The sequence below is a fragment of the Erwinia sp. 2186 genome (assembly GCF_057812255.1).
In genome coordinates this window covers 1,723,053-1,836,765 of record NZ_CM173824.1, presented here as the reverse complement: position 1 = coordinate 1,836,765, position 113,713 = coordinate 1,723,053, and the positions used below count along the sequence as shown (strand labels likewise).

Sequence of the window (113,713 nt, the reverse complement as noted above, 5' to 3'; positions counted from 1 at the left end):
TTCTGCTGCACAAACTCAATCATTCGTTCCCGCACGTAGCAGCGTAGATCGAAGGCCGTGGGGGAATTCTGTGCGGTCATCAACATTCTGATGGTCATGGTTTTGTCGGTGGTATCGGTCACCTGCAGCACCTTGGTTTCCTGATCCCAGAGCTTTGTTTCGCCGAGGATTTTTTCAAAATGCTGGCGCAGCGGCTCTAAGGGCATGGAATAGTCGAGATACAGGAACACCGAGCCTAATATCTGCGCGTTATTACGCGTCCAGTTCTGGAAAGGATTTTCGGTAAAGTAGGTAATCGGCAGCACCAGCCGGCGCAAATCCCAGATGCGCACCACCACATAGGTCAGGTTTATCTCCTCAATCCAGCCCCATTCATTTTCCACCACCACCGCATCATCAATTTTAATCGGTTGGGTAAAGGCGATCTGAATGCCGGCAAACAAATTGATCAGCGACTTCTGCAGGGCAAAACCAATGATGATACCCGCGACTCCGGCACCGGCCAGGATGGTGGTGCCGAATTTTCGCACGGCAGGGAAACTGAGCAAAATCAGGGTCAGACAGAATGACACCAGCAGGACCATCGCGACTTTTTTGACATACATAATCTGCGTGCGAATTTTACGGGCACGAAGATTATTCGAGAGATTAATGTCGTAGCGGATAAATAGCATGTCCTGCGCCACGTTGGTCAGTCGAATTAAAATGGAGCAAAAAGACAAGATAATAAAGACGTTAAGGGTGGAGGTGATAAAGCCCAGTGATTCCGGCTGGATGGTAATGTAGTTCACCCCGACATTGATCATCAGCAGGGGAATAAACAGAAACATCGATCCCCGAAGATGCTTTTCCAGTGATTTGAACAGTTTCCGGTCGCGGCTTTGCCAGTAGCGGATGAACCGGAGAAGGATAAAGCGGGCCAGAAATCCCAGCGCGAGTGAAAGAATGACGAGCAATACCGCAGGCACCCATACTGGCGCACCAGATAACTCACCGAAAATCGTTAGCATTCAGTTCCCTTACCCTGTGAAATAATGTCGTTAACGGGCTTTTCAAAAAAAGCCAAAAGTAACCGATAATTTAAGGTTAGCATAAATGCAAATCACTGAAATTTAAGATGACGTTTAATCGGATTAGTCCACCAGCGGGTTGAAGATGCTGAAATCACGTTTCATTCAAACTGCCAGTAAAGCGGCGTGCCGACCTCAACATAGTAATCAATCACCGCCCGCACATTTAACGGTGGATGCCGCACGTCAGGATAGATGGCGGCGACATGCTGCGGCCTCCGCGCGCAGCTGAATGCGGGCCCGTGCGCCAGCCTCAATCAAGTACCAGCCTACGCCATAAAATAAGGCTCCCTCAGGAGCCTTAGTCATACACGCGTGAAGCCTACTTAATCTCGGTAATAAAGTTCTCGCGAGCACGGCGGACTTTCTTCAGGTTAACCAGCCAGTCACCTTCGTCGGAACGGTAGCCCAGCGGTAAAATGATCACGCTGCGCAGATTTTTGGCGCTCAGGCCCAGAATCTCATCCACTGCCGCCGGATCAAATCCTTCCATCGGGGTGGCATCAACCTGCTGTTCAGCGGCGGCAATCAGCGCGGAACCCAGACCAATATAGGCCTGGCGGGCCGCGGCCTGATAGTTGGCTTGCTGACCGCGTTCCGCCACAATGCCCAGCAGCATCTGACGATAGTTTTCCCAGCCTTCGTTGGTCGAGTTGCGCACGTCATTGGTGAGATCGAACATCATATTGACGCGATCGGCGGTGATGTCGTCCCAGGCAGCGAAGACCAGCAGATGAGAGCAGTCGGTGACCTGCGCCTGATTCCAGCTGACCGCTTTGATTTTTTCGCGAATTTCCGCGTTGGTCACCACCAGCAATTCAAAAGGTTGCAGGCCGCTGGAGGTCGCGGTTAAGCGCACGGCTTCGAGGATATGTTCCAGCTTGTCGGCCGGGATTTTCTTCGCCGGATCGTATTTTTTGGTTGCGTAACGCCAGTTAAGAAACTCGGTAATCTTAGTCATTAATCTTATCCATCGCGATAGAGTTGAGGGTGGTGTGCAGCTTATAAGCCTTTGTATCGCCCCCAGTCTAACGACAATTCAGGCGGAAGGCGTAGAGCAAATTGAGGCATATTAAGACTATGCGGTAATGTCCATCGGGAAATTCATCACACTCCGGAATAACGTAATTACATTCTCTCCTATCAGCCCCGCCGTGTGTTGTCCAGGAATCTGACGTTCCAGTACTAAACCTGTGCGTATCAGATCCGCTCAGAAGGGCTGGGTTACCGACTCAGGCATGCGCTAGTCACGGTTTGTGAGAATTTTCAGGGAGAGATTACGGTGTTGCACGACAGCCGGGAACCTGGCTGTGAGAAATATGTCGATGGGCCTGAGCCCTTACCTCTTGATGACGAGAAGAGTGTTCATGGGCGGGTTGAGAATGCGCTTTTCTGGCGGGTTTTTGGGTGGTTAGTTACCCTGTTTACCGGTTAATCGTCAGAAACGCCGCCAGCTTGTTTTAGCGGTGCCTACAATTAGAACGTTATGGAAAATCTCATTTGTAATGGCCAATGGCTGCTAAGAGCGAGGAGCGGACTTACCGCTCTTTTAAAACTTAGATTGACATACGTATAGTCAATTTTGGATACATAATTCCTGGGCCAACTTACCAACGTTTGAGTTTTTGAAAATTTTACTGGCACTATTAGCTTCTGGGCTAGCATGCATAGAACCCACATTTGTGAGTATGGCAACGGCACAGTTTATATTTTCGTACCACCATACACATGCGCTGTAACCAAGGACGTTGCCACCATGGCCTATTGTTACACCGTAGTTAGTGTTCGTTCTAAACAGGCTTAACCCCATTTGCATATCATCGGCCGGAGCCCAACGTTGCATTTCTTGCATGCTTTTACGATTGATTAGCTTACCGTTTTTTAATGCCAGAATAAATTTAAGGATATCTTCTGACGTAGAGACTATCCCACCCGCTGCCCACTCCACTGACAAATTAGTTTCTGAAACGTTAAGGATATTATTATTTTCAAGTTTAAAATGAGACGAAATACCCGCATTGTTTATAAATCCGCATCAAATCTATGGAACCTGTCAGAAATTTTTTTGTTAGTTAATATGAATTTTGTTTCGAGAGAGGTGTTTTTTAACAGGAGAGGATGAAAAATTCTTCTTTGCAATTCATCTTCTAGTCTGCACGAGGTAACTTTTTCGATTAGTAAACCCAGTAATGTAAAATTGCTATTGGAATAATGGAAATCATCTCCAGGGAGACAGATTGCGTTTTTTCCTCTTATATACTTAAGGTTTTCATAGGGCATCCATATCTTTTCTGGCTTAACTGACTTACCGCGAGCCTCAAAAATCCATGAGGGCTGATCTTCCCAGCTAGATATACCTGAGTAGTGTGAAAGTAAGTGCCTGACAGTCACACTTTCAGCATTTGCAATTCCAGCAAGAGTGCTTTTCTTAAGAAAATTTGAGATGGGAAGGTCGAGAGTTAAGAAACCTTCCTCAGTTAGCTGAAGTATTATCACCGCAACAAAAACCTTCGTTATACTGCCAATCCCAAAGACTGTTTCTTCATCAGTTTTGATATGGTTTTTGGCGTCAGCATAACCCGCAGCACCCTGCCATAATATTTTATCGTCTTTTCCTATAGCTATCGTTAGGCCGGGAAACATTTGCGGTGTCATGTTATCAATTAGAACTTTTAGCTTATGTTCAGTGAAATTCATTTTTTGTCTCTCTATATAAACGGCTTCACTTTCAAAATAACCTCTAGGAATAGGTACGCGCTAATTTTATTACTCTAATTAAAATTGGCATTTAAAATAAAACAAGTTGGCGTTAAGCTATTTTTAACCATGCTATCTCCTGTAGAAAACTAATCCAAATAAAAAATCGTGTGAAAGTCCGCTCCTGACACAGAGCGTACCTTCATCATCTGGCGTTCTGTCCGCGGTCAGCGAACCCAGTCTTTCTGCAACAGACCCGGCATTCGCGCAAACTCTCTCACATTATTAATCACAAGAATGGCTACAGCCGCTATGGCTTGATCCCCATTGATTAACACAACATATTGTTAAAAATATCCGCTTCTGGCTGTGAGTTGCCCCCAGAAAAATTAGGGCTGACGTGCGGTTAAATGGCAGTAGGTAACCGGAGAAAAAGTGTTTTTTCCTGTGTCATTGAGGGCTGGAATCCATGATGCAGGTAAAACTGTTTTGCCGCATCAGATAAGGCATGCACCATAATGGCCCGGACGCCAATATTCTCCGCAACCCGGCAAATACGGAGTACCGCATCGTGCAGTAAATCCGCACCAAGACCCTGGCCCTGGCAACTCGAATCAACTGCCAGCCGGGCCAAAATTATGATGGGAAGGGGGTCAGGCATGTTTCGTCTGAGCCCACCGGGTGCAATGGCATGAGTGACACTGCCGGTGGCCAGAGAGTAAAAACCAACCACTTGTGAAGAATCTTCCCGGCACACCACAAACGTTCTGGCGGCGCCGGTCGACTGGTTTTTTAACCCCCTGAGCCTGATCCATTCATCCAGTGCAACTTCCCCGGAGTGAAACTCTGAAAGAATATGAGTCGTATTTAGCGGTGCTGGAGCGGTTACTTTTCCCACTGAGGTTTTCTCGCCAGGAGCGTATCCAGTGCCGGATTCGCTGTAACGGGTGCATCCAGCATATTGATAAACTCGGCGTACTGTTGATCATCAAGATTAAACATCCGGCGATCAAGGATAACGTTTTCAGCAGCCTGGCAAGCGATGTCTAGTATAAAGTCGGTGCGTGATTTATGAAGAATAGCGGCAGCGGTATCGATCAACACGCGCTGGGCTTCTTTAGCCCGAATGTTAAGCTGAACATCAGATTTCATGATGCGCTCCTGTATAGCAAATGATATACATAGCTTACAGCTGCCGTATAGAGAATGCTATACACATTGACAGCGAATTTTTTGTGACGGGATAGCGTTGAAACAATCACCCTCTACCTTAGCCTGAAGAAAGGACACTTATGTCTTGCAACAAAAAGGCCTTTTCTGCTTTGCGTTGACAAGCGCACATCGAGGCATATTTCCTTAATCAGCCAGGGTACTCAACAACGCCTGCTCCAGCTTATCGGCGGTAATCGTAAACGGCAGATGCTGCAGGCTGTCCGCCGGAAAGCGGATGGATTCAGCCAGCGCTCTGACCCGCGCTTTGCGGTCATCACCGACAAACGGCAGGGTCAGCGGCGTATTGAAGCGTTGCAACAGCCCCATCAACCGGCTGTCCGCCCGATCGCTGTTCTGCTCGATAATCGATTGCACCCGCAGGCTGAAGCCGACCTTCTCGCCGTGCAGCCAGTGATGTAATTCGGGCTGATGGGTGAGGCGATCGTGGATCACGTGGGCGAATCCCGGCGTGGCCAGCCGATCCTGAATGCTGTTTGCCAGCCCGGCCAGCACGATATTGGCCTCAATCACCTTTTCCAGCGCGGGCGTCACCTGCTGTTGCGCATTGTCGGCAACGGCCTGATCGCCCCACTTCTCAAACGCGGCCACCGCCTGCCAGGCCGCAGAGACTTTCAGATCCAGCGCCAGGCGGTCGGGGTTCTGCCGCTGATAGGGCTCAAACTCGTACCATTTTGCCAGTGCATCAACGATGCCGGACTTCAGATAACGCACGTCGCTGCGGGCAATAACCTCGCTGTCCACCAGCACCAGCGCCGGCATTTTATTGAGCGGATCGCTGCGCAGATGCCCACCCTGCTGATTATAAACAATCGCCAGCGGGGACCAGGCGGCACAGGTGGCGGCCAGCGTGGAGAAATTGATCAGCACCCGATCCGGCAGCGCGTCGTTGACTGCCTTGGCGGTGTCCAGCACCCTTCCGCCGCCAATCGCCAGCACCACTTTGATGTCCTGCTCCTGCACGCTGCTTTGCAGCGTTTCTATCGCCGCATCGGTGCACTCGCCGTGCAGAAAATTGAGCTGCCAGCGGATGCCCGCGCGTTCCAGGCTTTCGCTCAGCTGCGGGTTAACCGCTTCCCAGGCCTGCGGCGAGGTGAGGATATGAATACGCAGGCCAAACGGCGCAACAATCTCGCCCACTTCGGCCCGCAGTCCCGCCTTTTGCAGGTAGGCTTTCGGCGATTTAATGGCAAACATGGGAAGTCCTCTTTTCGGTTAGCGACGGTAGGCCAGCGATCGGACGATGCGGTCGCCGATTTTTTGAATGAGCTGCACCATCACCAGCAGCACCACAATCGTTGCCGCCATAATCTGATTATCAAAACGTTGATAGCCGTAGCGGATCGCCAGATCCCCTAACCCACCGCCGCCGACCACACCGGCCATGGCGGAAAAGCCAATCAGCATCACGATGGTCAGGGTAATGCCGGCGATCAGCGCGGGCAGCGCCTCGGGCAGTAACACCCGGCTGACGATGTGCCACAGATTGCCGCCCATCGACACCACCGCTTCAATGCGGCCGCGATCGACCTCATCCAGCGCGTTCTCGACAATACGGGCAAAAAACGGAAAGGCGCCCAGCGTGATCGGCACGATGGCCGCCGTACTGCCCAGCGTGGTGCCAACCAGCAAACGGGTGAACGGGATCAGCGCAATCAGCAGCACCACAAAAGGTAAGGCGCGGCCGACGTTGACGACGGTATTCAGCACGGTGGCAAGCGTCCGGTTGGGTAAAATCCCGTCCTTGCGGGTTAAAAACAGCAACACGCCCACCGGCAGGCCGAGCGCCACGGTAAACACCGCCGCCAGCAGCACCATATAGGCGGTTTCACAGGTGGCATTCAGCAGCAGATCCTGAAAACGCTCCCAGTTTACGCTACGCATCTGGCCTGCTCCTCACGCTGGTAGCGGGCAATAAAGGCCCGATCGGCTTCGCCATCTTTCAGCAGCATCTGGCGCAGGCGGCCGTCGGCGCGCGCCATAATTTCCGTCACGCTGCCGCTCTCCACCAGTCGGCCATTTTCCAGCAGCGCCGCGCCGTCACAGATGCGCTTCACTACGCCCATTTCATGGGTGATCAGCACGATGGTAATGTTGAGCTGCTGCTGAATATCGGCCAGCAGATCGAGGATCGAGGCGGTGGTTTCGGGGTCCAGCGCGCTGGTCGCTTCATCGCACAGCAGGTAACGCGGTTTGGCGGCCAGCGCCCGGGCGATACCGACCCGCTGTTTTTGCCCACCGGAAAGTTGTGATGGCCAGGCGTTGGCAAAGTTTTCCAGACCGACCAGCTGTAGCAAGGCGTTGACGCGCTCGCGCCGCTGTTTCGCGGGAACACCGGCAATTTCCAGCGGCAAATCGATGTTGTCGTGAACGGTGCGGGAATGCAGGAGATTGAAGTGCTGGAATATCATGCCCATCTGCTGCCGCTGACGGCGCAGCTGCGGCAGGCTAAGCTTGCCAATGTCTTCGCCATCAATCTCAATCTGCCCGGTGCTGGGCTGTTCAAGCAGGTTCAGGCAGCGTAACAGGGTGCTTTTTCCCGCGCCGCTGCGCCCGAGAATGCCGAAGATCGAACCGTCCTCGATGGTCAGCGAGACCTGATCTAACGCCGGCACCTCCGTGCCGGCATAGTGTTTACTGATATTGCTGAGTTTAATCATGCTTCTCGTCCGCAACCGGGATCACCGAACCGTTGTAGTTCTTGCGGATAAATTCGGCAACCTGCGGTGAAGTCAGGTCTTTTGCCAGTTGCAATACGCGCGGATCTTTCGCCAGCTCAGGCGTGGTCACCAGCAGGTTGGCATACGGATTATGCTCGGCGGATTCCAGCCCCAACGCATCCTTCGCCGGGGTTAAGCCCGCTTCCAGCGCGTAGTTACCGTTGATAATCGCGGCATCGACGTCATCCAGCGAGCGCGGCAGCTGCGGCGATTCAATTTCGATAATTTTGATTTTTTTCGGGTTGTCGCTGATGTCTTTCGGCGTCACCAGCGTCGATCCGGCCTCACCTTGCGCATTCAGCTTGATCACCCCTTTCTGCTGCAGTAACCACAGCGCGCGGCTCAGGTTGGTGGTGTTATTTGGCACCGCGATGGTCGCCCCCTGCGGCAGCGCCTGCAGGCTTTTCACCTTGCGGGAATAAATCCCCAGCGGCTCAATATGGACGCTGGCCACCACGCTGAAGGTTTTCCCCAGCGCTTTTTCCTGATCCTTCAGATACGGCAGATGCTGGAAGTAGTTGGCATCCACATCTCCCGCCGACAGCAGTTCGTTCGCATTCACCCCACCGTTCAGTTCGACAATATTCAGATCCAGCTTCGGATCGATTTTCTTCACATACTCCAGGATCTCGGCATGTGGCACCGGATCCGCTGCCACGCGTAACGGCGCCGCATATAAGCTCTGTGCAACCAGTAATGACAGCCCTGCCAGGGTAAATACGGTCTTTTTAATCATCATCATTCTCTTGTTGTTATTGACTGTTGGTATGTTCGGGATAGAAGCGTCGGGCCACTTCGGGATGTGAGCGCAGCCGGCCTTTCAGGTAATTCCAGCCCACTTCGCGTAATAAGGGATTGAGCGGATCGCTGGCCGGACCCAGCGCCAGACGGGCAAGCGAGTCCGGCAGCTGATAGACCGGCACCACCGCATCGAGCTGGGCACCGAGGAAAAACGCCACCGACAGACGTTCCTTTTCGGCCTTCGGTGACACCACGCGATGGATGGTGGCGCGCAGGTAGCCGTTGCTGGCGAGTTCCAGCAGTTCACCAATATTGACCACAAACGAGCCAGGCAGTGGCGAGGCGGCAATCCAGTTATCGGGCGTAACCTCAACCTGCAAACCCGGCTGGTCGTCCTGCAACAGCAGCGTCAGGAAACCGGAATCTTTATGCGCGCCGACGCCCTGCGAAGACTCGGACTCACTGCGGCCAGGATAGCGGATCAGCTTGATATGTTCGTTCGGATACTTGCCATACAGGTTATCGAAGGCGTTGCGCGGCAGTTGCAGCGCTTCGGCAAAGCCGCGCAGCAGCTCAAGCGCCACCTGGGTCATATCCTGCTGCCAGCCGGTCAGCACGGTTTTTAATTCCGGCAACGCCTCGGGCCACTGATTCGGTCCCTGCATCCGCTGCCAGGTGGGTACTTCCGGGGTGTTTACTACCGCGTCACGATCGGCACCAATATCGAATTGTTCGCGGTAATCCGGCTGGCTGCGGGTTATTTCCACGCCGGCCAGGTTATATCCACGAAAATGCGGCGAGTTCTCCATTTTAACTTTCAGCTTTTCTTCTTGTGAAAGCGAAAAAAAAGAACGGGCCACGTTCTGCACGTTATCTAATACGGTTTTTTCAACGCCGTGATTAATCAGATAAAAGAAGCCGACATCGCGCGCGGCCTGGCCGAGTTTCTCAATGGTGTGTTTTCTTTGCTGCTCATCGCCGGTTAACTGGGCGAAATCAATTACCGGCAGCGCGAGCGTTTCTGTCTGGCTCATAAGTCTTATCCCGTTGGCATGTCATAGAACAACAATGCCATTTCCGCCGGGGCTTAACTACGAAGTAATCCTGCAATCAATATGCAATCGGCAGCATTTAATGACTAACAGTGAAACGGCAGAAATAACAGCGGATTACTCGCCGGGATATTGCACAAATTGCGGTGGGTTATAGGCGGTAATTTCCGGAAGCGGCTGGTCAAATAGCTGAATATCGACAAAGCAGGTTTGCGCACTGCAGCCCTGGCCCAACCGTGAACTGCCGCGATCCTCGGTCAGCACGTTGGGATTGCCATGCTTGTCCATGGGCGCGGCCTGATGCGTATTCAGCGGATCGTACCAGGCGCCCGTCGACATCTGCACCACACCCGGCAGAATATCCCGCGTCAGATGGACGCCCGCCAGCAGGGCTCCGCGTGAATTGAACACTTTGACGATGCTGTTTTCGCCGATGCCGCGCGGCTGCGCATCGTCCGGATGCATCCAGAGCGGTTCGCGCCCGGCGATTTTGGTCTGCTGGCTGACTTTGCCGTGATCGTACTGGCTGTGCAGACGCGTGCGCGGCTGGCTGGAGAGCAAATGCAGCGGCCAGTGCTGCTTCACCGCCTGCTGAGCCTCGTACTCCGGCTGATGCCAGTAAGCATGGCCCGGCGCTTCCTGATAATCGAAGCCGGCGACCGTGGCGGAAAACAGTTCAATCTTGCCCGACGGCGTCGAAAGCGATGCCGCGTCGGGATCGTCCCGAAAATCCTGCAACATGATCTGCGGCTGCGCCGGTCGGGCGTATTCCAGCTTGCCGGTTTCCCAGAACGCGCTGAATGAAGGCAGCGTGATCCCCTGCTCTTCCGCACGCGGCCGCGATCCCTCGTAAATGGCCTGCAGCCATTCGCGCTCGTTGCGACCTTCGGTGAACGCGGCGGCAAAACCGAGCCGTTGCGCAAGCGCGGCGAAAATCGCGTAGTCAGACTTCGCTTCGGCAAACGGCGCAATATGCTGCTGCATAGCGATCATAAAGCCGTCATTGCTGGCGCTGCCGATATCTTCCCGCTCCAGCGAGGTGCTGGCGGGTAACACGATATCGGCGAATTTCGCCTGCGCGGTCCAGAACTGCTCATGCACGATAATGGTGTCCGGGCGCTGCCAGGCGCTGACCAGCTTGTTGAGGTCCTGATGATGGTGGAAGGTGTTGCCGCCGGCCCAGTAGATCAGCCGAATGTCGGGATAGGTCAGCGACTGGCCGTCAAACTCGAAGGGTTCACCCGGCTGCAACAGCATGTCGGCAATGCGCGCCACCGGGATGCGGCTGCTGACCGGGTTCTTCCCGACCGGCAAGCGCGGCCCGGAGAACATCCGCCGATCGGCCCCGGCCAGATTGGTCGAGGCATAGCCAAAGCCCAGACCGCCGCCGGCGGTGCCGATCTGCCCCAGCAAGGCGGTGGTGGCGACCATTGCCCAGAACGCCTGTTCGCCCTGCCGCGCGCGCTGCACGGACCAGGCAATATTGATCATCGTTTTACGACTGGCCATCCGCCGCGCCAGCTGACGAATATCGTCGGCCGCCAGCCCGGTAATCTCAGCCGCCCATTCCGGGCTTTTCACCACGCCGTCGCTTTCACCCAGCAGATAGGCTGAATACGGGGCAAAGCCAGTGGTGTAGCGTGCCACGAACGCGCGATCGACCAACTGTTCAGCAATCAGTACCTGACACACCGCCAGCAGCAAGGCGGTATCCGTGCCGGGCTGGATCGCCAGCCACTGAGCATCGGGCACCGCAGAGAGATCGTTTTTTACCGGGCTGACGTTGATAAATTCGGTGCCGTTGTCGCGCATTTTATCCAGCCAGAACGCCAGCGCATGGTCGTTGGCTCCGCCGCCGTTCACCTGGGCGTTACGCAGCGGCAGGCCGCCAATCGCCACAAACAGCTCGCAGTGTTCCGCCAGGACCGGCCAGTGGGTGTGGCGGCGTTGCAGCTCATCCAGATCGCCGAGAATATGCGGCAGCGTGCGCTCACCGGCGGCGATGCTGTAGGTGTTGCTGCTGGCGGTATAGCCGCCAAACTGGTTCAGAAAACGGTGCAGCTGGCTTTGCGCATGGTGAAAGCGCCCGGCACTGGACCAGCCATAGGAGCCGCCGTAAATCGCCTGATTGCCGTGCTGCTGCTTCACCCGCGCCAGTTCATCCGCCACCAGCGTTAACGCCACGTCCCAGCTGACTTCGACAAACGGCTCTTTGCCGCGTGCGCTGCGAGATGCCGCCTTGCCCTGAAGATAGCCCAGCCGCACCGCCGGGCGCTGAACGCGGGTATTTCCCTGCACCGCGCCGGGCAGCGATTCGCCTATCTTTGACGGCTGACGATCCCAGGCCACCGGCTCAACCTTGGTAAGCACGCCCTGCTGCGTGGTCACCCGATAGGTGCCCCAGTGCATCACGGCCAAATCTTTATTGTTCATCAGGCGGTTACTCGCGGCGAAGTCGGCGCGCCAGACGCGTGCCAAAGGTCTGTAATAACTGGACGATAACAATCAGCACCAGCGCGGTAGACAGGGTGGCAAAGACGTCAAAGCGTTGATAGCCGTAGGTAATGGCTAAATCGCCGATGCCGCCGCCGCCCACCGTACCCGCCATTGCGGTTGCCCCCAGCAGGCCGATGGTGGCGGTGGTCAGCGCTAGCACCAGTGAGGACGCGACTTCCGGCAGCATAAAGTACCAGATGGTCTGGAAGGTGGTGGCCCCCATCGCGTTGGCGGATTCGAGGATGCCTTCATCCACTTCCAGCAGCGCGCTCTCGACCAGTCGGGAAATGTACGGCGCGATAAAGATCACCAGCGGCACAATCGCGCCCGGCGTGCCGATGGTGGTATGCACCAGCAGGCGGGTAAACGGCAGGATGGTGATCAGCAAAATGATAAAGGGCAGCGAGCGAATGACGTTAACAATCGGGTTCAGCACCTGATGCACAAAGCGGTTGGGCAGAATGCCGCCCGGACGGCAGATCACCAGCACGATCCCCAACGGGATGCCGAGCAGCGAGCCAAACCCCAGCGAAACGGCAATCATCACCGCCGTATCATGCAGCGCCAGCAGAAACTGATCGCCGGTAATGGCGGTATCAAAGAGATCAAACATCGGTGATTTTCACTCCTGACTGGCGAAGAAAATGAATAGCCGCCTCGGTGTGCGCCGCGTCGCCTTTGAGCTGCACGATCATAAAACCGAGAATGGTGCTCTGCACTTCCGACATATTGGCAAACAGAATATTGACCTCCACCGGGAAGTCGCGGATTAAGCGGTTAATGATCGGCTGCTGCGCGGTGATGCCGATAAATTCCAGCCGCAACGAGCGCGCGGTTTCCTGTTCCGCCAGCAACGCCAGCGTTTGTTCCGGCAGGCGATCGTGGATCACCGATTGCACAAAGCTGGCGCTGACCGCGTGCTGCGGATTACCGAACAGGCTCAGCACATCGCCCTGCTCGACAATACGCCCCTGGGCCATCACCGCCACCCGGTTGCAAATCTTCTGCACCACCGACATTTCGTGGGTTATCAGCACGATGGTGATGCCATAACGCTGATTAATCTCTTTTAACAGCAGCAGGATTTGCACCGTGGTTTGCGGATCCAGCGCGGAGGTCGCCTCGTCACACAGCAACACCGAGGGATTGGTTGCCAGCGCGCGGGCAATGCCGACCCGCTGCTTCTGGCCGCCGGAGAGTTCGTTGGGAAAGCTGTTGGCCTTGTCGCTCAGACTGACAAAAGCCAGCAGTTCTTCCACTCGCGTGCGGATAAACGCCTTATCCCGCCCCTGCAAAATCAGCGGGATCGCCACGTTATGAAACACGGTTTTGGCATTCAGCAGGTTGAAGTGCTGAAAGATCATGCCGATGTCTTTCTTCACCTCATTGAGTCGTGGCTTGCTGACTCCCTGCAGGGATTCGCCATTGACCCGCACCTCGCCCTGGCTTGGCGTTTCCAGATGATTGATCAGCCGCAGCAGCGTGCTTTTACCCGCGCCGCTGGTGCCAATCACGCCAAAGATATCGCCCTTTTCGATGGTGAGATCGATACGGTCGAGGGCCAGAAACGCCACGTTGTTACGTGAAAACGTTTTGCTAACGTTGCGAAACGCGATGGTAGGCTGACTCATTTGAAATAGTCTGGCAGCAGGTAGCCCTGATACTCAGCGTGGCTCTGGATATACTGTTTGAATTCGGCAGAGTGATAGCCGGCAATAATATCTTTGGCGAACGGCGCGTCTTTGTTTTTGCCCGCCACGGTGACGATGTTGATAAAGTTGCTGGTGGGATCTTCCAGCTTCAGCGCCGAGCTGAGCTTCATGCCGCTGGATACCGCAAAGTTGCCCTGGATCACGCCGTAATCGACATCAGGCAGTGCCCGGACCTGCTGGGCGTTATCCATCTCTTTCAGCACGATTTTGTACGGATTTTCGGTGACGTTTTTCTGCGAGAAGGTAGCGGGATCGCTTTTCGGGCTGATTTTCAGCCAGCCGATGCTTTGCAGTAACAGCGCCGCGCGATATTCATTGGACGCCTGATTCGGCACCGACACCGTTGCGCCTTCAGCCGGCTTAGTCAGCGAGGTGATTTTGCCGGAGTACAGTCCCATTGGCGGGGTTGGCACCTGCACAATGCCGACGTTATCAATGCCTAAGCGATCGTTGACCGACTTCAGATAGACCGGGTGCTGCATAATATTGGCTTCGATATTGCCACGGCTGACCGCATCGTTAACCTGAATGCCGTCACTGAAATCTTTATATTCGACCTTATAGCCCTTTTTAATTAACAAGGGCGCGACGCCTTTCTCAAACTGCTCTTTATACGGGCCCGGATTAAAGCCCACCCGGATCAGTTTATTGTCGTCAGCATGGGCGGTGGCCAGAACGGCGGCGGAAGATAACAGGCTAAAGACGATCCCTTGCAATACAAACTTGCTCATCAGTAAATCCTTAATGCGGATAATGAAAGAAAGTAATTAAATCACAGCTAAAGTTTGATCCTGAAGGTAAAAAGCCGTTGCCGTTGGGCTTAATTCTGCTAAAGATAGTCATCATTTGAATTAACGCTTTCCGGCAATGGATAGCGTTATTTCTGCTAACGTCCGCGTGGGTTTTCCGTATTCACTGTTCAGGCGATATGCCATTATTTCCCGCTTAACCGTTTTATTTCCGGGGGGAATATGCCTGACTTTGCCGCATCGCAATTAGTGGAAGACTTAGAAGAAAATTTATTTGGCGTGCTGGAAAAGCTGGCGGCAAACGTCGACGGCACGCAGCTGCCGCTGATCGACCTGTCATCCGGCAGCCCGCGTCAGCCGACGCCGCCGGAAATCATCGCCAGCCTGCAGAGCGCGGCGGAAAACCCCGGCAATCACGAATATTCCTCATTCTGGGGAAAACCGCAGATCCGCACGGCCATCGCCGCATTTTATCTGCGCGAATACAGCGTGGAACTCGATCCTGACCGCGAGATCGCCGTTTTTCAGGGATCGCATATTGCGGTCAGCGGCATACCGCGCGCGTTGCTTAATCCCGGCCAGGTGCTGATTTCCACCGATCCCTGCTATCCCCTTTACCGCTCTGCGGCCAGGCAATCGCAGGCCGATTTTTACGGCATTCCACTCGATGAAAGTAGCGGTTTCCTGCCGGACTTCAGCCGGGTTCCCGAGGATATCGCCCGTCGCGGCGGCCTGCTGGTGCTTAACTATCCGCACAATCCTACCGGCGCGATGGCGACGCCGGCCCTGTTCCAGGCCGCGCTGGAATTTGCCGAAAACTATCACCTGCCGCTACTGCATGACTTTGCCTACGCCTCGATTGGCAGCCACCGCCAGGATCGGCCGATCAGCCTGCTGTCGCAGCCCGGCGCTAAACAGTGGGGCGTCGAGGTGTATACCATGTCGAAAAGCTTCCTGATGGCCGGCTGGCGCTTTGGCTTTGCGGTGGGCAATGCCTCGATTATCAGCGCCTTTAAGAAGCTGCACACCCACAGTTACAGTACCGTGTATGGCGCCGTTCAGGATGCCGCGGTCACCGCGCTGGAACTGCCGAGCGAACGCATTGACGCGCTGGCCGATATCTATCACCAGCGACGTGAGCAGGTTTTTACCAGGCTGGCGGAGATGAACTGGCCGGCGAGGAAACAGCAAGGCACCTTCTTCCTGTGGCTGCGGGTGCCGGACGGCTTTAGCGGCGAGGATTTTGTCGGCAAGCTGCTGCACGAGGCCCATGTGCTGGTTGCACCGGGTGATGGATTTGGTGAGCACGCCGGTCAGTATATTCGCATCAGCCTGACGGTGCAGACTGAGCTGCTGATGGCCGCGCTGGATCGCATTGCGGCGTTGGAACTGTTTGCGGCTTAGCGAATCCGTGATCCGATCCAGGCCGACAGTCGTCGGCCTGGTATTCTTAGCTACAACGCCTGCCCAACCCCGTTTTGTGCACCGGCCTCGTTCAGTGACGTTTCCCAGCCGTTTTGCTGCTCAAGAAGCTGTGCCCGCTGGATCAGCTGGTTGCGATCGACCTTATTGGTGCCGGCCCACGGCAGCTCGTTGAGGAAAGCAATCCGGCGCGGGTGTTGATAGGCGGGTGCCTGGGACAGCGTCCAGGCTTTCAAATCCTCTGCGCTCAGTAAACGCCCCGGCTGCAGGACCACAAATGCCACCGGCACCTGGCTGCGCTCCTCATCGGGCAACGGCACCACACAGGCTTGTCGAACCAGCGGATGGGCCTCCAGTGTCTTTTCCACCTCCACCGGGTAAATGTTTTCACCGGAGGTCACAAACATATCGTCGGCCCGCCCGACAAAGTAGTAAAAGCCCTGTTCATCACGACGCATCACATCGCCACTGTCATACCAGCCTTGCGACAGCACCTGCGCGCTTTTTTCCGGCAGGCGATGGTAGCCCGGCGTCACCGCCGGATTACGCATGCGTAATATCCCTTTCGACGGTGACTCCGGCCCGACCAACTCCACCGCATCCTGTGACAGCGGATACCCCAGCGACAGCGATGGCGTTTTGATGCCGTCAGGATGCGGGCCAAAAATCGCCGGTCCCGCTTCGGTGGTGCCGTATCCGTGCGAAAGGATCGCGCCAGGAAACGCGGTTTTGATGCGGTCGAGTAGGCCCAGCGTCATCGGTGCCGATCCCAGCATCACTTTGTTAAGCGCGCTGAAGTCGTACTGCTTCAGACGGTCGCTGTCGCGCAGCAGTCGCGCAAACATGGTGGGCACGGCGGTGACAATGTTGATGCGGTAATCGGACAGTGCCTGCAGATAGCTGTCGATAGTAAACGACGGCAGGATCACCAGCAGACCGTTAGCAGAAAACACCCGCTTGCTGAGGAATAATCCATTCATATGGAACAGCGGCTGTGCGACCAGATAACGGTCCTGCGGGCCGTCGGGCTCCACGCCGCCAAATCGGGTGATGGCTAACGCCCAGCGGTGCCCGGTATGGGTTAGCGGCACGCCCTTCGGCCGACCGGTCGAGCCGGAGGTGTAGAGGATCATCGCCACTTCATCCTCGGCGGCATCCACCGATGTAAAGGTTTGCGGCACGATCTTCGAAGCGTAACCTTCATCGCTCGCGTCATCAAAGTCCAGCAGCGGGACCTGACCTGCCAGCTGTCCGGCGCGTGCCCCATCGACAAACGCCAGCTGGATATCGGCATCTTTCAGCAGATAAAGCAGCGTGTCGGTCGGCAGTTTGATATTTAAAGGTACCGCCACCAGCCCGGCGCGCATTATGCCGAAATAGGCAATCAGGTACTCCGCGCGATTCAGCGAGGCAATGGCGATACTGCTGCCGCGTGGATAGCGCTGTTGCAGATAGTGCGCCACCCCACCGGCCAGCAAATCGACTTGCTGGTGGCTGTAATGCCTTGGCTGCGCCGCATCCAGCAGGTCGATGAGCGCCGGGCGCTGCTGGTCCAGCTGGCGGTCGGTCAGATCGCCGAGATTATTAATCTGTACTGTCATGTTGGTGCTCCGAATTCAGCTCAGGGGATAATGACAGGCCACCTGACGCTCAGATAAATGAGGGTTCAGCGCCGGGCGCTGTTGTTGGCACAAAGGCTGTGCGTGAGGACAACGGGTATGAAAAGCGCAGCCAGTCGGAGGAGAAAGCGGGCTGGGTAGTTCTCCCTGTAACAGCGCTTCCGCCCGCGGATGACGGGGATCGGCGACCGGGGCAGCCGCCAGCAGCGCCTGGGTATAGGGATGAGCCGGCCGTCGCCAGAGTTCGGCCGTCGGCCCGCTCTCCACGATGCGCCCGAGATACATCACCATCACCCGATGGGCGATATACTCAACCACGCTGAGATCGTGCGAAATAAACAGGTAGGCCACCTGGGTACGTTGCTGGATATCCTTCATCAGGTTAATCACCTGCGCGCGCACCGAGACGTCGAGAGCGGACACTGGTTCATCACAAATCACCACCTGCGGCTCGGTTGCCAGCGCACGGGCAATGCCAATACGCTGGCGCTGTCCGCCGGAAAACTCGTGCGGATAGCGCTGGGCCGAATCGGGCGAGAGGCCAACCTGCTCCAGCAGCTCGGCCACCCGGTGCTGAATGGCTTTTTTGCGCCAGCCCGCCACCTGTAACGGCCGTGAAATGCTGGTTCCCACCGACTGGCGAGGGTTCAGCGAGCCTTGCGGATCCTGAAACACCATTTGCACCTGCCGTCTGAACGGCAACAGCGACTTACCGTGCAACCGACTGACGTCTTGGCCCGCCACGTTAAGCACCCCTTCCGCCGGGATCAGGCGCATCAGTGCCTTGCCCAGCGTCGATTTACCACAGCCGGACTCCCCCACTAGCCCCAGCGTTTCGCCGGCTTTCAACTGCAGATCGACCCCGGTAAGGGCAAAAACGTCGCCCTCCGGAGTGTGGTAACGCGCGCTAATCGCCTGCGCTTCAAGGACGTTGCTCATGTTCTTCCTCCGGCACGCTTCAACGTCACCGTTTCAGCCCGGTGTGCGGCGACAAAGCAGGCGGCAAAGTGCTGCTCGCCAAAGAGGTTCAGCTCAGGCGGGCGCAGCTGACAGACTGGCTGGGCTTCGGCACAGCGATCGTAAAAGGCACAGCCTGCTGGCAATTCGCTCAGCGCAGGTACCCGTCCTGGAATCGACAGCAGTTTTTGATCGGCCGCACCTGAAATCGGGGTGGCGCGCATCAACCCTCGCGTATAGGGATGCATCGGATGATCAAATAGGCTCAGCACCGGGGCTTCCTCCACCTTGCGTCCGGCATACATCACCGCCACCCGATCGGCCATCGCCGCTACTACGCCGAGATCGTGGGTGATCAGCAGCAGCGCCATCCCGGTCTCCTGTTGCAACTCGCGCAGCAAGGCAAGGATTTGTGCCTGAATGGTCACATCCAGCGCGGTGGTCGGCTCATCGGCAATTAACAGCGTCGGTTGGCAGGCAATGGCCATCGCAATCATTACCCGCTGCGACATGCCGCCGGACAGCCGGTGCGGATATTCCTGCATGCGCCGACGAGGATCCGGGATATGTACCTTTTCCAGCAGCGCCACCGCACGCTCACAGGCCTCAACCCGGCTCAGCCCCAGATGCACCCGCAGCACCTCCATCAGCTGGTTACCGACGGTTTTCACCGGATTCAGCGCGCTCATCGGATCCTGAAAAATCATCGCAATTTTTCGTCCTCTTAGGCGCTGCATCTGGCGGTCGCTAAGCCGGGTGAGATCCTCGCCAGCAAAGCCGATGTTCCCTTCGCTGACCCGCGCCGTCGGTTGCGGCAGTAGCCCCATCAGCGCCAGTGCGGTCAGGGACTTGCCGCAGCCCGATTCCCCCACCAGCGCCAGCGTTTCACCGGCATTGATCGAAAAGGAGAGATCGCTCAGCGCCCGGACCCGCTCGCGCCCAATCCGCAACTCAATGCTCAGCCGGTTGACGGTCAGTACGCTGCTCATGATCGCGCTCGCAATTTTGGGTTGAACGCATCATTCAGACCATCACCGATCAGGTTGAGCGCCAGCACCGTCAACATGATTGCCACGCCCGGCACTGCGCAGATGTACCATGACGAGCGGATCAGCGTTCGACCCTCGCCTACCAGCCGTCCCCAGCTGGCAAGGTTAGGATCGCCCAGGCCTAAAAAGGCAATCACCGATTCGTACAGAATCGCCCCCGCCACCACCAGCGAGGCCAGTACAATCACCGGCGGCATCACGTTGGGAAGGATCTCTTTGGTAACGATATTGAAAGCGCTCATGCCGCTGGCCCGGCAGGCCAGCACAAACTCACGCTCTTTATACGAGAGAAACTCCGCCCGGGTGAGTCGCGCAATCGGCTGCCAGGAAACCAGACCAACGGCAATAATGATGTTGATCATCTGCGCCCCCAGCACAGAGACCACCGTCAGCACGAACACCACGTTAGGAATGATCTGGAACAGCTCCGCCACGCGCATCAGCCCTTCATCCACCCAGCCACCGAACCAGGCAGCGCTGGCCCCGACGCTAACGCCAATCAGCGTTGCCGCCAGGCTGGCGCTGAGGCCAATCAGCAACGTGGCGCGGGCGCCGTGAAACAACAGCGCGGTCATATCGCGGCCCATCGAATCCGTGCCCAGCGGAAAGTGGCCGTCGGTAAACGGCCATATCTCCGGCACCGCTACGATACGCAGCGGATCGGTGGGGTAAATCCACGGGGCGCCGATCGCCGCCAGCAGGATCAGCAGCACGATAACGGCACCAAAAACCGCCCCGCCATGCCGGCAAAACTGCCTGACCCAGCCTGCCCGAGCCGGCACCGGTTTACCTGTCAAAGAGATGACGGACATCGTTAGCTCCTTATACGTGGGTCGAGGCGGGAATAGACCACGTCGACCACAATATTGATGGCAATCACCAGCAGCGAACTCAGCACCAATACCCCCAGCACCACCGGATAGTTGCGGCTCATCACGCTGTCAAAAAGCACCTGCCCGATGCCCGGCCAGCTGAACACGGCTTCAATCACGATGCTCCCGCCCAAAACCGTGCCGAGCTGTAAGCCCAGCAGCGTTACCACCGGCAACAGCGCATTACGCAGGGTGTGGCTGATAATCACTCTGGCGCGACTTAACCCCTTCGCCCGCGCGGTGCGGACAAAATCCATCTGCCAGACTTCCAGCATCGAGGCGCGCATCACGCGGGTATAGGTGGCGGCGTAGAATAGCCCCAGCGCCACCGCCGGCAGCGTCAGGTGATAGAGAATGTCCACCGCGTGCCCCCAGAGCGACAGGTTGGCACCGATGGTTTCCATGCCGCCCACCGGGAACCAGCCCAACTTGACGGAAAACAGGATGATCATCATGATGCCGAGCCAGAAACTCGGGGCGGCAAAACAGAGCACCGCCAGCGCGGAAATCAACGTATCCCAGACGCTGTTGACCCGAATAGCCGACAGCACGCCCGCACTGCACCCCACCAGTACCGCCAGTGAAATACTCGCCAGCATTAAAATCAGCGTGGCCGGAAGATGCGTCAGGATCACGTCCAGCACCGGCATGTTTTGCCGGTATGAATAGCCCAAATCGAACTGCAGCACCGAGACGATATATTTCACCAGCTGCATAAAGGCAGACTGATCCATGCCGTACAGGTGACGCAGCCGGGCAATCATTGCCGGATCGGTCACCTGCTGCTCCGCGGTCATCACATCCAGCAGACTGCCGGGCACCAGTTTGATCAGCAGGAAGTTGATGATGATCACCCCCAGCAACAGCGGGATCCCTTGCAGGATCCGTCGAACAATCAGTCTCAGCACAGGCTACCCCGCCAGCCAGATATCGTTAAGCGACGTCCCCTGCACGTTGGCATCGGTGGTCAGCTGACGGACGTTTTTACGCGCCAGGGTGAACGACTGCATCTCCACCAGCGGAACAATCGGCACGTCGGTACTGGCAAGCTGCGCGAACTGGTGCACCAGCGCCTTGCGCTTCGCCTCATCGGTTTCCACAGTAATGCTGGCGACCAGCCGATCCATTTCCGGGGTGCTGTATCCCGTGGCGTTACGGAAGGCCGCGCCTTTTACGATGCCGTCGGTAGTAAAAAATTGCGTTACCGTCGGCACCGGTTCGATTGGCGAGGTGTAATTTGACACGGCAATATCGTAGTCATAATCACTGTAAATACGCTTCAGGGCAGTGGCGCGATCGACCGAATCCAGCCGCACCTCGATGCCGATATCATTCAGCGCCTGCTTAAGGTATTGCCCGAGCTTGGCGTTTTCTTCAAACCAGGCCGCCGCCAGCAGGTTGACGCTAAAGCGCTTGCCGTCTTTCAGCGGCAAACCAGCCTGATCCAGCAGTTGCTTCGCCTTCTCCGGATTGAAGTCATAGGTCGGCACGTCGGCGGTGAAGAACAGCGAATTGCTGCTGAAAATTGGCGAGATCGCCGCTTTGCCGCGGCCAAAGTAGATGGTGTTGATAATGAACTGGCGATCGATGGCATGCAGCAGCGCCTGACGCACTTCCCGGCGTTTGACGTGCTCGCGGCGCTGGTTGAACTCGACGCTGACCGTCCAGGCCGAGTTTTCATAGCCTCCGGTATCCAACACCACCTCGCCGGTTTTCACCAGCCGGTCAATTTCTCTGGCCGGGACCGGATTGGAATAACCGATGGTCAACTCGCCAGTTTCTAGCGCAGCAGTGCGTGAGGCGGCATCGGCCCACCAGCGGACAATCAGTTTATCCAGCCACGGCTGACCCTGGCCCCAGTAGGTTTCATTGCGGGCATATTCGACGTAGCTGCCGCGTACCCAGTTGCTGTACTTCCACGGACCGGTGCCCACCGGGCGATTATTCAGCGGATTGGTCAGCAGATCCTGACCGGCATACAGGTGCTTTGGTAACACCAGCTGATACTGACCTGCCAGGGTGGATTTCAGGAAAAATTCGGGGACCGGCACATCGAAATCGAGCTGCACGGTATAGGGATCGAGCGCTGCTGCGCGGGTAAGGGATTTCAATGCAATCCCTGCCGACAGCGCTTTCCAGTGCGCCAGCGCGTTGAACACCACGTCATCCGCCGTAAAGTCCTGCCCGTCGTGCCACTTCACGCCCTGTCGGAGCGTTAAGGTGTAGGTTTTGAAGTCCGCTGACGGCGTGACGCTTTCGGCCAGCACCGGCTGGAACACCAGATGGTTATCAAGCTTCAGCAGGCGTTCGAGAATTTTTGTTGAGGTCTGAAAAGGTGCCGAACCGCCGCCGCCGGGCACATACAGCGCCTGTGGCTCCAGTCCACCCCAAGATATCACCGCGGTGCCGCCGCGCTTCGGGACTTCGGCGCTAACGGTGGCCGCAACGGCCTGCGACAGCAGTGAAAAGCCGCTGAGTTTAGCGGTCGCCATCAGCGCGGTGCCACCCGCCGTTAATGCCAGAAAACGGCGGCGTTGAAGATTCATGGTCATGCTTTTTCTCCCTGGATCTGCGTGGCGTAGCTGGCGCGACCCAAGGCCACCACTTGGCCCTGCCGATTCAGAACATCAATGTCAGCCACACCAACGGTACGGCCCAGACGTCGCACGCGGGCAACCACGGTCAAATCGGTGGCAATCGCCGGGCGCAAATAATCCACGCGGAAGTTGATGGTCGGTAAGCCCTGTCCCAGCAGCATGCCCAGCGCGAAATCGCCGACCGTATCAATGACCGAGGCCAGCGGGCCGCCGTGCCATTGGCCCGAGCCGGCTTTACGCTCGAAATCAGGGCGCATTGGCACGCTGACCGTCAGGGTTTGCGCCTCATAGTCCACGTCTTCAACCGTCAGATTGAGCCAGTGAATAAAGGGAGAGTCGCGAAAGATTTCGCTAAGTCGATTAGCATCCAGCCGCTGAGTCATGCCACCACCACCTTGCCAAAGACCTGACGCTGTTCCAGTGAGGCCAGCGCCTCCGCACCTTGTGCTAGCGGCCACTGGCGATCGATTACCGCCTTGAGTTTGCCTGCGGCCACCTGGTCCAGCAGCGCGTGCAGATCCTCACGCTCCCAGCCGTTTGAGCCCCGGATTTGCAGTTCATAGGTCCAGATGTAGCGCAGGTCTTCCGGCGGGGCATAGCCCGCGGTTGCGCCACAGGTCAGCAAACGGCCTCCAATACGCAGGGTTCGCAGGGAGTTAACCCAGCTGTCGCCGCCGGTAAAGTTCACCACCACGTCGACGCCTCCTGGCACCTCAGCACCGCGTCGGCGCGCCGGTTTACCGTGGCGGGCAAAGATCGTCTTCATAAAGTCTTGTTCGCGGTAGAGGATGACCTCATCGGCACCCAGCTCGCTCAAGCGTGCGGCTTTTTCGGCCGATCCGGCACAGGCAATAACCCAAGCCCCGGCCAGTTTGGCCAGTTGCACCGCGCATACGCCTACGCCGCCGCTGGCGCCGAGGATCAGCACTTTCTCACCCGGCTGGATCTGGCCGATAGTCTGCATCATGCGCCACGCCGTGCCGTAAGCCACTGGCAACGCCGCCGCTTCGGCAAATGACACGCCGTCAGGAAGTTTGATCAACTGATGTGCCGGCACGCGGCATCGCTCGGCAAGCCCACCGTGGCTGGTTTCGCCAATCAGCCCACCGTCCACGCGATTAAGCGGATCCACCAGCACCCGATCCCCCACCTGCCAGCCAGTGACGTTGTCGCCCAGAGAAATAATTTCGCCGGCAACATCAAGGCCAATAATAATAGGGAATTCAAGCTGGATGCCGGGCATTCCGCGACGAGTAAATACGTCATGGTAATTAAGTGAAGAGGCTTTAACGTCAATGATGACGTCGTTAATACCGGGAGTCGGATTGGGGAAGTCATTTTCAAGGCGCAGTGATTCATTACCACCGTGCTCACGCAATACGATAGCTTTCATTATTTTCCCATTCGTAAATAAGATAATTTAATTAATTCAGTCGTGTGACTATATAACTATTTTAAGTGCATCTTAACCGCAATCCACATTGGATAAATAAATCCATGTTTGCATAATAAGTTTTTAACTAATGTGGAGTGACGGTGAATAATTCAACGGGGAAAGGTTTATCATTTTTAGCGGGAAAAAGAGAAATACAAATAAAGGGTAACTTATGCCGGAAAATAGCTATCCCTGATTTTTGTGCTGATAACCAGATATTGCTCTTTATATGCACAAAATAGAGAACGCCTGACGGCGTTCTCGGGAAAAAATCATTTCGGAAAATCAGTGCCGACCGAGGTATCTTTCCAGGCTTCAACCTGGGAAAGACGCGCTTTGAGTTTCGCCGTTACCGCATCGTGACCCCAGGCGCCCATCACCAGATGCCGCGGCGCATCGTCGGTGTGGGTGATGGCAATCATTGCCTGCGCGGCGCGCACCGGATCGCCCGCCTGCTTGCCGCTGTTTTCGGCGGTGCCTTTCATCCTGGCGGCGGCGGTTTCCTCGTAATCATTAATTTTGCTTGGCGTCTGATGCAATGAACGTCCGGCCCAGTCGGTGCGGAACGGTCCCGGCTCGACACAGGTGACGTGAATGCCTAACGGACCCACTTCCGCCAGCAGGGAATCTGACCAGCCTTCTACCGCATGTTTGCTGGCAGAGTAATAGCCCGAGCCTGGGAAGCCAATAATGCCCGCCACCGAGGTGATATTGATAATGTGTCCGCTGCCCGATTTACGCATGGTCGGCAGCACTTCGCGGGTCATGGCAAACAGGCCAAAGACGTTGGCATCAAACTGGGCGCGGATTTCCTGCTCTTCACCCTCTTCCACCGAGGTCTGATAGCCATAGCCGGCGTTATTGACCAGCACATCGATGGTGCCGAATTTCGCCAGCGCCGCCTCAACCCCTTTTTTAATGGTGCTGCTGTCGGTCACGTCCAGCGCCAGTGCCAGCGCGCGATCTTCCACGCCGGTCACCAAATCCTCAATTTTTGATTTATCCCGCGCGGTGACCACTACGCGGTAATTCTGTTTCAACAGCTCTTTTACCAGTTCGCGCCCAAAACCTGTTGAGCAGCCGGTAATAAACCAGACGGGATTCTTGTCAGTAGCCATGTTGTTATCCTCAGTTCTGCAGTGTTGAAAATGAGAACCCCACCACGAACGCAGTGGGGAAAAGCATGACCCAAAGCGTAGTTGCTGAAACGCCTCGCTGCCTGGTTGCTTTGTGCGAAAGTATGTCCCGACCGACGCGGAGCCGCGGCAGTCGGGCCGATGAAGGCATTAGCGAAGATTCCGTGGCGGCCTTTGTTGTGCTTAATAACCCCGCGACCGGTCAACCAGGCCGATCATCGTTTCGCCCCGTTCAAAGCGGCGAATATTCTCCAGCAGCGCACGCACCGCACTTTCGGGCTGGGTCTGGCTGGCGATATGCGGCGTCAGCCAGATGGCCGGATGGGTCCAGAACGGATGATCTTGCGGCAGCGGTTCTGGCGAAGTGACGTCAATCACCGCCGCCTGCAGCTGACCACTTTCCAGCGCGTCCAGCAGGTGTTGATGATGAAGATGCTTGCCGCGCCCCACCTGCACCAGCGACGCGCCCGGCGGCAGCTGGCTGAACAGCGAAGCATTCAGGATGCCTTCGGTGGCGGGCGTCAGCGGCAGCAGGCAAATCAGGATATCGCTGCGGGCCAGAAACGCGCCAAGCTGGGCGTCACCGACAAAGCTGCTGACGCCGGGGATGGCTTTCGCCGAGCGGCTCCAGCCGGCGCAGTCGAAGCCCAGTTGCACCAGCGGCGCTAAGGCCGCCTCGCCCAGTTCGCCAACACCCATCACCCCCACCCGACAGTCTGCCGCGGGTTTGCTGCCATGGCCGAGCCACAGCTGCTGACGCTGCTGATGCAGATAGCGCGGCATATTGCGGTGCAAACCGAGCACGGTGAAGGTGACGTATTCCACCATGCCCTGGGTTAGGCCCGGTTCGATCATCCGCACCACCGGCAGTTCTGGCGGCAGGTGGGAATAATCAAACTGGTCGGCCCCGGCACCCACCGAGAACAGCACCTTCAGATTCGGGAACTGCTGCAAGATCTCCTCCGGCGGCTGCCAGGCCACCAGATAGTCGATGCTTGCAGGATCGCCGATGTCTGGCCACTGGCGGAAGCTGGCGTCCGGGGCCAGTTTCGCCAGCAAATCCGCCCACAGTTCGCCGCGTTCAGAGGCGGATTTATAGAGGATATTCATCAGGCCATCGCCTGCGACATTAAGCCAAACGCCAGCATTCCTTGCGGCTGCCAGGGTTTGCCGTGGATCATCGCCACCGGACGGTCAACTTCCAGCAAACCCAGCGTATTCAGCCAGTCGCCGAGGCCGTTTTCGCTGCTGGTATCGAGGCGAACGAACTGCCCCTGCAATCCCGCCAGCAGCGCGCTAATCAGCACCTTCGCGCGCGGGAGATCGCGGCAGATCACCGGCCCAACGCTATAGCCGTAACCAAAACGCCGCAGGCAGGCAAAACCTTGCACCGTGCCCTGCTCTTCCAGCAGTAAAATTCGCTCTGCGCTGTCGAACAGGGTGTCGATAAGCTGCAGCCGGTATTGGCCGTGCGCCTGACGATCCAACGTGGTCATCAGCGCCAAATCGTCACGGCAGGCAGGCCGCAGCAGCTGCCCCTGTTCAGGTAACAGCGGGATCACTTCGGCCAGTTCACGGCACTGATGCTGTTCAATGTGCCCACAGGCGACAAATCCCAGCTTCTCGTACAGCGGTTGCCCCATTTCCGTGGCGTGCAGGCGCGCATTGCGCCCTTCCAGCTTGTGCAGCGCGGTTTGCATCAGCTGCTTGCCAATTCCTATGCCCTGCGCCTGGTCGGCGACAATCACCAGTCCAATCGACGCGTAATCCTCACCCCAGCGCCAGAAAATTGTCGTGCCCAGCAGTTCACCGTCCTGTTCCACGGCGATCCCCTCGCCCAGCTGTAGCGCCTGTTGCCAGTCGGCCAGCCGGTGCGGCCACTTAAGGTGTTGGGTCAGAGCAAAGGCCTGTTGAAGATGCCGGTCCTGCAGTGCGCAAATCGGGTAACTCATGCTTTTTCCTCTACGGCTGAAGGCAAAAAAAACGCCCATCTCGGGTGATGAGAATGGGCGTATTTGCGCTTCTTTTTCAACTGTTTTTGCTTCAGGCGAGCCTGAACGGTCAGATCTGGAAGTCGAGAACCGGCTCCTCGGTGGTGACTGCCAGCGCCTGACGCTTGATCTCTTCCAGCGACAGATTGGCGTTGCACAACTCAAGGAATTGCCAGACAAAGTTACGCTGCAGCTGGCCGCGCTTCAACCCCAGCCAGACGGTGTTGGACTCGAACAGATGCTTGGCTTCCAGTCGGGTCAGCGACGAATGCTCGTCCAGCTGGCAGGCCTGATCGGCCAGCACGCCGACACCTAAGCCTAATTCGACATAGGTTTTCACCACGTCGGAATCCTGCGCGCTTAACACGATGTCCGGCTTCAGGCTGGCAGAATGGAAGGCGCGGTCAACGCGCGAACGTCCGGTGATGCCCTGGCGGTAGGTGATTAACGGATAGCGGCTCAGCGCTTCCAGCGAGACCGGCTGCTGCTGCTCCAGCTCATGCCCTTTCGGCACCAGCAGCGCATGATGCCAGTTAAACCACGGGAAAGCGGCCAGCGCCGGGTTATTCACTACCTGCTCGCTGGCGATCCCGACATCGGCTTCGCCCGCGGCCAGCATGGTAACGATCTCCTGCGGAGATCCCTGATTCAGTTCAACGCGGACATTGGGATAGAGCGCGCGGAAGGCTTTGATCACCTTCGGCAAAGAATAGCGTGCCTGGGTGTGGGTGGTGGCGATGGTCAGCACCCCACTGGATTCATTGGTGAAGACGTCCGCCAGGCGGCGCACCTTGCCCGCTTCATCGAGGATGCGTTCAGCAATGGTCAACAGCGCTTTACCGGGTTCGGTCATGCCGAGCAGGCGTTTGCCACGACGGATAAACAACTCCACGCCCAGTTCATCTTCCAGATCCCGGATATGGCGACTGACGCCGGATTGCGAAGTGAATAACGTATTGGCAACTTCGGTAAGATTAAAGTCGCAGCGTGCGGCTTCCCTGATGATTTTAAGCTGTTGAAAATTCACGCGCGCGCCCCTTTCTGTTTTCTGTTGGATAACGACATGTTAAGGAGGCTAATCGATATCAACAAATAATAAAAAAAGGTTTTATATGCTTTTTAGTGCTAAGAAGTGAGGCGCGCAACCGCGCGCCCGACAGAGGGGATTAGCTCACTAACATCAGTTCGCGGTCTTCGACCACCGGCTTGTTCAGCAGCGATAACAGAATATTTTTCACCGCCTGCGCCGATGGCGACAGCGGCACGCGGGCAGAGACGTTCAGCGACAGCGGCAGATTCAGCGTTGGGCTGTTAATTCGCGCCATCCACGCATTGGTCGAACTGACCAGCGCACGGGCAGCAGATTCTGGCAGCACGGTGACACCCATTCCGCTGGAAACGGCGGCGGTCAGCGTGGCGATAGATTCGATTTCACCGATAATGCGGGCGCTGAGGCGACGCAGTGAGAAGGCTTCATCAACGCGTTTACGCACGGCGCTGTAATCACGCGGCAGGAACAGGTTCATCAGCGCCACGTCGGCCAGGTCAATGGTCTGTCCTGGACAGTCCGTTGCGCCAACCAGATACAATTCTTCTTTCATCAGCGGCATGCTGGTGATGCCAGCCGTAGGCGCACGATCGTAGAGCACCGCCATGTCAAGCTGCCCATTCATCACTTTTTCGTTTAATGACGAGCCGCTGTTCTCATGCAGATAGACCAGCACATCCGGGAATTGCTCACGCACGGTTTGCAGTAACGGCATGGTCAGCGATGACGCTGCGGTGCCCGGTGCAAGTCCAATAGAGACCTGACCATTCAGTGACTGACCGGCATTGATTACCGCGGTCTGCGCCTGCTCACACTGGCGCAAAATGGTACGGGCATGTGAATAGAGGATCTTGCCCGCTTCGGTTGGCGTCACGCCACGCTTGGTGCGGATCAACAATTGCTGGTCCAGTTCATTCTCAAGCGTCGCGACCTGCTGGCTTAGGGCAGGCTGTGCAATATGCAGGACTTCTGCGGCCTGAGTCAGGCTGCCGATGTCGACGATTTTTACGAAATATTTGAGTCGTCGTAAGTTCATGTTGCCTCCGTCACGGATCCCCGAATGCCATTTTCACTGGCGTAAGAAATAAGTTTTCACTCTGGTGCACTGAGATAATTGCAATCACCGTGCCAGAATTTTCTTAAGGGGAGTTATCAGGGTCAGCTTATGGCTAACAGGCGGTAAAATAAGAGAATCTGATTACCCCTTTAGGGTTAATCATAATTATTTATACCTTGGTGGGGGAGAAAGACAGGATTGGCGCACTGCATTGGTGCAAAAATTGCTGTCCAGGCGTGCATGTAACCGTTACCACGTCGTCGAAAGGGCCAGAACAGTGATGTTCTGGCCCTGAGCGCGTGTTGCAGAATGACTTAGCGTTTCTTGCGGTTGCGGTACATATCGATGGAAACTGCGGCCACAATGATGATGCCTTTAATGATGTCCTGAACGTAAGCATCGACGCCGACGAAGGTGAAGCCGCTCTTGATCAGCCCGAGAATCACCGCACCAATCAGCGTACCGGTGATGCGACCGACGCCGCCCATCAGGCTGCTGCCGCCAATAACCGCTGCGGCAATCGCATCCAGTTCGTACGACATCCCCATGCTTGACTGACCGCTACTGACGCGCGCCGCCAGCACCACACCGGCCAGACCGGACAGGCCACCGGCGATGGTATAAACGATGATCAGGTATTTGTTAACGTTAATCCCGGACACCTTCGCCGAGGTCATGTTGCCGCCAATGGCGTAAACATATTTACCGTAACGCGTATGCTTGAGGGCAATGTGGAAGATCACCGCCACCACCAGGAAGATGATCACCGGCATCGCGCCCTGACCAATCGAGGTGAAGCCATCAGACAGGAAGCTGATAGGGTTACCCTGGGTGTAATACTGCGCCAGACCGCGCGCCGATACCATCATCCCCAGTGTGGCAATAAAAGGAGGGATGCCGGTGCGGGTGATCAGCACGCCGTTGATCACCCCAGCGAGGAACCCGACCCCCACCCCCGCGACAATCGGTACCACCGCAGGCAGGTTCACCAGCGACGGATACATTGGCGTCAGGCTGTCGGAGGTTTGTGCCAGACTGGCCGCCACCACCGCGGTTAACGCAATCACCGACCCGGACGACAGGTCGATCCCCGTGGTAATAATGACCTGCGTCACCCCCACGGCAATGATCCCGATAATCGCCACCTGCAGCACGATCAGCACCAGGCGATTTGGGTTCATCAGAAACGACTGGTCACGCACATACCAACCGAAGGCTTCAAAGATCAGCGCAATGCCGACCATCACGATAAAGATACCGGTGTCTTTCGGCAATTTGCCTTTCAGACTGGAGAATACAGAAGCCGAGGGGGCCGGCTGTTGAGTTGTCATTTTTACATCACTCATAGGGTTACCTTACGTCCTTACTCGGACGCCAACGACAAAATGGTTTCCTGGTCAGCCTCTTCTTTATCGAGGATGCCGGTAATACGACCGCCGTGCATCACCATCACCCGGTCACTCATGCCCAGAATCTCAGGCAGTTCAGAAGAGACCATAATGATGGCGACGCCACGGTTCGCCAGTTCGCTTATCAGGCGGTAAATTTCCGCCTTGGCGCCCACATCGATGCCGCGTGTTGGCTCATCGAGGATCAGGACTTTTGGCTGCGCCAGCAGCCAGCGCGCAATCAGCACCTTCTGCTGGTTACCGCCACTCAGGTTGTTGATGATTTGGTCCATGGTCGGCGTTTTGATGTTCAGTCGCCGGATTTGCTCCATGCAGTCTTTCGCCATCTGCACATGACTGACGAAACCGCCCTTACTGCTGTACTCCGGCATGTTGACGATGCTCATGTTCTCCATCACCGACAGCACCAGAAACAGCCCGGACTTTTTGCGATCCTCGGTCAGGAACGCCAGCCCTTTTTCAATCGCCGTGGAAGGCGAATCGATTTTGGTTGGCACGCCGTCAATCAGGATTTCGCCGCCGTCGATGCTGGTCATGCCAAACAGGCTTTCCATCACCTCACTGCGGCCGGCACCCACCAGCCCGGCCACGCCGAGGATTTCACCGCGACGCACGCTGAAGCTGATGTCATGGAACACGTCCTTGCGATACAGATTGCGTACCGTCAGCACGTCCTGGCCAATATCATTGTTGAATTTCGGGAACAGCTGGGTCAGTTCGCGCCCGACCATCTGGGTAATCAGTGACTGGCGGGAATAGCTGGCGGTACTGTCGCTGCCCACCCACGCGCCATCACGGAACACGCTGACTTCATCGGTAATGGCAAAGATCTCATCCATTTTGTGGCTGATATAGATGATGGCTTTGCCTTGCTCACGCAGGTCACGAATGATGGCAAACAGGTGCGAGACTTCCGTTTCGGTCAGCGCCGAGGTCGGTTCGTCCATGATCACCACGTCGGCATTCCACGACACCGCTTTGGCAATCTCCACCATTTGCTGGGAAGCGATGCTTAACTCCCCGACCATCCGCTCCGGCGTCAGGCGAATATTCAGTTTCGCCAGCAGCTCTTTGGTCATCTTGTTGAGTTTGCCGTGGTCGACAAAGCCATACTTCATCGGCTCACGACCCAGCCAGATATTTTCGGCAACGGTCATATGAGGGACTAAATTGAGTTCCTGATGGATCATCGAGATACCTGAACGCAGCGCGTCCATGGTGTCGACAAACTGCACCGGCTCCCCTTTAACTTTTATTTGTCCCTCATCGGGACGGTAAATCCCGATGAGGCACTTCATTAAAGTGGATTTGCCCGCGCCATTTTCGCCCATCAGCGCATGGACAGTTCCTGCCTTCACGCGTAAAGAGACATTACTTAATGCTTTTACGCCCGGAAAAAACTTGCTGATGCCTTCGGCTTCAAGCGCATATGCGGCCATTCTTCACCTCCGTACGGCGGGGTTATTTTTGGTTCATGCTGGTGAATTTTTCGTAGTTGTCTTTGGTGATCAGCTGGAATGGGATATCCACGATCTTCTGCACTTTTTCACCATTGGCCAACTTCACCGCAGTTTTCACTGCACCCTCGCCTTGACCCTTGGCATCCTGGAACACGGTCGCGACCATCTTGCCGTTTTTAATCATCTGCAATGCATCTGGCGTACCATCGACGCCGGCAACCAGGATGTGACCCTCGTTTTTACCCAGCGCCTGCAGGGCACCGATCGCCATTTCATCGTTGTTAGCGGCAATCGCGTTAATGTCATCACCGGCAGTTAACCAGTTGCTGACCACATCGACGGCATCGTTACGGGTGAATTTAGCGGTTTGTTCTTTGGTGACTTTCATACCTGGGTATTTGGCGATGATCGCTTTCACGCCGGCGGTACGTTTACGGGTGGATTCGTTGGCAAGGTCACCGAGGAGGATGGCGACGTTGCCTTTATAGTTCATGTTTTTTGCCAGCGCTTCCATCTGCAGACGACCGGCCAGCTCAGAATCCGAGCCAACATAGGCCATTTTGTCCACCAGCGGCTGAGCCGGTTCGCGGTTCACGAAGATCAGCGGGATGCTGGCTTTCGCCGCCAGGTCCATAATCGGCTTCACGGCGTTGGTATCCACCGGGTTGACGATGATGGCGTCAACGCCCTGGCCGATAAAGTTCTGCACCTGGGAAAGCTGCTGTGCGACATCACCCTTAGCGTCTTCAACCTGCCCTTTCACGCCCTCTTTCTGCATCTCTTTCTGCATGGAGGTACGCAGAATGGTCAGAAAGTTGTCATCAAACAGCGCCATAGAAACACCGACCTGCAAATCTTTTGCGAAGACGGAAACGGGTAACATACACACTAACAGCGACGCTAAAATCGTTTTTTTCACGTTCATGGCTAAGCCCTTTTTATCGTTAGTATGCGCAGGCTGGTTGTTACATCGAATGAAAATTTCTTTTACATTCACTCAACTTCACCGACGGCTTCAGTAAAATGTAGGGTAAATCATGCTTAAGGTAAGACCCGACTGCTGGAAACGCTCCTTTCAATTACTCGTAGTAAATCATCATGTTAAACCTGCTATTTCGATCTTAATCTGGCCGCCCGTTACCATCAGCCTGCGAACCAGTTCATTTGTTTCATAATAACGTCATATGAAATTTTCAATATGAAACCACCGAAACGCCTGTTTTAAAATCGACAAATAACAAAAATTTGACACACCTCTAACATCGGCAAAGGATTCCGATCAAAGTGAGATCTGGCGCATGAGATTGCATTTTGAGCAGGCGGGTGGGAAAAACGGCGATTCGCTGGTTTTGCCAGCAAACGCACGCGATTTTTGCATTCGCCCTTTGACAAGCGACGGTGCTGCCGATAACATGCGCCCCGTTGAAACAATTCCTCTGTAGTTCAGTCGGTAGAACGGCGGACTGTTAATCCGTATGTCACTGGTTCGAGTCCAGTCAGAGGAGCCATACATTGAAAAGCCCGCTCAGGGAAACCTGAGCGGGCTTTTTGCTTTTCAAGTTCTGCGCTGCCGGTACGGGGAAAGGCAGCGTTTGGGTCACTCAGTCCTTCACGGGTGATTTCGCTCGATTAAGCGAGTCCGAACGTAAAGCAGTACGGCTGTTAATGTCAGTAATGGGATGCCATGAAAAATGACAATGACCACTGCGGGGGTAAACCAGATATAAAATGGCGCGACAATTAACATCCCAACGCCAAATCCTGTCATTTGCAGGAGAGTCATCAGGCTAAAAACAGGCAACCGCAATGATTCAGGCTCACTTTGGATACGCGAAATCAGACTTACGTCCGCCAGTCCATCCCCCACACCTGCCAGTGCGATAAAAATCAGTGCCGGTGGGATGCCAGTTTGTTGAAAGGTAAAGATAAAACCCAGTGACATAGATGCCACGCCACAGAAAAAAAGCCTGTCCGTACGCATCCCGCTACGCACTAACAGAGAGTTTGCCAGACGCGCCCCGGCGAATTTCCCAGCGGCCCAAACGGCCAGCAAAAGACCCATGGTTTTCCCGGCTGATTCGGGTGTCAAAAGCTCGGAGATAATGGGAAAGCCTACGTTGTGGGCAGCACTGCCTAAAGTATCGGCCATCGTTACCAGCAACATGCCGGCCAACAGCGGAGTCGTTCGCAGCCCGGTGACCAGATTACGCCATTCTTTACGATGCGGATTTGTTGCACTCGCAACAGGATGTACCAAAAAGCGTAAAGGCAGTATGCATAACCCGGCCACCAGGTAAGTCACAATATTCGCGGCAAACACAATTTGATAACCACTTGTCGCCAGGAGGATCCCCGACACCAGGCTTCCCGCAACAGCCCCCATAGCGGATGCAGAAGTTAACCCAGCGTTTGTTGATACACGCCGGGATTCGTTGACCCACCAGGGAAGTTGACTGTTAAGACCGATTGCGAACATCGAATTTCCCAGTCCAATACCCAGCGCAATGAAAGGCAATATATAAAGCTGGGTTGACGCAGGCAAAATTAACAGCAAGGCTAATAGCGCAGCGCGCGCAAGGTCAAAAACCACTAAAGATAAGCGCCCGTAAAAACGGCGAAAAAAAGGAATCCCCACTGCACTGGCGACGATCCCACCAGTCACCCTACAGGCCAGGAATATGCTCACATGCATTACACTCTGACTCAGCAAGTACACATAGGTGGATAGCACCACCATATTCAGAAAAGCGCCAAAATCAGAGATAAATCTGGCAATAATTATTAAATAGCTATTCCTGGCGGCACGAATATGAATATTATCGTCCTGCATTTCAGTAGTCATTTGAAATTCCTTTTTGGAAAACAGCCACAAGTTACCAGCAATAAATCACGCCATCCAGCGCATTGAGTCGAAGGTGTGAGCGGAGTTAGTTATTCAAAAAACACTACAACCTGCTATGTTGCACATAGTTAGTGGCAGCGGAGTTTCAAGGATTTTAAATGAGTAAATCGCCTGACATCACCGTTTTGTTCCGCCGCGCGGAAGAAAACGATGCGGAATTGGTTCGTGAAATAGTCCTTGCGGCCTATTCCAAGTGGATTTCGGTCATTGGTCGTGAACCGACTCCGATGACGGCCGATTTTAATAAAGCCGTACGTGAGCATGACATTTACCTGGCCATTATCGCAGGGGATGCCGTTGGCCTCATCGAAATACAGCTGCATGCCGATCATCTTTGGATAGAAAATGTTGCGGTACATCCTCTCTGGCAAGGAATTGGGATCGGCCGGAGATTGCTTTCGCATGTTGAAGGTAAAGCAGCTCAGGCGGAGATCGGGGAAATTCGCCTGCAGACGAACGAAGCATTCGAGGCGAACATTACGTTATATGCGGCGCTAGGATATGAGATCGATAGACGAGAACCATTCATGGGTGGAAAGACGGTGTTTATGAGCAAAAAATTGTGGCGGCACAAAGCTGACCCCGAAATAAAGATTTCTTGAATCTTTAAGGTACGTTGCTAATCAGACCTATCCGTTAAAGGATCAAGAGCAACTATGAGCGAGGAGCTGAAATTACGCATCCATACTCACATTAGTTCTAAGTAGTCGGAATTGAACTTAACGATTCATTGTGATCTTGTTCTCCACACAATAATTATATGAGGTCTTTATGCTGATAGCACAGGTTTCAGACATTCACGCCTCACCTGAAAATGATCACCTGTTTCGGTTTGACCAGGTACTAAATTGGCTTACGCATCTGAAACCAGATGTACTGGTACTTACCGGTGATCTAACGGATGGGCATTGGCTGGAAGGTTTTAAACAGATAGCCGACCGCCTGAATCAGCAAAATTATCCTTCGTTGATACTGGCAGGTAACTCTGACGACCGCAGTATGATGCGTTCTGTTTGGGATGAGAACAGATGGGCGCACGATGCCCAAGGAGAGGCTCTGCACTTTGTCCATGACATAGGAGGCATTCGCCTGATTGGTCTGGATTCGACGATTGATTATAAGGATTACGGCAGTGTGACTGACCATCTGGAATGGTTGGATAATCAACTTAGCGACGCAGACAGCCCTCCTTCATTGCTGTTTTTGCACCATCATGTATTTGCATCCGGCATACCAACGCTAGACGAAACGATGTGCAGAGGTCTACCTGAGATGGAAGATTTGATAAGACGCGCCCCGGGCAGACTACTCGCCATTTCTACAGGCCATGTCCACAGACCCATAGCGGGTACGTTTGCGGACATACCTGCCTACATTTGTGGCTCCGTCTGCCCGGCTAATCCTGTCTGGTTTGGAACAGTAAACGCTCCTCCTGCGAATGACCCACCAGCATTGGTGATTCACCGCTACGTCAGTAATTCTCTTACCAGTCACCACGTTGGCGTTTAACTGGCATTCGGAAAACGTATCGGTTTCATAGAGAACGACCTGATCCCCAGTGATTAACGCATAATATTGCGAGGGAACAATATCCGCTGTTGGCACAGAGCGGAATGACTTGGGCGCAAGGTCCGCTCTGAGCGAAGGGTAGACAGTGTGCATCTATTGATGAACTAATCATCATAAGTTGAGCATACCATCCAAGTTGCACAATTCTTAAAAGGGGTACCAGGGTGTTAATATACAACGTTTTTGGACGACATATTGGGGTCAAGCGTGAAGGTGGTCGCTGGCTGGTATTCCGCGCAGACCTGACGGAACGAAAATTCTCCCGGCTTTACGACATTGCTATTCCGGACGATATGACAGAAACCGAAATACCGGGCTGGCTGGGCGATATTTTTCATGAGTCAGCAACAGAGCGTCATCCTGATGTGAAACGTATCGAATAGGAATCTGTCAGATACACGCTCCTCATTAAAATGGGGTTTTCACTAGTCCATCATCGCTCTTGGCACGGAACGGACATTTTGGCCGGCTAAAAGTCCGCTGTGAGCGAGAAGCGGACGTTACCTGAGTTCTTTGATGGGCATAAATTACGGTAGCCAGCTTAAAAGATGGCTGCCGATGCCGTGGAGATTCAAGCGCAATCGAGCTTAAACTAATTTATTATTTGCGCAAATTTAAGGCCATCACGGTAACAGTCTCTCCGGCTACAATCCGAATCTCTTTGTCCTCCCATCCCAGCTTGCGGTACAAAGACTGCATGTCCGGCGTGTAAAGCCACAGTTCAGCAATATTTTGCTCAGATGCATGTTTAATCAATTCTTTAACCAGCGCGGATCCTAATCCCTGACCGCGATGTGAAGGCGTGGTGATGACTTCTCCCAGCCAGTGCATACGCTGGGGGTTATCACTAAGCTCAAAGTGAATGAGACTACCTGCTGCGATAACATTGTTTTCTGCATCAATCACGATCAGGGTAACCTGGCGGTCATCACAAGAATTCCGCTCAATGAGCCGTGCTCGAATTTGTTCTTCGTCTGCCCATAAAGGCAGGCAAGACCACTCCCTAAAAAGTAAGCCTGAAGTTTGAGCAAGATAAACAGGGTGATCCATAAGCTTTTTAATTTGCATTTTTCGCTCTTCTGTTTTGACGTTTAGGGAATTTACAAAGTTTATAAACTTAAATTTTTAGCACACTTTTCAAATTGCAAAGCCCGTTCCTGGCTCACAGCGGAAGCGGACCTCTGGTTAGTAAAGGTTCGCAATGAGCGAGGAGCGGACGTCTAACCCTGTTCCCAGGCGATTCGGGGACACAAGGCACTTGATTCATAATAAGCACACTCAGGCTAAGTGATATTAACTTAGCGTAGCGGTGCAGGACGTCTTTATCTTGACCTCAGGTTAACTTGAGCTTTTATGATGACCTTCCTGAATTTACGCCGGAGTGTGCTGAATATGAACGATATTGATACGGGTTTTACGCATGTTGCGTTTGTGGTCAGAGATTTGGACAAGAGCATTAATTTCTACCGTCGCTATGCCGAAATGGAGGTTATACATGCCCGTCAACCTGACGTCCCGGATGCCCGTAAAGTGGCTTGGTTAAGCGATCGGACTCGCCCCTTTGTACTGGTTCTGGTACAGGCAGATAATGTCACTGACACTCCACTGGGTAATTTTGGCCATCTTGGCGTAGCCTGTGCTACCCGGGCGGAGGTCGATCGTAAAACAGCGATGGCCGTTGCTGACGGCTTCCTGAGGAAAGCGCCAGAGGAGTTTGGCCAGCCGGTGGGCTATTTTGTTTTCCTGGCTGACCCTGATGGCAATACATTAGAACTCTCTTACGGACAACGTGTTGGCCTTGAAGCCATGCGCGCTTCCCGAGAGAAAGCCGTTTCGTAATATGGCCTCTTCCCTGAAAAATTAACCTGCGCGATAGGTGTGACGTCCGCTGTTGGCACAGAGCAGACAAGCGAGTGCATGACGTCCGCGAGGAACGGACGTTCAAATCTTATGGGTACGCCTGTTCTGACGCACCCAGTCGAATTCAGGGCTTCCAGCGGCGCAAAGACGTGTGATCTTCATAAGGCATTCTTGAGGGTAGAGAGATCAGCTCTATGACGCTGCCCCACGGCGTGCGGCCATAACAGAAGAAGTTATTATCTCCGACCTCAGTTGGAAACATCAGCGGTTGAGGAGAGGTAAACATTTTCCCCCCGGCACGTTCAAACAGGCTGATGGCCTCATTAATATCATCAACGTATACGGCGAAATGCTGTAACCCGTAGTCGCTTGGCCGCACAGGTTGATTCTGCTCTGGCCCCTTCATCTCAAAAAGCTCAAGCCCCGGCCCGTGCTTCAGCGTCATCATCCTGACCGTGGTGATACGTGTTCCCGGAAACAGATTGAGGATGTTTTCCGTCTCTTCCCCTTTCACATCGTCATCCGATCGTGAAACGGAGTCATAGATAACTTCTGCACCAAAGGCTTCTTCAAAGAAGCGCGTCGCCTCATCAATATCAGAAACGGTGATGCCAACGTGGTCCATACCGCGAATAGTTTCAGTAGACATAATTTTCTCCCAGTGGGTTTACGGATAAGAGTGATGGGATGTTCAGCCCAGGCTGACCGTCATTTTTGCCAGTGCAGCGAGCTGAGCTGATATCAGACTGCGGGTGCCCGCATCCGTGATGCTGCCATTTTCCGGATCCAGTCTTGAAGTGGCCTGACCGATCATGACTTCAGGCTTGTTAAGAACCCGCCCGTCCAGAAAGACCAGAATCTGACGCAGGTGATACTGGGCACGTGCACCGCCGATCGCCCCGGGTGACGCCGTCAGTATGGCAACAGGCTTGCCGGCAACTGGCGTGTCCGGCAGGCGGGAAAGCCAGTCCAGCGCATTTTTCAGGGCACCCGGGACGGAATAGTTATATTCAGGCGTGACGATAATCAGCGCATCCGCTGCCGATATTGCTTTCCCCATTGCCACCACTGCCTCGGGGAAGCCCTGCGCCTGAAGGTCTGCATCATAGTGCGGTAACTCTCCTACAGAGCCCAGTGCACTAATCTCCACATGCTCGGGTGCCAGTGAGGCAAGATTGCGCGACACAATGGCGTTTAAAGAGCCTTCGCGAAGGCTTCCCAGAAGAGTCACAAATTTGAGTGGTTTTTCATATGACATGGCTGTCCCCTGTAATTAAAAAAATGGATTATCCGGCGGTTGCCGGTGCTTTGTTTACTGATAGCGATAAGCCTGGTATAGAATTACACATCGATAAACGCACTATGAGTCGTCACAGAGTCAACTTTATGTCTACCGGACTGTCAGCAGAATCCCTGCGGGGGATTACTAACTTTGTCATTACCGCGAAATCGAGCAGCTTCACTGAGGCCGCGGAGCAATTGGGCATTACCAAATCGGCCGTAGGTAAAAGTGTGGCACGGCTTGAGGAGAGACTGGGAACGCGTCTTTTTCACCGATCAACGCGTAAACTGAGCCTGACGAGTGATGGTCAGGCTTACCTGACCAGCTGCCTCTCAGCGCTTGAAATTCTCGACTCTGCCGAGAATACGCTCAGCAGACGCCAGGAAAATCCCGCCGGGACGGTCCGTATTGATATGCCTGCGTCTTTCGGAAGGAATCTGATGATGCCGGTATTAATCGAGATGATGACCCGCTACCCGGCCCTGCGTCTGGCGCTCACGTTCAATGACCGTCTTATTGACCCGGTGGAGGAAGGCGTTGACCTGGTTCTGCGCCTGGGAGAGCTACAGAGCACCGATGAGCTGATCGCCCGTCGGTTGAGCCGACAGCGGCTTATCCTGTGCGCCTCTCCGGCCTATCTTGAACAGAACGGATTGCCTGCCGATATGGAGGATTTGAAAAGCCACTACTGCATTATGGGCTACCGTCGGGGCGCCCCCCTTGCCTGGCGGCTGCGAAAGGTCGGGGAGCGTGAAGTGAAATTTATATCCCCCACAGCACATCAGATAAGCGACGGAGATGCCATGATTCAGGCCTGTCTGGCTGGCGTGGGGATAGCGCAGTTTCCTGAGTCTATGGTTAACAGCCATATCGCCGCAGGCAACCTGATCTCCGTGATGGCAGACCATGCCCCCATCCCGGTTGAGTTGAACGTCATCTGGCCCCGAACAAGGCACCTCATACCGAGAGTTCGCCTCATCGTTGACGAACTGCTGAAAAAGGCCGGAGAAGGCTATTTCGGCACTCTGAGGTAGAATTTTTGTCGTCACTGAGGCGATATCAGGGCTGTTTATCGCCTTTTAGCAAACTTATATCCTTATCGTCCCGCTGCTTTTGTTGCCTTACGGGCTGAAACCTTTCCCGTATGCCGGAGCAGTTCAAACGTAAAACATAATGTTACTTACAGGATATTTGTTATGCCATTAGCTCTCTGGGCGCTGGCGATAGGTGCATTCGGTATCGGAACCACTGAATTCATCATTGCCGGCCTGCTCCCCGTCATTGCCATTGATTTTAACGTCACCATTCCCGTTGCCGGCTATCTGGCAACCTCTTATGCGCTGGGCGTCTTCGTCGGCGCACCGGCCCTGATTATTCTGGGTTCAAAAGTCCCGCGAAAAGCCATGCTGGTTTTCCTGATGCTGCTCTTCGTGGCCGGGAACCTGGTGACGGCGTTTGCCCCAACACTTGGCATAGCCATACTGGGCAGAATTATTACCTCGATGACGCACGGTGCTTTCTTTGGCCTTGGTTCGATTATTGCAGCAGATATGGTTGCACCGTCTAAGCGCGTGAGGGCCATTGCGTTCATGTTTATGGGGCTGACCGTCGCAAACCTTATAGGCGTACCCGCAGGTACCTGGATTGGTCAACACCTCTCCTGGCGTGATGCCTTTATGGCCATAGCGGTGATTGGGGTCATTACGGTTATCAGCATCGGTATGCTCATCCCTCACCAGCCAAAGCCCCGGAACCAGAGATTTGCGCATGAGTTTAACGCCTTCAAAAACGTCAACGTGCTGCTGGCAATGGGCATTACTGTTTTCGGGCCGGGGGCATTCTTTACGTCAATTACTTACATCGCGCCAATGATGACGGAGCTGGCTGGATACAGTGAAAGCAGCCTCGCGTGGCTGATGCTGCTGTTCGGACTGGGATTGTTTACGGGAAACCAGCTTGGTGGCCGGTATGCCGATCGCGCTCTTATGCCGATGCTCTACATCACGCTGGCTGCTCAGGCCGTCGTGTTACTGGTATTCAACTTTACGGCGCACAGCCAGATTATGTCAGCTCTCTGCATTTTCCTGATGGCTGCGTTTGGATTTGCGACCGTTTCCCCTATTCAGAAACTGGTGATGGATAAAGCACGGGCAGCAGGTGCCCCCACGCTGGCTGCTGCGGTTAATATCGGTCTTTTCAACCTCGGTAATGCCGTGGGAGCCTGGCTGGGTGGCGCGGTGATTGCTGCGGGATTCGGTCTGCAAGCCCCCAATTGGGCAGGCGCTATATTGTCTGTCATTGCACTAATACTAGCGGTGTTGTCCGGTCTTACGGATAAAACCGGGCATGCTGCAGAGTTGAATTAGAAGGTATCACCACTGGCCAGTGAGAACGTCATCCGAATCATTCACTGGCCATAACAGATATCGCAAAATTTATTCGCATTTCACTTAACTGATTAACTCACGTCCGCTTCTGCCACACAGCGGACCTGTGGTTAGGAAAGGTGCGAACCGACATTCACCCCTGCTCCCAGGGGACTCCCGGCTCCCAGCGTTCAACCAGCAGGTCAATAAAGGCGCGGATCCGCGGAGATAAGTGTCGTTTACTGGGATAGATGATCCGCACAGGTTCCGGCGGGAAAGGATATTCCTCCAGCACAGGCACCAGCTTGCCGCTACGGACATCATCCGCCAGCAAATAGGTCGGCAGGTGAACGATACCAAACCCGGAAATTGCTGATGCCCGCATCGCTTCCGAACTGTCGAGGTTAAGCCGGCCGGGTCCTTCATAGACAAAAGTGCCTTCGGGAGTGGCAAAATGCCAGCTTCGCCTCTTCTCTGCACTCAGAAGAAAAATAGTGTCATGTCCGGTTAATTCCGCAGGGGTCTTTGGAGCACCCCGTAAGGACAGGTATTCGGGCGATGCACAGGTGACAATACGTTGAGAAGCAATTGTGCGGGTAAGAATACGTGAGTCATCGCGGGGTTCACCGATGCGAATGGCAATATCAAACCCTTCTTCAATCAGATCGACAAACCTGTCCGTAAAGGAAACCTCCGCACGAAGTTCCGGCCACTTTTTCAGATAAGCATCGAGAATGGGAAGAATGTGTCGCTGACCAAAAGAAAGCGGCGCGCTCAGCCGGAGCGTCCCCGATGGCTTCCCCCTGCGCATGGCCATGGCGGCATCGACCTCTTCCAGGTCATCCAGTATCTGTCGGCAACGATCGTACATGACCCTCCCCTCATCGGTAAGACTCAGACTCCGGGTGGTGCGGTTAAGAAGGCGAACCCCCATGCGCGTTTCCAGCCTGACAATACTTTTGCCAATGGCGGATCGCGTTAGACCAAGGGAACCCGCTGCATGGGTGTAACTCCCGGCTTTTACGGCTGCCACGAACGCCGCGATATCACCAATGCTGTTGATTTCCATGCTTAATTTATCTCATTCAATACGGGCGTGACTGTACCCTGATATGGGAAACACATTCCCCAAATGTTTATCTATCATAGGCTCCTGTTCTCTTTCAATGCAAATACAAACAGGAATGACAATGCTGAATAAACACACCAGGCAAGCCGTAAAAGAATGGTCAGAAAGTCTGGTCGATCTGGGTCCAATTCTTACCGGTGAAGACACCGTCACGCCTATGCGCGAAGTGCGTGACGCGTATACACGTATGCTGGCTAAAAACCCTGCGCCTGCGGGCGTCAGCTTTACGGATGTCGACATGGGTGGCGTACCGGGCACGCTGGTGACGCCTGATAACCTTGAAACTGACGCCATCGTGATGTACATCCACGGTGGGGCTTATATTGTCGGCGAACCGGCGGGCTATCACGGTATTGGTGGCAACTACGCCAGCATGCTGGGCGCACGGGTGTACATGCCGGATTACCGTCTGGCGCCGGAGTATCCTTTCCCCACGCCGGTTACCGATACCGTTCGTGCCTATGAGTGGTTGATTGAGCAGGGTTTTGACGGCAGCAAAATTGTGCTGGCCGGCGAGTCCGCGGGCGGAGCGATGGTGGTTACCGTGATGGTGGCGGCGCGCAACAAGGGCCTGCCGCTTCCGGCCGGCGGAGTTTCGATTTCCCCCTGGGCCAACCTTGAACACACCGGCGTCTCCATGACCAACAGAGAAGGCCTGGATCCCCTGAACACCAAAGCCGGTCTGGATTTCCTGGCCCGTACCTTCCTTGGCGATGCCCTGCCTAATCATCCCATGGCCTCGCCGGTGTTTGCCGATGTGACAGGCCTGCCGCCGGTGCTGGTTCAGATTGGCGAAAATGAACTGATGCTGAGCGACGCGATGCGGCTGGCAACTCATCTGGGTGATCACCGGGTTCGCGTAAATCTGGAAGTCTGGCCTGGTATGTTCCACGCCTGGCATTTCTTCTCCGCGCTGCAGCCCGAAGCGGTGCAGGCTCTGGAGAGCTCGGTCGCCTTTATCAGGCAGGCTCTGCGGGATGCCGCGAACTAATCATTACAGATGAGCTAACTCACGGGCGCGACTGACTGCGCCCGTCAGCTGAGAAAATGCCTCATTTACACACCCCGCTGACGTCAAATGACCGACAACTCAACGAGAGGCCGGGAAAAACGCTAGACTAGGTTTCACACCCTGAACGGGTTAAACCCTGTGTTCCGTCGATCGGTTGCACTCACAGCTGTGTATTCACATCAGATTCGTCAAAAGTATTGCGAGGAGAACGTTTATGACAGCGATTGATTCACTCGGCGCCGAGGGCGGAGTCTGGATAAATCCACCTCAAGTCTGGACGGTTGAGGAAGGAAAGTTGCGGTTTAACACGGATCTCAACACTGACTTTTGGCAACAGACGTATTACGGATTCCAGCGTCATACCGGCCATGCATTTGGATTTTACCTGGAGGGTGATTTCACCGTGCAGGTAAAGGTGACGGCGGGTTTTTCTCATCTCTACGATCAGGCCGGACTATTTCTGCTTGATGATGACCTGCATTGGGTCAAGGCTGGCATTGAATTTAATGACGGTCAGTCTTCCATTGGCAGCGTGGTGACACGCAAAATGTCTGACTGGGCCACCGGGATTTTCCCCGGCGATCCGGGGACATTCTGGATGCGTGCCACGTTGGAAAATGAGGCTCTGCGAATACAGTACTCGACGGATGGCAAAACCTGGCCGTTACTGAGATTGTGCCATTGGCCGGAAACGCGAAAGCGTTTTGTAGGCGTAATGAGTTGTACACCCGAAAGGCAGGGGCTCGACGTCATCTTCGACGAATTCACCCTCGGCCCACCTTCAAATAAGCCTCTACATGATCTGACCTGATCAAGCATGACGACAGATTAAAAGTGTCTTCGTGTGTTTTTGCTGTATTGATTACCTTTCAGGCTTCATCAGAGCCTGAAATTAAACTCAACCTCATCACAGGTATCCCCGCCAGTACGCGCCTTCGTTCTTCCTACCTCAAATAGGGGCAAGCGCTTTTACATTCACTTTAAAATTTCCCGCCACTCCGCCGCTTATCTCTTGAAGGTTCATCTGATATGAACCCTGTCACAAAATACGCATAACGTTTTTAGACTTAAATGAAGAAAGTAACGCTGTTAATAGCCCGTTACAGCTTGCGGATGAAATTGTTAGCGATAATTAATGCACTAAACGCATCGGTTCATGAGTTTATTGCGCTTATTTAGTTGGTTTTCCTCCTCCAGTCTGAAGTCACAAGGCGCTGTAAAAGTGTCACTTATAAACTGGAGATAAACATGCATACCTCTAACGCCCCCATGACGACCCGAACAAGATGCGGCGCGATACTGCGCGTGACTTCTGGCAACTTTCTGGAGCAATTTGATTTTTTTCTGTTCGGTTTTTATGCCACTTACATCGCCCATACATTTTTTCCGGCCAGCAGTGAATTTGCCTCGCTGATGATGACCTTCGCCGTTTTTGGCGCGGGCTTTTTAATGCGTCCTGTCGGCGCAGTCGTGCTGGGCGCGTACATTGATAAGGTCGGCAGACGCAAAGGGCTGATTGTGACCTTGTCGATTATGGCCGCAGGGACATTCCTGATTGTCCTGATTCCGTCCTATCAAATGATTGGCCTCTGGGCGCCGTTGTTGGTGCTGTGTGGTCGCTTGTTACAAGGGTTCTCAGCGGGAGCAGAGTTGGGCGGCGTATCCGTTTACCTGGCAGAAATTGCCACGCCCGGTCGTAAAGGCTTTTACACCAGCTGGCAATCTGGCAGCCAGCAAGTGGCCATAATGGTCGCCGCGGCCATGGGCTTCGCACTGAATGCTGTCATGGAAGAAAGCACCCTTCGCGAGTGGGGATGGCGCCTGCCCTTCCTGTTCGGCTGCCTGATCGTACCTTTTATCTTTTTCCTGCGCCGTAAACTGGAAGAGACCGAAGAGTTCACCGCCCGCCGTAACCACCTGGCAATGCGTGACGTGTTTAAAACGCTTTTAGCAAACTGGCAGGTCGTGATTGCTGGCATGTTGATGGTCGCCATGACCACCACCGCGTTTTATCTGATCACGGTTTATGCCCCCACTTTCGGTAAGAAAGTACTGATGCTCAGCACCTCTGACAGCCTGCTGGTGACGTTGCTGGTGGCGATATCTAACTTCATCTGGCTACCGGTAGGCGGTGCCCTGTCAGACCGCTATGGACGTAAGCCGGTGCTGGTGACCATGGCGCTGCTGGCCCTGGTGACGGCCTATCCGGCTCTTCACCTGCTGGCTGAAGCGCCCAGCTTTTCCATGATGCTCACGGTGCTGTTGTGGCTGTCCTTCCTGTACGGTCTCTACAACGGTGCCATGATACCGGCATTGACAGAAATCATGCCAACGGAGGTGCGGGTTGCCGGATTTTCTCTGGCCTACAGTCTGGCAACCGCGGTGTTTGGCGGATTCACGCCGGTTATTTCAACCGCACTGATTGAGTACACCGGTGATAAGGCTTCACCAGGCTACTGGATGAGCTTTGCTGCCGTATGCGCATTACTGGCGACCTTATATTTATACCGTCGCAGCGCGTTATCACTTCAAACTGCAGGTTAAATCAGGGATCACGTCATGCACAAAATTCATCTTTCACTCCTCGCCTCGCTGCTGCTTTCTTCTGTCAGCACGGGGGTGGCTGCCAGGGACGTCACCGTCATGATTTCAGGCGGGTTTAAAGCCGCACTGGAAAAACTGGCCCCGCAATTTAAAGCGGAAACCGGTGACAATATTATTTTGATATCCGGCCCCTCTATGGGTAAGACGCCTCAGGCGATCCCAGCGCGTCTGGCCCGTGGAGAAAATGCTGATGTGGTGATTATGGTGGGTGATGCGCTGAGCAATCTGGAAAAGGATAACTGGCTTCTGCCGGGCTCGCGCGTGGAATTAGCCGACTCATCAATCGGTATGGTCGTCAAACAAGGTGACCCTGAACCGAATATTAAAACGGATGCCGATCTGCGCAATACCCTCTTGCAGGCCAAATCTATTGCATATTCTGACAGTGCCAGCGGCCGCTATATCAGCAGCCATCTGTTCAAAAAATTGGATATCGAAGACAAGGTGAAAACAAAAGCGCATATGGTACAGCGCATTCCGGTGGCATCTGAGGTCGCTAAAGGGAACTATGCGGTCGGTTTCCAGCAAGTCAGTGAACTGCTTCCTGTGCCGGGAGTGACCTTTATTGGTGAACTCCCTGAAGATGTGCAGTACGTTACCCGTTTTGCCGGTGCGGTGATCGCCAAATCTCATCACGGACAGGAAGGCAAAGCGTTACTGAAGTTCCTGTCTTCGACTGAGGCGCAAAATACCATTCGCGCTACCGGAATGAGATCCGTGACGGCTGAACTGCCGGTTAAACAGCATGATACTGTTCAGTGATGAGCTTCTCCAACTCTGCTGCAACGTAGGACTGCATACGTCCACTGCGTCTGATGAGGCCAACCGTGCGTTTCACCACCGGCTCTGTGAGGGGAAGGTGAGTCAGCATATGATGCTCTGAGGTCGGCATCGACATAGCGGGTACGGCAGCAATACCGACACCCGCTTCAACCATACCCAGCATGGTGGTCACATGTCGGGTTTCGCAGATACTGGGGCGCTCAGGAACGATGTGCCCCAGCATCTTATCGAGCAGGTTGCGGTTACCGGACGTCTTATCAAGCTCAATGTAATCCTGTTGATAAAACTCTCGCCAGGTCAGGTTTTTTTTACTGGCTATCGGATGATCACGCCTGCAGGCAGCGACGTAGACATCGCCTGTTAGCGGTATAAATTCGATATCAGGTTGCAGATCTTTTGCAAAACAGATGCCGAAATCGGCCTGACCACTGGCAACCGCTTCAATAACATTACCTGCACTGCTATCGATAATCTTAACGCGTACCCGTGGATAGCGAGCCTGGAAACGGCGGATAACATCTGGCATAAAATAGTAGGCTGCCGATGGCACCGTGGCGATAGTGACCAGCCCTACCCGATCCTGACTCACCTTATTGATGTCGGCTAATACTCCCTCAACATTCGCCAGTAGCTGATCTGAACGTTCCGCAAAGGTCTGTCCATAAAGTGTCAACGTCACACGCCGGGTGGTTCTGTTGAACAACTTGATTCCCAGCGCGGTTTCCAGCTTTTCTATCCTTCGGCTCAATGCTGACTGTGAAAGACAGATGGACTCTGCGGCAAGCCGAAAATTACTGTATTCAACCAGCGCTCGGAAGGCATAAAGATCGTTGAGATCAAAATTTACGGGCATAGCAGCAAACAATCCTTTTTAATTTCCCCGATGGCTGCATTTCCGCCCGCATCGCGAGGGTGTTCTCATTTGCAGCACGATTCAGGTTCTGCGGACTAATCGAATTCGTTGGGCATTGGCATAAATACAGGCTAACGGGGAAAAGTCACCGTCGAACATTAACCGACAAACTATAAACCCAGTTCCGACAGCCCCGGATGGTCATCCGGGCGACGGCCCAGAGGCCAGTGAAACTTGCGCTCACTTTCCTTGATAGGCATGTCATTGATACAGGCAAAACGACGCTGCATCAGGCCATCTGCTTCAAATTCCCAGTTTTCATTCCCGTAAGAGCGGAACCAGTTACCTGAATCATCACGCCATTCATAAGCGTAGCGGACAGCGATTCTGTTGCTGTCAAACGCCCACAACTCTTTTATGAGACGGTACTCAAGTTCTTTATTCCACTTACGGGTGAGGAAGGCTTTGGCTTCTTCACGATTATTTGCAAACTCGGTTCGGTTGCGCCATTGGGTATCCAGTGAGTACGCCAGCGAGACTTTTTCGGCATCGCGGCTGTTCCAGCCGTCCTCAGCAAGCCGAACTTTCTCAGTCGCCGATTCGCGAGTGAACGGCGGAAGTGGCGGACGAGTGTGTGTATCAGACATGGTATAGCCTCCCGTAAATTAGGATATCTCAGTAGAAACAGTTTTATGTCTTTCAGGTATTAAGATGAGACAGACTCCAGCAAGTGTTTCGCAACGTCCCCTGCACTGTCGGCCGCGCTGCTATCGCCCATTACATAAGACATGGTGATCGCGCCCTCAATCAGAATAAATATCTGCCTGGCCAGAACTTCAGGGCGCTCAATGTTTAATTGCCCGGTGAGTTCACGCGTGTAATCCAGTAATTTTTGTTTATGCAGCTTCGCTATCTGACGAACCGGATCGGTATGATCACCCACTTCTCCCGCGGTATTGATAAATGCACAGCCTCGAAAGCCTTCTGACTCAAACCAGCTTCTGAGCACGGTGAACATATTCAAAATGCGCGCTTGAGGGGTATCAGCTTTATCAGATTCCGTTCTGAACCAGCACATCCAGCGCTCATCACGTTCTTTCAACGCGGCGGCGGCCACATCATCCTTGGTCGCGAAATAGCGATAAATACTTTTCCTGGCTACGCCCGAGGTCTTCACCAGAAGGTCCATGCCCGTTGCATGAATACCGTTCCGATAAATCAATTGCTCGGCGGTGGTGAGGATTTTTTCTCGGGTATCTGTTGGCTTTCTGTTCATGAATTGAATGGTAGAACGATCGTTCTCCATGATCAACAGTTTTCTCAAAAAAGAAGGTTAAAGTAAGATGCGTTATGTTGGTCACATTCATCCTGCAGGGTATAACCATGATAACAGTAGAGAAATCAGATCCATTTTCTTCAGAATCCCTTCGCTTGATCGAATTGCTATCTGCAGAACTTGCCGCGATTACTGGTGATAACGGTAAAAGTAATTTCACCGCTGAAGCAATGAGTGATGACAAAGCGTTATGGGCATTAGCAAAGAATTCTCAAGGCAAAGCTATAGGATGCGGTGCGATACGGCCACTAACGCAAAAGATAGCCGAGCTTAAAAGAATGTTTTCAGACCGAAGTGTGTCAGGGGTTGGCGGTGCTTTACTCATCTTTCTGGAAAAATCTGCAAAAGAGATGGGATATATCGAGCTCAGGCTGGAAACCCGACGCATTAACTATCGGGCCGTCAATTTCTACGAGAAAAATGGTTATACCCGTATTGAGAATTACGGCCCATATATCGGTAGGACAGACGCTGTCTGTTTCTCAAAGGCATTGCGATGATTGAATCACTGGATCTGAGGTCTGCTTCTGGCACTAAATAGCGAATGCAGTAACGGAAAAGTGATCATCAAAAGTTAGTGAGCACGATCTTGCCCTGAATGCTCCCCAGTGCAGCACGCTGATGAGCAGCGGACGCCATGGCTAATGGGTAAGTGCTGTCAATAACAACCCGGATCGTTCCGTCGTCCAGAAGGCTGCCGGCAGTAGCTAATTGCGCACCATTTGAGCGTACCTGCGTGATTGAAACCGTAATGTTCTTTCTGAGCGCCTCCTCCTGTCCGGCAAACCCCAGAGGGTTGACGAGAAACAACGCGCCTCCCGGTTTGATACACGTCAGGAAGCGCTCCATATTTGTACCGCCAACGGCATCAATCACAAGATCGACATTTTTCACCGCGGTTTCGGCGGCAACTTTGGTGTAGTCAATAAACTCATCTGCCCCCAGCTCACGCATAAGCTCCTCATTTCGGGATGAAGCCACGGCGATTACTCGCGCACCTTTCCACCTGCTATCTGTACCGCAAAATGCCCAACGCCTCCACCGGCACCGTTTACCAGCACCGTCCGGCCTTCTAATGGGACAGGTGTATGCCTGAAGGACTGAAAAGGATTGGGGGCATCGTGACCCAGTTCGACAAGGAACTGCCAGGCAGTAAGTAACGACATCGGCGCACCCGCAGCCTGAACATGTCCGATACGTTGGGGTTTCATTGCCAGCTCTGAGGAAGGTACGCTCACGTAATCAGCATAGGCGCCGCTGCCCTGCATTACCCCCTGAGGAAAACGCACCATTGAGTAAACCTCGTTGCCGATGGTGAATTCCGAAACATCCTCACCGACGGCTGCAACTACGCCCGATATGTCTGTTCCCAGAATGAGCGGAAATGTCGGGTCAGGCCACCATTCAGGCGGGAGCGCCCGGTAACCGTCGCGCAAATACCAGTCCGGTGGATTAAGGCCGGCCGCATGTACTTTAACGAGTACTTCATTGCTTCCCACCACTGGACGGGTTGTCTCGCCATACTGCAGCTTCTCAGGCCCACCAAATGCATAAAGCTGTACTGCTTTCATCATGTCAGTCATCACAATCTCACTTAAAGGTAATCAGATGACCGATGATAAGCCTGAAATGTGACATTGATAATCAGGCTGAATTTCGCTTTAATTGTGCCATGAAGGAACAAATAGGTTTTGAAAGACTCACAGGTTTAATTGCATTCGCTCGTGCTGGCGCTCTCGGCAGCTACACTGCTGCTGCCCGTTCCCTGTCAGTCTCACCTTCAGCAATCAGTAAGAGCATCCAGCGGCTGGAGACGCAACTTGGCATTACCCTGTTTACCCGAACGACACGTTCGCTGGTTTTAACCGCAGAAGGCCGTGAGCTTCACGAGCGGGCTTTACGATTGCTTCAGGATGCAGACGAGATTGAGCAGATAGCGAAACGCTCGCGCGCGGAGCCCGCAGGGACACTGCGTATTGCGGCATCGTACCCGATCGGTCTGCATGTGATTGCTCCTGCACTTCCGCAATTCTGCGCGCTGTATCCAAAAGTGAAAATTGACTTGCGGTTGAGCGATCGCGTTATCAGTATCGTGGATGAGAGCATTGATATTGCCGTCCGGCTTGGCGATCTTGACGATTCAAATCTTCTGTCGCGCCGTCTCTCGCCGTACCGGCTGGGGTGTTACGCCTCGCCTGAATATCTTGCCAGTTGCTCTGCCCCTGAAAATCCTAATGACCTCATGAGCCATAAAACGGTAAACCTGCGTTATCAACAAACAGGGCAGCTTTTTCGCTGGCCTTTTCAGGTTGGGGAACGGGAGACAGAGATTTTGCCATCGTCAGATGTTGTTGTTGATGCCAGCGAAGCCGTACTGGCCTTAGTTGCTGCAGGAGGCGGAATAGGAATGGCGACGAGTTTTATGGCTGATTCATGGGTAAAGAATAAAAGACTGGTTCCGATCCTGACCGCTTTCGCTGTTGAGCGGCATAATATTACAGCACTCTGGCATGAAAGCCGACGGTCTAACCCGGCCGTTCGTGCATTACTGGATCATCTTATTGATCGCTGTTAGGCGGCCTTAGAGTATGGAATTTAGGTCCGCGCGATTAATACATTGCTTCAGTAAATTATTGGCTATCAGCAGCCTCCCCTGCCAATGATGAAGACACTGTACCAATGAAGCCAAAGACAACCTACTCTTCGGGTAAATCGATAATCACCAGTGTGCCAGAACTGCCCGTTTCCACCGTATGAGGAACGCCAGCTTTGGCTATATAAAGCTGACCTGACGTAACGGTGATTTTTTCACCCTTCACGCTCAGTTCCAGACGACCATCGATGACGAGTAATCCCTCGTCATACTCATGTACCTCCTCTGTTACTGAACGCTCATCCATACGGAGCACTTTGAGATTCGCTTCCCCGATACGGCCTAAGATTTGAGAATGCCAGGCTTTCGGTAATGCATCTGCTTGGGTTTTAAGATCATAAAGCGGCATAAGCTCATTCCTGTTGATGTTCGCTTAACGCTTTTATGCCATATAAGTTATATGTCGACATATAACAAATAGGAAAAATTACGTTGAAAAAAGGATATGTCGATTGCCGAATGCAGATACCTAGCCGACCACTTCGCATTGCTACTTCAGAAACTAGCACAATCATCACTACAGTCACCGCATATCTAACTATCAGCCAGCGTATTCTTATCCTATTACCCAATAAATCAGACTTTCCAAAACATCCACTATACCAATTGTCTTCATAGCTCTTTTAGGCATCCCAAAAGGTTTTTTTGATATGCCTGAATGCCTTCTGAAGGTGGGTTTTTAACGATGAGTTCTAAGAGAACCCTTAACGCATAATCTTTTTTACCTGCTGATGTCAGGCTGAGCGCAAAGTAAGGAATGACCTCTGTACGCTCAGGATAATCACGGATTAGCGATTCGAATAATGGTTCAGCCTCTTCAAAATATCTTAGGCATCTGTAAGTACAAGCGAGTCCAAATTTTGCTTCAAAGTAGTCTTCTTTGGATAAGTTCTCATTGAGGGATTTAATGTAGTAACCCAAGGCATCGCTTTCAAGACCTTGATTATCGTAAGACCATGCGATGTTAAGGTAAATAACTCCGTTACCCACTTCAGACCCGATAATGGACAAAAGATGCTGTCTACTCTCATCAAAGCGACTTTGCTTTCTAAGCTTTATGGCATGATTCAGTAATTGAAAACTTGTCATAAAAACATCCATTTAAGTGAAATTAATAATCAACATAAGACGCGTAGGTGCCCTTCAGAAACTATCTCAACGCCGCTTTACACCAAAGAAGATGTAAATCTACGTATAACCACTTCAAAATGCCCAGAATCGTGCTGATGAACTCTACATTGTTTTCATAATTATATAAGTAATATATCAAAGTAAATTTGGGTAATCATTATGAGATGAAACCGGCAAAAAGAAATGAAACAGGTATCATTCGAAGTTCTCCGACGTCCGCTCCAGCCACTTACCACTATTAAGACACAACCTCGCTCCGAGCCGACTTTTTCAGACTGATTCTGGCTACCCTTACCTTGCATAGAAAATTTTCGGACGCTCAAAACATGAAGCGAAGCGTAAAAACCGCCTTAATATTTCCGAGAAATATCGCTGTTTATAACCCTGGCATCGGTTTGGCAATGCTTCAAAAGCGCATCCCAGTCATCAGGGGGTTCGCCAGACTTCAGCATCCGTTCAAATACCGTATAGGCATCTGTTTTCGAACCATAAGCGCGAAGCGTGCCGAAATCATTTACCCAACCAATAATGATGGTTCTGTGGGGCACGCTGAAGCGGAAGAATAACCGAAATTGCTGCAGGAATTTGACGCGGTACCAGTGCCGGTAATCCTGGCCTAAGGTATTGCCCTGCCGAAAGTGGCTGTCCAGTGGATTGGCCGGGATCACCCGAGTAATGATTTGCTCAATCGCCGCCAGCAGCTTGGTTTCTTTCTTTTTGTGATAGCCCTGAGGATCCTTTTTTTTCAGCGCCAGGACCTTATTTTGAAGTTCAGCCAGCTGCGTCAGAAAACAGGAATGAAAATAGAATTTCCATCCATTAATCTCCAAATACTCCATGTCGCCTCCTGCTCCATGTTGCCTGCTACTCATCGTCAGTCAGCGGCCCGTCTAAATCGACCTCAACGCCAGCAGTCAGTTGCTGGATCCCTGCCCAAAATTCTGCTGGCACTGCATGGATATGATGCGGGTTGGTCATCATGTCGTTTTCGAGGAAAGCCAGAAACTGCGGGACCACCGGATCTTCCGCTTCTTCTTCTCGTCGGGACATAACGACTTTACCGCCGGGCAGCAGAGCGTATTCAATGAATTCTCCCGGCTTCAGTTGCAGCGCATCGCGAATCGCTGCGGGAATGGTGGTCTGGCTACGCTCAGTGAGTCGGGACTCCGCGCGCAAAGACACGTCTGCCATGTTTACATTCATTATTTTCTCCTCGACGCCTACCCACTATCGGGACGCGGATTATCAAACCGCCTGGCGTCTTCAAGCCTGTAGCGAGCGTAATGCATCTGCATTGTGCAATGCAAGTGCATTACTGGCTATTTTTTCAGGCCCTGGTTGTGCACGCGTTGATTACGGCTGGCCCTTGGGCAGCGCGGCAAAGAAGTCGGCATGGCTGGGTTGGCGGGTTTGCTGCAGGATTTCTTTCAGTGCCACCAGCGGATCGTCGTTCCAGTCGGCACGAATATCGGTGCTGGCGTATTCACGGTCATGCCAGACCTGGAGCGCAGCCGATTTCAGTCCACGGCGATCGCCACCCGCCGCGGCTCCGGCGCACATCGCCGCCAGCAACCGGTCGGCAAAGGGCAACGCTGACTGCTGCTGATAAACGCCTATCATCTCCTGCAGCGTGTCGGGCCCGGTCAGTAAATTTCCTCCGACCGCGCAGGCCGTCGATTCAAGGCTGTCGGCAAATTCGCCGCACTCGCCGCCCGTCCAGTGCGCGATGCCGCCAAGACAATCGACGATCATCAGCTGCCTGCGCGCGGCCTCGGGATCGTCATCCAGCAAGGTACGCATCACCTGCACAGCACCCTCGCCTGCTTTAAGCAGTGCCAAACCGCGCACGCCATACAGCGGATTGGTCATCGCCTGGGTGGCGATGGCGCCGGTTTGCGCGCGGCCATGGATCACCAACGCCCCGACGGCGGGCCCGGCGGTCGCGGTTGCCACGCCCAGCGCGCCGGTCTGTGGATCGCGTGCGACGATTGAAAAAGTCATCCCGATTCCTCGCGGTCAGATCTAATTTATATGTATAAATTATTGCAATATTGTTTATTTATACGCATAAATAAAAAACACAACAACGCTTATTCTTTCACCTGTTGCTGAAGAGGCCGTGATGCTGAGTGCGATAACCGGAAATTTGTTAAGCAGAAAATGGCTGCCCGCTTCAGCGCTTCTGGCTCTGCTGTGGCTGCCCGCGTTGCAGGCGAAAACCCCTGCCGATGCGCTGTTAATCGGCCAGGTAGCGGAACCGCAGTCGCTGGACCCGCAGGTGGCGACGGCGGCGAATGACTCCCGCATTCTGGTCAATATTTATGACGGGCTGGTGCGCAATGGCGAAGGCAAGCTGGATATCGAACCGGCGCTGGCCACCAGCTGGGAGATCGCCCCGGACGGCCTGACCTATCGCTTCCATTTACGTCAAAACGTCCGTTTTCAGGACGGCACGCCGTTCAACGCCGAAGCCGCCAAATTCACCTTCCAGCGCATGCTCGATGATAAAAATCCGTGGCACAACACCGGCCCCTTCCCGCTGTCGTTCTTTTTCTCCTCGATAAAATCGATAGAAACGCCCGATCAGCAGACGCTGGTATTTCACCTCAGCGAGCCTTTCGCGCCACTGCTGTCGAATCTGGCGACGCCGACCGGGTTGATCGTCTCGCCCACGGCGGTAAAAAAGTACGGCAAAGAGTTTGGACGCCATCCGGTCGGCACCGGCGCGTTCACCTTCAGCGAATGGCAGCCAAACCAGCGCGTGGTGATCAAAGCAAATGCCGGTTACTGGGATGGCAAACCGGCGGTAAACAACGTGGTGTTCCGCCCGATCACCGACGGCAATACGCGGGTGGCGGAAATGCTCTCCGGCGGCATCGATGCGATGGTCGAAGTGCCGCCCGACACGGTGAAATTGTTTAAGGAGAAAAGCAATCGCTTCCGTCTGTATGAAACCACCGGCCCGCACGTCTGGTACGTGATGCTCAACACCCAGGTTCCGCCGTTTAACGATCGCCGCGTGCGTCAGGCGGTTAACTACGCCATCAATAAACAGTCGCTGGTCGATAACATCCTGCAAGGCTCTGCCAGCGTGGCGGATGGCCCGATACCTTCCGCATTCGGTTGGGCAGCCAACAAGGCGGTACAGCCCTGGCCGTACGATCCGCAGAAAGCACGTCAGCTGCTGAAGGACGCCGGAGCCGAAGGCGCCACCCTGACCTTTTATGTCACCGAAGGCGGTTCGGGCATGCTGGATCCGCTGCCGATGGCCACCGCCATTCAGGCCGATCTAAAAGCCGTCGGGCTGAAGGTCAATATTCAGAGCTATGAGTGGAACACCTATCTGGCCAAGGTCAATGCCGGGCTGGATAACCACACCCATATGGCCGAAATGGCGTGGATGACCAACGATCCCGACACCCTGCCGTTCCTGACTTTGCGCACCGATGCCTGGCCGAAGAAAGGCGGATTTAACTCCGGCTATTACAGCAACCCTCAGGTCGATCGGCTGCTGCAAAAGGCGCGACTGACCACCGACACGGCGACCAGGGCCACCCTCTACCGGCAGGTTCAGCAAATTGTGCATGACGATGCGCCGTGGATTTTCGTCGCCAACTGGAAGCAGAACGCCGTGACCTCCACGCGCATCGCGCACTTTGCCCTGCAACCCAACTTTAACCTGTTACTCAACCGGGTGACCAAACACTGATTTCAGAGCGGAGCGTGGTTATGTGGAGCTACCTGTTAAAAAGGCTGTTATCAACCGTGCCGGTGTTTATCGGCCTGTCGCTGATTGTGTTTGTGATTATGGCGATGATCCCCGGCAACCCGGCGCAGGCGTTACTGGGCGCCTGGGCTACCCCGGAAAACGTCGCGCGCATCAATCAGGAGCTGGGGCTGAACAAGCCGCTGTGGCAGCAGTATCTGATTTGGGTCGGCAATATGCTGCACGGTGACTTCGGCCGATCCTATGTGCTGAACCGCCCGGTGATTGATGAAGTGATGCAGCGCCTCGGCAACACGCTGATCCTCGGCGGAAGCGCGCTGTTAATCAGCACGGTGTTGGGCTTGCTGGCGGGGATTGTCTCAGCGGTAAGGCAGTTTGGCTGGGGTGACCGGCTGATTACCCTGCTGGTGCTGATTGGCATTTCGCTGCCGTCATTCTGGATTGGCCTGGTGATGATTATGCTGTTTGCGGTCCAGCTGCAATGGTTCCCGGCCTCGGGTATGTATGCCATTTGGGGCGGTGGCGGCTGGCTGGATCTGTTGCAGCACCTGGCGATGCCCGCCGTGACGCTGGCGATTGTCGCCACCGGCGTGATTGCCCGCCTGACCCGCACCGCGATGCTGGAAGTGCTGCGTCAGGACTTTATCCGTACCGCACGCGCCAAAGGATTGTCCGAGCGCAAGGTGATCTATGGCCACGCTTTCCGTATGGCGCTGGTGTCGGTGATCCCGGTGATCGGCATTCAGGCCGGTTTTGTGCTGGGCGGCGCGGTGTATATCGAAACCGTCTTCCAGTGGCCGGGCCTCGGCGCCATGCTGGTCAATGCCGTTTCCACCCGCGATCTGCTGCTGGTTCAGGGCGGCGTGCTGGTCGCGGCCTGCGCCTATGTGTTGATCAACCTGTGTGCCGATATCCTGCAGGCGCTTCTCGACCCGAGGTTAAAATCATGAGCGAGACACTCTCACCGACGCGTCAGCGCCGTTCAGCCTGGTCGCTGCTGCTGGCTAACCGGCTGGCAACTCTCGGGCTGATTATTCTGACCCTTTCCGCGCTGGCCGCACTCTGTGCCCCGCTGCTGCCGCTGGCCGATCCCGATGCCACCGATTTACTGAAGCGCCTGCTGCCGCCGTTGTCACCCGGCCACCTGTTAGGCACCGATCCGCTGGGCCGGGATGTGCTGTCCAGGCTGGTGTGGGGCACCCGGGTTTCGCTGGCGGTCGGCATCAGCGCCACCCTGCTGGCGGCCTTTTTCGGCACGCTGATTGGGCTGATTGCCGGCTACGCTGGCGGCAAGGCCGACAGCCTGCTGATGCGCTTTATCGATATGCTGATGGCGTTTCCCTACATCCTGTTAGCGCTGGTGATTGTGGCGGTGCTCGGCCCGGGTCTGCTTAACGCGCTGTACGCTATCGCCGTGGTCAACATTCCGTTCTTTGCCCGTAATATCCGTGGCCTGACCGTCGGCCTGCGCCAGCGTGATTTTGTGCAGGCGGCGCGGCTGTCCGGCAAAAACCATACGCAGATCCTGTTCACCGAGGTGCTGCCCAACGTGTTGCCGGTGATTGTCATCACCCTGTCCACCACCGTCGGCTGGATGATCCTTGAAACCGCCGGCCTGTCGTTCCTCGGGCTGGGCACGCAACCGCCGGCGGCGGATTTAGGCTCGATGCTCGGCCAGGGCCGCGCGCAGATGTTTAGCGCGCCGCACGTTTCGGTGGTGCCAGGGGTGATGATTTTTCTGCTGGTGATGAGCTTTAACCTGCTGGGCGATGGCATCCGCGATGTTCTGGATCCGCGTCTGAAGTCCGGCGTCTTGCTCAGAGCCAGAGCGGTGACCCGCGTTACCCGACCGGCCATCCCGGCCGCCACCCAGGGCGAGGCGGCGTTACTGGAAGTGGTCGACCTGGCGGTGAGCTTCCGTTCCGGCAGCCAGTTCCAGCCCGCCGTTCGCGGCATCAGCTTTCACGTTAAGCGCGGCGAATGCCTTGGCCTGATTGGCGAAAGTGGCTCCGGCAAAAGCGTGACCGCGCTGTCGGTGATGGGCCTGGTGGCTTCCCCGCCGGGCGAAATTACCGGCGGCGCGATTTATGTCGCGGGTGAAGAGATGCTGTCACTGCCGCAAAAAACGTTGCAGCAGCGTCGTGGCGCGCGGGTGGCCTATATCTTCCAGGATCCGCTGACCACGCTGCATCCGCAGATGAGCATTGGCAGCCAGCTGATTGAAGCGATTCAGGCCCACCAGCCGTTAACCTCCGCCGCTGCGAAGGCCAAAGCGCTGGAGTTGCTGACCAGCGTCGGCATCCAGGACGCGGCTCCGCGTTTTCATGCCTATCCGCATCAGCTTTCCGGCGGACAGCGTCAGCGGGTGGGGATTGCGATGGCGCTGGCTAACGATCCGGACATTATTATCGCCGATGAGCCCACCACCGCGCTGGACGTCACCGTACAGGCCCGCATTCTGGAGCTGCTGCAACGTTTACGCCGTGAACGGGGCCTGACGCTGCTGTTTATCACCCACGACTTTGGCGTTATTGCGCAGATTTGCGATCGGGTCGCGGTGATGCGTTTTGGTGAAATCGTCGAAACCGGCGATACGCAGCAGGTGCTGGATCATCCGCAGCACGACTACACCCGCCGGCTGATTGCCAGCGTGCCGAAACTGGGCCAGGGACGTCAATTTTTGCAGCAGGTCGCCGGGTTATATCCCGCCACCGTGAAGGAGGGATGATGAGCAACGTGATAGAAGTGAAAAATCTGGTGAAAACCTTTGGCCGTAAAGGCCGTTGGTTCGCGGCCGGTGACCACCAGGTGCACGCTGTTAAAGGGGTGTCGCTGCACCTTGCCGCCGGGGAGACGCTGGCGGTGGTGGGTGAAAGCGGCTCGGGCAAAAGTACCCTGGCCAGAATGCTGGTCGGCCTGGAAACCCCGACCTCCGGCAGCATCGAATTGATGGGCCAGCCGCGCCCGCAGCAGGCGAAAGCGTCGGGCCGCACCATTCAGTATGTGTTTCAGGATCCGGTGGCGTCGCTAAACCCGCGCAAAACCATTGCCGATATCCTGGCGATCCCGCTCAGCCATCTCTGCGGATATTCTGCCGCACCGCGCAAAACCCGCATGCTGGAACTGATGGAAGCGGTACAGATGCCCGCCGATGCCCTGCTCGGCTATCCGCATGAATTTTCGGGCGGCCAGGCACAGCGTCTGGCCATCGCCCGCGCGCTGGCGGCGGAAGCACGGATTCTGGTGCTCGACGAACCGGTCAGCGCGCTGGACGTCTCGGTGCAGGCGCAGGTGTTGCTGCTGCTGGACCAGTTAAAAACGCAGTTTGGCCTCTCCTACCTGTTTATCAGCCACGACCTGGCGGTGGTGGAATCCATCGCCGATCGGGTGGCGGTGATGTATCGCGGAGATTTGGTAGAATGCGCACCGAACGAGGTGCTGTTTGCCTCTCCTCAGCACAGTTATACCCAGACGCTGCTGGCCAGCGCGCCCCGGCTATAAAGGACAGAATGCGATGAATGCCGAAAAAATCCCGCAGGCGGACCCCGTCCGTCGCAAGCGGACCGATGAAATCGTCGACGCGATCAAAGAGAGCATCGTGCGCGATAACCTGCTGCCCGGCGATCGCCTGCCGCAGGAAAAGGATCTCGCCAGCCGTTTTGCTGCCGGGAAAAGTACCGTGCGCGAAGCGTTAAAATCGCTGGAAGTTCAGGGGCTGATCCGCACCAAAACCGGCCCAGGCGGCGGTGCGTTTATTGAATCCATGAGCGACAACCGCGCGATGAGCCTGCTGTCGAACTACCTGTTCACCCGCGAGCTTTCCATCGCCAATATCTATGCCCTGCGCAAAGCCCTTGAGCCACTGGTGGCGGTCAGCGCCATCGACAATATTGATGCCGCCGGATTTGAGCAGCTGCATACGCTGATAAAAATCTACGATCATGAACCCGCTGACGAGCAGGAGCGCTGGAACCAGCGCATGGCCGAGCTGGATTTTCATGGCGTGGTGGCCAGTTATTCCGACAACGTGCTGCTGGCGTTTCTCTGTCACTTTTTGCAGCGGTTGCTGAAAGATCTGGCGGTGTGCAAAGACATTTATCAGCGCCCTGAGCCGGTCAACCGGCACGCGGGCATTGAGTATCAGTATCGCCTGATTGAGGCCTTGCGCCGCAAGGATGCCGGTGAAGTCGACCGGATCATGACCGAGCATATGCAGCATGCGGAGAACGCCATGCTGACGCTGGAAGCGACGCTGGAAGAGCGGTTTTTGAGTGAAAAGCCTGCTGCCGATCGCGAATAATCTTAAGTTGCTCAGCAGATTAGCTTCTCCCGAGGCGGCCTGCGCTAATTTCAGCTACCATGCTGTGAAGTTAACGTGAAACACCGACCAGGGAGATACCATGACTCAGCCTTCTGCCCCCAAGGGGTTGTCCGTCGCCGAGGCGCTGGACAAACTTGATGCCCTGTATGAAGAGGCCGTAACCGCCCTGCGTACCGCCATCAACACCTATATCAGCAGCGGAAAATTGCCGGAAGAGTCGGCTCGCGCGAATGGACTGTTTGTCTATCCTGAACTGCGCGTCAGCTGGGCCGGCGATGAATCCGGTCACCGGCTGACCCGTGCCTTTGGCCGCTTCACCCGTCCGGGAAGCTATGCCACCACCGTGACCCGCCCGGCGCTGGCCCGTCACTACCTTTCGGAACAGCTGGAAATGCTTACCGGGGAATATCCGGTCACGCTGGAAGTGAAACCGTCAAAGCAAGAAATCCCCTTCCCGTACGTGATTGACGGTTCGAACCTCGGCCTCGATCGCACCATGAGCGCCGGGCTGGCCAAGCATTTCCCGACGACCGAGCTGGCGCAGATTGGCGATGAAAATGCCGATGGCCTGTATCAGCCGGGTGAAGAGTTCCCGCTGTCGCATTTCGATGCGCTGCGCACCGACTTCTCACTGGCCAGGCTGCGTCACTATACCGGCACGCCGGTTGAGCATTTCCAGTCCTACGTGCTGTTCACCAACTACACCCGCTATGTCGACGAGTTTGTGCGTTGGGGCTGTGAGCAGATCGCCGATCCGGCGTCGCCATATGAAGCCCTGTCCTGCGCCGGCAGCATTTTCGTCACCGCCGAGACGCCAAACCCGCAGGAAGCGATTTCCGGCCTGGCCTGGAAAAACCACCAGATGCCTGCCTGGCATCTGATTGCTAAAAATGGTCAGGGCATTACGCTGATCAATATCGGCGTGGGCCCGTCGAATGCCAAAACCATTTGCGATCATCTGGCGGTGCTGCGTCCGCACACCTGGCTGATGATTGGTCACTGTGGCGGCCTGCGCGAAAGCCAGAGCATCGGCGATTACGTGCTGGCGCATGCTTACCTGCGTGATGACCATGTGCTGGACGCGGTGCTGCCGCCGGATATCCCGGTGCCGAGCATTGCCGAAGTGCAGCGCGCGCTGTATGACGCCACCAAGCATGTCAGCGGCATGCCGGGCGACCTGGTGAAACAGCGTCTGCGTACCGGCACCGTGGTCACTACCGACGACCGTAACTGGGAGCTGCGCTATTCCGCCTCGGCACTGCGCTTTAACCTCAGCCGCGCGGTTGCGGTGGATATGGAAAGCGCCACCATCGCCGCGCAGGGTTATCGCTTCCGCGTCCCTTACGGCACGCTGCTTTGCGTTTCCGATAAGCCGTTGCACGGCGAAATCAAGCTGCCGGGCCAGGCCAACCGCTTCTATGAAGGGGCGATTTCCGAGCACCTGCAAATTGGTATCTGTGCCATTGATTTACTGCGGGCGGAAGGCGACAAGCTGCACTCGCGTAAGTTACGCACCTTCAACGAGCCGCCGTTCCGCTAGGTTATACCAGGCGGAAAGAAAATAGCCGCGGCAGACATGCCGCGGCGAAAAGATGACTTCCTGCTAAAGCGCCGCGAATGCAGGGCCGCCAAACCGGCCCCCTCTCCCGTAATCGCTCCGCGATCTCTCCGTTATGTCCCGCCCAGATAGGCACTTCTGACCTCTGGATTGACCAACAGCTCCTGCCCGCTGCCGCTCAGGCGAATCTGCCCGTTGACCATCACATACGCCCGATCCGACAGCTTAAGCGCATGGTTGGCGTTCTGCTCCACCAGAAACAGCGTCATGCCGCCTTGCGTCAGCTCGCGCAGGATCTGGAAAATCTGCTTCACCACAATCGGTGCCAGTCCCAGGCTGGGTTCATCCAGCAGCAGTAATTTTGGCCGGCTCATCAGCGCCCGGGCGATGGCCAGCATCTGCTGTTCGCCGCCCGACAGCGTCATCGCGCGCTGGCTGCGGCGTTCCTCCAGCCGGGGAAACAGATCATACATCCGCGCTTTATCTTCATGTTGGTAACGGCTGCCGATCGGGATGGTGCCCATCAGCAGGTTTTCTTCCACCGTCATATCGGGGAAGATGCGTCGTCCCTCAGGCGCCTGCGCAATGCCGTTGCTGGCGATAAAGTGGGTGGATTTGTGGCTGATATCCTCGCCGCGATAGAGGATCTGTCCGGCGGCAATCTGCGGCTGGCCAAATATCGACATCAGCAGCGTTGACTTGCCCGCGCCGTTGGCGCCGATCAGCGAGGCGGTTTCGCCTTCATTGACCGTCAGCGAAATCTCCTTCAGCGCCTGAATCGGGCCGTAAAACACGTTCACCTTGCGGAACTCCAACATCGGCTGGCTCATCCGGCGATCTCCTCTTCGTCTGCACCCAGATACGCCGCGATGACGCTGACGTTGGTCTGAATCTCGCTGGGTGTGCCGCGCGCAATCACATCGCCGTGGTCCAGCACGATCACATGGTCGGATATCTCCATCACCATGCCCATATCATGCTCAATAAGTAGCACCGTCACGCCATGTTGCTGACGCAGGAAACGCACGATTTTGCTCAGCGCCTGCGTTTCCACCGGATTGAGCCCGGCAGCGGGTTCGTCCAGACAGATCATCTCCGGCCCGGTACACATCGCGCGGGCAATCTCCAGCCGCCGCTGCTGGCCATAGGACAGCGTGCCCGCCAGCCGGTTGGCACAATCCACCAGGTTCACCACCTCCAGCCAGTAAAAGGCGCGGTCCAGCGCCTGATTTTCCGCCCGACGGTAGCCGGGCGTATTCAGGATCCCGGCCAGCAGATTGCGGTTGGCCTGCATGTGTTGCGCCACCAGCAGGTTCTCGACCACCGACATTTCGCGGAACAGGCGGATATTCTGGAAGGTACGCGCCAGTCCGGCCCGGTTGACCAGGTGCGTGCCGCCAAACATTTTGTAGTAGATACGGGAACCGAGGCGCGCAGGATTGATGAAATCCGCCGGGCGGATCTTCTGCCCCAGCACCTGGATCACATCGGTCATCCGCGACTGCGCGTTCAGCACAATCGAGCCGCCGGTGGCCTGATAAAAGCCGGTCAGGCAGTTAAACACCGTGGTTTTTCCCGCGCCGTTCGGCCCGATTAAGGCGGTTATTGAGCCGCGCCCGACGTCCAGATTGACATCATTCAGCGCCTTGATGCCGCCAAAGTGCATCATCAGATGTTCAACACGCAGGATGCTGTCGCTCATGGCGCCACTCCTTTTCGTGTGGGTACGCCGACGCGGCTGGTGCGGACCAGGCCTCGCGGCCGCCAGATCATCATTAGCACCATCAGCACGCCAAACAGCAGCACCCGGTATTCGGCAAAGCTGCGTAAGAGCTCAGGGGCCACGGTCAGCACGAAGGCAGCCAGCACCACGCCAAGGGTGGAACCCATGCCGCCCAGCACCACGATGGCGAGGATCAGCGCGGACTCAAAGAAGGTAAACGAGGTCGGGTTAACAAAGCCCTGATAGGTGGCGAAGAACACCCCGGCAATCCCGGCGGTGGATGCGCCCATCATAAACGCCGAGAGCTTGACCAAAACATGGTTCAGCCCCATCGCGCGGCAGGCAATCTCATCTTCACGCAGCGCTTCCCACGCCCGGCCAATCGGCATGCGGGTCAGGCGATGCTTGATAAACAGCACCAGCAGCACCACCAAAATCAGCACCGTGTAGATAAAAATAAACTTCAGGTTGGGGTTATAGGTGATATTCAGAAACTCGTGGATCGGTACGCCGCCGTCCTTCGCCCGGCGGCCAAACTCCAGGCCGAAGAAGGTCGGTGAAGGCACCGAGACGCCGTTTGGCCCACCGGTGAAGCTCACCCAGTTGGTGAGTACCAGCCGGATAATCTCGCCAAAGCCCAGCGTTACAATCGCCAGATAATCGCCGTGCATACGCAGCACCGGAAAACCCAGTAATGCCCCGGCCAGCGCCGCCATCACCGCACCCAGCGGCAGCATCGCCCAGAAGCCAAGCCCAAGGTACTGATAGCCCAACGCCAGGCCATAGGCACCGATGGCGTAGAACGCCACATATCCCAGGTCCAGCAGGCCCGCCAGCCCCACCACAATATTCAGCCCGAGGCCGAGCAGCACGTAGATCAGGCCCAGAATCGCCACGGTTAGCAGATACTTTGTGGCAATAAACGGGAACAGTATGCCCAGCACCAGCAGCAGCGGAATGATCCAGCGCATCCGGCTGCGGTAATCCGCTGGCCGCACGTAGACGCCATCGTCTGCCCCTTCAAAACGGGCGACGAATTTACGGCCGGTGGCGCTTTGCAGCGTCAGGCTCAGCAGCAGCTTCCCCGCCATCACCACGCCCACCAGCACCGCCACCCGCTGCGGCGACAAATCGTAGCTGTAGCCCTTCAGCACAATGCCAACTATCGGACCAAACACCACCAGCGCACAGAGCCCGGCCAGGACCGTATCAATCAGGCTTTGTTTTATATTCAGGCCCGGCTTAAGAGAAGCATCCGTCATCATTAACTCCCTAAACCTTGGTCACCAGCGGACGACCCAGTAAACCCTGCGGGCGGAAAATCAAAATCACCACCAGCAGCCCAAAAGAGAACACGTCTTTGTAATCGGAGTTCACCATGCCGGCGAACTGCGCTTCCGCGATGCCCAACAGCAGGCCACCCAGCATCGCGCCAGGCAGAGAACCGATCCCGCCCAGCACCGCTGCGGTAAAGGCCTTGATGCCGATAATAAATCCGGCGTAGAAATCGAAGGTGCCGTAGTTCATGGTCACCAGCACGCCCGCCAGTCCGGCCATCGCCGCGCCAATCACAAACACCAGCGAGATCACCCGATCGGTGTTGATGCCCAGAATGGAGGCCATACGTCGATCCTGCTGCGTGGCGCGGCAGATGCGTCCCAGCCGCGTGTACTGGATGATCCAGGTGAGGATGGCCATGCCCAGGAACGCGGCGATCAGGATAAAGACTTTGGTCCAGGTGATTTGCACGATGCCGTCGCCGACGTCAAAACGCAGCACCCCGGTGAGCATGGTCGGAATGCCCTGCTGGTTTGGTCCCTGGCTGAGTTGCACGTAGTTTTGTAAAATCAGCGACATGCCGATGGCTGAGATTAACGGTGCCAGACGGGTTGAGTTGCGCAGTGGCCGGTAAGCCACCCGTTCAATCGCCCAGCCGTAAACGCCGGTGACCACGATGGTGAACACCAGCGTGCCGAAGATCAGCAGCGGGAAGGAGTGAATGCCGAAAGAGGCGAGCAGCGCCAGACCGATGGCGCAGAGGTAAGCGGAGATCATATACACTTCGCCGTGGGCAAAGTTAATCATACCGATAATGCCGTAAACCATGGTGTAGCCGATGGCGATCAGGCCGTACACGGCCCCCAGCGTCAGCCCATTAATCAGCTGTTGCAGAAAGAATGCTTCCATTGTGTCCCGTCTCGCCTGGGGTAAGCCGCCGCGGATCGCATCCGCGCCGGCTTAGCTGTTGCGACGTCCTGCCGGTCAGGCAGGCTGGAGGTAGTGCAGCGAATCAGAGCTGGTGATATTTGCCTTTGTCATCCCACTTGTAGACCACGTAATCCGAGACTTTCAGGTCGCCTTTGCCATCCCAGGATTTCGGGCCCATGACCGTATCGACGGTATGCGACTTCAGCCATTCGCTGGCTTTGGCATTGTCTTTACCCGCACCGTTATAGGCGGCGGCAATGGCCTGGATGGAGGCATAGGCATACAGGGTGTAACCTTCCGGCTCGAAGCCGCCGGCGCGGAATTTATCAATCACCGGCTTGCCAGCCGGGATGGTGCGCGGATCGTTACCGAAGGTCATCAGCACGCCGTCGGTAAACTGCGGTCCACCGGCGGCAGTCACCAACTCTTCCGTCACGATGCAGTCGCCGGAGAAGAATTTGGCCTGCACGCCCTGCTCACGCATCTGACGAACCAGCGGACCCGCTTCCGGGTGACAGCCGCCGAAGTACACCACGTCGGGTTTCAGCGCGCCGATTTTGGTCACCAGCGCATTAAAGTCTTTCTCGCCACGGGTCAGACCTTCGTACAGCACCTCTTTAGTACCGCGTTTTTCCAGCGCGGCTTTGGTGGCATCCGCCAGGCCCTGGCCGTAGGTATCTTTATCGTGGATCACCGCGATTTTCTTCGCTTTCAGCACGTCCAGCATATAGTTGGCGGCGACGGCACCTTGCTGATCGTCACGTCCGCACATGCGGAACATGTCTTTCTGACCGCGTTCGGTGATTTGTGGGTTGGTGGAGCCTGGGGTGATGGTGAGCACGCCCGCATCGTCATACACCACCGAGGCTGGCATGGTGGAGGACGAGCAGAAGTGGCCAACCACCGCCGAGACTTTCGATTCGTCCACCAGACGGTTGGCGACCGCGACGGCCTGCTTCGGTTCGCAGGCGTCATCGCCCTGCACCAGTACGATTTTTTCACCCTTGATCCCGCCCGCCGCATTAATGTCGGCTGCGGCCTGCGAGGCCCCTTTCCAGTATTGCGCACCGTAAGTGGCGTTCGGGCCGGTGAACGGACCTGCCACCCCAATCATCACATCCGCATGCGCATACAGCGCGGTACTTAAACAAGCAGCAATCACAACCTGAAGCGATAACTTATTTAATTTCAAAGACATTCGGTATTCCTCAGCACGGTTCAGATCCATACGCCGTCGGGCGGCGTGGGAAACAGCAATGATGGGTCGATATCCTGATAAGCGAGTGGGCCGCGAGCGGCTAAGGTTGATTAAGCAATATTCCCGCCATTTCGCCATGAAACCGCTGATTTCTTTCAGATATGAGAGGTAACACGGTGCAATCCGATGTTACAGCCCGTTCATCAGCGGCGTTTAGGGGTTATCGGGAAAACTGTTTGCCATGACCAGGCAGACTGGGACGCGCGGTTTCCGGACCGGCCAGAAACGTAAACATAGCTGCACTGTTGGCACGCTGCGCACTGCGCTGGTGCAAAATTGCGGGGCCGATCAACTCGTGGCGGGAATTTTTGCTGTGAATGTGAGGAAGCTGGCAGAGTGAAGAAAAACGGGAGCTTACGCTCCCGTTCTCTGGTTAAGCCTTACCGCCGCGTGCGGCGATAATGCCATCCGCCACATTGCGTGGCGCTTCTGCATAATGGTGGAACTCCATGCTGTAGGTGGCACGACCTTGCGACATCGATCGCAACGTAGTCGAGTAGCCAAACATCTCCGACAGCGGCACTTCGGCGTGGATCACCCGGCTGCCCAGCAGTTCATCCATGCCCTGCACCAGCCCGCGACGGGACGACAGATCGCCCATCACGTTACCGGCGTAATCCTCCGGCGTTTCCACTTCCACTTTCATCACCGGCTCAAGGATCACCGGTTTGGCCTGACGGGCCGCCGCTTTGAAGGCAAATATCGCCGCCATGCGGAACGCCATCTCTGACGAATCCACCTCGTGATAAGAACCAAAGGTCAGCGTGGCCTTAATATCCACCAGCGGATAACCCGCCAGGATACCGTTATTCATCGCCTCACGAACGCCCTTCTCGACGGAAGGAATATATTCGCGCGGCACCACGCCACCCTTGGTCGCATCCTCAAAGGCAAAGCCTTTACCGGCTTCCTGCGGTTCCAGCGTCAGCACCACATGACCGTACTGGCCTTTACCGCCCGACTGGCGCACAAACTTGCCTTCCACCTCTTTCGCCGTGGCGCGGAGAGTTTCACGGTAGGTCACCTGCGGCCGGCCGATATTGGCGTCGACGCCGAACTCACGCTTCATGCGGTCAACGATGATTTCCAGATGTAGCTCACCCATCCCGGAGATAATGGTCTGGCTTGACTCTTCATCGGTATGCAGACGGAACGAGGGATCTTCCGACGCCAGTCGCTGCAATGCCAGGCCCATTTTTTCCTGATCGCTTTTGGTTTTCGGTTCAATCGCCAGCGAAATAACCGGTTCAGGAAACTCCATTCGTTCAAGCGTAATCACCGCATCCGGATCGCTTAACGTTTCTCCGGTTGTCACCTCTTTCAGCCCGACGCAGGCGGCAATATCACCGGCGCGGATCTCGTCGACTTCATGCCGCGCGTTGGCGTGCATCTGCACGATTCGGCCAATGCGCTCCTTTTTGCCCTTAATCGGGTTGTAGACGCTGTCGCCTTTCCGCAGCACGCCGGAATAGACGCGGACAAAGGTCAGCTGACCGACAAAGGGATCGGTCATCAGTTTGAACGCCAGCGCCGAGAATTTTTCCTCGTCATCAGCACGGCGTTCAACTTCGTTGCCCTTCTCGTCCAGCCCTTTCACCGGCGGAATATCCAGCGGCGAAGGCATCAGTTCAACCACCGCATCCAGCATGCGCTGCACGCCTTTGTTCTTGAACGCGCTGCCGCACAGCATCGGCTGGATTTCGCCGTTAATGGTGCGCTGGCGCAGACCGGCTATCACCTCTTCTTCACTGAGGTCGCCGTCCTGCAGATACTTTTCCATCAGCGTATCGCTGGCTTCAGCGGCGGCGGCGACCATTTTTTCACGCCATAACTGCGCTGTGCTCAGAAGCTCTTCCGGTATCGGCTGATAGCTAAAGGTCATGCCCTGGCTTTCGTCATCCCAGAAGATGGCGCGCATTTTGTTCAGGTCGATCACCCCATGGAAGTTCTCTTCGCTGCCAATCGGAATGACGATCGGCACCGGATTGGCTTTCAGCCGGTCGATCATCATCTGCACCACGCGGAAGTAGTCCGCACCCTGGCGATCCATTTTATTGACGAACGCCAGCCGGGGAACGCGATACTTGTTCGCCTGCCGCCAGACCGTTTCCGACTGCGGCTGCACGCCACCCACCGAGTCATACACCATCACCGCGCCATCCAGCACGCGCATTGATCGCTCCACTTCAATGGTGAAATCGACGTGGCCGGGCGTATCAATAATGTTGATGCGGTGCGGTTCAAAGGTGCGATCCATGCCGGGCCAGAAACAGCTTACCGCAGCTGAAGTAATGGTAATTCCGCGTTCCTGCTCCTGTGCCATCCAGTCCGTCGTCGCAGCGCCATCATGCACTTCACCCAGCCGATGACTCATGCCGGTATAAAAGAGGATGCGCTCGGTGGTGGTGGTTTTACCGGCATCAATATGGGCTGAAATACCGATGTTACGGTAGCGAGCGAGAGGGATTGTTCGGGGCATAAGAGTTCCTTAGTCACAGGGACAGACTTCAGGCTGGCAGCACCCGGCCAGCACTAAAGCGGGTTTATAGTGCGATAATAATAGTACAACTGTACGAGTATATTCGAACTATTAAAGCCATCGACTAAACTGATGATCGGCAGGTCGCGCAGGTTTGGGCCTTCAGGTATAGTAGCCGCCGCGTTATCTGCGCGCCTTTCTCCCCGAACAAAAGGACAGTTATGATTGCCAACCACCCTGAACCTCAACAGATTCGCCTGGAAAACGTGCTTTTTGCGTTGGGCAATCCGCTCCGAATGGAAGTGGTGAGGATCCTGGCTAATCAGGGTGAACAGGCCTGCGGCACCCTTCTGCAGGGGCTGGCGAAATCCACCATGACCCACCACTGGCGCGTGTTGCGGGAAAGTGGCGTGATTTGGCAACGGCCAAACGGGCGGGAGAACTTACTGTCGCTGCGAAGGGAAGATTTAGAAGCCCGTTTCCCTGGGCTGCTGGAGTCCTTGCTGGCCGCTATGGAGAGCCAGCGTTAGCAAAGCGTTGAGCCAGCGTCAGTGACGCGGTGATTCAGCTGTAGCTGAGCATTGCGTTAGCGTCGGTGAAGCGTGAAACCAACGTTAAGTCAGCGCATCCCTGCGCGGCAACTGCGGGCCTGGTTCAGCCCGCAGATTGATTGCTCAGACCGTCATCCAGCGGCGTTCCAGTGCGGAACTTGCCAGTCAGATTCAGACCGTCATCCAACGGCGTTCCAGCGCGGACACGGCGATCGCTTCCAGTACTTTCGACACCTGTAATCCCTCAGCAAAATCCGGCCACATGCGGTCGTTGGCGGCAATGCCGTTAATCAGGTCGCGGATCTCCACCGTTTTCTGATCGTTAAAGCCAATGCCATGCCCGGCCGAGATACAGAAGTTGGCATAATCCGGGTGTGCAGGACCGGTCAGAATGGTTTTGAAACCCTGACGGCCAGCCGGATCGTCATGGATATACAGCTCCAGTTCGGCCATGCGCTCCTGGGTATAGCGGATGGTTCCTTTGGTGCCGGTCACCACGTAGGTCAGCCCCATTTTGCTGCCGCAGGCAATGCGCGAGGTTTCAATCACTCCGTGCGCGCCATTGGCAAAACGCAACAGCGCGCTGGCCTGGTCTTCGTTCTCCACATCGCGCAACTGCGACGGATCTTTCGGGTCCGGGCGCTGCTTGATCACCGTCAGCATGTCGCCGGACACCTCGCTGATGTTGCCCACCAGGAAATGCGCCATGTTGACGATATGCGCGGCAAGGTCGCCCAGTGCGCCCAGCCCGGCCAGCGCTTTCTGGCAGTGCCAGTCCAGCGGCGTATCAGGGTTAGCCAGGTAGTCTTCGTTATGGGTGCCATAAAAATGGATGACGTCACCAATTTCGCCACGGGCAATGATTTCCTGCGCCAGCTGGCTGGTCGGGTTTTTCATATAGTTGAAGCCAACCAGCGTTTTCACGCCCGCCGCTTCGGCTGCCCGCACCATCTCTTCGGCGTCGGCCACATCCAGCGCCAACGGTTTTTCGGAATAAACATGCTTGCCGTGACGGATGGCTTCCAGCGCCATCTCTTTATGCAGGAAATTCGGCGCGCAGATGTCCACCACATCGATATTGGGATCGGCCACCAGCTCGCGCCAGTCACCCGTTGAACGCGTAAAGCCCAGTAACGCAGCCTGCTTCTTCGCCACCTCCGGATTCACCTCCGCCACCATCTCCCGCACTATCTCACCTTTCAATGCGAAGACGGTTGATGCCTGTGCGTAGGCAATTGCGTGACAACGTCCGATATAACCGGTACCAATCAGTCCAATTCTGACCTTTTCCATACATGTTCCTTGCAGGTTAGCGATGCGAATGCATGGAATGTATATTTCATAATTACGCATCACAACGTGAAAATGAAATAAACGTGATCATTCTGACGAAACTAACTGCAACGGGTGCTGCAACAAAGAAAAGCCTTGCGGGGGGTTACGCAACCTTTGCGCCGCGTTGATAACCGCCAACCTGCGGAAATTTCTATAAAATGCTGCTTTATTCAGCAGTCAGAACAAAATCGCAAATCAGGCTTTGACATACCCCTCCCCGCTAGATATTATGCGCCCCGTTCCAACAATTCCTCTGTAGTTCAGTCGGTAGAACGGCGGACTGTTAATCCGTATGTCACTGGTTCGAGTCCAGTCAGAGGAGCCAAATTCGAGAAGCCCGCTCAGGGAAACCTGAGCGGGCTTTTTCATGCTTAAAAGCTTAAATAAGAATAGCTTCCAGTCTGGCCAGCACTTCATTAACAACATCATCGGGCAGACGTTCCAGTCTCTCACCGTGCCGGGCACTCATATCAATGGTTCTCGGCTGATCGCAGCGAATCACACCCGTTGTTGTAGTTCCTGCTCCATCCAGTGATACGGTAAACCCCGCTGTGCGGGCGAAGTTTCCATTTCGGGTAATGGGAACGACGACAGGTAACTGAGTGACCCGGTTAAATGCGGCGGGAGATACAATGAGTACCGGACGAGTCCCACGTTGTTCATGTCCCGCTGTCGGATCCAGTGAAACGAGCCAGATTTCCCCTCTCTCCATTTACAGGACCTCCTTGCCTGCCACAGGCGTATCCATCCATTCCCGATCTTCTTCGCTCATTTCAGCCTGCGGATCGCACTGTGCCAGCAGTTCCTCAAGCGAATAACGGGGCCGTTTCTGCGGTTCAATGATCAGGCAGCCATTTTTAATGGTCATGCCCACTTCGCTTTCTGTCGACAACGCCAACGTTTTTAACACGGCGGGAGGAACCGCCAGCATGACGGATCCGCCGACCTTTTTCAGACGAGTGATATACATAGAGCGCCTCCTGATATTATATTTTAATATAACATTAATGGCAGGCGGTGCACAGTTTTCAGCCAGAATCATTGTGGTTTCCTTAGTTTGGCTCAGCGTGAAGGTTGTCGTGCAGGCAGGTACGGACTTCACGTCAGACAGGCTGATTAAAGAAGACTATTCAGGCAGCTCAAAGAATTATCTCGAATGAGATAAACAAAATGCGGCGCAGGTTCGGGATCTGGCCTGCGCCGGAGAGAGATCACCGCGCGGTTAAGTGCTTATCCCTCACCTCGCACGCCCCAGCTTTTCACCAGTAACATCACGCCGGTAAAAATCTGCCAGAAAGTAATGGGATACACAGAGGCCCTTTCGATAATGCCGGTTGGCAGCACGTTGAGGGGGATCAGAAACATGCTGAGCAGGCCGATACAGCCGAGCACCAGACTCAATACGCTGTAATCGCGCAGGTCCTTTTGCTGTCGCAGCAACCCGCCGACGGTGATCAAACAGAGATTTCCTCCGCCGATCGCCATGATCGCGCCAGCCTGATGTACGGTAAATCCACTGGCTTCTGAGCCGCTGTGAAAGAGCGCAATCACTACCCCGCCGATGCCATGCAACAAGCCGGTCAGCAAAAAGCCTTTTTGGCCCGCGCCAGTGAAGTTTGATCGGAGTAACAGACAGGCGAGAAAGAAAAGCAGGCCTTCCGCCGCGAAGCCACTGTTCATCACCGCGTGGAGCGGCGAGCAGACATCACGGCCATCAGGCAATACGCCGCACTGCGCAATGCCCAAATCGCTGATGTAGTTTTGACTGAAGAAGTACGGTGGCGTGGTCCAGGCGCGAGAGGCGACTTTTTCGGCCAACAGATATAACAGGCCACCCAGTGCAAAACTGAGTGCGCCCAATTTGGTTGCAAGCTGTCGTGAATTCATCTGCTTCCGGTGATTAGCGGCCCCGACCCAGCGTCCAGTATGCCATAAAGTTCACCACTTCACGGTCCAGCTGGAACTCATCAATCAGGCAGTGGCGCAGTTTTTTGACCACGCCCGATTCGGCGGCCACCCAGGCGTTAAATCCGTGCTTGCCTTCCGCACGCTCCCAGATGCCATCTTCAATCAGGCTTTTGTTTTCCAGCGACTGCTCCGCGACGCGCGCGCCGTCTGGAAGGGTCAGATGATCGCGGATCGCCTTCATCAGCAAGGTGCCCTGTGGGTGATCCTCGCGCCCCAGCCAGTGAACTTCAGCAAAAGGAAAATCTTGCTGCTGAGCATCGGTGATATGCGGAACCTCAAAGAATGCCTGCACCTTTGGCGGCTCAGCCAGCGTTGCCAGCTGTTCCAGAATGCCCACCGCCGCAGGCACCGCGGTTTCATCGGCAATCAGCAACGCCTGTTGGATACCCTCATGCCAAATCCATTCATAGCCGCCGCTGTCATCCGCAGAGGCCGCATTCGGTGCAACAATCTGCATCTTAGCGCCGGTGCCCGCATGCATCGCCCAGCGCGAGGCAGGACCGGTTTCGCCGTGCAGCACGAACTCCACGTCCATCTCTTTCTGCTCGCGGCGCAGTTCCCGCAGCGTATAGGTGCGCATGACCGGGCGCTGCGGCTTTGGCAATGCCAGATAATCCTGATACCAGCCTTCGCTGACCGGCATCGCCGGACAGGTGCCATCCTCGCCCGCGAACAGCAGCTTGATGCGCTGATCGGGGGATTCATGCTTCATCTCCAGCACATCGTCGCCGGTGAACACGCAACGCAGTAAGGAAGGCGTAACCTGAATGCGTTGTTTGAGCGTAACGTTGAAAATCCGGTAACCCGCGGCCATTGTGCTGCTCCTTCAGGGAAGTTATTACGATGTTTCAGCCGTCTGGCGGCGTTCAGCATCGCAATATAACGATAATCATTATCATTTAAAAGATGAAAATGATTTCAACCCTTAACATCCCTTTACCTCCCGTGCAGCACATTGCTAACAATTCAGTCGTTGTGCAGGCGCTGACGGCGACGCAGGCCTGGGAACCACACCATCCACAGCCCCACCACGATCAGCGTACCAATCCCGCCGACCGCCGCCGCTGGCGCCGCACCAAGCCAGGCCGCTAGCATGCCGGACTCAAACTCGCCAAGCTGGTTTGAGGTGTTGATAAAGATCGAGTTAACCGCACTGACGCGCCCGCGCATCTCGTCAGGGGTATCCAGCTGCACCAGCGAGCCACGGATCACCACGCTGACCATATCAAATCCGCCCAACGCGAACAGCGCCAGAATCGACAGCCACAGCTCTTTCGACAGGGCAAAAATCAGCGTGGCGACGCCAAATCCGGCCACGGCAGCAAACATCGTCATGCCGACGTTGCGCTCTAAAGTGCGGCGGCTGAGCCAGAAGCCCACCAGCAATCCACCCACCGCTGGCGCACCGCGCAGTAATCCCAGCCCCCAGGGACCGGTATGCAGGATATCCTTGGCGAAGATCGGCAACAGCGCCGTTGCGCCACCCAGCAGCACCGCAAAAAGATCCAGCGAGATCACGCCCAGGACATCCGGCCGGTTGCGGATAAAGCGCACGCCCGCAAAGACGCTCTCAAAGGTCGCGGGCGTCCTTTTCGGTGGCGCATGCTCATAACGCAGACGGCTGACCATCACGATTGAAATCAGATAGAGCAGCCCGGCCGTGAGATACACCACGCCCGGGCCGGCAACATACAGGAAGCCACCCAGCGCCGGGCCGAGCATCGAGGCGGTCTGCATCGAGGCGCCATTGGCAGCCGTTGCGCGGGCCAGCATCGCCGGCGGCACCAGCGCGGGCAGCATCGACTGTAACGACGGCGCTTCCAGCGTTCTGGCCACCGAGATAATGAACACCAGCCCGAGGATTATCACCTCATCGGTTTTGTGTGCCAGCGTCAGTCCCGCCAGCACCGCAATGGCAATCCACTCGGTGAGCTGGCCGAAAAGCACCACCCGGCGGCGATCGAACTGGTCGGCGACGTGGCCTGCGGGCAAGGCCAGCAGAACCGCCGGCAGAAACTGCACCAGGCCAATCAGGCCCAGATCCCAGGCACGGCCGGTGATCGAATAGATCTGCCAGCCCACCGCAATGGAGAGCATCTGGAAACCGAAGCTGGAGGTGGTGCGGGCCAGCCAGAATGCGACGAAAGAACGGTGTTGAAACAGGGAATCCGCCCTGGCGGGTGCAGAAGAACGCATAGCGATTTTTTACCTGAATATTTTTATTTTACTGAGCAGATGACACTGCCGGCTTTTTGTATTTCCACAACCAGCGGCCGCTGTTCAGACGGCGATAGAAGAAGAAGCCACGCACAATCCAGTCCATAAACATGCCGAGCCAGATGCCCACCACGCCGAATCCCAATACCACACCGAGCGTGTAACCGGCCACGATGCGGGCGCCCCACATGCCCAACAGCGAGATCCACATGGTGAATCGCGCATCGCGCGCCCCTTTCAACCCGGCGGGCAAGACCCACGAGGCCGCCCAGAAAGGCATAAACGCCGCGTTAAGCCAGACCAGGATTTTCACCACGTGGATGACATCGGGATCCTTGGTGTAGAACGACGCGAGGATACCGGCGAACGGCACCGTTATCGCCGCCAGTAAACATAAGCCAATGGTGGATAGCCAGAAGATATGCCGGAGCTGACGTTCCGGCTGCAGCAGCTGGCCCCGGCCTAATCGCGTTCCAACAATGATGGTGGAGGCCGACCCCAGCGAGTTCCCCGGCAGGTTAATCATCGAGGCAATCGAGAAGGCGATAAAGTTACCGGCGATAACGTCGGTGCCCATCCCGGCGACAAAGATTTGCGTCAGCAGCTTGCCGCCGTTAAACAGCACCGATTCAATACTGGCCGGCACGCCAATCCCCAGCACTTCCATCAGGATGCTGGTATTGAGTCGCGTGAAGTAGCTTTTCAGGGTGATTTTTAAACGCGGGTTAAAGCCAATCATCAGCACGTAAATCACCGCCAGCGCGCCGATATAGCGCGAGATGGTTAAGCCAACGGCCGCGCCATCAAAGCCCAGACCTTTCCAGCCAAAGCAGCCGTAAATCAGTGCGGTACTGATCACGATATTCAGAATGTTCATTCCGCCGTTGATCAGCATTGGAATTTTAGTGTTGCCTGCGCCGCGCAGTGCGCCACAGCCAATCAGCGCGATGGCCGCTGCGGGATAACTCCAGGCGCTGATGGTCAGGTAATCCAACGCCAGCGCTTTCACCGCCGGTTCGGCACTGCCGGCAATCACATCAATAATCTGTACGCCAAAGAACTCGATCAGCAGCGCCAGCAACACGGCAAACAGCGTCATCAGCACCAGCGATTGTCTGGCTGCCGCTTCCGCCCGTTCGCGATTGAGTTTCCCAAGGCTGAAGGCCACCACCACGGTGGTACCGAGATCGATGGCGGCGAAGAAGGAGATAATCACCATATTGAAGCTGTCTGCCAGCCCCACTCCCGCCATCGCCTCTTTGCCCAGCCAGCTCACCAGGAAGGTGCTGAGCACCCCCATTAGCAGGACGCAAAGGTTCTCGAAGAAGATCGGCACGGCCAGCGGGGTGATTTCTCGCCAGAATAAAACTCGGTAGGAATGTCTTTTGGGATACCACGCCGTATTTTTGATCGCCTGCAGCAGAGAGACTCTGAAGTTTTGCAAGGTAGTTCCAGCCAGGAAGAGGTAAGTAGTCCTGATTGATGATGGTAAAAGGCTGACTATTATGCAAAGTCTTTTTTTTCGCGCTGCACAAAAAGGCGGTCAGCGGTCAAAGAAGTTTCCGCTGTCTTCAGGCTTTATTGCTAAACTGCCGCGACGATTTTCAGGAGAAAGCCATGAAGCCCCGTTCCGTTACGCTGGATGATGTTGCCGCTGCCGCAGGAGTCTCTTACCAGACGGTTTCCCGCGTGCTGAACCATTCTGCCAGCGTGGCGGAAAAGACCCGGCTGAAAGTGGAAGCGGCGATGGTGGCGCTGAACTATGTTCCCAACCGCGTGGCGCAGCAGTTGGCCGGGAAACACTCGCGCACGCTGGGTCTGGCCACCAGCGATCTGGCGCTGCTGGCCCCGGCGCAAATGGCGTCGGCGATTCAGCAGCGTGCCACCGCGTTGGGTTACCGACTGGTGATCGCCATGTCTGGCGCGAAAGGAGCCGACGTGGCGGTGCAGGAATTGCTGGCCCAGCGCGTGGATGCATTACTGGTTAACCTGCCGCTGGATAATGCCAGCGCCAGTCACATTGCCGCACTCACCCGCCCTCTTCCGGGCCTGTTTCTCGATGTCCCGGATGATGCGCCGGTGCCGGCCTGCCAGTACAGTGCAGAAACCGGCGCCCGCCAGGGCATTGAACACCTGCTGGCGTTGGGACATCGGGAGATTGCGCTGCTGAATGGGCCGAAAGCGTCGGTGGCGGCCGCCTCGCGTCATCAAACCTGGCTTAGGGTATTAGCGGAAAATCAGCTTACGCCGCACCGTGAACTGACCGGGGACTGGAGCGCCGAATCAGGCTATCAGGCCACCCTTTCTCTCTTTGGCAGTGCCCTGCCGACCGCCCTGCTGGTCGCTAACGATCAGATGGCGTTAGGTGCGCTACGGGCGTTGCATCAGGCGGGATTGCAGATCCCTGCGGAGATTTCGGTGGTGGGCTACGACGACACGGCCGAGAGCGCATGGTATCAACCACCGTTGACCACGGTCCGTCAGGATATCAAGCAGCTGGGTGAGCGCAGCGTGGACTGGCTGGTGCAGACGCTCAATGAGGAGCAGAGTCCGGCGCTGATGCGGCCGTTTGCCACCCGGTTAATGATCCGGGAAACCACCGCCGCGCCGCCGCAACAGCGGGTAAATGCACAGGCGATGACCGGAAAGCGTCAACAACCTGCAGAAAAAACAAAGGGCGATCGATGATCGCCCCTGGAGTCTGAATCGCTAAACCTTACTGCGGTTTAGGCTCGCCCATCGCTTTCAATTTCTTCGACAGGTCACGACGCTCTTTCGACAGATCGGCATTTTTGATGATGTAGTCATCAACACGATCTTCGTAGTCGCTGCGCATGCTGCCAATGATTTCCTGGATGGCTTCAATGCTCATGCCCGGTTTGATGTATTCGCCAAGGTTATCGAGCAGCAAGACACGCTTCTGGTTATCACGAATTTTCTTTTCGTTATCGTGAATTTCGCGCTGCAGCTTGTTCTTACGACGGAACATCCGCACGAACTCCAGCACGTCCTGAAATGATTGCTTTGCATTTTCCATGAAGACACCTTTCATTTAGGCCTGTTCGCACAGGCGTCATTATCGTAGCACTCAGCTTAGCGGCTCACCGCGGCCGAAGGCAATTTTGAAATTGTAGAGTCGGGCCCTATCTTAGCGCGAACGACTGTTTCCCGCAGTAAGTTGTTGCATATCGCTTATTTACGCAAGACCAGCCGCATCAAATCGGACAGTCTTTCCAGCTGCCCCGCCATTTCCAGGCTCAGCCAGACGTAGCCGTGGATCGCCGTCTCCACCCGCTCGTCGCTGTCATATTCCTTAATCAGCTGTCGCAGTTCGCGGCTGACTTCCGCCAGCTCACCACTGTAAGCCGCAATTTTGTCCGTATTGCCTTCGACAATGGCTTTCGACAGTTTGCGTAGCGTGTTCTCGGTCATTTCCTGGGTATGACGCAGCGCCGGGGCGTTCAGCATGATCAGATGGCTCTCGCGCGAGTTCCACCAGGCATTCAGCTGCAGCTCAAGGGTACAGACCATATTGCGGTTCAGCGTCTGGATACCTTCAAACACCGATTTGGGAATTTTGGTTTCTTTGCTGGACGGCTCAATCAGCGAGCGCATTTTGACGACGCCGGTTAACAATCGCTGCAATGGCCGCGTCAGCCGGGGCTTCTCCACCAGGTTCGGCGAGAAACCAGCATGATAGATTTTGGCAGTTTCTAGCAGCGAATCCGAGAGCTTGATGCGCCAGTGGGTATAGGCTTTCTGCGGATAGATACTGGTAAACAGCAGTGCCAGCAGCGAGCCGAAGATCACATCGCCACCGCGCCATAACGCGGTGGTCAGATCGCCCGGCGGTGCGCCGCAAATTACCGCCAGCGTGATGCCGATCAGCAGCGCCATGTAAGGGTGTTTGCCCAGCGTCAGAAAGCCGCACAGGAACATCACGATGGTGCACCACACCAGCATTCCCGGCAGGGAGATCACTTCAAGCTTGAGGGCGATCAGTCCGGAGACGGAGCCAAAGATGGTGCCGCCGATGCGCTGCAGCGCACGGGGAAAGACGTTCCCCCAGGATGAAATGGGGCCCATCACCACCACCAGCGTGATCAGCGGCCAGGTCCCTTCCGGGATTTCCAGCAGCCGCACCAGCAAAAAGGTCAGCACAAATGCCAGCGCAATTCGAATGCCATGCACGGTGCGATAGTTGCGGTAGAGCGTGAATTCGAAGGCCGATAACGGCTTGTCCGGGCGCACACAGTTCTCCTGATAACAGTTGAAGCTGGGCATCATACCCGATCGAAAAAAGCGCCGTAATTGATTCTGCACTATTTTTAGTGAGGAATTTCCTTACATCTTTTAAGGAATAACACTAATTAACAAAACAACAACATCTGTTATACATAATACTGTCGTCTTGCTCATATTTTTACACTTTAGATATATCTTTACAGACTGGAACAATAGGAAGCTCAATGCGCAAACCCACTTCAACGCAGCCTGGGGTCACCCGGCGGCAGGTTTTGACATGGTCGACCGGCGCGATAGCGGCTACCGCCACCGGCGTTGCCAAAGCCGTCACCCTTACCGGTGCCCCAGGCTGGACACCTTTTTCAAACAACCCACCCGAAACCTTTGATTCCACTGCCCTGCTGTTTTTCACCGAGGAAGAAGCCGCAACGATAGACGCCATCGTTGACCGCCTGATCCCGGCCGATGAGCTGAGCATGGGCGGTAAAGAAGCCGGGTGTACCGTGTTTATCGATCGCCAGCTGCACGGTTTTTACGGCACCTTTGAACGCCTGTATATGGAAGGCCCGTTTGAAAAAGGCGTTCCGGAACAGGGCGATCAGTCCCCGCTGGTGCCCCGTCAGCGTTATCGCCTGGGCATTGCCGCCCTCAACAAATATTGCCAGACCAGCCAGCAGAAAGCCTTTAAAGACCTGACTGCCGAGCAGCAGGACGACATCCTGCATGGCCTTGAAAACGGCAAGATTGCGCTGGACGGTTACGACAGCGCCTCATTTTTTGCTCAGGTGCTGACCAATGCCATGGAAGGGTTCTTCGCCGATCCAATTTATGGCGGCAACAAAGACATGGTTTCCTGGAAGATGCTGGGCTTCCCCGGCGCACGTTATGATTATCGCGACTACATTGGCCGCCATAACCAGGACCTGAAGCTGCAACCGGTGAGCATTGCCGACCTGCCAACCCAGAAAAAAGGATCCTGATATGGCGACCAAACTACCAAAAACCGATGTGGTCATCATCGGCCTGGGCTGGGCTGGCTCGATCATCGCCAATGAACTGGCAGATGAAGGGCTAAACATTGTCGGCATTGAACGCGGCCCGTGGCGCGATACGGCGCGGGACTTTAACGTTGCCACCATTACCGATGAGCTGCGTTATGTGCAACGTGAAGAGCTGATGCTGCGCACCCGCCAGAACACCTGCACCATGCGTAACAATCCTTCACAGACTGCCTTACCGATGCGCAGTTGGGGATCTTTCCACCCCGGTAACGGCACCGGCGGCGCGGGCAACCACTGGGCGGGAATTACCTTCCGTTTCCAGCCGGAAGAGTTTCGCCTGCGCAGTCACCTGACCGAACGTTATGGTGCAAATGCCATCTCTTCCGATCTGTCGCTGCAGGACTGGGGCATGGATTGGGACGAAATTGAAAAGCACTATATGCAGTTCGAACGTGTTGCCGGCACCTCCGGCAAAGCGGGCGTGATTAATGGCGTGAAGCAGGCAGGCGGCAACCAGTTTGAAGGCTCACGCTCCGGTGAATATCCGACGCCACCGATGAAACAGCCTTATGGCCCGACGCTGTTTGCTGAAGCCGCCCGCAATATGGGCTATAACGCCTTTGCCGTGCCTTCATCGCTGGTGTCCGAGGCCTACACCAACCCGTATGGCGTGACCATGGGGCCCTGTACCTTTTGTGGCTACTGCACCAACTACGGTTGCGCTAACTACTCCAAGGCCAGCGCCATCACCACCGTTCTGCCAGCCCTGATGCGCAAACCCAACTTCACCGCGCATACCAGCAGCGAAGTGTTGCAGGTCTTAACTGACTCCACCGGTAAAAAAGCCACTGGCGTGACCTTTATCGACTCCAGCGGCGATGAATGGGAACAGCCTGCGGATTTGGTGATCGTCGCGGCCTATACCTTCGAGAACGTGCGTCTGATGCTGCTCTCCAACATCGGCAAAGCCTACGATCCGGTGACCAACACCGGTACCACCGGCCGTAACTACGCCTACCAGACCGCGAACGGCGTCACCCTGTTCTTCGATGACAAGAACTTCAACCCGTTTATCGGTGCCGGTGCCGTCGGGATGGGCATTGATGATTTCAATAACGATAACTTCGACCACAGCGGGCTGGGCTTCTTCGGCGGCGGCAGTATTCGCGTGACGCCAATTGGCGCAGCGCCCATCAACAGCCGCCCGGTACCGCCAGGCACGCCAAAATGGGGATCCGACTGGAAGAAGGCCACGGTGAAGAACTATCTCAGCACCATGTCAATCGGGTGTGAGGCCAGCAGCTATACCCAACGCACTAACTATCTGTCGCTGGATCCGAACTACAAGGATCCGCACGGTCGTCCGTTGCTGCGTATCACCTTCGACTTCCCGGAAAACGATCTGCGTATGGCGCAGTACTGCACCGGAAAAGTGGCGGAAATTGCTAAAACCATGGATCCGCGCCAGATCGTTTCCAAGCCGACCAGCGGCCACTGGAACAGCGTGCCCTATCAGTCTTCCCACGTTTGCGGCGGCTTTGTAATGGGTGCCGATCCGTCGAACAGCTCGGTGAACAAGCATCTGCAGGTCTGGGACGTGCCGAATCTGTTTGTAGTCGGTGCGTCTGCCTTCCCGCAAAACCCGGGATATAACCCGACTGGCACCGTCGGCGCGTTGGCCTTTAAGGCCGCGCACGACATTCGCCAGTACTATCTGAAACGTCCAGGGGAGATGATTACCGCATGAAAAAGCGCACGCTTTTCGCACTGGCTGCGATCTCACTCGCGGTGCTCGGCGTTTCTGAAGCCTGGGCCCAGCCGGAATACGATCAGATTGAACGTGGCCGCTACATCGCCACACTGGGTGACTGTACCGCCTGCCATACCGTCGATCCGAAAAAACCGTTCGCCGGTGGCGTTGGCCTGAACACGCCTTTCGGTAAACTGGTTGGCGCCAACATCACTCCCGATCGTGAAACCGGTATCGGCAACTGGAGTTTTGATGACTTCCAGCGCGCCATGTCCGAAGGGATTGGCCACGGTGGCAAGCGGCTTTACGGCGCCATGCCGTTCACCGCCTATACCAAAGTCTCCCGCCAGGATAACGCTGACCTGTGGGCGTATTTGCAGAGCCTGCAACCCATCCATCAGGAAATTGAGTCCAACCAGCTGCCCTTTCCGTTTAACGTCCGTACCAGTCTGATTGTCTGGAACTGGATGAACTTCGATAAGGGCGAATTCAAGCCGGATATGAGCAAATCGGCGGAATGGAACCGTGGCGCTTACCTGGTTGAAGGGTTAGGCCACTGCGGAACCTGCCATACGCCGAAAAACATCCTCGGCGGTGACAAGAACAGCGCGTTCCTGTCCGGCGCGGTGGTCGAAGGCTGGTGGGCACCGAATCTGACCAGCGATGAGCATGCCGGTTTAGGTAAATGGACGCAGGAAGATATCGTCAGCTATCTGCGTACCGGCGTAAACCGGTATGACATCGCGTCCGGGCCGATGGCGGATGCGGTGAAGAACTCGACGCAATACTGGCGCGACGAGGATCTGAAAGCGGTCGCCACCTACCTGAAAGCCACGCCAAAACAGGGCGATGACACGCCGACAGCCCTGGCCGCAGACGACAGTCGGATGAAAACCGGTGCAACAATTTATGAAGCGAAATGTTCTGCCTGCCATGCGCCTCAGGGCCAGGGCGGTAAGAATATCTTCCCTCAGTTGGCCAATAACCCGCTGGTGAATGCGCCGAACGCCACCTCGCTGATCCATGTGGTGGTTGCGGGCAGCCGTGGCGTGGATACGGATACCCGTCCAACCGCGCCAGCGATGCCTTCGTTTGCCGGCACCCTAAGCGATGAGGAAATGGCCGATGTCATTACCTACGTTCGCAACAGCTGGGGTAATGCCGCATCACCGGTCAGCGCTGGCGATGTGAAGGACCTGAAGGAAGAACTACGTAAATAGCGTGCCCCGGATGCTTGCTGCAGGGTTAAAACCTGCACGGTAAACCGGCTAAGCCGATTGCAGGGTTCGCAATAAGAGCAGCGTGAGTGATTGCGCTGCTCTTTCATTTTTATTCCGCTTTGCTGACCGGAATATAGAGCTCGATATCCCATTCGCCGCTCTCCGAACCGTCGTTCAGGTAGTGATCAAAACAGGGCCCTTCCGCCATCACATACCCGCTGTCCGGCAGCCACTCATCAAAGAAGGCATACCAGGGTTTGGTGAAATCACCGTCGTTCACATGCACCAGATTCATCGCATAGGTTCCGGCGGGAATGATGCTGAGCCTGGCGCCCTCACTCCCTTCAGGCAGCTCGAAGTCGGTCGGCACGCCGATCACCGTTTCAATTTTCAGCTCTTCCGCTGGCACCGCCCGCGGATTACCGTGATACACGCCCATCCATGGGCCCATCACATTATGCTTACTGGTCCAGGCCACCAGTTTGTCAAAGCCTTCGGGCGCGGTGACTTCCCACGGCCCCACAAGATGAAAACCGGCTGTTTTGCTCTCTTCACGCTCAACGATTTCAACATTCATCTTCTTGCTCCTCATCAGGATAACTGGTTAAACATACAGTCAGAAGTGTAGATGATCGAGCAAAAAAGCCGCTGAAATGTTGTTTTGCGAGCCAGCCTGCAAAAGACTTTAGTCGGGCCGGGTCAGGCTGAAATCCTGCCACTGCTGGGCGAGCGCCTCGCGCAGATAGTCGACAAACAGCCGCACGCGCGGAGGCTGTTGCTTGCCATTCAACCAGATCGCATGCAGTGGCGCGGCGGGAAGAGGATGGTCAGTGAGAACCTGCACCAGCTTGCCTGATTTGAGGTCGTCTGCCACATCCCAGACAGATTTCACCACGATCCCGGCACCGTGCAGTGCCAGGCCGTGTGCAGCCTCACCGGTATTGACGTGAAAACGGGCGTTGATCTGTACGCTGCGCTGAGATTCCCCGGCGCCAAAGGTCCACTCGGTGACCGGGTTATCGCCAGAGATAATGCAGCTGTGCGCGCTTAACTCCTCCAGTGACAGAGGCTCACCGGCCTGCTGCAGATACGCAGGAGACGCGCAGAGCACGCGCTGATTTGGCACCAGTTCCCGAGCGACCAGCCGGGAATCCGCCAGCGCGCCGTAGCGTATTGCCAAATCGTAGCCGCTGGCCGCCAGATCGATCACCCGGTCGCTCAGGTGAAGATGCAGTTTGACGCTCTGATGCTGTTGCATAAATCGGGTGACAATCGGCGACAGCCAGCGCTGGCCCATACTGTGCGAAGAGGTAATGCGCAAGGTGCCGCTGGCTTTGCCCTGCCTTGATGAGAGCGCACTCTCAATCGAGTCCAGCTCCTGCTGCAGCCGCAGAGCATGTTCGGTAAACACCAACCCTTCGTCGGTCAGCGAGACATGCCGCGTGGTGCGATGAAACAGACGCACGCCAAGCTGCTGCTCCATTTGCGTCAGCCTTTTGCTGACCACAGCCAGCGATAATCCCAGCTGTCGCCCGGCCGCAGAGAGTGAACCACAGGCGACGATGGCGTTGAATAAGGCGATGTCACGGATATCTTTCAGCATAGCGATTCTCAATGTAGCGGCAACAATCCCTTGCAAGTGTTGCATATTCCGTCAAGAAAGCGAGAGGCATAAGCTTGAGGAAAACCTGAGGAGAAGATGATGACTTTTAAACAACAGCAAGTATTAGTCGTCGGCGGCAGTTCCGGGATCGGTGAAGCCATCGCGGCGGCATTCGTGGCTGAAGGTGCCAGGGTGACCATTGCCTCACGCAGTCTGGATAAGCTGCAGGCAGCCGCAGCACGACTGGGAGAGGTCGAAGTTGCCGTGCTGGATACCGCCGACAATCAGCAGATTGAACAGTTCTTTGCTGCGCAACCGGCCTGGGATCATATTGCGATTTCCGCAGCGCAGACGCCGGGCGGACCGGTGAAAAGTCTGCCGCTGGACAGCGCTTACAGCGCAATGGAAAGTAAGTTTTGGGGAGCCTACAGGGTTGCCCGGGCGGCCAAAATTGCCGAACGCGGATCGCTGACCTTTGTGTCGGGATTTTTGAGCGTCCGTCCGGGCAAAACGGTGTTGCAGGGCGCCATCAACGCGGCGCTGGAGTCATTAGGACGTGGTCTGGCGCTGGAGCTTTCGCCGGTGCGGGTAAATACCGTTTCCCCTGGCGTGATTGAGACGCCGCTGTGGGCTGGCATGGAACACGTCGCCCGGGAGCAACTCTTTGCCACCCTGCGCGCATCGTTACCCGCCAAAACGCTGGGGCAGCCGGAAGATGTGGCGCGGGCGGTGCTGTTTCTGGCCGGAAATGCCTACACCACCGGTTCAACCGTGCTGGTGGATGGCGGTGGTGCCATCAAGCCTTAAGCAGCAGGCGGCCCATTGCGGACCGCCTGTTTCACTTACAGCTTCTGTTTGATGTAGTCTTCGATGCGGGTAATGATGCCTGCTTCCTTCACTTCCTGCAGGGCAACCAGCGGATAAGACGCCAGCGTCTTGTCGCCATCAACCAGTTGAATCGATCCCACCTGTTCATGGGCTTTGAGTGGCGCTTCCAGATCTTTGCGATCGATAACGTATTTCGCTTTAATCTTTTTCACTTCATCACGCGGCAGGGCCAGATAGACATCTTTATCGCTGCCGACGGAGACCTGATGCGGATTGCCGTACCAGACGTTTTCATGACCAATTTCTTTGCCGGCATGGAACAGCTGCACGGTATCGAAATTGTTCTGGCCCCAGGTCAGCAGTTTACGCGCCTGCTCTTCACGCCCTTTGGTACTTTTTCCGCCCATGATCACCGCAATCAGACGACGCTGTCCGTCAACGCTGGAAGCAATGATATTAAAACCGGCGCTTTCGGTGTGACCGGTTTTCAGACCGTCGACGTGCAGGGTTTTATCCCATAACAAACCGTTACGATTCTGCTGAGTGATGCCGTTCCAGGTGAGGGATTTTTCGCCATACATCTGATAAAAATCGGGCTCGCCGGAGATAATCGCCCGGGAAAGCTTCGCCAAATCCCCGGCGGTCGTGAACTGACCTGGCGCATCCAGACCGTGAACGGTTTCGAAATGGGTATTGGTCAGGCCCAGCTTGGTGACGTACTGATTCATCTGATCAACGAAGGCTGACTGGCTGCCCGCGACATAATCGGCCAGCGCAACACAGGCATCGTTACCGGAGTCAATAATCACGCCACGGCTCAGATCGCGGACGGAAACTTTCTCGCCCGGCTTCAGGAACATCAACGACGATCCTTTAAACACCGGATTGCCCGCGCCCCATGCATCCTGCCCTATCGTTACCATGTCATCACGCGTGATGCGCTTGGCATCAATCGCACGGTCGACCACATATCCCGTCATCAGCTTGGTGAGGCTGGCTGGATTGCGACGCTCATCGGCGTTGCCCTGGGTTAACACCTGGCCGGTAGTGGCATCCATCAATACCCAGGAAGCGGCATCGACAGAAGGAGGCGTCATAGGAAAGGCCAACGGATTGTCATCGGCATGAGCCAGGGAGGCAAAAGCCAAAACCACACTAATACTTGCAAGCTGACGCTTCTTCAACGGAACACCCTCAATAATCTGCTGTGTAAAAAAACCAGCCTGTTTTACGGGATCCTGTGCATCATTGTATGAATAAATTGCAAGAAAATATTAATTTTCAGTCGATTAGATTGGTGATTAGTTGAGCGAAAGTTATCAACGGCACAACCAGCCATTAACAAAAGCCCAGGGATATTCTGATAAATTTTACTTTAGGAACAACAGACCTTGTTTCAGCTGACATGTCCTTTACGCTTGGCTTACGAAAATTTACACAAGTATGAGGATTTACTATGTCTGCCACACGAGGCTGGTCGACAGAACTTGAGGGGCTGCGAGGCATCGCATCACTCTGGGTTCTGGTTGGTCATATCAGTTTACTGATTCATTGCCATATCACGCTGATCTCCTCACCTGGCATTGGTGTGGATCTCTTTATTCTTCTTTCTGGCTACCTGATGGCCAAAAACTATGTTGAGCGCCAACATAAAGAGCCGTGGCAGAGCGCCAGCACCATCAAGACCTTCTGGACGCGCCGTTTTTTCCGTATCGCCCCGCTCTACTATTTACTGCTGATTATCGCGCTGGTATACGGCCCGTGGTTTGGTGAGATGCGCGACACCATCGCCCACTTCTATTCCGGCACGGCAACCGAGTCATCGCGCTACTCGGATCAGTCGCTGGCAAATATCCTGACCCATTTCAGCTTCCTGTTCGGCCTGTTACCGGCTTACGGTTTTAATACCGTGCTGCCAGACTGGAGTATCGGACTGGAGATGCAGTTCTATCTGTTGTTCCCGTTCATCATGCTGGTGACCATGCGCTTTGGCTACGCCACCTCGCTGATTGGCTTTATGGTGCTGTGCTGCGTGGGCCGCTATGTGCTGGCGGATTACTATGAAGCGTTCGAAATGCCTTCAATGATCCTGATAAAGCTGAATATGTTCCTGTCCGGCATGCTGCTGGCTGAAGCCGTGCGCCGTAAAGCGCTGCTGTATGTTGCCTTTGCGCTGCTGGGTCCGGTTGCCAGTAAGGTGATTGGTCTGGAAGCCATTCCGCTGCAGCTGGTGATGGAAGTGCTGATGATTGTCGGCATGGCTGCGATCCTCTGGCAGTACGCCGAAGGCAGCCTGATGACCAAAGTCATTGCCCTGCCCCGCAAACTTTTGAACAACCGCGTCAGCACCTGGTTGGGCGATGTGTCCTTCTCGGTCTATCTGCTACACCTGTTGATTGTGATCCCAGCCATTGCGCTGCTGCTGACCCACACCGGTCTGGGCGGTAAGAGCGACATGATGCGCTTCGTAATTGTCTGTGGAGTCTGTATCCCGATTACGTATGTGCTGGGTTCTTTGCTCTTCAAATTTGTAGAAAAGCCTGGGATTCTGATTGGGAAGAAGGTGCTGGGACAACGGCCTGTGGTGAGGGATGTTGCGGGTTAAAACTGCCTAACCAACATTCACAAGGAAGTGAATGCTTCATTAAAATAACATTATATATCATGCATTTATAAAAAATTCACTTCCTCTTATCCTCGATATGTTTTTTTCCCTTTGCAGCAAAGACTTCAAGTAGCTAATGTGTGTGGCTTAAATCTGGAAATCATCAGAACTATCGGGGTCAATTTAAGGCCGATGTTTAAAAACAACAAGTTTAATGTTAGTGCCGGAAATGAACAATGAATTACAAAGAGATGAACTGCCTGTCAAACCGAAGCTCTGCTAGTTATATTTTCATTGCGAGTTTTATTGTATCATTATTATCCAGCATGATTGTGTATGGATTCGAACTTACGCATTTCACATTATCAATAGATGAAGAATTCAATGATAACATTCTACATACCATCAGTATGGGTAGATGGGGTCATGCTTTACTCAAAGCGTTGATATTACCAGAACCCTTTGTTCCATTTTTCACAACCTTGATTTCATTGATAGCACTTTCTCTTTCTTCTGCAGTAATCGTAAAATCACTGAAGTTAGATTTTAAAACTGCACTATTTTTCTCAATACTCTATATCGCACTACCACAATTTGCTTATCAGTTACAATTTACAAATCAGTCTGATACACTGGCTATATCAATTCTTACATCATCTTTAGTGGTTTATTTTACATTCAACTACAATAGTTTTATTTCATCAATAGCATTGCCAACTTTACTTTATGCATTTTCAATATCCATCTACCAATCAATAGTTTTAATGCCGGTAACACTCTATTTTTCTCATTTGGCAATTTCTTATATGAGAAATGATGTGTCGCCTGCCAATATGAAAAATACAGTAAAGCTTATTATTAACTCCGTCAGTGCCGTAGTACTTTATAGTATTATCACAAGAGTCGTCCAGAATTATTATGGAGTAAGCTCAGACTCATATTTTTTGAATTTAATCGGTTGGCTGCATGCCGACTTCAGTGATACGTTACATAGTACATTCCAGTTTATTTTAACTTATTTTACGTTTAATGCCCCCTATGGGCTTAACACATTCTCATTATCTAGCCTCATAGTGATTGCTTTTATCGCAAAAATTTTCATCAAAAATAAAAAATGGAAGATACAGATTACAGTACTTGCTATGTTGATAGTGGCATCAGCCTTTATATTTAATATTATCGTTGGCGGTTATCTTGCTGCTCGGGCAATGACATCCTTACCGCTGTCGTTTGCAATTATCAGTTCAATGTTATTTATAGAAACAAAAAGAAAAAACGTGTTATTTATCTTCCCTGTGGTGATTTTACTCTGTGGCACGGCTGCATCCAGTAGACTGTTTTACTCAGATTATTTGTCATACAATAGAGATTATCGCCTGGCATCGAACATTTCTGCAGACATCGAAAGAACACAAAATGTGAATTTATCAGCACCCACTAAAATTTACTTCTTTGGCGGGCTGGATTTACAGCCAATGAATAAACTTCAAAATTCCGACATGTTCAGTTCGTCATTTTTGAACTGGGATGGTGGTAACTCAGCCAGAATAACCGCTTTCATGCAAAGTCAGGAATTAGCTAATATTGTTCCTGTACTATACTCTGACCTGGCTGCGTACAGGGAGGAGATCAAAACAGCTCCTGTTTGGCCAAAGAAAGGAGGAATAATGAATTTAAATGGAATAATAGTTGTTAAACTTGGTAATAACCCAGGCAATTGCATCAATGGCATCTATAAAAACATCGACTCATCAAGATGTAGATAATCATTAAAGTACCGATTGAATTAAGTGCCTGCTTTTTCTTAGAGTTGCATTCAAATAATAAAATAAACTAATCGTGCATTGTTATTGGTTACAGAGGGTAATTTACTAAAAAGTTACAATCGTCAAATTATATTTTTTTCATTTTAAGTTGTTTAATGGTTAATGGCGGAAAAAATCACAATCATTTTGCTTTCTATAGATTATGAACTAAGTGATAACCTCATAAAATAAATAAGATTTATAAGCATAAACAGCATTGAAAACATCAGAATCGATCATTTTAACTTGAAAATGTTTATTGTAACCAGCCACGATGCTCTACAAAACAAGCGCTTGTGCCGAGGATTCCATTTCTGAAGGGCTCATTATTTTCAACAGCTTAAGTTTTTTATAATCAATGTAACACAATCATATGAGAATTATCGTGACAGATATCGACTCGGCTTCAACTCACCCTAGGTTAGCGTTCCCTACTGCAAACGGTATAAGGGGATTGGCTGTGCTAATTGTTCTTGTTGCTCATAGTACTGGTATGTTCTTCCCTAAAATTGGCTCATTAATACCAGGTACTGGGAAAATAGGCGTATGGTTATTTTTCGCTCTAAGCGCATTGCTTTTAACATCCAATTTTATTAATAATGGTTTTGGAATCAACCAAATCATATCTTATTTCTTAGGGAGATTTTTAAGAATTATACCTTTATACGTAATTGCGGTTATCGTATATTATTCATTAGATTATTACCCTATTGATTTTGCATACCTTCTTCTCAAACTCAATTCACCATGGGGACACCTATGGACAGTAGCCGTTGAATTTAAATTCTACTTCATACTTCCAATAATCGTGTTTATCCTATCTAAATTCCATAATAAATTTGGACGATTAGGGTTATATGTTATTTCAATGGTAATAATTATTACTCATCAATATTTCTATCCATATTCTTCGGTTTCATCAAGCTCGACAAACATGACAGATTACATCTCGGCGTTCGTCCCAGGTATAGTGGTTTCATTCCTAATACGTGATGGTTTAACTTCTAAGTCTTGGGTAGCAACATCTGGAATTTTAGTTATTATAATTGGTGTTATATTTTCAATCCCGGGTGTAAGAATGTATTTCTTAGGTATACCAGTAGACAATTACCTTCTTGATAAACACTTACACTTTGGATTAGCGTGGGCTGCATTAATTTATTTTTCATTAAGTAGTCAAACCATATTCAACAAAATACTCACAATAAAACCCCTTACTTATTTAGGTAGATGGAGTTTTTCTATATATCTATTTCATTGGTTGGTTTATACGCAACTACTTATTAATCACAAAGAGAGTTTAGCGTATTCAATAATGGCCCCATTCTTAGCCATCTTACTTGGTTGGATAGTTTACTCTCTAATTGAGAAGCCAATTGAAAAATCCAGACATAAATTGATGGCCAAATTAATATTAAGCAAATAGAACCCGGACGTTGTGTTATTCTACTATGCTCTCTGGGGCAAGAAAATTCTGGATTCAAAGATGTATCAAATTATTTAAAAGAATTTATAATGTATCCATTAATTTTGCAATGTTTTACTGCATCAGTTTGCTTGCTATGTATCAAAAATTTAGTTTTTCGCACTTTTTTAATGATATCCCCTAATCCGGTTGGATGATTTCACAATTCCTGCTTGAGATACGGCCTTTTCATGCGTAGCCTCAGTTTGTGGTATCGGGGAAAACCTACCATCTACATAACAAAACTTAGGCAATTGAAGACAGTGAAAAACGAAACGAAGCAGCCCACCTTCCTGTTCCATGACTATGAGACCTTCGGCAAAAGCCCGTCGCTGGACCGCCCTGCGCAGTTCGCCGGGATCCGAACTGACATGGACTTCAACATCATCGGTGAGCCTGAGGTGTTCTACTGCCAGCCTGCGGATGACTACCTGCCGCAGCCGGAAGCGGTGATGATTACCGGGATTACCCCTCAGTTGGCGAAAGCTAAAGGGATTTCCGAGGCTGCTTTCACCAAACGTATTCATGCGCTGTTCAGCGAGCCTAATACCTGCATCGTTGGCTATAACAATGTGCGGTTTGATGATGAGGTCACGCGTAACCTGCTTTACCGCAACTTCTACGATCCCTACGGCTGGGCCTGGCAGCACGGTAATAGCCGCTGGGATTTGCTGGATGTGATGCGAGCCTGCTACGCATTGCGTCCTGAAGGGATCGCGTGGCCAGAAAATGATGATGGTTTGCCGAGTTTCCGTCTGGAGCATCTCACTAAAGCCAACGGCGTTTCCCATGAGAATGCGCATGATGCGATGTCTGATGTCTACGCGACTATCGCTATGGCAAAGCTGGTGAAAGAGAAGCAGCCGCGCCTGTATGACTTCCTGTTCACCCATCGCAATAAGAACAAGATCACTGCGCTGATTGATATTCCGCAGATGAAGCCGCTGGTGCATATCTCCGGAATGTTTGGCGCGTTTCGTGGCAACACCAGCTGGATTGCCCCGCTGGCGTGGCATCCGGTCAATAAAAATGCGTTGATTACCTGTGATTTGGCCGGGGATATCACTCCCCTGCTGGAGTTGGATGCGGATACCCTGCGTGAGCGTTTATATACCCGTCGCGATGAGCTGGGTGATAACGCGCCGGTGCCGGTTAAGCTAATGCATATCAACAAATGCCCGGTGGTGGCACCGGCCAATACGCTGCGTCCTGAAGATGCGGAACGTTTGGGGATCGATCGCCAGCGTTGCCTGGATAACCTCGCGATACTGCGTCAGCGTCCGGAAGTGCGGGAAAAAGTGGTGGCGTTATTTGCTGAAGCCGAGCCTTTTGCCGGCTCCAGCGACGTAGATGCCCAGCTGTATGACGGCTTTTTCAGCGATGCCGATCGCAATACCATGAACATTATTCAGCAGACGCTGCCGGAGAATTTACCGGCGCTGGATCTGACATTTAACGATGCACGCATTGAAAAACTGTTGTTCCGCTTCCGCGCCCGTAACTATCCCGGCACGCTGGATGAAGCCGAACAGACACGCTGGTTGCAGCATCGTCGCGAAGCCTTGAACCCAGAGCGAGTGCAAAGCTATGTGCAGGAGCTGGAAATGCTTTTCAATCAGTATGAAGGCGATGAGGCGAAGCTCGCCCAGCTGAAGGCCTTGTTCGACTATGCGCGAGAACTGGTGTCTTAACGGCCTCTGGCTGAACTGTTCATCAACTAGCACGATCGAAAAAGGGCGCCGAAGCGCCCTTTTCATTTGCAACATCGCCAGATTTACATCGGCTCTTCAGTGCACTGCGGCACCGGGTTGCGGAAGCTGCGGGTAACGAAGGCCAGATAAATCAGACCAATCGTGCCCCACACCAGACCCAGAATCATCGAGCTCTCTTCCAGGTTGATCCACAACGCACCGACCGTTAACGCACCGCACAGCGGCAACAGCAGGAAGTTGACGTTATCTTTCAGCGTCTTGTTGCGGCCTTCACGGATCCAGAACTGCGAAATTACCGACAGGTTAACGAAGGTAAACGCCACCAGCGCACCAAAGTTAATCAACGCCGTCGCGGTCACCAGATCAAAGGTGATAGACGACAGGGCAATCGCGCCAACCAGCAGCACGTTCAACGCCGGGGTACGCCATTTCGGATGGATATAACCGAAGAAGCGCTCCGGGAAGACGCCGTCACGGCCCATCACATACATCAGGCGGGATACGCCAGCATGTGCCGCCATACCGGACGCCAGAACGGTGACACAGGAGAAGATCAGAATGCCGAACTGGAAGGCTTTGCCTGCCACGTAAAGCATGATCTCTGGCTGTGACGCATCAGGATCCTTGAAGCGTGAGATGTCCGGGAAGTAAAGTTGCAGGAAGTACGACACCACCACAAAAATCACCCCACCGATCAGTGCCGTCAGGAAGATTGCTTTAGGGATGACGCGCTCTGCATCTTTGGTCTCTTCAGACAGCGAACTGATGCCGTCGAAGCCCAGGAACGAGAAGCACAATATGGTCGCACCGGTGATCATCGGTACCACGTGCGCATTCTCAGACCAGAATGGTTTGCTGCTGACCAGCGTGCCGGCACCTTCGCCGTGCGCTACGCCATACACCACCATTGCCATAATGGCGACCATTACCACCACCTGCAACACCACGATTACGCTGTTGAAGTTGGCGACGGTTTTGATGCCTTTCAGGTTGGAAAGGGTCATAAAGCCGACCAGCATCACCACGAAGATCCATGACGGGATACCCGGCACCAGCGCTTCGAAGTAAATTTTAGCCAGCAGAATGTTGATCATCGGCATGAACAGGTAGTCCAGCAGCGATGACCAGCCCACCATAAAACCGACGTGTGGGCTGATAGCTTTCTGAGCGTACGTATAGGCCGAACCCGCGGATGGGAAGCGACGGACCAACTTGCCATAGCTCAGCGCTGTAAACAGAATGGCGATTAACGCGAACGCGTAAGCCGTGGCCACGTGACCATCGGTCAGGCCAGAGACAATGCCGAAGGTATCAAACAGGGTCATTGGCTGCATATAGGCCAACCCCATCATCACCACAGGCAATAATGTCAGCGTTTTTTTCAGTTGTGGACGGGACGTTTGAGGATTAAGCGACATGATTCAGCCTCCCCATAGCATCAACCGTTCTGGGTTGAACCACAGGGAAACTTCGCGCATTGCGAGAGCTGTTCTTACATTGGGAAACGGACTGGCAGGAGTGGGTGAAAGTGGTGCCTGCCGCGGCGCCGTAGTCATCACGCTGGCGGATACCGGCGTGAACTGGAGTAATAAAGTGTAGCCCCATCAATCTTATCCTCAACATAGCACGTCCGTGCGTGCTAAAAGCGACTATCTATCCGGTTCTGGACCGGCCTCTTAAATGCGAATGTGTTTTCTGCAAAAAAATAACCGGCGCATAAGCGTCGGTTATAGATTCATTTTGCAGGGCGCATATTCTGCACCAGACGGAGGCAGGATGACAAGAGGTTAAGGCCTTCAGTAACAATTTCTTTGCTTGTGGGTGGTTTGCGTCATCTTAATGGCCCTCCATCAGGCGTTTTTCAGCATCCAGTCGATTTCTGTTGACGTAATCAGGCGTTCGAAATGCATCAGTTCATGGTGTTTGCAGCTGTGCCAGACAAACCCAAAGCGCTCACCCAGCAACTTTTGCAGCGGAGTGCTTTGTTCAAACTCATACAGCGCGTCGCTCTGGCGGATTGGCAACGGATTGCCGTCGGCTTCGTGACCATTTCCGGTGATCGCCGGCGGTAAGGGCAGCTGATTATCAATACCGTGCAGCATACCGGCAAGAATCGCCGCCATCACCAGATAGGGATTGGCATCCGCGCCGGCAACACGGTATTCAATACGGTGGCTATCGATATCTCCGCAGGGAATACGCAGCGCAACGGTGCGATTGTTATGGCCCCAGGAAGCCTGCAACGGCACAAAGGCATCGGGCAGAAAACGGCGATAGGCATTGACGTTCGGCGCTAACAGCGCCATTGAGGCGGGCATCAGGTCGATCATTCCGGCCAGCGCACGCTTCAACAGCGGCGAGTTGCTGCCGTCATCGCAGGCGAAGGCATTATTATCGGCGGCATCCAGCACGCTGATATGCACATGCATCCCACTGCCGGCGTATTCCTCATAAGGCTTGGCCATAAAGGTGGCGGTCATACCGTGGTTTTCAGCCACCTGCCGCACCAGGCGTTTCAACTGAATAGCATGATCACAGGCACTGAGCACATTGCGCGTATGATGAAGATTGATCTCGAACTGGCCTGGAGAGGCTTCGGCCAGCGCGCCATCGGCGGGGATCCCCTGCTGTTTTGCAATCGTATCGATCTCGCTTAACACCTCGGAGAAGTGATCGAGGTTATCAACCGAGTACACCTGGCTTTGCATATTCCGCTCGTCGCTGCCCGGCGCGCACGGTGGCTGAATAAAGCCTTCCGCATCACGCTTTTTGTCGACCAGATAGAACTCCAGCTCTACCGCTACCACAGGAAACAGACCTCGATTACGCAACTGTTGCCAGAGGTGATTGAGAACGTTCCGGGGTTCAACGTCAAAGGGAGTACCATCTTGATTGCGCATGGTCAGAAGCACCTGCGCCAGATGTTGAGGATCGGCAGCTGAGGGGATTAACGTGCCTTCGACGGGAATACAAATGTTGTCCGGTTCACCGAGTGCCTGGCCCAGACCGGCTCCTTCTACGGTGTTGCCGAGGATGTCCATAGCGAAAACTGAAGCGGGGAAGTAACAGCCTTTCTCGAGTTTGGTCAGATTAGCGAAGGGGATCCGCTTACCGCGAAAGACACCGTTGAGATCGTTGAGAAGAATATCGACGTACTGCGTTTCAGGGTGGCGTTCCAGATAAGCATGCACTTCATTCTGGAACGCGCTGGTTCGTTTCTGTTCACTGTGTCTCGTGAAGTCTTCTACTTCGACAATATTTGTCATAGTCCTGCCCGCCTTTGTCTGGTTAGTGTTGAGCGTTGCTCAAAATAACAGCCACATTTCTAACATAGCGCCAACACAAAAAGTGTGCAAATGTTACATTCAAGTTTATTTTGCCGCCAAATCAGTTTGAATATTGTGCAGTCGGTTGCTAGATTGAAAATATATTGTACAAATTTGCGGCTAACGCGCCTTTTCCGGTAGATATATTGAACAGCTTCACGAGGGGAAAGATGGGCATTATATTTAACAAGCCATTGATTGGCGTAGTGATGTGCCAGATTGACAAGGGCGGTCATCCCACCCAGATGGTGCATAACAAATATCTCGAAGCCGTACTGCAGGCGGGCGGTGTTCCGCTGGCTTTACCGCAGGGATTGATGTCTTCTTCCGATCTATTAGAAATTGCTATGGCTCCGCTGTCTGGCCTGCTGCTGACCGGCAGCCCAAGCAATATCGAACCTCACCACTATGGCGAATCCGGCACCGAAGATTATGCCGATCCGGGTCGCGACCAGCTGGCCTTTGCCTTAATTAACGCAGCAACCTATCAACGTCTGCCGGTTCTGGCTATCTGTCGTGGATTGCAGGAACTGGTGGTGGCAACCGGTGGCAGCCTGCATCGCCAGCTGCACACGGTTCCCGGCTTCCAGGAACATCGGGAAGATGAAGCCTTAACGCTGGACGAACAATACGCGCCGGCACATGAAGTTTACGTTGAGCCGGACGGCCTGCTTTCCCCACTGGTGGAAGGCTGCGAGAAGTTCTGGGTCAATTCGCTACATCAACAGGGGATCCGCACCCTGGGTGCCCCACTGCGCATCGAGGCGCGTGCCGCCGATGGCCTGATTGAGGCCGTCAGCCTGCGTGACCATCCGTTTGCTCTTGCGGTGCAATGGCATCCGGAATGGCAAAGCGAGACGTCGACGTTATCCCGCCTGTTGTTCGATGGATTTATTCACGCCTGCCAACGGCATCAGGAGGAAAAAAGGCCATGAGCGAAGCCACTGTGGCACCGGGACGACGTTTATCGGAAATCCGCCAACAGATGGGAATGTCACAACGGCGCGTCGCCGAACTCTCCGGCCTGACGCATAGCGCCATCAGTACGATCGAACAGGACAAAGTCAGCCCTGCGGTCAGCACGCTGCAGAAGTTATTAAAGGTATATGGTCTGTCCCTTTCCGAATTTTTCTCCGAACCGGTAAAGGATGAGGCACCGAAAGTGGTGATAGATGCCCATGAGCTGATCGATATTGGCAGTCAGGGCGTGTCGTTAAAGTTAATTCACAATGGCAACCCGGAACGCACCTTGGGCATGCTGCTGGAAACCTATGAACCCGGTGCCACCACGGGCGAGAAAATCCGTCATCAGGGAGAAGAGACCGGCACGCTGTTGGAAGGACAAATTGTTCTGACCATCAGTGGCCAGAGCTATTCGCTGCATGCCGGGCAGAGCTACGTCATTAATACCGGCCTGCCCCACAGTTTTACCAATTCATTCGCACAGCCTTGTCGGATTGTCAGTGCGCATACCCCAGCGACGTTCTGAGCCGGGAACTTGATCAGAAAAGGAGGGAGTTATGGACCATGTGAAGAGTTACTATGCCGCAACGGCCAATCCTCACGCTCCCTGGCCACAGCTTGAAAACAGTATTCAGTGTGATGTTTGTGTGATTGGCGGGGGCTTTACCGGGCTGTCTTCCGCCCTGTTCCTCACCGAGGCCGGTTATGACGTGGTGGTGCTGGAAGCGGCTAAAGTTGGATTTGGCGCCAGCGGGCGCAATGGCGGCCAGGTAGTGAACTCTTACAGCCGCGATGTTGACGTCATTGAAAAACGTTACGGCAAAGAGAGTGCCCGCTTGCTGGGCAGCATGATGTTTGAAGGCGCCAGCGTGATCCGCGATCGCATCAAGCGTTATGATATTGCCTGCGACTATCGCCAGGGCGGAATATTCGCTGCGTTGAATAAACGTCAGCTGCACCATCTGCAGGATCAGCAGAAACGTTGGAAACAGTACGGTAATAATGCATTACAGATGCTGGATGAAACCGGTATCCGCCGTGAAATTGCCAGCGAGCGCTACGTCGGTGGTCTGCTGGATAACAACGGCGGCCATATTCATCCGCTGAATCTGGCACTGGGTGAAGCTGAAGCTATTCGGAATCACGGCGGACGCATTTATGAAGAGTCCGAAGTGATCTCGGTGGACTACGGCAATCCCCATCAGGTCAAAACCGCTAAAGGCCATGTCACTGCAAAATTCGTAATTTTGGCCGGAAATGCATACCTGGCTCCGCATCTAGAGCCCCGATTAACGCGTTTGAGCATTCCCTGCGGTTCCCAGATTGTGGCCACCGAACCCCTTTCCGCTGACAAGGCGCTGGCGCTATTGCCCAACAATCGCTGCGTGGAAGACTGTAACTATCTGCTGGATTACTACCGACTCACTGCGGATAACCGTTTGTTATACGGTGGCGGCGTGGTATATGGCGCGCGCGAACCGGAAGATATTGATGCGTTAATTCGGCCTAAGTTACTGAAGACCTTTCCACAACTGGCGGGAATTACGTTTGATTACCGCTGGAGCGGAAATTTCCTGCTGACGCTTTCCCGCATGCCCCAGGTCGGTCGTCTGGATAACGGCGTGTTCTATATTCAGGGCGACAGCGGACATGGCGTGACCTTTACGCATCTGGCTGGGAAACTGGTAAGTGAAGCGCTAAGCGGCCAGCCACAGCGCTTTGATGCTTTTGCCAAACTCCCCCATCTGCCCTTCCCCGGCGGCCATCGCTTCCGCGTGCCGCTAACGGCGATTGGCGCGGCCTGGTACTCGTTGCGGGATCGGTTAGGGGTTTAAAACCATCGATTAACTGAGCCCGTCCGCTGGTTAAGATACTGTTTGATACCCTTGCTAAGAGGCCAGTGTGGTGGCAAGATCGGCCTCTTTGTTTTTTGGGCGCCTTAATGCTTAAGCTATTTGCCAGATACGCCTCGGTTGGCGTTCTAAACACCCTTATCCACTGGGCCGTATTCACTGCGCTGTACGCTCACGGTTCAAGTCAGTCGCTGTCTAATTTCACCGCCTTTTGCGTGGCCGTCACCTTCTCATTTTTCGTAAATGCTAAGTGGACATTCAATCAAGAAGCTACCACTGCACGTTATCTTATGTATGTGGTCTTCATGGGGGCCATGGCGGGTGCAATTGGCTGGTCAGCAGATAAAATGCATATCCCTGCACTTATTACGTTAATTGCATTTTCGGCAATCAGTCTGATTTGTGGCTTTGCCTACTCAAAACTGTTCATCTTCAGGGGTAAGAGATGAAAATTTCGTTAATTGTTCCAGTGTTTAATGAAGAGGAAGCCATTCCTTTCTTCTATTCGGCTGTTCGTGGTTATGCGGCCTTAGAACAATATGAAGTTGAAATTGTCTTCATTAACGATGGAAGCCGTGACAGAACAGAATCCGTGTTAGCTGAAATCGAGTCTGGTGACCCACTGGTTAAACACCTCTCTTTTACGCGCAACTTTGGTAAGGAACCCGCATTATTTGCCGGGCTTGAAGCCGCAACGGGCGATGCCATCATTCCAATTGATGTCGATCTGCAAGATCCCATTGAGGTGATCCCTGCGCTAATTGATAAGTGGCAGATTGGCGCAGAGATTGTGCTGGCAAAAAGAATTGACAGAAGTTCGGACGGCCACATAAAGCGTAAAACCGCAGAATGGTTTTACAAGTTGCACAACAAAATCAGCTCGCCAAAAATTGAGGAAAATGTCGGTGACTTCCGACTCATGTCGCGCGAAGTGGTTGAAAATATCAAACTACTTCAGGAAAGGAATCTCTTTATGAAGGGTATTCTTAGCTGGGTTGGCGGACAGACTGCGGTTGTAGAGTATGTCCGCGCTAGCCGTGTGGCTGGTGACAGCAAATTCAATGGCTGGAAGTTATGGAACCTGGCTCTTGAAGGGATTACTTCTTTCTCAACCTTCCCCCTCAGGGTCTGGACTTATCTTGGCTTGTTCGTGGCTGGCTTATCGTTCCTGTACGGCGGTTGGATGATCTTGGATAAAATCATTTGGGGGAATCCTGTGGCTGGCTATCCTTCGATATTGGTTTCAATCCTATTTCTTGGCGGGATTCAGCTTATTGGTATTGGTGTCCTTGGTGAATATATTGGTAGAATATATGTTGAAACCAAACAGAGACCTCGTTTTATTTTAAAGAAAAAGATCACCAAACATGAATAGTCTTGTTAAAAGAGAATTACAGATATTTGCACTTGTTTCTTTTGTAATCTATGTTTCTGTCGTTTTGGTTGCCCCAATGGCGGGTGAGGACTATGGCTTAACTAGGTTATTTCATACCGAAGGCATTTTTGAGAGACTTTCATATGCAGTCAACAAGTCGAGCTCACAGATGGCGACGTGGAATGCAAGATTAGGAGAGCAGATTGCCATTTTCGAATTAAGTTTACCAAAATGGATTTCTATTTTCATATACAGCTTTTCATTTATTTTATTCTCAATTTGCATTGCTATGCTAAGTAGCAAAAAAGATGAAAATAAGTGGAAACAAGTGTCTTTAGTTGCTGCCAGCCTAACTTTTCTTATATGGCCAGGAATGGAAGTTTTTTTCTGGAAAACAGCCAATTCAGAATATTTGCAAACTATGTTATTGATTATGAGTGTCGCAATTCCCTATGCTAAAAGACATAGCATTGAGGAAATGAAAAAAAATCGTAAACTATACATAGCTTATCTCATAGTCTGTTTTTTAGCTGGTATGAGTTTCGAAAACGTCCCGTTCTCTGTTGCTATTTCATTTCTTACTTTATGCGTTTGGGAAAAAAGAAAGAATATAATAAATTACTTACCTATCATGTTTTTACTTGGAGGATGGTTATGTTTAATCACGGCACACTCTACATCAATCCGAAGAAATTATTATGCTAATACAATTCAATCCAATAGCAACCCAATAATTCATTACACTGAAAGATTCAAAGATATTGTGTCAACTTTCTTTGATACTTCATCTTTATTATTAGCGCTATCCATTATTTCTTTAATGTATCTATCAAGATTGAAATTAATTTCAAAATACCATATTGCACTTATCATTGCATCTGTATTAGTTGTGGGTTCAATGTTAGCATCTCCCTATACCGAAGCACGTAGTTTTCTCTTTGCTTGGTGCGTAATGTTTTCAATTATCTGCTATGCATGCACCATCGCACTTATTGAATTCAAGATTAAAAACCTGCTCACCTTAATCTTGCTTATATCAACATGCTTTGGGATTTATACTTTCCATATTTACTCTTCCTATGGGAATAAAATGGCAGAAAGGGAAATAGGAATTATTAATGCCCTAGGTACTGAAAAATGTAATAATGGATATAAAATTAAATTGATCATGGATGATCATGGTTACCGATACATAAATAATCGTGATGAATGGTATTACAACCAGGTAACTTCGAGCCGTAATTATTATGACTGTAATATAACCAAGTGAAATGAGTGAGCATTAAATCCTGATAGAACTGTCATGCCAAAATAAATTTCGGCTGACAGTTTTATCCCCATAGTAGAATCCAACGCTCCAATTCAACAATTAAAATAAGAGTTAACTTATTTTAAAGGCATCTTCGCCGGATCCGGATAGCTATACTCGAACCCTAGCTCGCTGCTAATCTTGCTGCCGTCGATGATCTTGCCTTTGTCTTCACCCGGCTCCTGAATAAACGTCGGTGGTGTCAAGCCAAGCTGCCTTGCGACGGCGGGATAGAACACGTTACGGGCAGGATGTTTCGCCGCGCTCAGGTTATAGATGTGGCCGCCCTTCGGCGTTTTCAGCAGTAAAGAAATCGCTGCAACCACATCTTCAAGATGCACCAGGTTTACGCCATGGCTACCATCGGTCAAATCGGTTTTCCCCGCCAGGAAGCGGCCCGGATGACGTTCCGGCCCCACCAGCCCGGACAAACGCAGGATATCGACCGAGGTATTCGGCAGATGATGCAGCCAGTCCTCTAACTCCTTCAGCGTTTTACCGGCCACCGTCTGTGGCTCAAGCGGCGAACTTTCTTTCATCACCCCGGAACCGCTGCCATAGACAGAGGTTGAGCTGGTGAAAATGATTCGCGGAATCGATCGGGCCAGCGCGCTATCGACAATTTGCTGCACCGCTAACAGATAGTTTTCGCCGCCTTCAGCTGTCCGACTGGCTGGCAAGGTGATCACCAGCGCATCCACGCTCAGCAGCGCGTCTAAATCATCGGGATCGCAGATAAGTTCGGGCGTCAGCTCCAGTAAATAGCTTTCAATGCCGCACATCCGCGCAGCTTCAACCCCATCCAGCGTGGTTTTACTGCCGGTAACCTGCCAGCCGTGAGCGGTGAGCGACAGCCCCAACGGCATCCCCAACCAACCCAGACCAATAATGGCAACTTTTTTCATCCTCTGACTCCTGTAGTGAGGCCTGCTCAATACCCTAAACCTACGCCAGCCGAGTGTCAGTGACAATGCACAGATGATGAGAGAATCTTTCATCATTGACAAAAAAGGGTTGCGCCTCGCTATCTCCTGCGTTAGGTTATTTGTCACGAAATGAATATCCATTCATCCAAGAGAATTTTATGACACGCGTTCAGTTCAACCACCATCATCACCATCACCCTGACTAGTCTTTCAGGCGATGTGTGCTGGAAGACGAGTAGGATCTTCCAGTGGTGCAGAACGCAAGAGAAGCCCCCGGAAGATCACCTTCCGGGGGCTTTTTTTTTGGGCCATGCCCTGGCCAGGATGGACGAACTGCCAATAATCTCAGGTCGAAGCAGACAGGAAATAAGGAAAGGTACCGATGTTAGATAACACCCGTTTACGCATAGCTATGCAGAAATCAGGCCGTTTAAGCGATGATTCACGCGAATTGCTCTCCCGCTGCGGCATCAAAATCAATCTGCAGCAGCAGCGTCTGATTGCCTTCGCCGAAAACATGCCGATCGATATTCTGCGTGTCCGTGATGACGATATTCCGGGCCTGGTCATGGATGGCGTAGTTGACCTTGGTATCATAGGCGAGAACGTGCTGGAAGAAGAGCTGCTGAACCGTCGTGCTCAGGGCGAAGACCCGCGTTATTTCACCCTGCGTCGTCTGGATTTCGGCGGTTGCCGTCTGTCAATGGCGATGTCCGTTGATGATGAATATACCGGTCCGCAGTGTTTACAAAACTCCCGTATCGCCACCTCTTATCCGCACCTGCTGAAGCAATATCTGGACAAACAGGGCGTGGCTTTCAAATCCTGCCTGCTGAATGGTTCAGTCGAAGTGGCCCCTCGTGCCGGTCTGGCGGATGCCATTTGTGACCTGGTGTCTACCGGCGCCACGCTGGAAGCCAACGGCCTGCGTGAAGTTGAAGTGATTTACCGCTCTAAAGCCTGTCTGATCCAGCGTGACGGCGAAATGCCAGGCGCCAAGCAGGAACTGATCGACAAACTGATGACCCGTATCCAGGGTGTTATTCAGGCCCGCGAATCCAAATACATCATGCTGCACGCGCCAAGCGAAAAGCTGGAAGACATTATCTCCCTGCTGCCGGGTGCCGAGCGCCCTACCGTATTGCCACTGGCGGGCGATAAGAGCCGCGTCGCGATGCATATGGTCAGCAGCGAGACCCTGTTCTGGGAAACGATGGAAAAGCTGAAAGCGCTGGGCGCCAGCTCCATTCTGGTATTGCCAATTGAGAAGATGATGGAGTAACCGATGGCAAACTTCGCGACCCCCATCGACTGGCAGACTTGTGATGACGCGCAGCAACACGCGCTTCTGACTCGTCCGGCGATTTCCGCATCAGAGAATATCAGCCTTACCGTGCGCGGCATCCTGGATAAGGTCAAAGCGGAAGGCGACGCGGCACTGCGTTTTTACAGCGCGGCTTTCGATAAGACCCAGGTTGACGCATTACGTGTCACCGCAGAGGAAATTGACGCGGCCGCCGCCCGTCTGGGTGATGACATAAAGCAGGCGATGGCCACGGCCGTAGGCAACATTGAAACCTTCCACGTGGCGCAAACCTTGCCACCGGTTGATATCGAAACGCAGCCGGGCGTACGCTGCCAGCAGATCACCCGTCCGGTGGCCTCGGTGGGTCTGTATATTCCGGGTGGCACCGCCCCGTTGTTCTCGACCGTATTGATGCTGGCCACCCCGGCCCGCATCGCCGGATGCCAGCGCGTAGTGCTGTGTTCGCCGCCGCCAATTGCCGACGAAATCCTCTATGCCGCCAAACTCTGTGGCGTGAAGGAAGTGTTCCAGGTTGGCGGCGCGCAGGCAATTGCCGCGCTGGCGCTGGGCACGGAATCGGTGCCGAAAGTCGACAAGATTTTTGGACCGGGTAACGCGTATGTGACCGAGGCGAAGCGTCAGGTCAGCCAGCGCCTGGATGGGGCCGCGATTGATATGCCCGCCGGACCTTCTGAAGTGCTGGTCATTGCCGATGCGGAAGCGACACCGGCGTTTGTCGCTTCCGACCTGCTTTCCCAGGCTGAACACGGGCCGGACTCTCAGGTTATTTTACTGACGCCGTCATTACAGATGGCGCAAGACGTGGCTGCAGCGATAGAAACTCAGCTGGCCGAATTGCCACGCGCAGAAACCGCACGGAAGGCGCTGGAAAGCAGCCGTCTGATTGTCACCAGGGATCTGCAGCAGTGCATTGAAATCAGCAACCGCTATGGGCCGGAGCACCTGATTATCCAGACGCGTCAGGCGCGTGATTGGGTAGACAGCATCACCAGCGCTGGGTCGGTATTCCTCGGTGACTGGTCACCGGAATCTGCCGGCGACTATGCGTCCGGCACCAACCACGTGCTGCCGACCTACGGTTATACCGCAACCTGTTCAAGCCTCGGTCTGGCGGATTTCCAGAAGCGTATGACCGTGCAGGAGCTGACGCCGCAAGGCTTTTTGAACCTCGCACCGACCATCGAGATTCTGGCCGCCGCCGAACAGCTCAACGCACACAAAAATGCCGTCACCCTGCGCGTTGCCGCGCTTAAGGAGAAGCCATGAGCACTAAGATTGAAGAGTTGGCGAGGGCTAACGTCCGCGCCCTCACGCCTTATCAGTCTGCCCGTCGTCTGGGTGGCAACGGTGACGTCTGGCTGAACGCCAATGAATATCCGCTGGCCGTGCCCTTTGAGCTGTCGCAGCAAACCCTGAACCGCTACCCGGAATGTCAGCCTGCGCTGGTGATTGAGCGTTATGCCGCTTACGCCGGTCTGACCAAAGAGCAGGTTCTGGTTAGCCGGGGTGCCGATGAGGGCATCGAACTGCTGATTCGCGCCTTCTGTGAACCGGGTAAAGATGCGGTGCTGTTCTGCCCACCGACTTACGGCATGTACAGCGTCAGCGCTGAAACCATCGGCGTGGAATATCGCACCGTGGAAGCCGGTGAGGGTTGGCAACTGAACCTGCCAGCCATTGCTGAGCAGCTGGATGGCGTGAAGCTGGTCTACATTTGCAGCCCGAACAACCCGACCGGTAATCTGGTTAATCCTGACGATATTCGTCAGCTACTGGAAATGACGCGTGGCAAAGCACTGGTGGTCGCGGATGAAGCTTACATCGAATTCTGCCCGCAGGCGTCGTTGACCGGCTGGCTGCAAGCCTATCCCCATCTGGTGATCCTGCGGACGCTGTCGAAAGCCTTTGCGCTGGCAGGATTGCGCTGTGGCTTCACCCTGGCGAATGCTGAGGTGATTGCCCTGTTGATGAAGGTTATCGCACCCTATCCTCTCTCCACCCCGGTTGCCGACATTGCAGCCCAGGCACTGAGCGACCATGGCATTGCAATAATGAAATCCCACGTCAGCGAATTGGTTGCCACCCGTGAGCTGCTGATCGCCGCCTTGCAGCAATGTGACTGCGTGGAGCAGGTGTTCCCAAGCGAAACCAATTATGTTCTTGCGCGCTTTACCGCCTCCAGCCAGGTCTTTAAAACGCTGTGGGATCGGGGCATTATTCTGCGTGACCAGAACAAACAGCCGGGGCTGTCGGGATGCCTGCGCATCTCCGTCGGCACCCGTGAAGAGTGTAACCGCGCCATTTCGGCGTTGAAAACCTTACCCGGCGCGTCCGATACCAGGGAGCAAGCATGAGCCAGAAAGTCCTTTTTATCGATCGTGACGGCACGATCATCTCCGAGCCGCCGACCGACTTCCAGGTGGATCGCATGGACAAGCTGGCCTTTGAGCCAGACGTGATCCCGGTGCTGCTGTCACTGCAGAAAGCCGGCTTCAAACTGGTGATGATCACCAATCAGGATGGCCTGGGCACCGACAGCTTCCCGCAGGCTGATTTCGATGGCCCGCAGAACCTGATGATGCAAATCCTTTCCTCACAGGGCGTGCAGTTTGATGATGTGCTGATTTGCCCGCATCTGCCTGCTGACAACTGCGACTGCCGCAAGCCGAAAACCAAAATGGTTGAAACCTGGCTGGCCGCTGGCGTGCTGGATACCGCCAACAGCTACGTGATTGGTGACCGCGCGACGGACGTGCAGCTGGCCAGCAATATGGGCATTACCGGCCTGCTCTACTCGCGCAACGACCTCAACTGGCTGGCGATTGAGCAGCAGCTGACCAAACGCGATCGTCATGCGCTGGTGAAGCGTAATACCAAAGAAACGCAGATCAGCGTCGAAGTCTGGCTGGATCGTGAAGGCAACAGCAAGTTCAACACCGGCGTCGGCTTCTTTGACCATATGCTCGATCAGATTGCCACCCACGGCGGTTTCCGTATGAACATCGATGTGAAGGGTGACCTGTATATCGACGATCACCACACGGTGGAAGACACCGGCCTGGCGCTGGGCGAAGCCTTGCTGAAAGCGCTGGGTGACAAACGTGGCATCGGCCGCTTTGGCTTTGTGCTGCCAATGGACGAATGTCTGGCACGCTGCGCGCTGGATATCTCCGGCCGCCCGCACCTCGAATATAAAGCGGAGTTCAGCTATCAGCGCGTAGGCGACCTGAGCACCGAGATGGTTGAACACTTCTTCAGCTCGCTCTCTTACACCATGGCGAGCACCCTGCACCTGAAAACCAAGGGCAAAAACGACCATCACCGCGTTGAAAGCCTGTTCAAAGCCTTTGGCCGTACGCTGCGTCAGGCCATTCGCGTTGAGGGCAACACGCTGCCCAGCTCGAAAGGAGTGCTGTAATGAACGTGGTGATCCTGGATACAGGCTGCGCCAACCTCTCATCGGTAAAGTGGGCCGTGCAACGTCTGGGCTACGATCCGATCGTGAGCCGCGAGGCGGATACGGTGTTACAGGCAGATAAACTGCTGCTGCCGGGCGTGGGTACCGCGCAGGCGGCGATGGATCAGCTGCGCGAGCGTGAGCTTATTCAGCTGATCAAAGCCTGTACTCAACCGGTGTTGGGCATCTGTCTTGGCATGCAGCTATTGGGTTCTGAAAGCGATGAAAGCGGCGGCGTGAAAACCCTCGGCATTATCGAGCAACCGGTTTTGAAAATGGTCGACCTGGGTCTGCCGCTGCCGCATATGGGTTGGAACCAGATCACCTCACAGGCGGGTAATCACCTGTTCCGCGGCATTCCTGATGGATCCTACTTCTACTTTGTGCACGGCTATGCCATGCCGGTGAACGAGTACACCATCGCCCAATGCAGCTACGGTGAAGCCTTTACCGCTGCGGTGCAGAAAGATAACTTCTTCGGCGTGCAGTTCCACCCGGAGCGTTCCGGTGCCGCTGGCGCGCAGCTGCTGAAAAACTTCCTGGAGATGTAACGGGCATGATTATCCCCGCGTTAGATTTAATAGAAGGCAAAGTGGTCCGTCTGCATCAGGGCGACTATGGCCAGCAGCGTGATTACGGCAGCGATCCGCTGCCACGTTTACAGGATTATGAAGCTCAGGGCGCGGAAGTGCTGCACCTGGTGGATTTAACCGGTGCCAAAGATCCGGCGGCGCGCCAGATCCCGCTGCTGACCACGTTGCTCGCAGGCGTTAATGTGCCGGTGCAGGTGGGTGGCGGTATCCGCACCCGTGACGATGTGGAAGCGCTGCTGAACGCCGGTGCCACCCGCGTGGTGGTCGGATCAACCGCGGTAAAAGATCCTGAAGAAGTGAAAAGCTGGTTTAAGCAGTACGGCCCGGATGCCATTGTGCTGGCACTGGACGTGCGTATTGATGCCAACAACCGCAAGGAAGTGGCGATCAGCGGCTGGCAGGAAGCCGCCGGCGTGACGCTGGAAGAAGTGATTGAGCAGTTCCTGCCGGTCGGCCTGAAGCATGTGCTGTGCACCGATATCTCCCGCGATGGCACGCTCAGCGGTTCCAATGTTGAGCTGTATCGCGAAGTGTCCGCCCGCTTCCCAACCATCGCCTTCCAGTCCTCGGGTGGCATTGGTTCGCTGGATGACGTTGCGGCGCTGAACGGCTGCGGTGCAAAAGGCGTGATCGTCGGTCGCGCCCTGTTGGAAGGTAAATTCACCGTTGCGGAGGCAATCTCATGCTGGCAAAAAGGATAATACCCTGCCTGGACGTCCGTGACGGTCAGGTAGTGAAAGGCGTACAGTTCCGTAATCATGAAATTATTGGCGACATCGTGCCACTGGCGCAGCGTTATGCCCAGGAAGGCGCCGATGAACTGGTGTTTTACGATATCACCGCTTCGTCAGATGGCCGCGTCGTCGATAAAAGCTGGGTTTCCCGCGTGGCTGAAGTGATCGATATCCCCTTCTGCGTCGCGGGCGGGATCAAGTCGGCGGAAGACGCTGCCCAGATCCTGTCATTTGGTGCCGATAAGATTTCGATCAACTCGCCGGCGCTGGCCGATCCCGAGCTGATCACCCGCCTTGCCGACCGGTTTGGCGTACAGTGCATTGTGGTCGGCATTGATACCTGGTATGACAGCGAAACCGGCAAGTATCACGTGAATCAATATACCGGTGACGAAAGCCGTACCAAGGTTACCACCTGGGAAACGCTGGACTGGGTGCAGGAAGTGCAGAAGCGTGGCGCGGGCGAAATCGTGCTGAATATGATGAATCAGGACGGCGTGCGCAACGGCTACGACCTGATCCAACTGCAGAAGATGCGTGAGGTTTGCAAGGTGCCGCTGATCGCCTCTGGCGGCGCGGGCACCATGGAACACTTCCACGAAGCCTTCCGCGATGCCGATGTCGACGGTGCGCTGGCCGCTTCCGTCTTCCATAAGCAGATTATTAATATCGGGGAACTGAAAGCGTTCCTGATTGAAAAAGGTGTGGAGATCCGCGCGTGTTAACAGAACAACAGCTGGCCCAGCTAGATTGGGTAAAAACTGACGGCATGATGCCGGCCATCGTCCAACACGCGGTGTCGGGTGAAGTGCTGATGCATGGCTACATGAATCAGGAAGCGCTGGCTAAGACGCTGGAAATTGGCAAAGTGACCCTGTGGTCGCGCACCAAGCAGCGTCTGTGGACCAAAGGCGAGACCTCTGAAAACTTCCTCAACGTGGTCAGCATCACACCGGATTGCGATAACGACACCTTGCTGATCCTGGCGAACCCGATTGGCCCCACCTGCCATCTGGGCACCTCGAGCTGCTTCTCTCCGGCCGCCCCTGACTGGACGTTCCTCTACCAGTTAGAGCAGCTGCTGGCAGAACGTAAGCACGCGGATCCAAAAAGCTCTTATACCGCCAGCCTGTACGCCAGCGGCACCAAGCGTATCGCGCAGAAAGTGGGTGAAGAAGGTGTGGAAACCGCACTGGCGGCGACCGTTAACGATCGCCATGAACTGACTAACGAAGCCTCCGATTTGATCTATCACCTGCTGGTCCTATTGCAGGATCAGGATTTGAATCTGAGCACCATCATTAACAACCTGCGTGAACGTCACAAGTAGTTCTCAGCACTGTTGCTAAGGCCGGGAAACCGGCCTTTTTTTTACAATTAAAAATTCACACCACCGGCAGCAGCAGTTACTCTGACTGCTTGTGTAAAGTTATTGAGATGTAATAAATAATGGCTAAAACTTTGATGTCTTCTGTGCTGCGTAAGGCAGCGATTGCCTCGTTGATGGCAGGCTGCGCTTTTGGCGCTCAGGCCAAAATCGATCAGGTTCGCTTCGCGGTTGACCCAACCTATCCTCCTTTTGAGTCTAAAACCCCGCAGGGCAAACTGGTCGGTTTTGATATCGATTTGGGTAACGCGCTCTGTACTCAGATGCAGGCGAAATGCGTGTGGGTGGAAAGCCAGTTTGACGGCATGATCCCAGCCCTGAAAGCGCGTAAATTCGATGCCATTCTGTCGGACATGGGCGTTACCGAAGAACGCCTCAAGCAGATCGACTTTACCGAGCCGATGTATGACACCAAAACCCAGCTGATTGCCCGCAAAGGCTCCGGTCTGCTGCCTACCCCGGAATCGTTGAAAGGCAAAACCGTCGGCGTTGAACAGGGTACCGTGCAGGAGCGCTATGCGCTGGCAAAATGGCAGCCGGCTGGGGTGAACGTCGTTCCTTATGGCGATCAGGCTCAGGTTGAGAGCGATCTGGTTTCCGGCCGTCTGGATGCGGTGTTTACCGATGCGGCACAGGCGGCTATCGGCTTCCTGAAGCATCCTCAGGGCAAAGATTTCGAACTGGCTGGCCCGATTGTGCAGGATCCGATTATCGGCCCTGGCACCGCGATTGGCCTGCGTAAAGGCGATGCAGAGCTGAAAACCGCGCTGGACAACGCTTTCGCGGAAATCAAGAAAAACGGCACCTTTGATAAGATTCAGAAGCAGTATTTCGCGACCGATATCTCCATTCAAAAATAGTGTCTGAGTCGCGTCTGCGGGCGCG

Annotated in this window: 110 protein-coding genes, 2 tRNA genes, 4 pseudogenes and 1 other annotated feature (1 of these 117 running past the window's edge); of the genes and pseudogenes, 48 read left to right on the top strand and 68 right to left on the bottom strand. The window is 54.3% G+C overall.

The annotated features are described in order from the left end of the window. The 3 genes and pseudogenes from ACXKZG_RS08350 to ACXKZG_RS08340 all read right to left on the bottom strand — a co-directional run. A protein-coding gene (locus ACXKZG_RS08350) for a mechanosensitive ion channel family protein (RefSeq protein ID WP_488875997.1) crosses the window boundary here: on the bottom strand, positions 1-1,010 show its 5' portion. Its footprint begins 82 nt before the window's first position; 1,010 of the gene's 1,092 nt are visible here — the first part of the coding sequence; it begins with the start codon at positions 1,008-1,010; its stop codon lies beyond the left edge, outside the window. Between the two features lie 161 nt (positions 1,011-1,171). Beyond that, a pseudogene (locus ACXKZG_RS08345) lies at positions 1,172-1,300 on the bottom strand (LysR family transcriptional regulator); the annotation flags it as partial. 92 nt (positions 1,301-1,392) lie between these two features. Next, a complete protein-coding gene (locus ACXKZG_RS08340) occupies positions 1,393-2,031 on the bottom strand; it encodes an NAD(P)H-dependent oxidoreductase (protein ID WP_488875996.1) in 639 nt (212 codons plus the stop codon). 114 nt (positions 2,032-2,145) lie between these two features. On the opposite strand from ACXKZG_RS08340, the pseudogene ACXKZG_RS08335 reads away from it, so the two are divergent. Then, a pseudogene (locus ACXKZG_RS08335) lies at positions 2,146-2,457 on the top strand (ISNCY family transposase); the annotation flags it as partial. Positions 2,458-2,646: 189 nt separating this feature from the next. Here ACXKZG_RS08335 and ACXKZG_RS08330 read toward each other — a convergent pair. The 13 genes from ACXKZG_RS08330 to ACXKZG_RS08270 form a co-directional block, all read right to left on the bottom strand. Continuing rightward, positions 2,647-3,018: a serine hydrolase gene (locus tag ACXKZG_RS08330; protein ID WP_488875995.1), complete on the bottom strand. Its 372-nt coding sequence runs from the start codon at positions 3,016-3,018 to the stop codon at positions 2,647-2,649. Positions 3,019-3,092: 74 nt separating this feature from the next. Next, entirely contained in the window at positions 3,093-3,767 is a 675-nt protein-coding gene (locus tag ACXKZG_RS08325) for a serine hydrolase domain-containing protein (protein ID WP_488875994.1), read from the bottom strand. 406 nt (positions 3,768-4,173) lie between these two features. Continuing rightward, a complete protein-coding gene (locus tag ACXKZG_RS08320; protein WP_488875993.1) occupies positions 4,174-4,665 on the bottom strand; it encodes a GNAT family N-acetyltransferase in 492 nt (163 codons plus the stop codon). Then, the gene (locus ACXKZG_RS08315; RefSeq protein ID WP_488875992.1) at positions 4,653-4,919 is read right to left on the bottom strand and encodes a type II toxin-antitoxin system TacA family antitoxin; all 267 of its coding nucleotides are present in this window, start codon (positions 4,917-4,919) and stop codon (positions 4,653-4,655) included. Before ACXKZG_RS08315 ends, ACXKZG_RS08320 begins: the two co-directional genes overlap by 13 nt. 204 nt (positions 4,920-5,123) lie before the next feature. Beyond that, the gene (locus tag ACXKZG_RS08310) at positions 5,124-6,194 is read right to left on the bottom strand and encodes an iron-containing alcohol dehydrogenase family protein (protein ID WP_488875991.1); all 1,071 of its coding nucleotides are present in this window, start codon (positions 6,192-6,194) and stop codon (positions 5,124-5,126) included. A gap of 18 nt (positions 6,195-6,212) precedes the next feature. Next, positions 6,213-6,881 (bottom strand): methionine ABC transporter permease, encoded by a 669-nt coding sequence (locus tag ACXKZG_RS08305; protein WP_488875990.1) that lies wholly within the window; start codon positions 6,879-6,881, stop codon positions 6,213-6,215. Beyond that, a complete protein-coding gene (locus tag ACXKZG_RS08300) occupies positions 6,869-7,657 on the bottom strand; it encodes a methionine ABC transporter ATP-binding protein (RefSeq protein WP_488875989.1) in 789 nt (262 codons plus the stop codon). Before ACXKZG_RS08300 ends, ACXKZG_RS08305 begins: the two co-directional genes overlap by 13 nt. Next, positions 7,650-8,453: a MetQ/NlpA family ABC transporter substrate-binding protein gene (locus ACXKZG_RS08295; protein ID WP_105759988.1), complete on the bottom strand. Its 804-nt coding sequence runs from the start codon at positions 8,451-8,453 to the stop codon at positions 7,650-7,652. The genes ACXKZG_RS08300 and ACXKZG_RS08295 overlap by 8 nt, the downstream gene beginning before the upstream one ends. Before the next feature lie 16 nt (positions 8,454-8,469). Beyond that, the gene (locus ACXKZG_RS08290) at positions 8,470-9,492 is read right to left on the bottom strand and encodes an isopenicillin N synthase family dioxygenase (protein ID WP_013202824.1); all 1,023 of its coding nucleotides are present in this window, start codon (positions 9,490-9,492) and stop codon (positions 8,470-8,472) included. Positions 9,493-9,627: 135 nt separating this feature from the next. Then, complete coding sequence (locus ACXKZG_RS08285; protein ID WP_488875988.1) at positions 9,628-11,943, bottom strand: molybdopterin-dependent oxidoreductase; 2,316 nt, start codon at positions 11,941-11,943, stop codon at positions 9,628-9,630. A gap of 7 nt (positions 11,944-11,950) precedes the next feature. Further along, positions 11,951-12,619, bottom strand: a complete 669-nt coding sequence (locus ACXKZG_RS08280) for a methionine ABC transporter permease (RefSeq protein ID WP_013202826.1) — start codon at positions 12,617-12,619, stop codon at positions 11,951-11,953. After that, positions 12,612-13,637 (bottom strand): methionine ABC transporter ATP-binding protein, encoded by a 1,026-nt coding sequence (locus tag ACXKZG_RS08275; protein ID WP_488875987.1) that lies wholly within the window; start codon positions 13,635-13,637, stop codon positions 12,612-12,614. Before ACXKZG_RS08275 ends, ACXKZG_RS08280 begins: the two co-directional genes overlap by 8 nt. Beyond that, positions 13,634-14,449, bottom strand: coding sequence for a MetQ/NlpA family ABC transporter substrate-binding protein (locus ACXKZG_RS08270; protein WP_488875986.1), 816 nt, complete (start codon positions 14,447-14,449; stop codon positions 13,634-13,636). Before ACXKZG_RS08270 ends, ACXKZG_RS08275 begins: the two co-directional genes overlap by 4 nt. Positions 14,450-14,689: 240 nt before the next feature. Between ACXKZG_RS08270 and ACXKZG_RS08265 the strand changes: the two genes are divergently transcribed. After that, on the top strand, positions 14,690-15,871 hold the full coding sequence (locus tag ACXKZG_RS08265) for an aminotransferase class I/II-fold pyridoxal phosphate-dependent enzyme (protein WP_488875985.1): 1,182 nt from the start codon (positions 14,690-14,692) through the stop codon (positions 15,869-15,871). Between the two features lie 50 nt (positions 15,872-15,921). Here the strand turns inward: ACXKZG_RS08265 and ACXKZG_RS08260 are convergent, their stop codons facing one another. The 17 genes and pseudogenes from ACXKZG_RS08260 to ACXKZG_RS08180 form a co-directional block, all read right to left on the bottom strand. Next, on the bottom strand, positions 15,922-17,490 hold the full coding sequence (locus ACXKZG_RS08260; protein WP_134824498.1) for a class I adenylate-forming enzyme family protein: 1,569 nt from the start codon (positions 17,488-17,490) through the stop codon (positions 15,922-15,924). Positions 17,491-17,505: 15 nt separating this feature from the next. Beyond that, positions 17,506-17,793, bottom strand: a complete 288-nt coding sequence (locus ACXKZG_RS08255) for an oligopeptide/dipeptide ABC transporter ATP-binding protein (RefSeq protein ID WP_488876239.1) — start codon at positions 17,791-17,793, stop codon at positions 17,506-17,508. Positions 17,794-17,988: 195 nt separating this feature from the next. Continuing rightward, positions 17,989-18,447: pseudogene (locus tag ACXKZG_RS08250) on the bottom strand (ATP-binding cassette domain-containing protein); the annotation flags it as partial. Continuing rightward, positions 18,444-19,457 carry an ABC transporter ATP-binding protein gene (locus ACXKZG_RS08245; protein WP_488876238.1) on the bottom strand — a complete coding sequence of 338 codons (1,014 nt, stop codon included), beginning with the start codon at positions 19,455-19,457 and terminating at the stop codon, positions 18,444-18,446. The pseudogene ACXKZG_RS08250 and the gene ACXKZG_RS08245, both read right to left, overlap by 4 nt. Beyond that, on the bottom strand, positions 19,451-20,326 hold the full coding sequence (locus tag ACXKZG_RS08240; RefSeq protein WP_488875984.1) for an ABC transporter permease: 876 nt from the start codon (positions 20,324-20,326) through the stop codon (positions 19,451-19,453). Before ACXKZG_RS08240 ends, ACXKZG_RS08245 begins: the two co-directional genes overlap by 7 nt. A gap of 2 nt (positions 20,327-20,328) precedes the next feature. Further along, complete coding sequence (locus ACXKZG_RS08235) at positions 20,329-21,294, bottom strand: ABC transporter permease (protein WP_134824501.1); 966 nt, start codon at positions 21,292-21,294, stop codon at positions 20,329-20,331. Between the two features lie 3 nt (positions 21,295-21,297). Continuing rightward, positions 21,298-22,938, bottom strand: a complete 1,641-nt coding sequence (locus ACXKZG_RS08230; RefSeq protein ID WP_134824502.1) for an ABC transporter substrate-binding protein — start codon at positions 22,936-22,938, stop codon at positions 21,298-21,300. After that, positions 22,935-23,366, bottom strand: a complete 432-nt coding sequence (locus tag ACXKZG_RS08225) for a PaaI family thioesterase (RefSeq protein ID WP_134824503.1) — start codon at positions 23,364-23,366, stop codon at positions 22,935-22,937. Before ACXKZG_RS08225 ends, ACXKZG_RS08230 begins: the two co-directional genes overlap by 4 nt. Continuing rightward, positions 23,363-24,376 (bottom strand): quinone oxidoreductase family protein, encoded by a 1,014-nt coding sequence (locus tag ACXKZG_RS08220; protein ID WP_134824504.1) that lies wholly within the window; start codon positions 24,374-24,376, stop codon positions 23,363-23,365. The genes ACXKZG_RS08225 and ACXKZG_RS08220 overlap by 4 nt, the downstream gene beginning before the upstream one ends. 314 nt (positions 24,377-24,690) lie before the next feature. Then, positions 24,691-25,536 carry an oxidoreductase gene (locus tag ACXKZG_RS08215; RefSeq protein ID WP_488875983.1) on the bottom strand — a complete coding sequence of 282 codons (846 nt, stop codon included), beginning with the start codon at positions 25,534-25,536 and terminating at the stop codon, positions 24,691-24,693. A gap of 201 nt (positions 25,537-25,737) precedes the next feature. Next, positions 25,738-26,664, bottom strand: a complete 927-nt coding sequence (locus ACXKZG_RS08210) for a 2-hydroxyacid dehydrogenase (protein WP_488875982.1) — start codon at positions 26,662-26,664, stop codon at positions 25,738-25,740. Then, positions 26,664-27,506 carry a GNAT family N-acetyltransferase gene (locus ACXKZG_RS08205; protein WP_488875981.1) on the bottom strand — a complete coding sequence of 281 codons (843 nt, stop codon included), beginning with the start codon at positions 27,504-27,506 and terminating at the stop codon, positions 26,664-26,666. The genes ACXKZG_RS08210 and ACXKZG_RS08205 overlap by 1 nt, the downstream gene beginning before the upstream one ends. A 109-nt stretch (positions 27,507-27,615) precedes the next feature. Then, positions 27,616-28,572, bottom strand: coding sequence for an HTH-type transcriptional regulator Cbl (gene cbl, locus ACXKZG_RS08200; RefSeq protein WP_013202833.1), 957 nt, complete (start codon positions 28,570-28,572; stop codon positions 27,616-27,618). A gap of 139 nt (positions 28,573-28,711) precedes the next feature. Next, a complete protein-coding gene (gene nac, locus ACXKZG_RS08195) occupies positions 28,712-29,629 on the bottom strand; it encodes a nitrogen assimilation transcriptional regulator NAC (protein WP_053142226.1) in 918 nt (305 codons plus the stop codon). A 335-nt stretch (positions 29,630-29,964) separates the two neighbouring features. Beyond that, the gene (locus tag ACXKZG_RS08190) at positions 29,965-30,996 is read right to left on the bottom strand and encodes an ABC transporter permease (protein ID WP_041692054.1); all 1,032 of its coding nucleotides are present in this window, start codon (positions 30,994-30,996) and stop codon (positions 29,965-29,967) included. Between the two features lie 17 nt (positions 30,997-31,013). Further along, a complete protein-coding gene (locus ACXKZG_RS08185) occupies positions 31,014-32,498 on the bottom strand; it encodes a sugar ABC transporter ATP-binding protein (protein WP_013202836.1) in 1,485 nt (494 codons plus the stop codon). A 22-nt stretch (positions 32,499-32,520) separates the two neighbouring features. Continuing rightward, complete coding sequence (locus tag ACXKZG_RS08180) at positions 32,521-33,444, bottom strand: sugar ABC transporter substrate-binding protein (protein WP_338574487.1); 924 nt, start codon at positions 33,442-33,444, stop codon at positions 32,521-32,523. Between the two features lie 507 nt (positions 33,445-33,951). Here ACXKZG_RS08180 and ACXKZG_RS08175 point away from each other — a divergent pair. After that, positions 33,952-34,027 (top strand) — tRNA-Asn (locus ACXKZG_RS08175). 101 nt (positions 34,028-34,128) lie between these two features. Here the strand turns inward: ACXKZG_RS08175 and ACXKZG_RS08170 are convergent. Beyond that, a complete protein-coding gene (locus tag ACXKZG_RS08170; protein WP_488875980.1) occupies positions 34,129-35,361 on the bottom strand; it encodes an MFS transporter in 1,233 nt (410 codons plus the stop codon). A 158-nt stretch (positions 35,362-35,519) separates the two neighbouring features. On the opposite strand from ACXKZG_RS08170, the gene ACXKZG_RS08165 reads away from it, so the two are divergent. From ACXKZG_RS08165 to ACXKZG_RS08155, 3 genes are all read left to right on the top strand, one after another. Continuing rightward, the gene (locus tag ACXKZG_RS08165; protein WP_488875979.1) at positions 35,520-36,023 is read left to right on the top strand and encodes a GNAT family N-acetyltransferase; all 504 of its coding nucleotides are present in this window, start codon (positions 35,520-35,522) and stop codon (positions 36,021-36,023) included. Positions 36,024-36,192: 169 nt separating this feature from the next. Beyond that, positions 36,193-36,930 carry a metallophosphoesterase gene (locus ACXKZG_RS08160; protein ID WP_488875978.1) on the top strand — a complete coding sequence of 246 codons (738 nt, stop codon included), beginning with the start codon at positions 36,193-36,195 and terminating at the stop codon, positions 36,928-36,930. 224 nt (positions 36,931-37,154) lie between these two features. Further along, the gene (locus ACXKZG_RS08155; RefSeq protein ID WP_346597762.1) at positions 37,155-37,373 is read left to right on the top strand and encodes a DUF7661 family protein; all 219 of its coding nucleotides are present in this window, start codon (positions 37,155-37,157) and stop codon (positions 37,371-37,373) included. Positions 37,374-37,590: 217 nt separating this feature from the next. Here the strand turns inward: ACXKZG_RS08155 and ACXKZG_RS08150 are convergent, their stop codons facing one another. Next, on the bottom strand, positions 37,591-38,058 hold the full coding sequence (locus ACXKZG_RS08150) for a GNAT family N-acetyltransferase (RefSeq protein WP_013202855.1): 468 nt from the start codon (positions 38,056-38,058) through the stop codon (positions 37,591-37,593). A 324-nt stretch (positions 38,059-38,382) separates the two neighbouring features. On the opposite strand from ACXKZG_RS08150, the gene ACXKZG_RS08145 reads away from it, so the two are divergent. Further along, positions 38,383-38,829, top strand: a complete 447-nt coding sequence (locus tag ACXKZG_RS08145) for a VOC family protein (RefSeq protein ID WP_488876237.1) — start codon at positions 38,383-38,385, stop codon at positions 38,827-38,829. A gap of 145 nt (positions 38,830-38,974) precedes the next feature. Here ACXKZG_RS08145 and ACXKZG_RS08140 read toward each other — a convergent pair whose 3' ends face one another. Further along, entirely contained in the window at positions 38,975-39,499 is a 525-nt protein-coding gene (locus ACXKZG_RS08140) for a VOC family protein (RefSeq protein WP_049089393.1), read from the bottom strand. Positions 39,500-39,541: 42 nt separating this feature from the next. Next, complete coding sequence (locus ACXKZG_RS08135; RefSeq protein WP_488875977.1) at positions 39,542-40,108, bottom strand: NADPH-dependent FMN reductase; 567 nt, start codon at positions 40,106-40,108, stop codon at positions 39,542-39,544. A 128-nt stretch (positions 40,109-40,236) separates the two neighbouring features. Between ACXKZG_RS08135 and ACXKZG_RS08130 the strand changes: the two genes are divergently transcribed. Beyond that, entirely contained in the window at positions 40,237-41,166 is a 930-nt protein-coding gene (locus ACXKZG_RS08130) for a LysR family transcriptional regulator (RefSeq protein WP_049089397.1), read from the top strand. Positions 41,167-41,328: 162 nt separating this feature from the next. After that, positions 41,329-42,498: an MFS transporter gene (locus ACXKZG_RS08125; RefSeq protein WP_123427403.1), complete on the top strand. Its 1,170-nt coding sequence runs from the start codon at positions 41,329-41,331 to the stop codon at positions 42,496-42,498. A gap of 154 nt (positions 42,499-42,652) precedes the next feature. Here ACXKZG_RS08125 and ACXKZG_RS08120 read toward each other — a convergent pair whose 3' ends face one another. After that, positions 42,653-43,567 carry a LysR family transcriptional regulator gene (locus tag ACXKZG_RS08120; protein WP_488875976.1) on the bottom strand — a complete coding sequence of 305 codons (915 nt, stop codon included), beginning with the start codon at positions 43,565-43,567 and terminating at the stop codon, positions 42,653-42,655. A 121-nt stretch (positions 43,568-43,688) separates the two neighbouring features. Between ACXKZG_RS08120 and ACXKZG_RS08115 the strand changes: the two genes are divergently transcribed. The 4 genes from ACXKZG_RS08115 to ACXKZG_RS08100 all read left to right on the top strand — a co-directional run bounded on the left by ACXKZG_RS08115 (position 43,689) and on the right by ACXKZG_RS08100 (position 48,005). Next, complete coding sequence (locus ACXKZG_RS08115; RefSeq protein WP_488875975.1) at positions 43,689-44,618, top strand: alpha/beta hydrolase; 930 nt, start codon at positions 43,689-43,691, stop codon at positions 44,616-44,618. A 235-nt stretch (positions 44,619-44,853) separates the two neighbouring features. Next, complete coding sequence (locus ACXKZG_RS08110) at positions 44,854-45,450, top strand: DUF1349 domain-containing protein (RefSeq protein WP_488875974.1); 597 nt, start codon at positions 44,854-44,856, stop codon at positions 45,448-45,450. 437 nt (positions 45,451-45,887) lie between these two features. Next, on the top strand, positions 45,888-47,183 hold the full coding sequence (locus ACXKZG_RS08105; protein WP_488875973.1) for an MFS transporter: 1,296 nt from the start codon (positions 45,888-45,890) through the stop codon (positions 47,181-47,183). Between the two features lie 15 nt (positions 47,184-47,198). Continuing rightward, complete coding sequence (locus ACXKZG_RS08100; protein WP_488875972.1) at positions 47,199-48,005, top strand: substrate-binding domain-containing protein; 807 nt, start codon at positions 47,199-47,201, stop codon at positions 48,003-48,005. On the opposite strand, the gene psrA is transcribed toward ACXKZG_RS08100, so the two are convergent. The 3 genes from psrA to ACXKZG_RS08085 form a co-directional block, all read right to left on the bottom strand. Continuing rightward, positions 47,980-48,879 carry an L-proline-binding transcription factor PsrA gene (gene psrA / locus ACXKZG_RS08095; RefSeq protein ID WP_134824513.1) on the bottom strand — a complete coding sequence of 300 codons (900 nt, stop codon included), beginning with the start codon at positions 48,877-48,879 and terminating at the stop codon, positions 47,980-47,982. The two genes, ACXKZG_RS08100 and psrA, sit on opposite strands and share 26 nt — an antisense overlap. Positions 48,880-49,049: 170 nt before the next feature. Next, positions 49,050-49,526, bottom strand: coding sequence for a nuclear transport factor 2 family protein (locus ACXKZG_RS08090; RefSeq protein ID WP_346594165.1), 477 nt, complete (start codon positions 49,524-49,526; stop codon positions 49,050-49,052). A gap of 59 nt (positions 49,527-49,585) precedes the next feature. Further along, positions 49,586-50,155: a TetR/AcrR family transcriptional regulator gene (locus ACXKZG_RS08085; RefSeq protein ID WP_346595206.1), complete on the bottom strand. Its 570-nt coding sequence runs from the start codon at positions 50,153-50,155 to the stop codon at positions 49,586-49,588. 107 nt (positions 50,156-50,262) lie between these two features. Here ACXKZG_RS08085 and ACXKZG_RS08080 point away from each other — a divergent pair, with 107 nt between their 5' ends. Next, positions 50,263-50,715 (top strand): GNAT family N-acetyltransferase, encoded by a 453-nt coding sequence (locus ACXKZG_RS08080; protein WP_488875971.1) that lies wholly within the window; start codon positions 50,263-50,265, stop codon positions 50,713-50,715. Positions 50,716-50,782: 67 nt separating this feature from the next. Here the strand turns inward: ACXKZG_RS08080 and ACXKZG_RS08075 are convergent. After that, positions 50,783-51,798 (bottom strand): annotated as a pseudogene (locus ACXKZG_RS08075) (NADP-dependent oxidoreductase). Between the two features lie 89 nt (positions 51,799-51,887). Between ACXKZG_RS08075 and ACXKZG_RS08070 the strand changes: the two are divergent. Beyond that, positions 51,888-52,790, top strand: coding sequence for a LysR family transcriptional regulator (locus ACXKZG_RS08070; RefSeq protein WP_488876236.1), 903 nt, complete (start codon positions 51,888-51,890; stop codon positions 52,788-52,790). Positions 52,791-52,911: 121 nt separating this feature from the next. Here ACXKZG_RS08070 and ACXKZG_RS08065 read toward each other — a convergent pair whose 3' ends face one another. From ACXKZG_RS08065 to ACXKZG_RS08045, 5 genes are all read right to left on the bottom strand, one after another. After that, entirely contained in the window at positions 52,912-53,217 is a 306-nt protein-coding gene (locus ACXKZG_RS08065; RefSeq protein WP_346566657.1) for a cupin domain-containing protein, read from the bottom strand. Between the two features lie 263 nt (positions 53,218-53,480). Further along, positions 53,481-53,957 carry a tetratricopeptide repeat protein gene (locus ACXKZG_RS08060; protein ID WP_346566656.1) on the bottom strand — a complete coding sequence of 159 codons (477 nt, stop codon included), beginning with the start codon at positions 53,955-53,957 and terminating at the stop codon, positions 53,481-53,483. A 392-nt stretch (positions 53,958-54,349) separates the two neighbouring features. Further along, positions 54,350-54,838, bottom strand: a complete 489-nt coding sequence (locus ACXKZG_RS08055) for a type II toxin-antitoxin system YhaV family toxin (RefSeq protein WP_346566655.1) — start codon at positions 54,836-54,838, stop codon at positions 54,350-54,352. Between the two features lie 25 nt (positions 54,839-54,863). Continuing rightward, the gene (locus ACXKZG_RS08050) at positions 54,864-55,202 is read right to left on the bottom strand and encodes a type II toxin-antitoxin system PrlF family antitoxin (protein ID WP_346566654.1); all 339 of its coding nucleotides are present in this window, start codon (positions 55,200-55,202) and stop codon (positions 54,864-54,866) included. A gap of 150 nt (positions 55,203-55,352) precedes the next feature. Then, entirely contained in the window at positions 55,353-56,000 is a 648-nt protein-coding gene (locus ACXKZG_RS08045) for a DUF1028 domain-containing protein (RefSeq protein ID WP_488875970.1), read from the bottom strand. A gap of 121 nt (positions 56,001-56,121) precedes the next feature. Between ACXKZG_RS08045 and ACXKZG_RS08040 the strand changes: the two genes are divergently transcribed. From ACXKZG_RS08040 to ACXKZG_RS08015, 6 genes are all read left to right on the top strand, one after another. Beyond that, positions 56,122-57,708, top strand: a complete 1,587-nt coding sequence (locus tag ACXKZG_RS08040) for an ABC transporter substrate-binding protein (protein ID WP_488875969.1) — start codon at positions 56,122-56,124, stop codon at positions 57,706-57,708. 20 nt (positions 57,709-57,728) lie between these two features. Continuing rightward, entirely contained in the window at positions 57,729-58,676 is a 948-nt protein-coding gene (locus ACXKZG_RS08035) for an ABC transporter permease (protein ID WP_013202877.1), read from the top strand. Beyond that, a complete protein-coding gene (locus ACXKZG_RS08030; protein ID WP_455864871.1) occupies positions 58,673-60,454 on the top strand; it encodes a dipeptide/oligopeptide/nickel ABC transporter permease/ATP-binding protein in 1,782 nt (593 codons plus the stop codon). Before ACXKZG_RS08035 ends, ACXKZG_RS08030 begins: the two co-directional genes overlap by 4 nt. Further along, positions 60,454-61,227, top strand: coding sequence for an ATP-binding cassette domain-containing protein (locus tag ACXKZG_RS08025; protein ID WP_488875968.1), 774 nt, complete (start codon positions 60,454-60,456; stop codon positions 61,225-61,227). Before ACXKZG_RS08030 ends, ACXKZG_RS08025 begins: the two co-directional genes overlap by 1 nt. A gap of 13 nt (positions 61,228-61,240) precedes the next feature. Further along, entirely contained in the window at positions 61,241-62,026 is a 786-nt protein-coding gene (locus ACXKZG_RS08020; RefSeq protein WP_488875967.1) for a FadR/GntR family transcriptional regulator, read from the top strand. A 100-nt stretch (positions 62,027-62,126) separates the two neighbouring features. Next, on the top strand, positions 62,127-63,587 hold the full coding sequence (locus ACXKZG_RS08015) for an AMP nucleosidase (protein ID WP_013202881.1): 1,461 nt from the start codon (positions 62,127-62,129) through the stop codon (positions 63,585-63,587). Positions 63,588-63,718: 131 nt separating this feature from the next. Here ACXKZG_RS08015 and ACXKZG_RS08010 read toward each other — a convergent pair whose 3' ends face one another. The 6 genes from ACXKZG_RS08010 to fusA all read right to left on the bottom strand — a co-directional run bounded on the left by ACXKZG_RS08010 (position 63,719) and on the right by fusA (position 71,273). Further along, complete coding sequence (locus ACXKZG_RS08010) at positions 63,719-64,435, bottom strand: ABC transporter ATP-binding protein (protein WP_488875966.1); 717 nt, start codon at positions 64,433-64,435, stop codon at positions 63,719-63,721. Continuing rightward, positions 64,432-65,307, bottom strand: coding sequence for an ATP-binding cassette domain-containing protein (locus ACXKZG_RS08005; RefSeq protein ID WP_013202884.1), 876 nt, complete (start codon positions 65,305-65,307; stop codon positions 64,432-64,434). Before ACXKZG_RS08005 ends, ACXKZG_RS08010 begins: the two co-directional genes overlap by 4 nt. Beyond that, positions 65,304-66,590, bottom strand: coding sequence for a high-affinity branched-chain amino acid ABC transporter permease LivM (livM, locus tag ACXKZG_RS08000; RefSeq protein WP_134824945.1), 1,287 nt, complete (start codon positions 66,588-66,590; stop codon positions 65,304-65,306). The genes ACXKZG_RS08005 and livM overlap by 4 nt, the downstream gene beginning before the upstream one ends. 10 nt (positions 66,591-66,600) lie before the next feature. After that, entirely contained in the window at positions 66,601-67,515 is a 915-nt protein-coding gene (locus ACXKZG_RS07995; RefSeq protein WP_013202886.1) for an ABC transporter permease subunit, read from the bottom strand. A 103-nt stretch (positions 67,516-67,618) separates the two neighbouring features. Beyond that, on the bottom strand, positions 67,619-68,734 hold the full coding sequence (locus ACXKZG_RS07990) for a branched-chain amino acid ABC transporter substrate-binding protein (protein WP_013202887.1): 1,116 nt from the start codon (positions 68,732-68,734) through the stop codon (positions 67,619-67,621). A gap of 433 nt (positions 68,735-69,167) precedes the next feature. Further along, the gene (gene fusA, locus ACXKZG_RS07985; RefSeq protein WP_488875965.1) at positions 69,168-71,273 is read right to left on the bottom strand and encodes an elongation factor G; all 2,106 of its coding nucleotides are present in this window, start codon (positions 71,271-71,273) and stop codon (positions 69,168-69,170) included. 221 nt (positions 71,274-71,494) lie between these two features. Between fusA and ACXKZG_RS07980 the strand changes: the two genes are divergently transcribed. Next, positions 71,495-71,803, top strand: a complete 309-nt coding sequence (locus ACXKZG_RS07980) for an ArsR/SmtB family transcription factor (protein ID WP_013202889.1) — start codon at positions 71,495-71,497, stop codon at positions 71,801-71,803. A 192-nt stretch (positions 71,804-71,995) separates the two neighbouring features. On the opposite strand, the gene ACXKZG_RS07975 is transcribed toward ACXKZG_RS07980, so the two are convergent. Then, entirely contained in the window at positions 71,996-73,117 is a 1,122-nt protein-coding gene (locus ACXKZG_RS07975; protein ID WP_013202890.1) for a Gfo/Idh/MocA family protein, read from the bottom strand. Between the two features lie 291 nt (positions 73,118-73,408). Between ACXKZG_RS07975 and ACXKZG_RS07970 the strand changes: the two genes are divergently transcribed. Continuing rightward, positions 73,409-73,484: transfer RNA gene (locus ACXKZG_RS07970), tRNA-Asn, on the top strand. 54 nt (positions 73,485-73,538) lie between these two features. Here ACXKZG_RS07970 and ACXKZG_RS07965 read toward each other — a convergent pair. From ACXKZG_RS07965 to ACXKZG_RS07940, 6 genes are all read right to left on the bottom strand, one after another. Beyond that, positions 73,539-73,871, bottom strand: coding sequence for a type II toxin-antitoxin system PemK/MazF family toxin (locus ACXKZG_RS07965; RefSeq protein ID WP_488875964.1), 333 nt, complete (start codon positions 73,869-73,871; stop codon positions 73,539-73,541). Then, positions 73,872-74,129, bottom strand: coding sequence for an AbrB/MazE/SpoVT family DNA-binding domain-containing protein (locus ACXKZG_RS07960; protein WP_013202892.1), 258 nt, complete (start codon positions 74,127-74,129; stop codon positions 73,872-73,874). It abuts the gene before it with no gap. Positions 74,130-74,389: 260 nt separating this feature from the next. Next, positions 74,390-75,046: a DUF998 domain-containing protein gene (locus ACXKZG_RS07955; RefSeq protein ID WP_134824530.1), complete on the bottom strand. Its 657-nt coding sequence runs from the start codon at positions 75,044-75,046 to the stop codon at positions 74,390-74,392. Positions 75,047-75,059: 13 nt separating this feature from the next. Then, positions 75,060-75,941 carry a siderophore-interacting protein gene (locus tag ACXKZG_RS07950; protein WP_488875963.1) on the bottom strand — a complete coding sequence of 294 codons (882 nt, stop codon included), beginning with the start codon at positions 75,939-75,941 and terminating at the stop codon, positions 75,060-75,062. Positions 75,942-76,093: 152 nt separating this feature from the next. Then, the gene (locus ACXKZG_RS07945; RefSeq protein WP_013202896.1) at positions 76,094-77,323 is read right to left on the bottom strand and encodes an MFS transporter; all 1,230 of its coding nucleotides are present in this window, start codon (positions 77,321-77,323) and stop codon (positions 76,094-76,096) included. A 28-nt stretch (positions 77,324-77,351) separates the two neighbouring features. Then, positions 77,352-78,788: an EmmdR/YeeO family multidrug/toxin efflux MATE transporter gene (locus tag ACXKZG_RS07940; RefSeq protein ID WP_013202897.1), complete on the bottom strand. Its 1,437-nt coding sequence runs from the start codon at positions 78,786-78,788 to the stop codon at positions 77,352-77,354. A gap of 173 nt (positions 78,789-78,961) precedes the next feature. Here ACXKZG_RS07940 and ACXKZG_RS07935 point away from each other — a divergent pair, with 173 nt between their 5' ends. Next, positions 78,962-80,032, top strand: coding sequence for a LacI family DNA-binding transcriptional regulator (locus ACXKZG_RS07935; RefSeq protein WP_346594148.1), 1,071 nt, complete (start codon positions 78,962-78,964; stop codon positions 80,030-80,032). A gap of 28 nt (positions 80,033-80,060) precedes the next feature. On the opposite strand, the gene ACXKZG_RS07930 is transcribed toward ACXKZG_RS07935, so the two are convergent. Both ACXKZG_RS07930 and ACXKZG_RS07925 read right to left on the bottom strand, forming a co-directional pair. Continuing rightward, positions 80,061-80,381, bottom strand: a complete 321-nt coding sequence (locus ACXKZG_RS07930) for a DUF496 family protein (RefSeq protein WP_013202899.1) — start codon at positions 80,379-80,381, stop codon at positions 80,061-80,063. A gap of 155 nt (positions 80,382-80,536) precedes the next feature. Beyond that, positions 80,537-81,595: an FUSC family protein gene (locus ACXKZG_RS07925; RefSeq protein ID WP_013202900.1), complete on the bottom strand. Its 1,059-nt coding sequence runs from the start codon at positions 81,593-81,595 to the stop codon at positions 80,537-80,539. A 218-nt stretch (positions 81,596-81,813) separates the two neighbouring features. On the opposite strand from ACXKZG_RS07925, the gene ACXKZG_RS07920 reads away from it, so the two are divergent. Genes ACXKZG_RS07920 through ACXKZG_RS07910 form a run of 3 tightly spaced genes read left to right on the top strand, consistent with a single transcriptional unit; the run spans position 81,814 to position 85,560 of the window. Then, positions 81,814-82,569 carry a gluconate 2-dehydrogenase subunit 3 family protein gene (locus ACXKZG_RS07920; RefSeq protein ID WP_134824535.1) on the top strand — a complete coding sequence of 252 codons (756 nt, stop codon included), beginning with the start codon at positions 81,814-81,816 and terminating at the stop codon, positions 82,567-82,569. A 1-nt stretch (position 82,570) separates the two neighbouring features. Continuing rightward, positions 82,571-84,337, top strand: a complete 1,767-nt coding sequence (locus ACXKZG_RS07915; protein ID WP_488875962.1) for a GMC family oxidoreductase — start codon at positions 82,571-82,573, stop codon at positions 84,335-84,337. Further along, a complete protein-coding gene (locus ACXKZG_RS07910; protein ID WP_488875961.1) occupies positions 84,334-85,560 on the top strand; it encodes a c-type cytochrome in 1,227 nt (408 codons plus the stop codon). Before ACXKZG_RS07915 ends, ACXKZG_RS07910 begins: the two co-directional genes overlap by 4 nt. A 109-nt stretch (positions 85,561-85,669) precedes the next feature. Here the strand turns inward: ACXKZG_RS07910 and sbmC are convergent, their stop codons facing one another. Together sbmC and ACXKZG_RS07900 are read right to left on the bottom strand one after the other, a co-directional pair. After that, positions 85,670-86,137 (bottom strand): DNA gyrase inhibitor SbmC, encoded by a 468-nt coding sequence (sbmC, locus tag ACXKZG_RS07905; protein ID WP_134824537.1) that lies wholly within the window; start codon positions 86,135-86,137, stop codon positions 85,670-85,672. Between the two features lie 108 nt (positions 86,138-86,245). Continuing rightward, positions 86,246-87,208, bottom strand: a complete 963-nt coding sequence (locus tag ACXKZG_RS07900; RefSeq protein WP_346597795.1) for a LysR family transcriptional regulator — start codon at positions 87,206-87,208, stop codon at positions 86,246-86,248. A 51-nt stretch (positions 87,209-87,259) separates the two neighbouring features. Between ACXKZG_RS07900 and ACXKZG_RS07895 the strand changes: the two genes are divergently transcribed. Beyond that, positions 87,260-87,970, top strand: coding sequence for an SDR family oxidoreductase (locus ACXKZG_RS07895; RefSeq protein ID WP_488875960.1), 711 nt, complete (start codon positions 87,260-87,262; stop codon positions 87,968-87,970). A gap of 35 nt (positions 87,971-88,005) precedes the next feature. Here ACXKZG_RS07895 and dacD read toward each other — a convergent pair whose 3' ends face one another. Next, positions 88,006-89,175, bottom strand: coding sequence for a serine-type D-Ala-D-Ala carboxypeptidase DacD (gene dacD / locus ACXKZG_RS07890; RefSeq protein WP_346566637.1), 1,170 nt, complete (start codon positions 89,173-89,175; stop codon positions 88,006-88,008). Between the two features lie 272 nt (positions 89,176-89,447). Between dacD and ACXKZG_RS07885 the strand changes: the two genes are divergently transcribed. The 4 genes from ACXKZG_RS07885 to sbcB all read left to right on the top strand — a co-directional run bounded on the left by ACXKZG_RS07885 (position 89,448) and on the right by sbcB (position 95,557). Beyond that, entirely contained in the window at positions 89,448-90,596 is a 1,149-nt protein-coding gene (locus ACXKZG_RS07885; protein WP_134824540.1) for an acyltransferase family protein, read from the top strand. A 236-nt stretch (positions 90,597-90,832) separates the two neighbouring features. Further along, positions 90,833-92,362: a glucosyltransferase domain-containing protein gene (locus ACXKZG_RS07880; RefSeq protein WP_488875959.1), complete on the top strand. Its 1,530-nt coding sequence runs from the start codon at positions 90,833-90,835 to the stop codon at positions 92,360-92,362. Positions 92,363-92,786: 424 nt separating this feature from the next. Then, on the top strand, positions 92,787-93,827 hold the full coding sequence (locus tag ACXKZG_RS07875; RefSeq protein ID WP_488875958.1) for an acyltransferase family protein: 1,041 nt from the start codon (positions 92,787-92,789) through the stop codon (positions 93,825-93,827). A 302-nt stretch (positions 93,828-94,129) separates the two neighbouring features. Further along, complete coding sequence (sbcB, locus tag ACXKZG_RS07870) at positions 94,130-95,557, top strand: exodeoxyribonuclease I (RefSeq protein ID WP_488875957.1); 1,428 nt, start codon at positions 94,130-94,132, stop codon at positions 95,555-95,557. An 83-nt stretch (positions 95,558-95,640) separates the two neighbouring features. Here the strand turns inward: sbcB and ACXKZG_RS07865 are convergent, their stop codons facing one another. Beyond that, a complete protein-coding gene (locus ACXKZG_RS07865) occupies positions 95,641-96,996 on the bottom strand; it encodes an APC family permease (protein ID WP_013202916.1) in 1,356 nt (451 codons plus the stop codon). A 432-nt stretch (positions 96,997-97,428) separates the two neighbouring features. Beyond that, a complete protein-coding gene (locus ACXKZG_RS07860; RefSeq protein ID WP_488875956.1) occupies positions 97,429-98,844 on the bottom strand; it encodes a glutamine synthetase family protein in 1,416 nt (471 codons plus the stop codon). A 230-nt stretch (positions 98,845-99,074) separates the two neighbouring features. Here ACXKZG_RS07860 and puuD point away from each other — a divergent pair, with 230 nt between their 5' ends. The 6 genes from puuD to ACXKZG_RS07830 all read left to right on the top strand — a co-directional run bounded on the left by puuD (position 99,075) and on the right by ACXKZG_RS07830 (position 104,365). Continuing rightward, complete coding sequence (gene puuD / locus ACXKZG_RS07855; protein WP_053142127.1) at positions 99,075-99,839, top strand: gamma-glutamyl-gamma-aminobutyrate hydrolase; 765 nt, start codon at positions 99,075-99,077, stop codon at positions 99,837-99,839. Continuing rightward, complete coding sequence (gene puuR, locus ACXKZG_RS07850) at positions 99,836-100,393, top strand: HTH-type transcriptional regulator PuuR (RefSeq protein WP_013202919.1); 558 nt, start codon at positions 99,836-99,838, stop codon at positions 100,391-100,393. Before puuD ends, puuR begins: the two co-directional genes overlap by 4 nt. Positions 100,394-100,424: 31 nt before the next feature. Further along, positions 100,425-101,702: an NAD(P)/FAD-dependent oxidoreductase gene (locus ACXKZG_RS07845; protein WP_488875955.1), complete on the top strand. Its 1,278-nt coding sequence runs from the start codon at positions 100,425-100,427 to the stop codon at positions 101,700-101,702. A 107-nt stretch (positions 101,703-101,809) separates the two neighbouring features. Beyond that, positions 101,810-102,169, top strand: a complete 360-nt coding sequence (locus tag ACXKZG_RS07840) for a GtrA family protein (protein WP_488875954.1) — start codon at positions 101,810-101,812, stop codon at positions 102,167-102,169. Further along, on the top strand, positions 102,166-103,095 hold the full coding sequence (locus tag ACXKZG_RS07835; RefSeq protein ID WP_346594130.1) for a glycosyltransferase family 2 protein: 930 nt from the start codon (positions 102,166-102,168) through the stop codon (positions 103,093-103,095). The genes ACXKZG_RS07840 and ACXKZG_RS07835 overlap by 4 nt, the downstream gene beginning before the upstream one ends. After that, a complete protein-coding gene (locus ACXKZG_RS07830) occupies positions 103,088-104,365 on the top strand; it encodes a DUF6056 family protein (protein ID WP_488875953.1) in 1,278 nt (425 codons plus the stop codon). Before ACXKZG_RS07835 ends, ACXKZG_RS07830 begins: the two co-directional genes overlap by 8 nt. A gap of 116 nt (positions 104,366-104,481) precedes the next feature. Here the strand turns inward: ACXKZG_RS07830 and ACXKZG_RS07825 are convergent, their stop codons facing one another. Further along, positions 104,482-105,309, bottom strand: a complete 828-nt coding sequence (locus tag ACXKZG_RS07825) for an SDR family oxidoreductase (protein ID WP_488875952.1) — start codon at positions 105,307-105,309, stop codon at positions 104,482-104,484. 179 nt (positions 105,310-105,488) lie between these two features. On the opposite strand from ACXKZG_RS07825, the gene hisL reads away from it, so the two are divergent. The 10 genes from hisL to ACXKZG_RS07775 all read left to right on the top strand — a co-directional run bounded on the left by hisL (position 105,489) and on the right by ACXKZG_RS07775 (position 113,688). Next, a complete protein-coding gene (hisL, locus tag ACXKZG_RS07820; RefSeq protein ID WP_100396937.1) occupies positions 105,489-105,536 on the top strand; it encodes a his operon leader peptide in 48 nt (15 codons plus the stop codon). Then, positions 105,512-105,634: a sequence feature (His leader region), on the top strand. (Overlaps the previous gene by 25 nt.) 78 nt (positions 105,635-105,712) lie before the next feature. Beyond that, positions 105,713-106,612 carry an ATP phosphoribosyltransferase gene (gene hisG / locus ACXKZG_RS07815; RefSeq protein WP_488875951.1) on the top strand — a complete coding sequence of 300 codons (900 nt, stop codon included), beginning with the start codon at positions 105,713-105,715 and terminating at the stop codon, positions 106,610-106,612. Positions 106,613-106,615: 3 nt separating this feature from the next. Continuing rightward, entirely contained in the window at positions 106,616-107,923 is a 1,308-nt protein-coding gene (gene hisD / locus ACXKZG_RS07810) for a histidinol dehydrogenase (protein WP_488875950.1), read from the top strand. Continuing rightward, on the top strand, positions 107,920-109,011 hold the full coding sequence (gene hisC, locus ACXKZG_RS07805) for a histidinol-phosphate transaminase (RefSeq protein WP_488875949.1): 1,092 nt from the start codon (positions 107,920-107,922) through the stop codon (positions 109,009-109,011). The genes hisD and hisC overlap by 4 nt, the downstream gene beginning before the upstream one ends. Beyond that, a complete protein-coding gene (hisB, locus tag ACXKZG_RS07800; RefSeq protein ID WP_488875948.1) occupies positions 109,008-110,075 on the top strand; it encodes a bifunctional histidinol-phosphatase/imidazoleglycerol-phosphate dehydratase HisB in 1,068 nt (355 codons plus the stop codon). Before hisC ends, hisB begins: the two co-directional genes overlap by 4 nt. Continuing rightward, positions 110,075-110,665: an imidazole glycerol phosphate synthase subunit HisH gene (gene hisH, locus ACXKZG_RS07795; protein ID WP_488875947.1), complete on the top strand. Its 591-nt coding sequence runs from the start codon at positions 110,075-110,077 to the stop codon at positions 110,663-110,665. Before hisB ends, hisH begins: the two co-directional genes overlap by 1 nt. 5 nt (positions 110,666-110,670) lie before the next feature. Beyond that, positions 110,671-111,408 (top strand): 1-(5-phosphoribosyl)-5-[(5-phosphoribosylamino)methylideneamino]imidazole-4-carboxamide isomerase, encoded by a 738-nt coding sequence (gene hisA / locus ACXKZG_RS07790; protein WP_206403977.1) that lies wholly within the window; start codon positions 110,671-110,673, stop codon positions 111,406-111,408. Next, a complete protein-coding gene (hisF, locus tag ACXKZG_RS07785) occupies positions 111,390-112,166 on the top strand; it encodes an imidazole glycerol phosphate synthase subunit HisF (protein ID WP_041692061.1) in 777 nt (258 codons plus the stop codon). The genes hisA and hisF overlap by 19 nt, the downstream gene beginning before the upstream one ends. Beyond that, the gene (gene hisIE / locus ACXKZG_RS07780) at positions 112,160-112,771 is read left to right on the top strand and encodes a bifunctional phosphoribosyl-AMP cyclohydrolase/phosphoribosyl-ATP diphosphatase HisIE (protein WP_013202932.1); all 612 of its coding nucleotides are present in this window, start codon (positions 112,160-112,162) and stop codon (positions 112,769-112,771) included. Before hisF ends, hisIE begins: the two co-directional genes overlap by 7 nt. Before the next feature lie 119 nt (positions 112,772-112,890). After that, positions 112,891-113,688, top strand: coding sequence for an ABC transporter substrate-binding protein (locus tag ACXKZG_RS07775; RefSeq protein ID WP_053144072.1), 798 nt, complete (start codon positions 112,891-112,893; stop codon positions 113,686-113,688). Positions 113,689-113,713 lie beyond the last annotated feature (25 nt).

Coding starts and splice junctions, on each gene's coding strand:
- ACXKZG_RS08135 (WP_488875977.1), bottom strand. CDS start 40,108: ATGTCATATGAAAAACCACTCAAATTTGTGACTCTTCTGGGAAGCCTT.
- ACXKZG_RS08115 (WP_488875975.1), top strand. CDS start 43,689: ATGCTGAATAAACACACCAGGCAAGCCGTAAAAGAATGGTCAGAAAGT.
- ACXKZG_RS08085 (WP_346595206.1), bottom strand. CDS start 50,155: ATGAACAGAAAGCCAACAGATACCCGAGAAAAAATCCTCACCACCGCC.
- ACXKZG_RS08240 (WP_488875984.1), bottom strand. CDS start 20,326: ATGTCCGTCATCTCTTTGACAGGTAAACCGGTGCCGGCTCGGGCAGGC.
- ACXKZG_RS08310 (WP_488875991.1), bottom strand. CDS start 6,194: ATGTTTGCCATTAAATCGCCGAAAGCCTACCTGCAAAAGGCGGGACTG.
- ACXKZG_RS08205 (WP_488875981.1), bottom strand. CDS start 27,506: ATGAGTTACCCGATTTGCGCACTGCAGGACCGGCATCTTCAACAGGCC.
- ACXKZG_RS08055 (WP_346566655.1), bottom strand. CDS start 54,838: ATGGAGTATTTGGAGATTAATGGATGGAAATTCTATTTTCATTCCTGT.
- hisD (WP_488875950.1), top strand. CDS start 106,616: ATGGCAAACTTCGCGACCCCCATCGACTGGCAGACTTGTGATGACGCG.
- ACXKZG_RS08110 (WP_488875974.1), top strand. CDS start 44,854: ATGACAGCGATTGATTCACTCGGCGCCGAGGGCGGAGTCTGGATAAAT.
- hisF (WP_041692061.1), top strand. CDS start 111,390: ATGCTGGCAAAAAGGATAATACCCTGCCTGGACGTCCGTGACGGTCAG.
- ACXKZG_RS07910 (WP_488875961.1), top strand. CDS start 84,334: ATGAAAAAGCGCACGCTTTTCGCACTGGCTGCGATCTCACTCGCGGTG.
- ACXKZG_RS07835 (WP_346594130.1), top strand. CDS start 102,166: ATGAAAATTTCGTTAATTGTTCCAGTGTTTAATGAAGAGGAAGCCATT.
- ACXKZG_RS08080 (WP_488875971.1), top strand. CDS start 50,263: ATGATAACAGTAGAGAAATCAGATCCATTTTCTTCAGAATCCCTTCGC.
- ACXKZG_RS07920 (WP_134824535.1), top strand. CDS start 81,814: ATGCGCAAACCCACTTCAACGCAGCCTGGGGTCACCCGGCGGCAGGTT.
- ACXKZG_RS08220 (WP_134824504.1), bottom strand. CDS start 24,376: ATGAAAGCTATCGTATTGCGTGAGCACGGTGGTAATGAATCACTGCGC.
- ACXKZG_RS07935 (WP_346594148.1), top strand. CDS start 78,962: ATGAAGCCCCGTTCCGTTACGCTGGATGATGTTGCCGCTGCCGCAGGA.
- ACXKZG_RS08270 (WP_488875986.1), bottom strand. CDS start 14,449: ATGAGCAAGTTTGTATTGCAAGGGATCGTCTTTAGCCTGTTATCTTCC.
- ACXKZG_RS07950 (WP_488875963.1), bottom strand. CDS start 75,941: ATGGCCGCGGGTTACCGGATTTTCAACGTTACGCTCAAACAACGCATT.
- ACXKZG_RS08140 (WP_049089393.1), bottom strand. CDS start 39,499: ATGTCTACTGAAACTATTCGCGGTATGGACCACGTTGGCATCACCGTT.
- ACXKZG_RS08020 (WP_488875967.1), top strand. CDS start 61,241: ATGAATGCCGAAAAAATCCCGCAGGCGGACCCCGTCCGTCGCAAGCGG.
- ACXKZG_RS08130 (WP_049089397.1), top strand. CDS start 40,237: ATGTCTACCGGACTGTCAGCAGAATCCCTGCGGGGGATTACTAACTTT.
- ACXKZG_RS08160 (WP_488875978.1), top strand. CDS start 36,193: ATGCTGATAGCACAGGTTTCAGACATTCACGCCTCACCTGAAAATGAT.
- ACXKZG_RS08315 (WP_488875992.1), bottom strand. CDS start 4,919: ATGAAATCTGATGTTCAGCTTAACATTCGGGCTAAAGAAGCCCAGCGC.
- puuD (WP_053142127.1), top strand. CDS start 99,075: ATGGGCATTATATTTAACAAGCCATTGATTGGCGTAGTGATGTGCCAG.
- livM (WP_134824945.1), bottom strand. CDS start 66,590: ATGACGGATGCTTCTCTTAAGCCGGGCCTGAATATAAAACAAAGCCTG.
- ACXKZG_RS07840 (WP_488875954.1), top strand. CDS start 101,810: ATGCTTAAGCTATTTGCCAGATACGCCTCGGTTGGCGTTCTAAACACC.
- ACXKZG_RS07965 (WP_488875964.1), bottom strand. CDS start 73,871: ATGGAGAGAGGGGAAATCTGGCTCGTTTCACTGGATCCGACAGCGGGA.
- ACXKZG_RS07880 (WP_488875959.1), top strand. CDS start 90,833: ATGAATTACAAAGAGATGAACTGCCTGTCAAACCGAAGCTCTGCTAGT.
- ACXKZG_RS08180 (WP_338574487.1), bottom strand. CDS start 33,444: ATGAACGTGAAAAAAACGATTTTAGCGTCGCTGTTAGTGTGTATGTTA.
- ACXKZG_RS08100 (WP_488875972.1), top strand. CDS start 47,199: ATGCACAAAATTCATCTTTCACTCCTCGCCTCGCTGCTGCTTTCTTCT.
- ACXKZG_RS08125 (WP_123427403.1), top strand. CDS start 41,329: ATGCCATTAGCTCTCTGGGCGCTGGCGATAGGTGCATTCGGTATCGGA.
- ACXKZG_RS08285 (WP_488875988.1), bottom strand. CDS start 11,943: ATGAACAATAAAGATTTGGCCGTGATGCACTGGGGCACCTATCGGGTG.
- ACXKZG_RS07955 (WP_134824530.1), bottom strand. CDS start 75,046: ATGAATTCACGACAGCTTGCAACCAAATTGGGCGCACTCAGTTTTGCA.
- ACXKZG_RS08280 (WP_013202826.1), bottom strand. CDS start 12,619: ATGTTTGATCTCTTTGATACCGCCATTACCGGCGATCAGTTTCTGCTG.
- ACXKZG_RS08045 (WP_488875970.1), bottom strand. CDS start 56,000: ATGACTTTTTCAATCGTCGCACGCGATCCACAGACCGGCGCGCTGGGC.
- psrA (WP_134824513.1), bottom strand. CDS start 48,879: ATGCCCGTAAATTTTGATCTCAACGATCTTTATGCCTTCCGAGCGCTG.
- ACXKZG_RS08070 (WP_488876236.1), top strand. CDS start 51,888: ATGAAGGAACAAATAGGTTTTGAAAGACTCACAGGTTTAATTGCATTC.
- ACXKZG_RS08290 (WP_013202824.1), bottom strand. CDS start 9,492: ATGAGCCAGACAGAAACGCTCGCGCTGCCGGTAATTGATTTCGCCCAG.
- ACXKZG_RS08275 (WP_488875987.1), bottom strand. CDS start 13,637: ATGAGTCAGCCTACCATCGCGTTTCGCAACGTTAGCAAAACGTTTTCA.
- ACXKZG_RS08190 (WP_041692054.1), bottom strand. CDS start 30,996: ATGAGTGATGTAAAAATGACAACTCAACAGCCGGCCCCCTCGGCTTCT.
- ACXKZG_RS07915 (WP_488875962.1), top strand. CDS start 82,571: ATGGCGACCAAACTACCAAAAACCGATGTGGTCATCATCGGCCTGGGC.
- ACXKZG_RS08035 (WP_013202877.1), top strand. CDS start 57,729: ATGTGGAGCTACCTGTTAAAAAGGCTGTTATCAACCGTGCCGGTGTTT.
- ACXKZG_RS08255 (WP_488876239.1), bottom strand. CDS start 17,793: ATGTATCTCGGGCGCATCGTGGAGAGCGGGCCGACGGCCGAACTCTGG.
- ACXKZG_RS07865 (WP_013202916.1), bottom strand. CDS start 96,996: ATGTCGCTTAATCCTCAAACGTCCCGTCCACAACTGAAAAAAACGCTG.
- ACXKZG_RS08005 (WP_013202884.1), bottom strand. CDS start 65,307: ATGAGCGACAGCATCCTGCGTGTTGAACATCTGATGATGCACTTTGGC.
- ACXKZG_RS07960 (WP_013202892.1), bottom strand. CDS start 74,129: ATGTATATCACTCGTCTGAAAAAGGTCGGCGGATCCGTCATGCTGGCG.
- ACXKZG_RS08145 (WP_488876237.1), top strand. CDS start 38,383: ATGAACGATATTGATACGGGTTTTACGCATGTTGCGTTTGTGGTCAGA.
- ACXKZG_RS08120 (WP_488875976.1), bottom strand. CDS start 43,567: ATGGAAATCAACAGCATTGGTGATATCGCGGCGTTCGTGGCAGCCGTA.
- ACXKZG_RS07900 (WP_346597795.1), bottom strand. CDS start 87,208: ATGCAACACTTGCAAGGGATTGTTGCCGCTACATTGAGAATCGCTATG.
- ACXKZG_RS08325 (WP_488875994.1), bottom strand. CDS start 3,767: ATGAATTTCACTGAACATAAGCTAAAAGTTCTAATTGATAACATGACA.
- ACXKZG_RS07930 (WP_013202899.1), bottom strand. CDS start 80,381: ATGGAAAATGCAAAGCAATCATTTCAGGACGTGCTGGAGTTCGTGCGG.
- puuR (WP_013202919.1), top strand. CDS start 99,836: ATGAGCGAAGCCACTGTGGCACCGGGACGACGTTTATCGGAAATCCGC.
- ACXKZG_RS08230 (WP_134824502.1), bottom strand. CDS start 22,938: ATGACCATGAATCTTCAACGCCGCCGTTTTCTGGCATTAACGGCGGGT.
- hisG (WP_488875951.1), top strand. CDS start 105,713: ATGTTAGATAACACCCGTTTACGCATAGCTATGCAGAAATCAGGCCGT.
- ACXKZG_RS07975 (WP_013202890.1), bottom strand. CDS start 73,117: ATGGAAAAGGTCAGAATTGGACTGATTGGTACCGGTTATATCGGACGT.
- ACXKZG_RS08215 (WP_488875983.1), bottom strand. CDS start 25,536: ATGGCTACTGACAAGAATCCCGTCTGGTTTATTACCGGCTGCTCAACA.
- ACXKZG_RS08210 (WP_488875982.1), bottom strand. CDS start 26,664: ATGAATATCCTCTATAAATCCGCCTCTGAACGCGGCGAACTGTGGGCG.
- ACXKZG_RS08225 (WP_134824503.1), bottom strand. CDS start 23,366: ATGACTCAGCGGCTGGATGCTAATCGACTTAGCGAAATCTTTCGCGAC.
- ACXKZG_RS07885 (WP_134824540.1), top strand. CDS start 89,448: ATGTCTGCCACACGAGGCTGGTCGACAGAACTTGAGGGGCTGCGAGGC.
- ACXKZG_RS08090 (WP_346594165.1), bottom strand. CDS start 49,526: ATGTCTGATACACACACTCGTCCGCCACTTCCGCCGTTCACTCGCGAA.
- ACXKZG_RS08030 (WP_455864871.1), top strand. CDS start 58,673: ATGAGCGAGACACTCTCACCGACGCGTCAGCGCCGTTCAGCCTGGTCG.
- ACXKZG_RS07980 (WP_013202889.1), top strand. CDS start 71,495: ATGATTGCCAACCACCCTGAACCTCAACAGATTCGCCTGGAAAACGTG.
- ACXKZG_RS08150 (WP_013202855.1), bottom strand. CDS start 38,058: ATGCAAATTAAAAAGCTTATGGATCACCCTGTTTATCTTGCTCAAACT.
- ACXKZG_RS07775 (WP_053144072.1), top strand. CDS start 112,891: ATGGCTAAAACTTTGATGTCTTCTGTGCTGCGTAAGGCAGCGATTGCC.
- ACXKZG_RS08165 (WP_488875979.1), top strand. CDS start 35,520: ATGAGTAAATCGCCTGACATCACCGTTTTGTTCCGCCGCGCGGAAGAA.
- ACXKZG_RS08015 (WP_013202881.1), top strand. CDS start 62,127: ATGACTCAGCCTTCTGCCCCCAAGGGGTTGTCCGTCGCCGAGGCGCTG.
- ACXKZG_RS07990 (WP_013202887.1), bottom strand. CDS start 68,734: ATGTCTTTGAAATTAAATAAGTTATCGCTTCAGGTTGTGATTGCTGCT.
- ACXKZG_RS08265 (WP_488875985.1), top strand. CDS start 14,690: ATGCCTGACTTTGCCGCATCGCAATTAGTGGAAGACTTAGAAGAAAAT.
- ACXKZG_RS08300 (WP_488875989.1), bottom strand. CDS start 7,657: ATGATTAAACTCAGCAATATCAGTAAACACTATGCCGGCACGGAGGTG.
- ACXKZG_RS08040 (WP_488875969.1), top strand. CDS start 56,122: ATGCTGAGTGCGATAACCGGAAATTTGTTAAGCAGAAAATGGCTGCCC.
- ACXKZG_RS08185 (WP_013202836.1), bottom strand. CDS start 32,498: ATGGCCGCATATGCGCTTGAAGCCGAAGGCATCAGCAAGTTTTTTCCG.
- ACXKZG_RS08060 (WP_346566656.1), bottom strand. CDS start 53,957: ATGACAAGTTTTCAATTACTGAATCATGCCATAAAGCTTAGAAAGCAA.
- ACXKZG_RS08260 (WP_134824498.1), bottom strand. CDS start 17,490: ATGACAGTACAGATTAATAATCTCGGCGATCTGACCGACCGCCAGCTG.
- hisA (WP_206403977.1), top strand. CDS start 110,671: ATGATTATCCCCGCGTTAGATTTAATAGAAGGCAAAGTGGTCCGTCTG.
- ACXKZG_RS07860 (WP_488875956.1), bottom strand. CDS start 98,844: ATGACAAATATTGTCGAAGTAGAAGACTTCACGAGACACAGTGAACAG.
- ACXKZG_RS08105 (WP_488875973.1), top strand. CDS start 45,888: ATGCATACCTCTAACGCCCCCATGACGACCCGAACAAGATGCGGCGCG.
- hisB (WP_488875948.1), top strand. CDS start 109,008: ATGAGCCAGAAAGTCCTTTTTATCGATCGTGACGGCACGATCATCTCC.
- nac (WP_053142226.1), bottom strand. CDS start 29,629: ATGAACTTACGACGACTCAAATATTTCGTAAAAATCGTCGACATCGGC.
- ACXKZG_RS08170 (WP_488875980.1), bottom strand. CDS start 35,361: ATGACTACTGAAATGCAGGACGATAATATTCATATTCGTGCCGCCAGG.
- ACXKZG_RS08295 (WP_105759988.1), bottom strand. CDS start 8,453: ATGATTAAAAAGACCGTATTTACCCTGGCAGGGCTGTCATTACTGGTT.
- fusA (WP_488875965.1), bottom strand. CDS start 71,273: ATGCCCCGAACAATCCCTCTCGCTCGCTACCGTAACATCGGTATTTCA.
- ACXKZG_RS07830 (WP_488875953.1), top strand. CDS start 103,088: ATGAATAGTCTTGTTAAAAGAGAATTACAGATATTTGCACTTGTTTCT.
- ACXKZG_RS08340 (WP_488875996.1), bottom strand. CDS start 2,031: ATGACTAAGATTACCGAGTTTCTTAACTGGCGTTACGCAACCAAAAAA.
- ACXKZG_RS08050 (WP_346566654.1), bottom strand. CDS start 55,202: ATGAATGTAAACATGGCAGACGTGTCTTTGCGCGCGGAGTCCCGACTC.
- ACXKZG_RS07845 (WP_488875955.1), top strand. CDS start 100,425: ATGGACCATGTGAAGAGTTACTATGCCGCAACGGCCAATCCTCACGCT.
- ACXKZG_RS08010 (WP_488875966.1), bottom strand. CDS start 64,435: ATGAGCCAGCCGATGTTGGAGTTCCGCAAGGTGAACGTGTTTTACGGC.
- ACXKZG_RS07825 (WP_488875952.1), bottom strand. CDS start 105,309: ATGAAAAAAGTTGCCATTATTGGTCTGGGTTGGTTGGGGATGCCGTTG.
- ACXKZG_RS08025 (WP_488875968.1), top strand. CDS start 60,454: ATGAGCAACGTGATAGAAGTGAAAAATCTGGTGAAAACCTTTGGCCGT.
- ACXKZG_RS08065 (WP_346566657.1), bottom strand. CDS start 53,217: ATGCCGCTTTATGATCTTAAAACCCAAGCAGATGCATTACCGAAAGCC.
- ACXKZG_RS08305 (WP_488875990.1), bottom strand. CDS start 6,881: ATGCGTAGCGTAAACTGGGAGCGTTTTCAGGATCTGCTGCTGAATGCC.
- ACXKZG_RS07945 (WP_013202896.1), bottom strand. CDS start 77,323: ATGCGTTCTTCTGCACCCGCCAGGGCGGATTCCCTGTTTCAACACCGT.
- ACXKZG_RS07995 (WP_013202886.1), bottom strand. CDS start 67,515: ATGGAAGCATTCTTTCTGCAACAGCTGATTAATGGGCTGACGCTGGGG.
- hisC (WP_488875949.1), top strand. CDS start 107,920: ATGAGCACTAAGATTGAAGAGTTGGCGAGGGCTAACGTCCGCGCCCTC.
- sbmC (WP_134824537.1), bottom strand. CDS start 86,137: ATGAATGTTGAAATCGTTGAGCGTGAAGAGAGCAAAACAGCCGGTTTT.
- ACXKZG_RS07895 (WP_488875960.1), top strand. CDS start 87,260: ATGATGACTTTTAAACAACAGCAAGTATTAGTCGTCGGCGGCAGTTCC.
- hisH (WP_488875947.1), top strand. CDS start 110,075: ATGAACGTGGTGATCCTGGATACAGGCTGCGCCAACCTCTCATCGGTA.